Source organism: Stenotrophomonas sp. NPDC077461, assembly GCF_049545475.1.
In the GTDB taxonomy this organism is placed as follows: domain Bacteria; phylum Pseudomonadota; class Gammaproteobacteria; order Xanthomonadales; family Xanthomonadaceae; genus Stenotrophomonas; species Stenotrophomonas nematodicola.
Genome location: NZ_JBMWDO010000009.1, coordinates 1 through 115343 on the forward strand (window position 1 = coordinate 1; position 115343 = coordinate 115343).

A 115343-nucleotide genomic window follows, 5' to 3' on the forward strand; every position below is an offset into this window, starting at 1 on the left:
CAGTCCTCGCTGGAGGCCGGCTACCAGATCGACATCGGCCGCATCGGCGCGATGGCACTGCACCTGCAGCCGGAACTGCAGCTGGTCTACACCGAGGCGTCCACCGACGCGCATCGCGAGACCAACGGCACCGTCGTGCGCAGCCTGGGTGAAGACGGCCTGTCCGGCCGGCTGGGCGTGCGCATCGAAGGCGAGTCCAAGGCCGACCGCGGCGCGGCCGTGCGTCCGTACCTGGCAGTGAACTGGTACCGCGACGGGGCCAGCAACGGCATCGCCTTCGACGATGAAGCGATGCGCGCCAGCACGCCGCGCAACCGCTATGCGCTCAGCGCCGGTGCCAAGGTTGCATTCCGCCCGGGCGTTTCGGCCTGGGGTGGGCTGGGCCTGATGCGTGGCGACAGCGGCTACCGCGAAGCCAGTGCGCAGCTGGGGATGTCCTACGCCTGGTAATCCATCCCACCCGTTGGCCGTACAGACAGGAACGCCGGGCACTGCCCGGCGTTCCTTTATCCTGGTGCGTATGGCTCAACCGAAGTGCTGGTAGCCACCCGCACCTGCATCGTCTCCGTCGCAGGCAACGCCCTGCCCGTCGGTGATGGTGCCGATGCAGGTCAGCCGGAGCTGCAACTGCGCCGCCAGCGCCGCCAGCGCATCGCGCCGCGCAGGAGCCGCGGTGAAGCACAGCTCGTAATCGTCACCGCCGCGCAGCGCGCACTGGCGTGCGTCCGCGTCCGCGAAAAGGCCGCGCAGGGCATCCGACAATGGCAGCGCGGTGGCATCGAGCTGCGCACCAAGACCGCTGCGTGCGCAGATGTGTCCCAGATCGGCGATCAGCCCGTCGGACACGTCCACGGCGGCATGCGCCAGCCCGACCAGCGCACGGCCCAGGGCCACGCGCGGGGTAGGCCGTGCCAGGCGCAGGCGCAGGGCTTCCCACCGGGGATCGGCATGGGGCTGGCGCACGTCGAGCGTGCCGGCCTGCCACGCGCGCAGCGCGCCGGCCGCGTCGCCGGGTGTGCCGCTGACCCAGATGTCGTCGCCCGCCTGCGCCGCATCGCGACGCAGCGCGGTACCGGCCGGCACCTGGCCCATCGCGGTCACCGACAGCGACAGCGGGCCACGGGTGGTGTCGCCTCCGATCAGCACGATGTCGTGTGCGTCGGCCAGCGCGAAGAAGCCTTCGGCAAAGGCGTCGATCCAGTCCGTGGTGGCGTCGGGCAGCGACAGCGCCAACGTGCACCAGGCCGGGCGCGCGCCCATCGACGCCAGGTCGGAGAGGTTCACCGCCAGGGTCTTCCAGCCGATGTCGCCGGCCGGGGTCTCGGCAGGGAAATGCACGCCGCTGTTGAGGGTGTCGGCGGTCACCACGAGCTGCTCGCCAGCGCGCGGCTGCAGCAGCGCGGCATCGTCGCCGATGCCCAGCACCACGTCCGCGCGCTCGCGGGTGCGGACGCGGATGCGGTTGATCAGGGCGAATTCGGCGAGCGACACGGGGTCAACCCCCGTTTTCGACCTTGCGCCATTCAACGGCGGCGCGGTCGAGCACGCCATTGACGTAGGTGTGGCCGTGTTCGGAGCCGAACCGCTTGGCCGATTCGATGGCCTCGTTGATCACCACGCGGTACGGCACATCCAGGCGGTAGCGCATTTCGTAAGCGGCCACGCGCAGCGCGGCGCGTTCGATGGCGTCCACTTCTTCGATGCCGCGATCCAGGTACGGGTCCAGCGCCTCGTCCAGGTCCTTGCGGTGGTCGAGCACGCCGTGGACCAAGGCTTCAAAGTACGCCAGGTCGGCGATCTCGCGGGCCTGTTCGTGGGCGAACTGGGCGATCACCGACTGCGCGTTGCCGCCGGAGATCTGCCAGGCATAGATCGCCTGCAGGGCACGACGGCGCGCGCGCGAACGCAGCACGGGGTCGATGCCATCACGGCGGACGGGCTTTCCGGAGGGCTTGCCCGGGGTCGACTTGTTCACGGCAACTGCTCCAGAAGATTGACCATTTCCAACGCCGTCAGTGCGGCTTCCTCACCTTTGTTGCCGTGGCTGCCGCCCGCGCGGGTATCGGCATCCTCGACACGTTCGACCGCCAGCACGCCATTGAGCACCGGCACGCCGAAATCCAGCTGCACGCGCATCAGGCCTTCGGCACAGCCGTCGGCCACGTGTTCGTAGTGGCGGGTATCGCCACGGATCACGCACCCCAGGGCGATGATGGCGGCATGCTCATGCGCGGCCGCCAGGCGGGCGGCCACCAGCGGCAGCTCCCACGCGCCCGGCACGCGGATCACGTCGATCGCTGCTTCCTCGATGCCGTTGCCAGCCAGGCTCTTGCGTGCACCGGCCACCAGCACATCGGTGATGCGGGCGTTCCAGCGGCTGGCGAGAATGGCGAAACGGGCCTTTTCCGGCGTCCGGAGGTCGCCTTCGTAGTGGCTCATGGTCGGCGTAGGGTCCATTTGATAGATGAATATTCTAACAGGCCCCGTAGAGCCGGGCTCTGCCCGGCTGACGCGGCTGTAGCGCCGGGCTCTGCCCGGCTGACGCGGCTGTAGAGCCGGGCTCTGCCCGGCTGACGCGGCTGTAGCGCCGGGCGCTGCCCGGCTGACGCGGCAGCGAAGCCCGGCGCTACGGGGGCGTCAGGGCGCGACGGTCTCGACGACTTCCAGGCCGTAACCCGCCAGGCCGATCTGGCGGCGCGGGGTGCCCAGCACGCGCAGCTTGCCCAGGCCGAGGTCGGACAGGATCTGCGCGCCGGCACCGTTGCGGCGCCACTGGCTCACATCCTTGTCCTTGCCCGGGGTCAGCGGGGCCGGCTGCTGGCGCAGGCGGGCCAGCAGACCGTTGGTGTCGCGCGGGGCCGACAGCACCACCATCACGCCACGGTCGGCGGCGGCAATGGCGCGCAGGGCGTCGGTGGAGGCCACGCCGAAGTCGTCGCGACGCCAGTGCAGCAGGTCGGCCAGCGGATTCTCCACCTGCACCCGGACCAGGGTCGGTTCGGCATCGACGGGGCCACGGACCAGGGCGAAATGCAGATCGTGGGCGATCCGGTCGCGGTAGGTGACCAGGGTGAACGGGCCGAACTCGGTGTCGATCGGGCGCTCATCAACGCGTTCGACGGTCTTCTCGGTGGCCAGACGGTAGGCGATCAGGTCGGCGATGGAGCCCATCTTCAGGCCGTGTTCGCGGGCGAACACCTCCAGCTCCGGCCGGCGCGCCATGCTCCCGTCCGGGTTGAGGATCTCCACCAGCACGCCGGCCGGTTCCAGCCCGGCCAGCATGGCCAGGTCCACGCCGGCCTCGGTGTGGCCGGCGCGGGTGAGCACGCCGCCCGGCTGGGCGATCAGCGGGAAGATGTGGCCCGGCTGGTGCAGGTCGGCCGGCCTGGCATCGGGCTTCACGGCCGTGCGGATGGTGTGGGCGCGGTCGTAGGCCGAAATACCGGTGGTGACGCCCTCGGCGGCCTCGATGCTCACCGTGAAGTTGGTCTGGAACTGCGCGGTGTTGGCCTGGACCATCGGGGCCAGGCCCAGGTCGGCGGCGCGCTCGCGGGTCAGCGGCAGGCACACCAGGCCGCGGCCGTGGGTCACCATGAAATTGATGTCCGAGGGCTTGACCAGCTCGGCGGCCATGATCAGGTCGCCTTCGTTCTCGCGGTCTTCGTCATCGACGATGACCACCATGCGGCCCAGGCGGATGTCCTCGAGGATTTCGGGGATGGGGGCGAAGTTCATGCGGCCTCTCCCTGTGCCTGCCCACGCTGGGCGGGCACGCTGATCAGCCGCTCCACATAGCGGGCGACCAGATCGATTTCCAGATTGACCGCACTGCCCACACCGGTCGCGGCGAACGCGGTATTGGCAACGGTATGCGGAATCAACGCGACTTCGAAGCCGGCGTCGTCCACGTCGTTGACCGTCAGGCTGACCCCGTCCACGCAGATCGAGCCTTTCCTGGCGATGTAGCGCAGCAGCGCGGCCGGCGCGGCAAAACGCCAGCGCTGGGCGCGGGCATCGTCGTGGATGGACAGGACCTGACCGAGGCCATCGACATGGCCGCTGACCAGATGGCCGCCGAGGCGGTCGGTCGGGCGCATCGCGCGTTCGAGATTGATCACCGCGCCATCGGCGAGCTGGCCGAGCGTGGTCAGGCCCAGTGTTTCGGTGGAGGCGTCGGCCTGGAAGGTGCTCGCGTCGAACGCGATCACGGTCAGGCACACGCCGTTGATGGCGATGCTCTCACCGAGCTGCACGGCGTCGAACGGCAGGCTGCCGACGTGGAAGGTGAAGCGGACGTCGCCGCCGAGGGTCTCGCGTGCGGCCACATGGCCGACGCCTTCGATGATTCCAGTAAACAAGTAACGTTCTCCGCGAAAAGTGAGCGAAAAACGCCGCAAGGCAAACAGGCGGGCGCAGGGCCGGCAAAGGCCCTGTAGCACCGTCTTCTTTCATCCGGACTATACCGTCGGCTCCGGCATCTGACCGGATCTGCTGACCTTCCAGCAGACCTGGAAGCGCTCGCGGGCTCGTGCTTGCGCACCTACCGCCGGTGGGGAATCGCACCCCGCCCTGAAGACGTTTGTGTACCGGCGAACCGGCCCGCGCATTGTACCAGCGAAGCCTGAGTGCTCGCTTTCTGTAAAAAACTTGTTAATATCCGCGCCGCGCGACACGACGTCGCTCCTGCCGCCGCCAAGAAGGTGGCGGCTGAAACGGACATCACCACCCGTGAGGATCTACCCATGCGCAAGACCCTGATTCTGGCCGCCCTGCTGGCTGCCACCCCGATCGCTGCCTCGGCTGCGGACGGCCTGAGCTACACCTACGCCGAAGCTGGCTGGACCCAGATCCAGGTCAACGACGACTACCTCAACGACCCGAAGGTGGACGGCGGCTACATCCGCGGCTCGTTCGCGATCGCCGAGCAGGTGCATGTCTTCGGCGCGTGGTCGACGGTCTCCAAGAAGTACAACTATGCCGATGGCAGCCTGAAGCTGGAACTGAACCAGCCGGAGCTGGGTATCGGTTACCACATGCCGATGAGCGACCGCGTCGACTTCACCGCCGACATCGCCTGGGTGCGCCAGAACGTGGAAGCCAAGTCGACCTACGACGGCTTTGGCACCGTGCGCGAGAAGGACCACACCAACGGCGGCCGCGCCAGCATGGGCGTGCGTGGCAAGCCCTCGCCGCGCACCGAAGCCTGGCTGAAGGCCGGCTACCTGGACGGCAGCGACATGGACGGCACCTGGATCGGCACCCTCGGCGGCCAGGTCAACTTCACCAAGGCCTGGGGCCTGGTCGGTGAAGTGCAGGCTTACGAAGACGTCACCCAGTACTCGGTGGGCGTGCGCGCGAGTTTCTGATCGGGCGGCGGCCTCCGGGTCGCGCCATGATCGAACGGGCCCCGAAAGGGGTCCGTTTTTTTTTGTCTGGCGGGCGCGCCCTCACTGCCGCAGCAGCAGGCGCAGGTCGTTGCCGAGCACGCGCTGGTCGATCACGCGCAGGCGGCGCTGCTGGTCCATCGCGTGAATGCCCAGTCCGGACAGCAGCGGCCGCCCGTGCTCGCCGAGCAGGATCGGCGCCTGGTAGAGCAGCAGTTCGTCGACCAGGCCGGCCTGCACCAGCGCGCCGGACAGGGTGGCGCCGGCTTCGGTATGCACCTCGTTGATCCCACGGTCGGCGAGCAGGGCCAGCACTGCGGCAAGATCGAGGCGACCGTTGTGGCTGGGCACGCTGGCAAACGCCGCATCGGCGGCATCGGGGGGGCTCACGGCTGCGTCGTGCAGGTACAGCGTGGGTGCCCCGCCCTCGCGCACGCGCGCGCACTCCAGCGAGCGCAGGCGCGCATCGAGCACCACGCGCAGCGGCGCGACGACCTCGGTGTCGGCCAGCCGCACGGTGAGCATCGGATCGTCGGCCAGCACCGTGCCGGCGCCGGTCAGAATCGCACCGGCGCGCGCGCGCCAGTGCTGTACGTCCTCGCGCGCGGCTGCACCGGTGATCCATTTGGAACTGCCGTCGGCCATTGCCGTACGGCCGTCCAGGCTGGCCGCCAGCTTGACCCGCAGCCACGGGCGACCGCGTTCGATGCGCGACAGGAAGCCGTGGTTGAGGTCGCGCGCCTGCGCGGCCATCAGCCCTTCGGCGACGTCGATGCCGGCCGCGCGCAGCAGGTCGAACCCACCGCCGTCGACCTTCGGAAACGGATCGCGCATCGCCGCCACCACACGGCCGATACCCGCCTCGATCAGCGCCAGTGCGCACGGCGGCGTGCGCCCGTAGTGGGCACAGGGCTCCAAGGTGACGTACGCGGTGGCCCCACGTGCACGCTCACCCGCCTGGCGCAGCGCGAACACTTCCGCATGCGGGCCGCCGGTGCGCTGATGCCAGCCCTCGCCCACCACGTCGGCACCCTGCGCGATCACGCAGCCCACCATCGGGTTGGGTCGCGTGGTGTACGCGGCGCGCTCGGCCAGGCGCAGGGCATGCGCCATGTGCAGGTGGTCCAGTGCGGAGAAGTCGGTCATGGCAACGGTCATCGGCAGGCAAGCAGCCGCGATGGTAGCCCAGCCGGGCCGGCGGCGAAGCGTAGGGGCTCAGCCCTTCTTCTTCTTGCCCAGTGCGATCACATCCCCGAGCAGTTGCAGCTGCTCGGTGCTGGAGGGCAGCTCGCGTTCGAGCTTCTCGATCTCCTCGCGAAAATCGGCCACGTCCTCGAAACTGCGATACACCGAGGCGAAGCGCACGTAGGCCACGTGGTCGAGCTTGCGCAGTTCGTTCATGACGAACTCGCCGACCTTGATCGACGGGATTTCGCGCTCGCCGCAGGTCCGCGCCTGCTGCATCACCGCGCGTACCGCCAGTTCGATCTTGTCTTCCGGCACCGGGCGCTTCTGCAGCGCGCGGTCGAAGCCGCTGCGCAGCTTGCGGGCGTCGAAGGCCTCGCGGCTGCCATCGCTCTTGATGATCGCCGGCAGCTTCAGTTCGATGGTTTCCAGGGTGCTGAAGCGCTCGTTGCAGGCCTCGCATTCGCGACGACGCCGGATCGTCGCGCCGTCTTCGGAGACGCGCGAATCGATCACACGGGTATCGGCATGCTGGCAGAACGGACAGTACATGGAACGCCTAGCTGGAGAAAAACGTCATGCCACGGTCATGGCAGCGTCGCAACGGTACCTGAGAAGAACCGGGGCGGCAAATACGCGTCTGTGCATCAGCTTGGCCCCTCCGATCGGCGCAACCACACCAGGTGTGCGCTGGGCACCAGCAGCAGCGGGCCAAACACCAGATACCCCAGCACCTGCCAGCGTCCCACGGCCCCGGCGTACAGGAGGACGAGCAGCAGGCCGCCCGCCGCCAGTGCCCCCATCGCCAGACCGGCCCACGGGAGGGTCCCGGCCCGACGCAGCCCGTCGCGGCCGCGCCGGAGATACCGGGCGCTCAGCCACAGCCAGGCCAGCAGGCCGAGCAGGCCGGCGCCGCCCCAGAGCAGCAGCAGACCGCCCTCGTTGCCCGCGAGCAGAAAACCGCGATGTACATCGACATGGCGCAGGCCCTGGACCCCAGCCACGCCGCAGGCCATCACGGTTGGCAGCCCCAGCAGCCCGCACTGGAGCGCGTACAGACGCCGGTGGACGCCATCGCGCATGACCGGCCCACCTCGCGACCTGGCTCTCATGCCTGCGTCTGGCCCGACCAGCGCATCCATGCCAGTTGTGCGCTCGGCACCAGCAACGGCGGACCGGCGGTCAGATAACCGAGCACCTCCCAGCCGCCTTGGGGGAGAAGGCACATGACGACCACCAGCACACTCAGCGCGCCGATGACGCCGCAGGCAATGCCGATCCAGCCCAGCGGGCTGCTGCGGCGCAGGCCCTCGCGGCCGTGCCGCAGGTACACGCCGCTCAGCCACAGCCAGCCCAGCAGACCGAGAATGCCCGACAGGCCCCAGGCCAGCAGCGCCAGGCTTTCGAGGGTGCCCATGTAGCTGTTGCGGGAGAAAAAGACGATGACCGCCAGCACCGACAAGGTGCCGCCGACGGCCAGCGTGGGCAGGCCCAGCAGCAGAGCCACCACCGCATAAGTGCGACGTTGCGCGATGTCATTCATCCGTGGTCAGCGTCCGTGCGGGGGGCGTGTGTTTGGCATCAGGCCGGGCGCGCGCGGCCAGGGCCGCGGCGGGCACCGCCAGCAGCAGGCCGGCCACCACCAGTGCGACGGTCTGCCGCCCGCCGTCCTGCCAGTGCCAGAGCAGCGTGGCCAGAACGAACAGGCCGGTGAGCAGCCCCAGCAGCAGGCCGATCCACGGCAGCACCCCGGCGCGGCGCAGCCCCTCTCGACCACGCCGGAGGTAGGCCACGCTCAGCCACAACCAGCCGGCCGGTGCGGCTGCGCCAGCCAAGCCGAACGCCAGCGTCAGCAGGCGCTCGGAAAGACCCATGTAGTGCGGCCCGAACACTGACAGGACGATACCGAACAGCGCCAGGGCGCCGCCCCCGGCCAGGCCGGGGACGCCGAACGCGAGGGCCAGGATCGCGTAGCGTCGCTGCGCGCGGCCCTCGCCCATCTCACCCGTAGACCGGGTACTTGCGGCACTGCGCGCTGACCGCCTCGCGCACGCGGGCGATCACCGCCTCGTCCGCCGGGGCGTCGAGCACGTCGGCGATCCAGTTGGCCAGGTCCACACAGTCCTGTTCGACATAGCCGCGGGTGGTGACCGCCGGGGTGCCCAGGCGCAGGCCCGAGGTCACGAACGGCGAACGCGGGTCGTTGGGCACGGAGTTCTTGTTGACGGTGATGTGGGCCTTGCCCAGTGCGGCTTCCGCGTCCTTGCCGGAGACGTCCTTGCCGATCATGTCCACCAGCATCAGGTGGTTCCGGGTACCGCCGGAAACGATCTTGTAGCCACGCGCGATCAGCGTGGTGGCCATCGCCTGGGCGTTCTTGACCACCTGCTGCTGGTAGGTCTTGAAGCCCGGTTCCAGCGCTTCCTTGAACGCCACGGCCTTGCCGGCGATGACGTGCATCAGCGGACCGCCCTGGATGCCCGGGAACACGATCGACTGCAGCTTCTTGACCAGGTCCTCGTTTGCCCCCTTGGCGATGATGATGCCGCCGCGCGGGCCGCGCAGGGTCTTGTGGGTGGTCGAGGTGACCACATGCGCGTGCGGCAGCGGGCTCGGGTACACCCCGGCGGCAACCAGGCCGGCGACGTGCGCCATGTCCACGAACAGGTACGCACCGACCTGGTCGGCGATGGCGCGGAAGCGCGCCCAGTCCACCACCTGCGAATAGGCCGAGAAGCCGGCCACGACCATCTTCGGCTTGTGCTCCAGGGCCAGGCGCTCGACTTCGTCGTAGTCGATCAGGCCCTGCTCGTCCACGCCGTACTGCACGGCGTTGAACAGCTTGCCCGAGGCGTTGACCTTGGCGCCGTGGGTCAGGTGGCCGCCGTGGGCCAGCGACATGCCCAGAATGGTGTCGCCCGGCTGCAGCAGCGCGAAGTAGACGGCCTGGTTGGCCTGCGAACCGCTGTGCGGCTGCACGTTGGCGTAGTCGGCATCGAACAGCTGCTTGAGGCGGTCAATGGCCAGCTGCTCGGCGATGTCCACATACTCGCAGCCACCGTAGTAGCGCTTGCCCGGATAGCCTTCGGCGTACTTGTTGGTCAGCTGGCTGCCCTGGGCCTCCATCACGGCCGGGCTGGTGTAGTTCTCGCTGGCGATCAGCTCGACGTGGTCTTCCTGGCGCTGGGTTTCGGCGGCGATGGCCTTGGCCAGTTCGGGATCGTAGGTTTCGATGCGGACGTCACGCGGGAACATCGGTTACTCCAGGCAGGCAGAGGGGGTACAGCGCGAGCTCTGGATTGTAGTCCCCGCGACGCGGGGTGACCAATCGGGTCGACCGCCCCCAGAACGACGGACGGCGCCCGCGAGGGGCGCCGTCCTGGGTGGCGAGGCCGTGGCTGGCCTTACCGGTTGTTGATCACGTAGTCGGCGATGATGCCGGTGGCGATGGCCACCAGCAGCAGATTGCCACGGTCGTCGCGGATCCAGTGGTGGTCGCGGGGCGGACGGCGCACCGAGTAGCGGCTGTAGTCGTTGACCACGTAGACCGGGCCACCGTAGTACTCGCGGTAGCGGTGGCCACGCGCCCAGCCGTAGGAGCCGTAGCCGGGTGCCGGGCGGTAGACCACGCGCGGCGGGGGCGCCGGGCGGTAGTAGCCACGGTTGTCGTAATAGCGACGGTCGTGGCGGGCTTCGCGGCGGTCATCGCGCCACTCACGGCGGTCATGCCGGCGGTCGTGGCGATCATCATGACGGTCGTAACGGTCATGGCGGTCGTGACCACGGCCGCGATGGTCGTTGTCGGCGAAGGCCGGTGCAACCGCGCCCAGGGCCAGCAGCGAGGCCACGGCCCCGACCACAATTCGATTCATGCGCATGACGGGCCTCGCTCGAGTGGATGGATGATTACATCATGCTGACCGGATCTGAACGGTTTCCGGCTGGAAACGGTTTCCATTTCAAGGGCTTTGACGACCCGTTCAGGCGGCGGCAAGCCCCACCCTCCCGGGCCGGCCGGCGGTTGTCACCGCTTCCCGCTATAATCGGGGGTATTCCTTTTACATCTGTTCCTGTTCCCAACGGAACGGGCGCAGGGTTGCGCCTTCGGAGACCACATGTCCTCGCAATACATCTACACCATGAACCGCGTCAGCAAGGTGGTCCCGCCCAAGCGGCAGATCATCAAGGACATCTCGCTGTCGTTCTTCCCGGGTGCCAAGATCGGCCTGCTGGGCCTGAACGGCGCCGGCAAGTCGACGGTGCTGAAGATCATGGCCGGCGTGGATACCGACTTCGAGGGCGAAGCCCGCCCGCAGGCCGGCATCAAGGTCGGCTATCTGGCCCAGGAACCGGAGCTGGACCCCAACAAGACCGTGCGTGAAGCGGTCGAGGAAGGCGTGGGCGAAGTGCTGCAGGCGCAGGCCGCGCTGGACGCGGTCTACCTGGCCTATGCCGAGGAAGGCGCCGATTTCGACAAGCTCGCCAAGGAACAGGAGCGCCTGGAGGCGATCCTCGCCGCCGGCGACGCGCACACCCTGGAAAACCAGCTGGACGTGGCCGCCGACGCACTGCGCCTGCCGCCGTGGGATGCCATCGTGGGCAAGCTGTCCGGCGGTGAAAAGCGCCGCGTGGCACTGTGCCGCCTGCTGCTGCAGAAGCCGGACATGCTGCTGCTCGACGAACCGACCAACCACCTGGACGCCGAGTCCGTGGAATGGCTGGAGCAGTTCCTGGCGCGCTACACCGGCACCGTGGTGGCAGTGACCCATGACCGTTACTTCCTGGACAACGCCGCCGAGTGGATCCTGGAACTGGACCGCGGCCGCGGCATTCCGTGGAAGGGCAACTACACCGACTGGCTGATGCAGAAGGACGAGCGCCTGAAGCAGGAAGACAACCAGGAAAAGGCCCGCCAGAAGGCGATCCAGAAGGAGCTGGAGTGGTCGCGCCAGAACGCCAAGGGTGGCCGCACCAAGGGCAAGGCCCGTCTGGCCCGCCTGGAAGAGCTGCAGTCGGTTGATTACCAGAAGCGCAACGAGACCAACGAAATCTTCATCCCGCCGGGCGAGCGCCTGGGCAACTCGGTGATGGAGTTCAAGAACGTGTCCAAGAAGTTCGGCGACCGTCTGCTGTTCGACGACCTGAACTTCCTGGTCCCGGCCGGCGCGATCGTGGGCATCATCGGCCCCAACGGTGCGGGCAAGTCGACCCTGTTCAAGATGATCACCGGCCAGGAAAAGCCGGACTCCGGCGAAATCGTGGTCGGCCCGACCGTGCAGCTGTCCTACGTGGACCAGAGCCGCGACGCGTTGGAAGGCAACCACAACGTCTTCCAGGAAATCGCCGGCGGTCTGGACATCCTCAACATCAACGGCGTGGAAATCCAGTCGCGCGCGTACATCGGCCGCTTCAACTTCAAGGGCCAGGATCAGCAGAAGCTGGTCGGTTCGCTGTCCGGTGGTGAGCGTGGTCGCCTGCACATGGCCAAGACCCTGCTGCAGGGGGGCAACGTGCTGCTGCTCGACGAACCGTCCAACGATCTGGACATCGAAACGCTGCGTGCGCTGGAAGATGCGCTGCTGGAATTCCCGGGCAATACCTTCGTCATTTCGCATGACCGCTGGTTCCTGGATCGCATCGCGACCCACATCCTGGCGTTCGAAGGCAATTCGCACGTGGAGTTCTTCCAGGGCAACTACCGCGAATACGAAGAAGACAAGCGCCGCCGCATGGGCGACGACGCCGCCCCGAAGCGCCTGCGCTTCAAGGCGCTGAAGTAACAGCAGAAGAAACGGCCGCGCTCGCGCGGCCGTTTTGCATGTGTGGTTTGTTGATTGGAAACAGAAGCAGAAGAAACAGCAGAAGCGCGGCGTCTTTGTTGGGTGCGAGGTGGGGCGGGCGGCGGGTAGCCCGCTCCGGGACACGCCGTGAATCCATCCCTGGAGGCTTGTCAAAAACATCCATGTTTTTGACAGTCCCTACGGGGGCTACCCGCCCCCCGCCCCCACACAGTGTCATGTGCGGTCGGAAGAAGCAGCCACGCAAGGCGTGGCTCTACGCACTGACGATGGCGTTGCCGTTGCCGTTGCCGTTGCCGTTGCCGTTGCCGTTGATCTTCTCTGGTCACCGACCTGTTATCGGAGGGACGGCGGGTGTAGGGGTACGGGGGGCTTTACGAAACATGGATGTTTCGTAAGAGCCTACACGGACGTATTCACGGCGCCCCCCGTACCCCTGCAGCCGCCGGCCCTCAGCGCGCGATGCTGCAGCCCAACGCTGTTGCTGTTGCTGTTCCTTGCAGTGCTTTGCTTAGAAATGGATCCCCAAACCATGAACCTGTCAGAACGCCTGTTCCAGCTCCAGCAGCACGGCACCACCGTGCGCACCGAACTGCTGGCCGGGCTGACCACCTTCCTGACGATGTCCTACATCGTCTTCGTCAACCCCGACATCCTGTCCACCACCGGCATGGATCCGGGCGCGGTATTCGTCGCCACCTGCCTGGCCGCCGCGCTCGGCTCGCTGGTGATGGCGTTCGCCGCCAACTTCCCGGTCGGCATGGCACCGGGCATGGGCCTGAACGCCTTCTTCGCCTTTACCGTGGTCGGTGCGGCCGGGCTGCCGTGGCAGCAGGCACTGGCGGCCGTTTTCATTTCCGGGCTGGTGTTTCTGGTGCTGTCGCTCACCGGCGTGCGCGCCTGGCTGGTGGCGGGCATCCCCGCGTCGCTGCGCGCGGCCATCGTCGCCGGCATTGGTCTGTTCCTGGCGATCATCGCCCTGCAGAAATCCGGCGTGATCATCGCCAACACCGACACCCTCGTCGCGCTCGGGCCCCTCAACACCGCACCGCCCCTGCTCGCGCTGGCCGGCTTCCTGTTGATCGCCATCCTCGAAGCGCGGCGCGTGCGGGGCGCGATCCTGATCGGCATTCTCGCGGTCACCGGCGCGGCCTGGCTGCTGGGTGACGTGCAGTTCCACGGCGTGGTGTCGCTGCCGCCGAGCCTGGCCCCCACCTTCCTGCAGCTGGACCTGCCCGGCCTGCTGCACCACGACGGCGGTGCGCCGATCGCTGTGCTGCTGCAGGTGGTGCTGGTGTTCGTGCTGGTGGAGGTGTTCGATGCCACCGGCACCCTGTACGGCGTGGTGGGACGCGCGGGGCTGCTCAAACTGCCGGGCGCACAGAAGCGCTTCGGCCGCGCCCTGCTCGCCGACAGCACCGCCATTGTTGCCGGCTCGCTGCTGGGCACCAGCAGCACCACCGCCTTCGCTGAAAGCGCCTCCGGCGTGCAGGCGGGCGGGCGCACCGGCCTGACCGCGCTGGTGGTGGCGGCCCTGTTCCTGGCCGCGCTGCTGTTCTCGCCGCTGGCGGCGATGGTGCCCGGCTACGCCACCGCCCCCGCCCTGCTGTTCGTTGCCGGCCTGATGCTGCGCGAACTGGTCGATGTGGAATGGGGTGACCTGACCGAATCGGTTCCGGCGGCCCTGTGCGCGTTGGCGATGCCGTTCACCTACTCCATCGCCAATGGCCTGGCGTTCGGTTTCATCGCCTATGCCGTGCTCAAGGCCGGCACCGGGCGCTGGCGCGACGTGCACCCGGCGGTATGGCTGGTGGCCGGGTTGTTCGTACTGCGCTACGCGCTGGAATAAACGCGGTTCACCCCTCGGCAACGCGGCTCTGGGATGATGCGTGCATGACCGATGTCCGCCAGCCCACCGATCTGTCGTCCCCGCTGCGCCGGCGCCTGCTGCGCGCAGCGCTGCTCGCGCCTGCGGCCGCCGCACTGGCGACCTTGCCCGGGTGTTCGACCCCGCCGCATTTCGACGGCAGCTTCATCCAGCCCTGGCGCAGCCACCTGGTCCTCACCGCACAGGACTGGCAACGGCACATGATGCTGGCCCGGCAGCTTGGCTGCCGCCAGATCGTGGTGCAGTGGGCGGGGCTGTACGGCAGCGGCGGCGACGCCGACTGGGATGTACCCGATCCGGTGATGCAGCTGATCTTTTCCACCGCCGCGGCGGAAGGGTTGCAGGTGCGCGTCGGGCTGCCGTATCACAGCGGCTGGTGGAAGGCGTTGCAGGCAGCAGATCCGGCCGCGCTGGATGCGTTTCTCGCACTCACCCTGGACCACGCCCGCCGCTACCTGCAACGGGCGCCGTGGGCGCGGCAGGCCAATTTTTCCGGCTGGTACCTGCCCTACGAACTGGAACAGTTCCACTGGGCGCAGGACGACCGCCAGCAGCAGCTGTGCACCTGGCTGGCCGCGCTGAGCGCGGCGGCGAAAGCAGGTACGCCGCACGTCACCGCCATTTCCACGTATTTCAGCCGGCTGCCCACCACCGGATCGCTGGCGCAGCTGTGGACCCGCATCCTGGAACAGGCGCCGCTGCGGCCGATGGTGCAGGACGGCGTCGGCGTGGCTGGCCTGGACAACCTGGACGGCGTCGATCCGCTGCTGGCGCTGCTGCGCGCGCGCAACGTCGACTTCGACGTGGTGGTGGAACTGTTCGAGGAACTGGCCAGCTCGCCCGCCGACGGCAGCCATTTCCAGGCACAGACCGCCGACGCCGCCCGCATCGCCAAGCAGCTGGCGTGGGCCGAGCGCAGCGGCGCGGCCGGCGTGTTCGCCTTCGCGCTGGACCCGTGGCTGTCGCAGGACACCCCGCGCGCGCAGGCGTTGCGCCGGCGCTGGCGTACCAGCGCGCCATAGCGCGCGCTAGAGCGCGCGCCCGATGATCTCGCGCAGGATTTCGCTGGTGCCGCCAAAGATGCGCAGCGCGCGCGCGTCGGCCCATGCGCGGCCGATACCGTATTCGCTGCTGTAACCGTAGCCACCGTGCAACTGCAGCAGATCGTCCAGGACCTGCCCCTGCAGTTCGGTGGCATTGAGCTTGGCCATCGCCGCGCGGGTCGCGTCCAGCCGCCCCTCCATCTGCTCGCCCAGACACTGGTCCAGGAACGTGCGCAGCATCGCCAGCCGTGCCGCCGCATCGGCGAGCACGAACCGGGTGTTCTGGTGGTCGATCAGGAACCGGCCGAAGGCCTTGCGCTGGCGCACGTAGGCCACCGTTTCGGCCAGCATGCCCTCGGCCGATGCCGCCGCACGCAGCGCGATCGCCAGGCGTTCGGCCGCCAGCTGTTCGCCGAGATAGTCGAACCCGCGCTGTTCCTCGCCGAGCAGGTGCGATACCGGCACTTCCACGTCCTGGAAGAACAGCTCAGTGGTGTCCTGCGCGTGCTGGCCGATCTTGGCCATCGGCGCGCTGCGGGTGATACCGGGCAGATGCGCGTCCACGCACAGCAGAGTGAGCCCGCGCGCGCCCAGTTCCGGCGCGACCGTCGCCACCACCACCACGACATCGGCATGGGCGCCGTTGGTGATCCAGGTCTTCTGGCCGTTCAGTACGTAGTGGTCGCCACGGCGCTCGGCGCGGGTGCGGATCGCTTTGAGATCGCTGCCGGCGCCGGGCTCGGTCATCGCGATGGCGCCGATCGCCTCGCCACGCGCCATCGCCGGCAACCACGCATCACGCAGCGCATCGCTGCCGTACTGCATCAGATACGGCGCGACCATGTCCGAGTGAATCGAGAAGCCGATACCCAGATAATTGGCGCGCGCCAGCTCCTCGATCACACAGGCGGCGTGCCCGTAATCACCGCCCACCCCATACGGGTCGGGCAATTGGCAGTTGAGCAGTCCGGCCTCGCCCGCCTCGCGCCACAGCGCGCGCGGCGTGATGCCGTCGCGCTCCCATTGCGCGTAGTGCGGCGCGATATGCGCTTCGATGAAGCGCTGCACCTGGTCGCGGAACAGGGTGTGGTCATCGCGGAAAATGGAACGCGCATGCATGGATCAGCGCCCCACCGGATCGGTCCCGCTGAGCTGGCCCTGCAGGACAGGCGCACTGGCGCTGCCGGTCAGGAACAGGCTGTAGTGGTCGCCGGGCTGCAACGAGGGCAGCGCCACCGGCAGGCTGTCCTTGCCGCCGCAGCCGGCGACCAGTCGCGCCTTGACCGGATTGATGGCGCGCGCGCTGCTGGCGCCGGCGGCGACCGCCGGGAACACCACCGCCCCCTTGTCGGCCATCGCCAGCCGCGCCTGCGCGCAGCCCGTGGCCAGGTTGTAGAAGCGGATTTCCGCCTTGAGCGCATCGCTGCTGCCCCCGCCGTCGGCCAGCACGGCCAACGGCCGCGACGGCGTTGCCGGGTCCAGCACCAGCGTGGTGAAGGTACCCGCGGCGACCTGCCCCTGCGTGCGCGGCTTGCCGGCCACACGGACCGGGAACGGTTTGCCGCCTTCGACGATCGCATAGCGCGTGGCGCGCGTGGCCGGGCCGATGCTCTGGTCGGCACCGTTGCCGACAGCAACCTTCAGCGCGGTCGCGCCGGGATTGAGCACGCGCACGAATGCCGAACCGGCGGGCGGTCGCGCCGCATACAACTGCGCAAGGCGGCCTTCCGGCGCGCCCTGCTGCGCGTTCGCGGCCACGGGGGAGCACGCCAGCAGGGCGGCGGCGAGCAGGGTCAGCGGCATCTTCATCGTTTGGGTTCCTGGCTGCGGAGCGTCCGCGCCAATGCGTAGCGCTGCTCCAGTTGTTTGCGATCGACCTTGTTGGTGGCGCCGGTGGGCAACGCGTCCACGGCAATCAGTTCGGAGGGGATCATGTAAGGCGGCATGCGCCGGCCAAGCTGGTCCTTCCAGTCCTGCAGGGCCTCGGGCAAGGGCTGCACCGCGCCTTCGCCCGGCTGGGTGAGCTCGACGAAACCGATCATGCGCACCAGGCTGCCGTCGGGGCGGCGCAGCACCACCGCCGCACCCGCAACAACGCCCTCCAGCGTGGACAGTGCCGCATCCACTTCGGCCAGTTCGATGCGGTAGCCGTTGAGCTTGATCTGGTCGTCCTTGCGGCCGCGGAAGTACACCCGGCCCTGCGCATCGAGATCGCCGAGGTCGCCGCTGCGGTAGGCACGCTTGCCGTTGTGTTCGAACAGCACGCCCTGATCGAGATCGGGTCGGTCGAGATAGCCCCGCATCACGTGGTCGCCGGCCATGCAGATTTCGCCGTCGTCCAGGAAGACTTCGGCATACGGCTTGGCCACGCCGATCGGGAACGGATTGGGGGCGGCGGCGCGCAGCCCGGCATCGATCTCCACCCAGGTGGTGGAACAGGTTGCCTCGGTGGGGCCGTAGGAGTTGATGATGCGCGCCTGCGGGAACCGCGCCCACAGTTCCTCGGCCACGCGCGGGGTCAGCGACTCGGCGCCGAACACGAACACACGCAGCGACGGCAGCTGGGCGGCGGTGAAACGCGGGTTGAGCATCTGCTGGCGAACGAACGACGGTGTGGAGGCCCACACCGCGACATCGGACTGGCGCAGGTGGTCGACAAAGCGTTCGCTGTCGGCGATCACCTCACGCGGACAGAGTACGCAGCAGCCGCCGAGACCCAGCGCGCCGCACAGATCGAACAACGAGAAATCGAAGCTGAAGAGCATCTGGTTGAGGAACGCCGGTGCCTCCCCCAACGCCAGGCAGTCCCGGATCCAGCCGGTGAACAGCGCCACGCTGTCGCGGCCGATCTGCACGCCCTTCGGATCACCGGTGCTGCCGGAGGTGAACATGATGTAGGCCAGCCCCGGCACGGTCAGCGCGCGTGGCGCGGCAGCACCGGGGCCGAACGTATCGGCGGCCGCATCGTAGACCGCAACGGCATGCACCAGCCCGGTGATGCGCTGCAGGCGCGCCGGCGGATTGATGGTGTCCACCGGCACGTAGGTCACGCCCATCTGCAGGCAGCCGAGCATGGCCACAACGAAGGCGGCCTGCTTGTGGCCGGAAATCACCAGGGCATGCCCGGGCAGCACGCCGGCCGCCTGCGCCCGGGTCATCCAGGCCTGGGTGGCCCTCTCCAGCTCCGCCCAGTCCATCACCCCGTCGGCATCGTGCAGGGCCGCCGCGTGCGGGGCGTGCGCGTGATCGACGAAGCGGCCGTGGTCGAAATCGAATCGCATGCGGTCGGCTCCTGCGGAAGGTGGGCGGCTCAGCGCTGGTGCGCGGCCACGTAGTCGGCCAGCACCTGCACCGAATCGACCAGCGCGTCGATCTCATCGACCGGCAGGGTGACACCCAGGCGGTCCTTGACCTCGACCATCAGCTGCACCTTGGACATGGAGTCGAACAGCGACTCCATGTACTCGTCGGGCTGCACGCGGGTGCCGATCACCGACTCGACGATGTCGATCAGCTGGGTCTGGAGGGTCTGGATATCCATGTGGTTCACCTTGTCAGAACTGGAAGTAGAGGAAACGCGATTCTTTGTGCAGGCTCATCAGGCACAACCCGAGCAGAACCAGCATCACCAGCAGCCACCGCAGGGTGGGCTGCCAGCGCATCCACGCACGCGGCGCCGGATTCGGCTTGGCCAGCGAAGGCGAGTACACGCCCATGATCTGGTGTGCGTTGGGGGTGCCCCACACGATTGCCAGCAGCACCACGATATACACGAACTGCAGGTGATGCCCGATCAGCAGGCGCGCACCGTCGGCCAGGCCCAGTCCGGCCGCATGGGAAACGCTCTCGAGCGCTTCCCAGCCCCGCACGCCGGCCATGCCCTGCACCAGCTGCCAGGCATCACCCACGCCGTCGGCGCGGAAGAACGCCTGCGCCACCAGGACCGCGCCGAAGGTCAGCAGCAGGTAGCCCACGTGCTGCAGCCTGCTCACCTTGCGCAGCGCCACCGGCGTGCGCCCGCCGACGAACACGCGCCAGGCGTGGTTGATCGCCAGGTAGCCCGCATGCAGCAGGCCGAAGATCAGGAACTGCAGGCCGGCGCCGTGCCAGATGCCCGCCAGGCCCATTGCCCATACCGTGGGCAGCACGATCATCGACAGGAAGCCACCGGCCGAGGCTACCGCGGTGGGGCCGGTCGGGCGGCCGTGGCGGGTGCGCCAACGGGTCACCGCCATCGCCACCGGGTAGTACAGGTAGGCGGTGATGTAGCGGGTCAGCGTCATGTGCCAGCGCGCCCAGAAGTCGATCACGCTGGTCGCCTTGTACGGCGAATTGAAGTTGAGCGGGAAGCGGATGCCGAACATGCGCGCCAGGCCGAGCGCCATGTCCGAGTAACCGGAGAAGTCGAAATACAGCTGCAGTGCGTAGCTCAGCGCCGTGGCCCACGCGCCCCAGAACTGCACGCTGTCGGTCTCGGCGAATCCGGCGTCGGCATACGGGGCGATGGTGTCCGCCAGCAGCACCTTTTTGGCCAGGCCGATCACAAACAGCATGCCGCCCACCGACAGGTTGTCGGCCTGGAAGCGGTAGGTCTCGCGCTTGCTGAACTGCGGCATCATCTCCTTGTGGTGGAGGATCGGGCCGGCGATCAGATGCGGGAAGAAGGTCACAAACAGCACATAGCTGAGCGGGCTGCGGTCGTTGACCACGCCGGCGCGGCAGTCGAGCAGATAACCGATCTGGGTGAAGGTGAAGAAGGAGATGCCCAGCGGCAGGATCAACGCGTCCATCGGCCCGACGTTGAAGCCCATCTCGCCGACGAAATTCACCATCGCCGCGAAATACTTGTAGTGGAACAGCAGCAACAGGTCGGCCGCCACGCCCAGCGCGGTGACCAGCACCTGCAGGCGCGGGCGCGTGGCCAGTGACAGGATCGCCAGGCTGACCAGATAGTTGAATACGATGGAGCCGGCCAGCAGCACCACGAACTGCGGGTTCCACCAGCCGTAGAACACGATCGAGGCCACGCACAACCACAGCGCGGCCATCCGCGGCTTCCAGGCACCGAGCAGATAGTGGATGCCCAGTGCGATCGGAAGGAACACCAGCAGGAACAGGAAGGAGTTGAAAAGCATCGTCGTTCGGCGCTCAGTCGATCTCGGCCAGCGTCGCCTGCTCACCGTCGGTCAACGGCAAGGACAGGGCCATTTCGGAGTATTCCCAGATCACCAGTTTCAGGCTGGACGGCCATTGCGCCCGCTGCGGCAGCGCGGCCAGCAATGCGCCGGAGAACTGGCCGCCATCCAGGCTCTGGTTCCACACTTCACGCCCCAGCGCGTTGCCGAGGCGTTCGGCGAACAGGCTGCGGCGGCCGTTGGAACTGCCCAGCAGCAGCACCTCCACCGGCGGGGTGTCATCGAGCAGTCCACCGCTGCGCAGCGGTTCGATCACCTGCACAGGCTCGCGGTCCAGTGCCGGCCGCCAGCGTGGCGGCGCATGCTCCAGCCCGGCCAGCACGATGAGGTCGCCCATACGCGGCTGGGCCGGGCCCGGGGCGCCCACCTCGAACGCCTGCTGTCCGCGACCGCCCAGCAACGGCAGGGCGGACGCGGCGACCGCATCGGCGGCGCGCTGCGCGCCGATCCGGTTCATGTGCACGTCGGTGCGGAAGAACACCGGTTCGGATGCGCCCTGCAGCACCGGCAGCAGGTCGGTGGACGGCACGCCGGCGGCGGCGAGCGCCTGCTGCCACTGCCCCAAGCGCGCGCGCATCGGCGCGGAATGGCGCAGGCCGCAGGTGTGGGACGCCTCAATCCGCGATTTGTCCGGCACCACCACCACCAGCAGTTGCACGCCCTGCGCCTTGAGCTGCTGCGACCAGTGCTGCATCAGGCGCGTACGCTGGGCGAAGACGGCATCGCCTGTACCGGCCGGCGGGCGCAGCCCATCGCGGTAGAACAGCCAGTCCGGGCAGCCCATCGCCACCTGCGGACCGGTGTCGCCCAGAAAGCGGTAGCGCACGGCGGCACTGGCCAGATCGGCCTGCGCCTGTATGGGCAGCTTCAGCGCGTCGTTGATCGCGCGTCCGGCTTCGCCATCGGCCCAGCGCGCCGGCGCCAGTGAGGCCGCCGGCAGTCTGGCGTGGGCCAGCATCCAGGCGCCGGACGCCAGGCCGAACACGAGCAGCACGATCACCACCACAGCGGTGGCGATGTGCGCACGGGCCGGCGCGGCCGGTGGCAGGGGCGCGGGTGCGCCGGGGCGGGCACTCATCGGATCACTGTCCCAGGGCTTTGAGCAGGCGCGCCTGCCACTGCTGCGGCGTCATGATCGAGGCGTTGTCCCACTGGCCACGCGCGTCCGGGCCCTGCACGTAGGAGGGCTCGAACATCTGCCATACCAGCACCTGCGGCTTGTGCTGCTTGAACTCGGGCGATTCCAGGTACTCCAGCAGCATCACCCAGTGACCCACGTTGCCGGGCTTCCAGTTCACCGACACCGGCCGGTCGAGCACATTGGACAGCTTCTGCGGGAACCCGAAGTACGGCTGCACCATGCTGTGTCCGGTCACGTGCACGGGCGCGGGCGCGTCATCCAGCAGCGACTGCTGGTCGGACTGGCGTCGCACGGTGAAGGTGTCGCGACCGATGGCCTTGCGCTGTGCGTCGGTGAGGAACAGCTCGGCCAGATCGCCGAAGCGGCGCTCCTTGATCTCGCTGCCCAGCGCCATGCCGGTGCCGGCCTCGCCAGCGAGCGTGGGCACCTGCTGCCGCACCTGGGCAGCCACGGCCACGGCCACCGCATCGGCGGCGGCCTGGGTCCAGTGCTGATCGCTGCGGTAGAACACGTCCTGCCCGCCCTGCTTGGTCTGGCGCAGCACCTGCAGCGCGTCCACCGCCGGCACGCCCGCCTTCTCCAGGCCGTCGTGCACCAGCGCATAGCGTCCCCGCACCGCATCCCCCAGCCGTTTGCCGTCGGGCAGCCTGTCCTCGTAGAACAGCGCCTTGTCCGGCAGCACCAGCACCTCCAGTTTGACGCCGGCGGCGTCCAGGGCGCGCTTGGCATCGGCGATCAGTGCAGTGTTGCGGGCGATGGCCGGCGCATCCACGTCGGTCAGGCTGCCCCAGGCCGGGAACAACCAGCCGTCCTTGCCGATCAGCACGATCGAGGAATCCTGGTTGGCCGCGGCGGGGGCCGGCGCTGCGGCCGGCGCCTGGGCAACTGCCGGGGCCGTTGCCAGCAACGTGGCGCACAAGGCGGCCGGCAGCAGCAGCGCCGAACGGAGCGGCGGCGTGGGGCGATGGGGTCGGGTCATCGTCGATTCCTTTTCGATGGTCAGTAGTAGAGCGTGGCGGTGGCGAACAGGCCCTTGGCCCGCTGGGTGTCGCCGCCGCCAATGGCAAAGCGGTACTGCACGCCCAGATCGAGGTACGAGCGCGCCGCGTTGTAGTGGTCTTCGCGGAACCAGTAGCGCACGCCCACGCCCGGCCCGGCACCCAGCGACCAGCTGCTGGCGGTGTCGGACAGGTCGAAGGACTGCGCGCCGATCAACGGATAGGCGATGCCGCGCACCTTGGAACGCTGATCGATCCAGTCCGCACCGACCACCAGGTAGGGATTGATCACCCAGCGGGTCTGGTCGGCGCCGAAACGGTAGCTGCGTCCGGCACGCAGCTCGGCCGCGCCAAACCACTGCTGGCGGCGCAGGCGGCCGTCGGAGTCGGTCAGGCGCGCCATCGTGTCACCGTTCATGTCGATGCGGTCGACGGTGAAATGCGCACGGTTGTCATCCCAGCTGAAGCCGGCCTGGGCATAGCCGCTGATGGTCCACCACTGATTGACGTCGGTGCGTACGCCGGTGCCGTTGTAGAAGCCGTAGGTCAGGTAGGACATCCAGCCGCCGGCGTTGTCGCTGAGCCGGTAGCGCGCGGCGGTGGTCATCTGCAGCGGCTGGCTGGATTCCAGCTGGATACGGCACTGGATCGCCGCCGAATCCGGGTAGACGCCGCCGTTGCGGGTGGCCGTGCCGATGAACTGGCGGCGCTCGATGCCGGCGCTCAGGCCGGTCTGGCCGAAGGCGTAGCGGACGCCGAACGAGGCGATGGTGGACGGCCAGCCGGCAATGGAGCGCGACCGGCTGAGGCGTTCGGCACGCGCGCGTGCGTCTTCGGTCGCCACGCCCGTGCAGGGGTCCACGGCCAGGATCGACTCGTAGGTCCCGCCTTCGTCGTACAGCGTGTTGGCGATGCGCGCATACGCCTCCAGCGTCCCGTGGCGGGTGTTCAACGCCGGCGGACGCCAGAACGCTTCCAGCGTACCGAACACCGAATCGCCGGGCGTGCTGATGGCCGCGCCGCCCAGATTGGTGGCGGCCTGGCGCGCACCGCGGTAGCCGGCCGAGGCGGTGATGCCCCATTCGCGCGAGAGATTGGCGATCGAGCTGCGGGTGTTGTAGCGCTGGCTTTTGTCCAGCTTCAGCGTCCCCGCGTCGGCGCTGTCGATGGCGCCGCGCAGCAGGCTCACGGCCTGGCGGTTGTCGCCACTGGCGGCACTGGCGTAGGCCTGGTCCAGCACCACGGTCGGCGGTGCCTTGCCGGTGGCCTGGGCCGCGCGGAAATCGGCCAGCGCCTGGTCGGGCTGGCCGACGCGCTGGTTGAGGTAGCCGCGCTGCATCAGCAGACCGGCATCGGCGGGCCTGGCTGCCAACGCCGTATCCAGCCGCTCACGGGCCTGTGCCGCCTGGGCGCGATCACCGGCCGACAGCGTGGTGGTCAGCAGCGACTGCAGTGTCGGGTTCTGCGGATCCTCCTCCACTGCGCGCTGCGCCTGGCGGATCGCTTCCTGGTAGTCCTGCCGGCCGAACGCCGCGTAGGCACGCTGCGCGGGGCCGCCTTCGCCCTGCAGGTCGGCCGGCATCAGTTCGCACTGCGTGCCGTAGGGCGTGTCGCGGCACTGCTGGAACGGTGCAGGGTAATCGGCCAGGGTGAGTTCCTTGCCGCTTCCGGCATGGCGCAGCGTCTTGGCACGCTGCGCCACGGCAGCCTCGAGGACCTGGCGCGCATCGCCATCCAGGTCGGCATAGGTGTCCTGCTGCAGCGGCTGCAGCAGCGCCGCCGCGCGCGCGCGGTCACCGGCCGCGATGGCGGCATCGGTGGCGAGCAGTCGCACATTGCGCCGCTGCTGGTCGTCCAGCCAGTCCTGCTGCAAGGCCGCATCGAAGTCGGCATTGGCCGCCTCGGTCTTGCCCTGGCGCTGGCGCAGGTATGCGCGCATGACCAGTGCCACGGTATCTTCGCTGTCGTTTTCCAGCGCCTGGTCGGCGGTGCGCTCGGCCGCAGGCAACTGCTCGTCGAGCAGTTGCGCGGTCATCAGCAGCAGCCGGTGGGATGCCACGTCCGGCGCACGCGCAACGGCCTCCCGGGCATAGCCGGTGGCCGCGTTGAAATCCTGCGCGATCAGCGCCTGGTAGCCTTCCTGCGCCGGCTTGACCGCGCGCTGGCGCCCCAGCGCGACACGCTTGGCCTGCAGGTCGCCGACATTGGGCGCGCCCAACTGGATGGCCATCGCCGCCGCCGCATCGGCCTGTTCCAACTGCTGCTGCGCTTCCAGCGACGCCACCCACAGGGTCGCCCAGGCGCCCTGCTGCGGCTGCTGGCGGAAGGCCTGCTCGGCCTTGCTGGCCGCTTCATCCATGCGGTCGTTGTTGTAGGCCTCGTACGCCTGCGTGGCCAGCGCGAAGGCACGCTGGTACGCCTGTTCGGACGCGCTTGGCCGGGCGGCCGCGGACGGGCGGCCGCCGCTGGTGGAGGCACCGCGCGCTGGCGCCGCAGTGGCCAGACCGGGCAGCGCCGGGTCGCGCAGGCCATCGGCGATGGCCCGCTGGGCCAGGCGGCGTGCCTCGTCGGGGCGGCCGAGTTTCTGCGCGGCGTAGATCTGCAGCAGGCGCAGGCGGACCACGTCGGGGCGCAGGCGCGCCGCCTCGGTGGCCGTGCGGTAGGCCTGCGGATAGTCACCGCGCTCGTAGGCACCGAACGCCTGCTCGGCAATGCGGTAGGCGTTGCCGGACAGCGGCAGCGGTTCCTGCGCCTGCGCGCTGGCGCAACCCAGCCCGAGCAGGCTCAGCGCGATCATGCTCGAAAGCAGCGTGGTTCTCATGCCTTCAGCTCTCCGCTGGCACTGTACTGGGGAAGGCCCGAGCGGCGGTGCTGCTCGCGCACGGCGGTGGCGATGGCCGCTTCGGTGGCCACGCCATGTTTGACCAGATAGTCGCCGATGCGGCCGTCGCGCTGCGGCTTGTACTCGTCCAGCACGCGCTCGAACTGGTCGCGCGGGATCAGGCGCATTTCCACCAGCAGGTCGCCGAGCAGCGGCACCGCGTCGATGCGGTAGGTCTCGCCACTGATCAGGCGCAGGCCGGCATTGATCTCGCTTTCGCGGGCGATCGACTGCACCACCGAGGTGGCCGGCAGCCCCTTCAGCAGTTGCGCCTGTTCGGCCTCGGACAACGGGTTGGCGACCGCCACCGACAGTTCGTCGGGCGTGTCCGAGGGCAGCGGCAGCAGCCGCCACTGCACGCATGCGTCCACCGGCAGCGGGAACTGCCCGCTCTGCAGGTACGCCACGTCGATCACCGCCCGCGGCAGGTCACCCTGGAAGGCGATGGCTTCGGCCAGCGTTTCATCATCCAACCACCCCTGCGAGACCAGAATGCGGCCGAGCGGCTGCTGACGCCCGCCCTCCTGCTGCTGCAACGCTTCTTCCAGCCGTTCCGGCTCGACCGCCTGCCAGGTGGTGAGCAGCTCGCCCAGGCGTTTGCGGGTCTGCACAAGCTGCGAGGCGCTGGGGAAATCGTGCATGGTCTTGTCCCATACCATGCGCTTGCCGAACAGCAGGTACAGCAGGAACATCCGCCACGCGCGGGCGGTGGCCATGAAGTTGATCATGTTGCCGACCACCATGCGCGGGATCGACATCAGCGCATGTTCCCAGCCGTACAGCTTGTTGACGAAATAGAAGCGCTGCACCACGCGCGTGGCCAGTGCGGCGGTGGTCAGCAGCGCCACGTTCATCTGCCAGGTGCCGGCCTGGAAGATGGTGGGGAACTGGGTGTTCCACAGGCCGCTGACCTTGAGCACCCAGAACAGCAGCAACTGCAGGAAGATCACGTAGGCAATGATGCTGACGAAGGACGTGACAATGCCCTTGCGATCGCGCGCGAGCAGGTATTTGGTCGCCAGCGAGCCGCGCCAGCCCAGCGTTTCCCAGCTCTGCAGGCCGATGCCCAGCACCCAGCGCGCCTTCTGCCGGTAGGACGCGCGGAAGTTGTCGGGGAAGTACTCACGCACGCACAGCGCCATGCCCTGGGTGCGCTCGCGCACCGGACCCCAGCCAAACCACGACGGACGGCGCACGCGGAACTGCACCGGGAAGCGCGCGAAGATGGAATGCATGCCCATCGCCGCCAGTCGCGCGCCGACGTCGTAATCCTCGGTCAGGCTGTCAGTGTTGAACGGCTGGTTGTTGGTGGCCTCGCTCAGTGCCAGCAGTGCCTTGCGCGAGAAACACGTGCCGACGCCGGCCGAGGGCACCATGCCGGAAACGCTCTCGCGCACCACCAGGTCCTTGGCGTGCCATTCGGCGAACTCGTCCATGTACACGCCGGCGATCAGCTCGTACCACTCGCGGTCCAGCGAGGTCACCGGCAACTGGATCATGTCCTTGCGCGGCAGCAGGTAGTTGAAGAAGCGCAGCTCCATCGGGTGCAGCACGTCCTCGCTGTCGTGCAGGATCACTCCGGCAAACTCGATGCCGTGGCGCTTCTCGTAGTCGAAGATCGACAGGATCAGCCAGTTCAGGCAGTCGGCCTTGCTGGTCGGCCCCGGATGCGGCACTTCGACGCGACGCAGCCGCTTGTAGCGGCGGCGCATGCGCTCCACTTCGGCGATGGTTTCGGCATCGTTGGGATAGGTGCCCACGAAGACGATGTACTCGCGGTAGTCGAGCACGTCGATCATGTTCTCGACCATCTGCGCGATCACGTCGTACTCGGCCCAGGCCGGCACCATGATCGCCAGCGGCTGTTCCGGCCGCTGCAGCAGGTCCTGCTGGGTCAGCGGCCGGTATTCGCGGCGCTTCTTCACTGTCAGGGTGCGCCAGGTTTCGCGCACCCAATACCAGACATCGATGAACAGGTCGTCCAGGCTGGAAATCAGGATCAACACGGCCACCGCCGCCGCGACCGTTTCCAGTCCGGCGTAGTAGTTGGCCAGGTAGATATCCCAGTGCAGGCCGTCCACGGCGAATCAGTGACCGGTCGAGGCGGACTTGCGGCGACGACGGACCTGCGCAACGCGCGCGGCCAGCAGCATGAACACCACCACGCCCACCAGCACCAGCAGCCACACCATGTGCTGCTGCCAGACCGGTTCGGGATTGCCCTGCTTGGCGACGTTGGCACCGGTCGGGTCCTGGCCATCGAAGTCCTGGACCACGCCACGCCCGTCCAGCAGCGCGATGTTGCCGCGGATCAGCCGGAACGGTTCGCCGATCTGCGGCGCATGCGCGCCGAGCTCGCGGTAGATCACCCCGGTCCTGTCGCCGCTGCCGACGACTTCCACCAGCGCCGACTGGTCCAGCCCGGCCACATCCAGCAGCACCTGCTTGCCGGTGCCGGCGATCACCAGGTGGCCATCGCGCACCGCGCCGCTGGACGCCACGTCCTGCGGGGCCAGCGCAAAGCTCAGGTAGGCACCGGTCGGCGCGATGGACGCCTTGGCGTCACTGACCTTGAGCACCGCGTGGGTCGGCGAGGCGCCGGCGGCGCTGGCGATGTGGATCACCTTGGCCAGCGAGGCCGGCGCATCCTGCAGCCAGGTCGCCGGTACGAACACGTCGTGCTTGCCGGCGAGCTGCGCGGCGGCGCCGACGAAGTCCGGCGCCATGCTGCGGTCGGCCAGGCGCAGGTGGCTGCTGGGCAGCACCGACACCGGATAGCCGGTGGCCGGGTCATGGCAGTACGGCCGCGCCGGTTGGCGCAGGAAGCTGATTTTTACCTGATTGCGGGCGGCCAGCGCGTAGCTGGGCACGGTGGCGACCAGGCGTTGCGGCTTGCCGTCGTTGGCCAGCACCTTGGCGCCGAGCAGGTAGTCGTTGAAGAAGATGGACGCTACCGCGCCCTGCCCGGCCGGGTTCGGCGCGGCAGACACGTCGAGCACCACTTCGCTGGGCAGACGGCCTTCGCTGGACAGTGCGCCCAGATCGAACGTGGCAATGCGGTCACCGCGCGTGACGATGTCCTGGGTGCCGGCCATCGCTCCGAGGCGGCTGAGCAGCACCACGTCCTTGTCGGCCTGCGGCAGCAGCGCCTGCTCCACCTGCAGCGAACGGCCCAGCGCATAGGCGCGCCACTGTTCGGTCAGCAGGCCGGCCACCTTGGCGCCGGCCCCCACCGCGACCAGCAGGGTCGGACGCCCGCCGACCATCGCCACCTGCACCGACGCGGTCCCCGGGGCGGTTTCCAGGCCGGCCATGTCGGCGCGGCGCCACTGGGTGAATGCCGCTGCCGCATCGGGCGACGCCGCAGCGACCTCGGTCGCCAGCGCATCCAGCGCGGCGCGCACGGCGGCACGCAGCGGGTCGCTGGTCACCGCCACGTCCGGCGCGAGCGGACCGTCGGCCAGCGACAGCAGCGCGCCGACTTCGGCCAGACTGCCGATCCGGTGGGTGGCGCTGCCATCGGCAAGGGCGGCATACGCGGGAATGCCGGCCAGGCTGGCCGGGATCACCAGCCCGCGCAGGTCCACCGTGCCGCCCACGGCCGGCAGGCCCACCACGTCCACGCGCTTGCCGCCATTTTCCAGTGCAGTGCCCACGCGCCAGGCCGCGTCGTAGCTTTCCACGCCGAGCGCGCGGCCATCGACCAGCAGGCGGACCCGGGCCGGCAACGCGCCCCATGCCTTGGCCACGGTGTCGATCTGGCGGCCATCGAAGCGATAGCTGAAGCGCGTGTCCGGCGACAGCCGCAACACGTTGGCCGGCGCGCTCTGGTCGGCGCACTGGTAGTCGGACACCACGGACCACCAGCCCACGCCGAAGCGGACGAAGCCGCTGGGACGGGCGAAGCCGTCGATGCCGATCAACTGGCTGGCGTCGCCCTGCGCGTCGGTGATCGAGCGCGCCGAGACCGGGTCGCCATCAACCGACAGCAGACTGGAGGTACGCCCGGTATGGCCGCGCACGTAGCGGGCATCGAGCTGCAGCTGCGCCTCGCGGGTCTCCACCCCGGCGGGCACCGGCAGGTAGATCTCGCGCTGGCTCTCCTGCCCGCTCAGCACCACCGGCTGGGTGAAGCCCAGGTCGCGGAGGGTCATGCTGCGGCTGACCGTGCTGTCGCCGGCCCACTCGGTGAACTGGCCGGCCACACTGTCGGCAGCCAGCGCCGTCGGCAGGGGACAGATCAGGACCAGGGCCAGCGGCAATACCTTGGAGAAGCGTGCGGTACTACGGTTGGTCTTGGTCATGAGGTGGCTTCAGTCAGGAAGGGAGTGGACAGAGCGTCGACCGCACGGCCGGGCACGAACTCGTCAAAGGGCACGCCGCGCAGCGCGGCGACGATGCGCGCGGATGCACGGCCGTCGCCGTAAGGGCTGGCATCGGGGCGGAACCGGGCAGGGGTCGGTGCGGCATCGCAGGCGGCGCCAACCTCGGCAACGATGCGCGCCGCGTCGGTGCCGACCAGCTTGACCACCCCGGCCTGCACGGCTTCAGGGCGTTCGGTGACATCGCGCATCACCAGCACCGGACGGCCGAGCGCCGGCGCTTCTTCCTGCACACCGCCCGAGTCGGTGAGCACCACATGCGCGCGCTGCATCAGGCGGACGAAGTGCAGGTAATCCTGCGGCGGGATCAGGTGCACATTGTCCAGGCCGCCGAGGTGCTGGTGCACCGGGCCCTGCACGTTCGGATTGAGGTGGACCGGATAAACGATTTCCAGATCCGGGCGACGGGCCAGCTCGGCCAGCGCGCGGCAGATGTTGGCAAAGCCGTCGCCGAAGCTTTCGCGGCGGTGCCCGGTGACCAGCAGCAGCTTGCGACCCGGGGTGAGGAACGGGAACGCGGCATCCAGACCCGCGCGCAGCGGCGCGTCGCGATCGATGCGGTCCACGGTCTGTTCCAGCGCATCGATCACGGTGTTGCCGGTGATGGTGATGCGGCCCCCGAGATTCTCCTGCTCCAGGTTGTAGCGGGAGCTGGCAGTAGGGGCGAACAGATGATCGGCGACCACGTCGATGACGCGGCGGTTCATTTCCTCGGGCCAGGGCTGATCGAGGTTGCCGGTGCGCAGCCCGGCTTCGACATGCCCGACCGGGATGCGCCGATGGAAGGCGGCCAGCGCAGCGGTCATTGCGGTGCTGGTGTCGCCATGCACCAGAACGCGGTCGGGCTGCACCTGCTCGTAGAGCGCATCGAGCTTGGCGAACAACCGGCCGCACAAGCCGTTGAGCGTCTGGTTGGCGACCATGACGTCGAGGTCGTGATCGGGTTGGATGTCGAACAGCGACATCACCTGATCAAGCATCGCCCGGTGCTGTCCGGTGATGCAGACCACGGAGTGGATTCCCGGCGCTGCTTCCAGCGCGCGGACCAGGGGGCCCATCTTGATGGCTTCAGGGCGAGTACCAAAGACAGAGAGAACCTTCACCTGACCGCTCCATGTGCTGACTAACGATGTGTGACGTCCATCACGCAAATCGTAGGCCAAGTGGGGCTTCCTAGCCAGCTCAACGTGATGCGTATCACATTTCGACATCCAATGTGACGCTGTACGTCACTTTGTGTCGCCACCCGAATGTGATTGTCTCTCTGTGGGCGCGTTACTCAGGTGAAAGTTCGAACACCTGGCGCAGATAGGCCAGGTAGCCGGGGTCGTCGCACATGCTCTTGCCGGGCGAGTCGCTGAGTTTTGCCACCGGCTGGCCGTTGCAGCGGACCATCTTGATGACGATGTTGAGGGGCGTCGGACCGAGGTCGTTGGTGAGGTGCGTGCCCACGCCGAACGCCACCTGGCAGCGCCCGCGGAAATAGTCGAACAGCTGCATCACCTTTTCGATGTTGAGCCCGTCGCTGAACACCAGCACTTTGCTGCGCGGGTCGACACGACGTGCGTTGAAGTGCGCGAGCATGCGGTCGCCCCAGGTGAACGGATCGCCCGAATCGTGGCGCACGCCATCGAACAGCTTGCAGAAGTACATGTCGAAATCGCGCAGGAAGGCCTCCAGTCCGACCACGTCCGACAGGGCGATGCCGAGGTCGCCACGGTACTCGCGTGCCCACGATTCCAGCGCCGCCACCTGCGAATCGCGCAGGCGCGGCCCCAATGCCTGGAACGCCTGCAGGTACTCGTGCGCCATCGTGCCGTGCGGCGTCATGCCGTACAGGCGGGCGAAATGCACGTTGCTGGTGCCCACGAACTGCGCGCCCAACGCATCACGCATCATCGGCAGCATGCGCGCGTGCCACGCGCGCGAGTAGCGGCGGCGGCTGCCGTAGTCGGCAATGCGGCACAGCTCGAAGCCGGGCGTATCGCGCAGCAGTGCGGTCTTGGCCTGCAGCCGCCGCTCGCCTTCGGCGAAGTCGGGCGTGCTGGTATTGCGGAACCAGACCTCGTTGATGATCGCCAGCAGCGGTACTTCAAACAGGATGGTGTGCAGCCACGGGCCGGTGATGTCCAGCTCGATCTCGCCGGGAACGGTGTCCGATGCGCGCAGGCCGATGTACTTGCGGTCCAGGTGGAACAACCCGAGAAAGTCGGCGAAGTCCGGCTTGACGAAGCGCAGGCCGCGTACGTAGTCCAGCTCTTCGGCGGTGAAACGCAGGCGGCACAGGTGGTCGATCTCGTCGTTGATCTGATCGATGTACTGCGCCAGGTCGATACCCGGCGTGCGGCATTTGAACCGGTACTGCACCTGGGCGCCGGGATGCTGGTGCAGCACCGCCTGCATCATGGTGAATTTGTACAGGTCGGTGTCGAGCAGGGACTGGATGATCATGCGGAATCCACGCGCGTTCGGAAGGTGCGCCGGTAAAGTATGCGCCGGGCGTGGCGTTCACCGGCGCCCGGGCGCGGCCGTGCTTGACCACGCGTTCATCTCGGTGCGGCCTCAGGCCGGGCGTCGTGCCCGCAGCAGGCGCGGCACCTGCGCCGCCGCGTGGGCCCAGATCGCTGTCCATACCGCGCCCTGCACCAGCAGGTTGCGGCGCGGCGCCTCGAACTTGCGGAAGTAACGCCACAGTCCGCGGTGCTTGTGCCATTCGACGAAGAACGGCCGCGAGCGGCTGGAGACGCCACGGACGTGGGTGACCTGCAGATCGTTGGCAATGGCCACCACCGCCCCGGCATCGCGGGCGCGGCGGCACAGGTCCAGGTCTTCGGCATGCAGGCGGTAACCGGCATCCCACCCGCCAAGGCGGTCGAACAGACTCCGTGGCATCAGCAGCAGCGCACCGGACAGCGCCGGCACGACCTGCAGGGTCTGCGCCGGATCGGCCGGAATCGCCAGGCGCGCGCCACGGCCGGGATTGCGCAGCATCGCGGCGAAATCCGGATCGCGGCGGCGTACCGCGTCGTCGCGGCGACCGTCCTCGTCCACCTGTTCCACCCCGAGCAGACAGTCGCCCAGTTCGGCGGCGCGGGCGCACAGCCGCGACAGTGTGTCCGGCACGACCAGCAGGTCCGGGTTGATGAAGGCCAACCACGGCGCCTGGCAGTCGGCCACGCCCTGGTTGTTGGCGGCCGCAAACCCGGGGTTGTCCGGATTGGCGATGAAGCGTACCCGCGCATCGGCCGTGGCGTGGCGCTGCACGATGTCCAGGGTCGCGTCGGTCGAGCCGTTGTCGACCACGCGGATCTCGGCGACATCGTGGGCGGCGCGCAGCCGGGTCAGGCAGGCATCGAGGGTGCTGCCGCTCTGGTAGCTGACAATGATGGCGGCGATGGCGTGGCTCAAGCGGGAAACTCCGGTGCGGCGGGCGGCGCGAACAGGTCACCCTGTGCACGTGGCATTATCGCCTGCTGGTAGCTCTGCTGCAGCGCCTGGCGTGCCTGGCGCAGCGGATCGCCCATCAGAAAGGCGGCAAGCCGTGGCCGCCAGCCAGGCCAGCGCGTGCCCAGCGCGTCCATGTCCCCGTCGTGCGCACGGCCCTCGTCTGCCCGCGCGACGAACGCGGTTTCGCACAGCGCATTGCGCCAGCCCAGCCCGGCCATGCGCAGGCTCAGGTCGATCAGCGCCGCATTCCAGGAGCCGTAGCTGTGCGCGTCCAGGCCCCCCGCCCTGCGCCGCGCGTTGCCGCGCAGCAGCACCGCGTGGGTCACCGCCGAGGGCAGTTCGGGGTGCACTGGCGGCAATGCCGCGCAGGCATGGGCCACGGCATCGAGCGCCTCCGGGACCGGATTGATTTCACCCAGCCGTGGCCAGGCGGCGGTTTCACCGGCATTGCACCACGGCGTGGCCGAGCCGATCGACGGATCGTGCGCGAAACAGGCCTCCAGCTGCTGCAACCAGCCCGGCGCGGGGATCGCATCGGGCGCCAGCACCACCACATCGGCACCGGCACAGGCCTGCAGCATCTCATCCAGGTGCGCCACCTCGCCGATGCTGCGCGCGCGCCGGGTGTATTCGGCACGCAGCCGGGTCTGCGCCAGCCAGTGCTCGATCACCGCCTGCGCCCGGGGCCCGGCCTGCCCGTCGTCGGCCAGCCACACCGCCGTACCGGCAGCGGTGCCGGTCTCCAGGGCGCCCAGGCACTGGTCCAGGGCGGTGTCGTCGACGCCGATCGGCAGCAACACGATCGTCCCCATCGCTTCCCCCTGTCTGTGGTGGGTGCCGGATGCGCGCAGCGTAACAGGCAGCGCGGGGGGCGCGTCAGTTCTTCTTCGGGTGGTTCGGGAACGGCTCCATCGCACGGAAGCGGCTGCTGTATTCGTCGGTCAGGTTGCGCGACTCCTGCGCGTTGCGCACGATCGTCGGGGTGAGCAGTACGATCACTTCCGAGCGACCGCTGTTCTGGGTCTTCCTGCCGAACAGCGCACCCAGCACCGGGATCTTGCTCAGCCCCGGCACGCCGTTGCTGCCATCCTCGTCGGAGTTGGTGATCAGTCCGGCCAGCATGATGGTATCGCCGCTCTGCACGGCCGCCTCGGTGGAGATCTTGCGGGTATTGATCGGCGGGTTGCAGGTGGTCTTGGTCGGATCGCAGCCGGCGGGAATCGCGCCGGCCGAGCTGACCTCCTGCACGATGTCCAGGAACACCACGCCATCGCGGGTGATGCGCGGGCGCACCTTGAGGATCACGCCCGTGTCCAGGTACTGCACCTGGCTGTAAGTGTTGTCGCCGCCCACGCCGGTGTTGACCGAGACCGAGTTGATCGGGATCTGGGTGCCGACGTTGAGCGTCGCCTCGGCATTGTTGCGGACGAAGATGGAGGGGGTCTGCAGAAGGCGCAGGTTGCTGACCTTGTCCAGCGCGGTGACCACGGCGGCCGCGTTCTTGCCAAGGAAGGTCCAGCCCACGCCTCCATCGCCGACGACCCCGGAAATGCTGCCCCAGATCGAGCGGCCCAGGGCGCTGGGCAGGTCGACGCCGCTTTCGGTCTTGCCGGTGGCCACGGCCTGCTCGAAGAACCAGTTGACGCCGTAGCTGAGGTCGCCGGTGAGCGACACTTCGGCCACCTGCGCCTCGATGTGCACCTGCATCGGCATCACGTCGAGCTTTTCGATCACCTCGCGGATGGAGCGCCAGGCCTGCGGCGTGGACCGCACCAGCAGGGTGTTGGTTTCCTCCACCGCCGACACGCCGACGCTGTCGCCCTGCACTTCCAGGTTGAAGCTGGCGTTGCCTGCCTGCCGCTGCGGCAGGCTCATGCTGCCCTCGCCCAACCCGCCACGGCTGTTGCCGTTGCCGCTGCCGGTGGTACTGATGTTGTTGGTGTTGCCGCCCAGGTCGCGGCTGCCGACCTCCATCTGCGAGCCCCCCGGCGCCAGCGAGGCGCTGCTGCTGCCACGGCCGCGGCCGTTCTCGCTGGCGAACGCCTCGGCCAGGCGCTCGGCCAGGTCCTTGGCTTTGACGTAGCGCAGCTCGTAGGAGAACAGGCGGGCGCTGCCGCCGGCGGTGTCGATGCGGTCCAGCCACTGCTGGATCTGGTCCAGGTAACGTGCCTGTGGGGTGATCACCAGCACCGCGTTGGCATTTTCCAGCGGCAGGAAGCGGAACATGCCCGCGCTGGGGGTTTTGCTCTCTTCGCCGAACACCTTTTCCAGATCCGCAGCGACCTGCTCGGCCTTGCCCGACTGGATCGGGAACACGCCCACCGACATGCCCGACAACCAGTCGACGTCGAAGATCTCCACCGTGCGCAGGTAGTTTTCCAGTTCGTTGCGGGTACCGCCGAGGGTGATCACGTTGCGCCCGCTGTCGACGTTGACGATCGCGTTGGGCCGCGCATACGGCTCCAGGACCTTCTTCATCTCCGTGGCGGAAATGAACTGCAGCGGCACCACGCGCACCTCGAAGCCACGCGCGCTGGCGGCCGGGGCGGTGCTCGGCGCGACCGTGCCGGCGAGCGCCTGGTCGGCGGGCACGATGTTGTACCGGCCGCCGCTGTAGACCATGCGCGCGTTGTTCCAGCCCAGCACCATTTCCAGCAGGTTCAGCGCCTGCGCCGACGACACCGGCTTGGGCGTGGCCAGCGTCACGGTGCCCTGCACGCCCGGCGCGATCACGTAGTTCTGCCCGAGCATGTCGCCCAGGATGGCCTTGACCACGGCATGCACCGATTCGCCTTCAAAGTTGAAGGTCGCCTGCCCGCTGCCGGCCTGCGAGAGCGCCGGCTGCGGCGCCGCAGCGGCGCTGCGGTTGATCATGGTGCCGGTGCCGCGGCGGATCACCGCCTGCGGTGCGCCGGCCTCCAGGCCTTCGGTGGCCACGCCCTCGCGCGAGCCGTCGCCGGCCACCACCTGGTGCGGCCCGTCCAGCACGGCGTCGCGACGCACCTCGGGAGCAGGCACGGTGGCGCAGCCCACCAGCAGGGCCACGGCAAAGGAAATCGGGAAAAGACGCAGTGTCATGCTTTCACTCTAAGGGTTTTGGCCGGAGCCGCCCGCGGGCGGTCGCTGCGACGACTGTTGTTGTTGCTGCTGTTGCTGCAGTTGCTGGCGGCGCGCCTGGATGCGCTCGCGGATCGCACTCATCTGTTCTTCGCTGGGGCCTTCGTTCTGCGCCGGTGCCGGCGCGGGTGCCGGTGCGACCGGCCGCGCCATCGCGGCGGGCGACGGGCCATTGGTCGGCCGGGCCTGGGCCGCCGCCGACGCCGGTGGTGGAAGCGCGGGCATCGGCTGACCAGCTGGCGGCACGCCTCCACCGGGCGTGGGGTTGCCGAGCACGGTGGGCGGCTCGCCGCCCTGCCCGTTGAACACCGGCAGCTCCAGTACCTGGGTGCCGCCGGGGCCGGCGACAGTGGCACGACGCGGCTCCAGCGCCAGCAGCTGCCAGCCGTTGACAGCATCGCCATTGAGGCGCAGGCGCAACGACTGGTGCTGGTCGGTGGTAAGAATGGCCATCGCGAAACTGTCGGTGAGCAGCACGCCGGTCAGACTGACCGTGCTGGCCGCACCCGGTTCGCTGCCGCCCAGCAGGTAGGGCCGGGGGGTACGGTCTTCGGCAAACAACGGGCGCGTGCCGATGTCGGCGTAGCTCGCGGCCGTGGCCATGCGCTCGGGGGCCGCAGGCGGCAGGACCGGCAGCGCGGCGGCGCCGCGTCCGGGCGGCGGCGCCGGACCCAGGCGACCGCCCAGCCCGAACAGGGTCGCCAGCCAGATCGCCGCGGCCCAGGCCAGTACCGCAGCCAACCACCAGGTGCGCAGGGGCGCCACGTCAATTTTCATGCGCGCCCTCCTCATCCGGCACCGCGTCGCCACCGTCCGCGTCCATCGGTGCGGCGGGCATGGCCATCGCATCCCCCATCGACGGCGCGGCGACCGCTGCGGCGGATGCCGCGGCACCGGCGGCGTCGGCCGCAACGGGCGCCTGCGCGATGCCATCGGTCGCGGTGTCGTCCAGATACCCCACCAGCTCGAACGACACGTCCAGCCCCGTCCCGGTTTCGCTGGGCGACTGCTGGAAGCGCTGCGCGAGCAGGTTGAGATTGTCGATGAACAGACGCGGCGTGCCGGTTTCCAGGGTGTGCAGCACCGCCGCCATTTCCGGTATGCCGCAGCGCAGCCGCACCTGCAGCGCCACCCGTGCAAAGCGCGCATCCGGCGTGGTATCAGGCAGGGGCGAGCGGTTGCTGATCGTGCAGCTGCGATTGCCCGGGCTGGCCGAAGCAACCGCATCCTGCAGGCGGGTGGAGAGCGCGGCGGCGGCGGATTCGGCGGTGGCCTCGCGCAGGAAACCGGGGCGTCCCTGCAGCGCCGCGCGTGCCTGCGCCAGGCCCTGCGCCACCTGTGTGCGCTGCTGCAGCTGGGCCTGCACGCGTTGCTGGCGCTCCTGCAGCCCGGCAATGTCGGCATCGATGGCGCGCAGCGGCTGGGTAAACCACGGGTGCACCAGCAGCAGGTAGGCCACGCCGATCACCGCGATCAGCAGTGCCAGCGCCAGCCAGCGGTCACGGCGTGTCGTTGGTTGCGCCATCGGCACCCTCCGACGTTGACGGGATGGAGGCGGTGCCCTGGCCGGGCAGTGGCTGCAGCTCGGCGGTCAACGTGAAGCGGTCGCGGCCGGCGGCGCCACCGTCGGCCTGCAGCACACCGGTCAGGTTGACCTTGCGCCACAACGGCGACACCTGCAGCAGCGGCACCAGCTGCGAGGCTTCACGGCTGAGCCCGATCAACTGCAGCGTGTTGCCTTCGATGGACAGCTTCTCCAGATAGGTTCCGTCGGGCAGCAGCCGGGTCAGCTCGTTCCAGATTTCCACGCTGCTGGCATGGCGCCCGCGCTGTTGTTCCAGGAACGCCGCACCGTCCACCAGCGACTGCAGCTGCTGGCGTTCGGCCGCCACCTGGCGGGCGTCGCGCGCCGCTGCATCGACCTGCGCCCGCAGGCGCTCGGCCGCCGCCTGGCGGTTGTCCAGCAGCTGCAGGCCAGCAAGTACCAGCAGCAGCACGCTGGCCGCGCCCAGCAGCAGGTTCCAGCGCCGCATCGGATCGCGCGTGGCCTGGCGCTGTGCCGGCGGCAGCAGGTTCACGCCGAGCGGCACGCCGGCTGCATCGACCGCATCCAGTCCGGCCAGCCCCTGCGACCACGCGCCGTACTGCTGCGCCCACTGCGCCAGCGCCTGCAGCGGCACCACCACCAGTTCGACCTGGAGCTGGCCGTCGTCGAGCACGCCGAGCTCGCGTACGTCGAAGGCGACCTGGCTTGCATCGAACGGCGTCTGCCGGTCGATCTCGAAACGCACCACGTCGTGCAGCCGCTCGGCCGCGGCCGCCGGCAGCCGCAGTGGCCGCCGCAGCACCGCCGAGGCCGGCAGCAGCCAATGCCGCGGCAGGGTACGCAGGCGTGCGTCGAGGAGACTGTCCAGCGCAGTGGGCGACGTCGAGAGCGGCACGTCCACGACCGGGCCGATCATCGCGCCGGTTTCCTGCATCAGGCGCACCTGCCCCGCCTGCACGGACAGCAGCAGGCGCGAGCGCGACCAGCCCAGCGCCCACTGCCAGCGCGCCGGCAACCACGCCAGCAGCGAACGCCGCCACCAGCGCAGGCCACGGCCCACACCCGGCGCCATCTGCCCCTGCGCCCGCACCAGACTGTCACGCCATGCCGTCATCGTGCTGCCATTCCCTGTTCCCAGCGAAACACTGTGTAGACCCTTCCCGGCGTACCCGCCGACCCCATCCGCACGACGGCGCGCAACACCGAAACACGGCCCCGCGCGTCCGTGGCGCGGCTCTCGATACTATAGGTGCCGCCGCCGCTGGCAAGCGGTGCGACAGGAACACCGGCTTCGACCGCCGCCTGCGCACGCTCGCGTTCGGCCAGCAGCCGCTCGGCATCCAGCCCCAGCGCGCTCAATACCGGACCGGCGGCGAAGCGAGGGTCCGGCCGCGACTGGCGGCTGTACAGCGTCAGCATCGGCTCCATGCGCGCATACAGCGCCGCATCCATGCCGAGCACCCGCTGCAGTTCGCCCAGGCTGTCAAAGCGCGCATTGCGCGCGCCATACGGCAGCCCGGCTGCCCGGTAGTCCGCCGTTTCGGCGCCGCCGCCGGGTTGCTTGAGGTTGTCGGCGTCGCGCCAGTCCAGGATCGCCCCGGCCAACTGCTGGGCACGTGGCGGCGGTTCACCCAGCGCGCGCAGGAAGCCGGACAACAACGCCGCATCGGCAAGGTTGAGATTGATCTTGCCGTTCTCATCGACGATACGCAGGTCGATACGGCGTTCGTCGAACTGCCACCGGTAGCGCCGGCCATCGGGTACCCACGCCGGCTGCGTGGCGGTGGGCTGCAGGCGGTGCAGCGCGTATTCCAGGCCCGCCCGCGCATGCTCCTGGCCGATTGCGTCATCGCCGACCACGCGTTGCTGAAGATGCTCCACCCGGGCGGTGAGCGCGTACGCGCCCACCACGGCCGTCAGCAGCGCGATCAGCCACAGCACCAGTACCAGCGCGGCCCCCCGCATGCGCCGCGTCATGGGCGCGCGGCCTGCTGCTGCGACAACGCCACCACCAGCGTGGGCCAGGCCGGCCCCTGTGCCGGCTGCACATCGATGGACACCAGCAGCGGCAGGCGCCGGGTATCGTCCCACCGGTCCTGCCAGGCGCCGACGTCGCCGGTGCGCGGGTCGATGCCGCGATAGCGGAAGTGCACGCCGCGCAGGCCATCGACGAGCAGTTCGGGGGCGCGCGGCGGGGTTTCCTCGATGCGCTCGCCGTTCTGCACCAGGGTGAGCGTCAGGTCCAGCCGCTGAGTGCGGCCATCGGGGCGCAGCGCGAGTTCGTGCACATACGGCCCGCCGCGGCCGAGATAGCCCGGCAGTTCGGACACGAACAGCATGTGCTGCGCGTCACCGGCGAAGTAGACCGGCTCGCGGGTCGGGTCCGGCGGCGTGGTGGCGGTGCGCGTGGCCATTGCCAGGCGGCGCCGCAGGAACCCTTCGACCGCCCGCATGCGCTCGTTGTGCGCGGCCACCGCTTCGCCCCGTTGGCTGATCGCCATCGCCGAGCGGATCGTAGCGAACGCCAGGGCCAGCCCGCCCACCAGCAGTGCGGTGGCCAGCAGCACTTCGATCAGGGTGAACCCTGCGCGGGTGTGAACCGCCAGCGGCCTCATCGGGGTGCCCCCGGCACTGCGGCCGTTGCCGGCGGCAGCAGGCGCAGACTGCGCCACTGCAGCGTCTCGCCGCCACCGTCGCCCCAGCGCACCTGCAGGGTGATCCGGGCCAGGCGCGGCGCAGCGGGGTCGATGACCGACGGCGCGGTATCGCCACGCGCGTCCACGAACGGCTCCACCTGCAGTTGCCAGCGGTAGCGGCCGTCCTCCCACTCACCGCGGGTCTGCCCCGGTTGCAGCGGCGCGTCGATGCCGGTGGCCTCGAGCAGCGACTGCGCATGCAGTACCGCGCGGGTCCGCAGATCGGACTGGCCGACCTGTCGCGACGCGCCGGACAGGCTGCCCAGCAGCAGGGTCAACGCCAGCGCCAGCAGCGCGAACGCGACGATCACTTCCAGCAGCGAATAGCCGCGCTGGCGCTTCATGGACGGTCCCGCCGCATGCCCGAGCGCACCTCGCCGGTGATCCAGCCCACCTGGATGTCCCACACCGCATCGCGCGCGCTCAATGCGATCCGTCCCCCGCTGGCGCCGCCATCGGGATAGAACGCGATGGCGGCCTGGCCGGGCCCGGGGGCGACTTCGCGCGCCGCACTGACCTGGACCTCCAGCGTCGCCGGCAGGGTGCCGTGGCGGCCATTGGCGGCGGTCCAGGTACGCGCCTTCGGGTCCACCACGAAGCGCTGCTGCTCACCGGTGGCGATCGCCTGGGTCCGGGTGTAGCGCAGCTGGTTGGCCATTTCCTTGCCGGCGTTGCGCAGCCGCATGCCGTCGATGCCCCCCCGCATGCCACTGGCGGTGATCAGCCCGACCACCGCGATCAGGGCCACCACCAGCAGCATTTCCAGCAGCGACAGGCCACGCGCGCCCGTCCGCGGGGCAGCGCGGTGGTGGCGCGGCGGGTGCGGGGCGGCCGCCTCGATCACTCGTAACGGATGTCCGCGTCGTAGCTGCTGCCGCCGACCTTGCCGTCCTTGCCGAGGCTGATCAGCTCGAACGGCTGGCCTTCGCCGGGCACGCGGTACTCCAGCGCGTGGCCCCACGGATCGTTGAGATCGGCCGGCTTGGCGTACGGGCCGAGCCAGCCGCTGCTGCCGCCGGGCTGGGTGACCAGGTCGTCGAGCTTGGCCGGCAGCTTGCCGGTGTCCAGCTGGTAGTTCTCGATCTTGCCGGCCACGGTCTGCACCTGGGCCTTGGCGATGTTGGCCTTGCCGCGGTCGGCGCCGCCGAGAACGCGACTGCCGACCAGGGTAAGCACCGCGCCGATCAGCACGATGACGATGATGATTTCCAGCAGGCTCATGCCCGACTGGTTGCGCGGCGAGGAGAAGCGGATCAGGCGGCGTTGCATGCAGTGGGCTCCTTGGATCGGGTCGGTCGGGGATGGGCCGGCGGCGCTCAGCCGATGGCGTTGGTGAGGTCGTACAGCGGCACCAGCACGGCCACGATCACCAGCCCGACCACCGAGGCCAGCACCAGGGTGATCACCGGTACCAGCGCCGACAGCAGGCGGTCGATCGCGCGTGCGCTTTCCTGTTCGAACGTGTCGGCGGTCTTGAGCAGCATGGTATCCAGCGCGCCGGATTCCTCGCCGACCTGGATCATCTGCAGGGCCAGACGTGGGAAGCGCTTGCCGCGCGCCAGCGAGGCGGACAGGCCGTTGCCGTTCTTGACCTCGTCGCTGGCCGCATCCACGTCGGCCGCCAGCGCGCGGTTGCCCAGCACGTTGCGGGCGATGCCCAGGCCGGACAGCAGCGGCACACCATTGCGCAGCAGCGTGCCGAGGGTGCGTGCCAGCCGCGCGGTTTCCAGCTTGGCCACCAGCGCGCCGATGCCGCGGCGCTGCAGCAGCCAGCCATCCAGCGCCAGGCGGAACGCCGGCTGGCGCAGTTTGCGCTCGATCACCAGCGCCACCAGCGCCGGGACCACGATCACTGCGATCCAGCCTTCACGCACCACCGTGCCGGCCGCCAGCACCCACTGGGTAAACCAGGGCAAGGCCACGTCCAGGCTTTCGTACATGGTGGCAAACTGCGGCACCACATAACCGAGCAGGAACAGCAGCGCGCCGCCGACCACGGCCAGCAGGATCGCCGGATAGATCAGCGCGTTGATCACCCGGCCTTTCAGCTCGGCGCTGCGTTCGAGGTAGTCCGACAGGCGCTGCAGGGTGTCGTGCAGGCTGCCGCCGGCCTCACCGGCGCGCACCATGTTGATGTACAGCCGCGAGAACAGGCCGTGCTGGCGTTCCAGTGCGGTGGACAGCGCGGCGCCCCCACGCACGATGTCGCGGATCTCGGTGATCACCCGGCGGCTGCGCTCGTCCTCGGGCAGCTCCAACAGGATGGTCAGCGCGCGATCCAGCGGCTGGCCCGCGCCGAGCAGCGTGGCCAGCTGCTGGGTGAACTGCACCAGCGCGGCGCCGTCGAACGGTTTGCGCCGCAGCAGCGTGGCCCACGACGATGCGCTGGCCACGCCGTCGCTGGCCAGCCGCGCTTCCATCGGCACGTGGCCCTGGTCCTGCAGCCGCGCGGCGACCTCGGCTTGGCTGGCGGCCTCCATCTGCCCGTCGAACAGCTCACCGTGGGCGTTGAGCGCCTTGTAGCGGTACTGGGGCATGCTCAGCCGCCGCTCCGCTGCCGGCACGCGCGGCGCATCAGGATTCCTCCGTCACGCGCAGCACTTCCTCAAGGGTGGTGTGGCCCTGCAGCGCCTTGGACAGGCCATCTTCATACATGGTGCGCATGCCGGCGGCGCGTGCGATCTGCTCGATCTCGCCCATGCCGGCACGCCGCATCACCGCACGCCGCAGTTCGTCGTTCATCACCAGGAACTCCATGATCGTGGTGCGCCCCAGGTAACCGGTGGGCGCTGCCGCCGACGGCTGCGCGCGGTACAGGAAGATCTCGCCCTGCGGCTGCAGGCGGCGCAGGCCGAACTTCTCGATCTCCTCCGGCGAGGCCGGATAGCGCAGCGCATGCGACGGCTCCAGGCGGCGCACCAGGCGCTGGGCGAGGATGCCGTTGATGGTGGACGTCAGCAGATAATCCTCCACGCCCATGTCGAGCAGGCGGGTGATGCCACCGGCGGCGTTGTTGGTATGCAGCGTGGACAGCACCAGGTGGCCGGTGAGCGCGGACTGGATGGCGATGCGCGCCGTTTCCAGATCGCGCATTTCGCCGATCATGATGATGTCCGGATCCTGGCGCACGATGCTGCGCAGGGCGTTGGCGAAATCCAACCCGATCTGCGGCTTGGCCTGGATCTGGTTGATGCCTTCGATCTGGTATTCCACCGGGTCTTCGACGGTGATGATCTTGACGTCGGCGGTGTTCAGCTGGCTCAGCGCGGTGTACAGCGTGGTGGTCTTGCCCGATCCGGTCGGGCCGGTAACCAGCAGGATGCCATGCGGCTGTTCCAGCACCCGGCGGAACTGCGGCAGGAAGGCGTCGGTGAAGCCGAGGCGCTGGAAGTCGAACACCACCGTGTCCCGGTCGAGCAGGCGCATCACCACGCTCTCGCCGTGCGCGGTGGGGACCGTGCTCACGCGCAGGTCCAGCTCTTTGCCCTGCACGCGCAGCATGATGCGGCCGTCCTGCGGCAGGCGGCGTTCGGCAATGTTCAACCGGGCCATGATTTTGACGCGGCTGATCACCGCCGCGGTCAGATTGGCCGGCGGACTTTCGCCGTCGATCAGCACACCGTCGACGCGATAGCGCACCTTCAGGCGGTTCTCGAACGGTTCGATGTGGATGTCCGAAGCGCGCAGTTCCACCGCGCGTTGGATCACCAGGTTCACCAGGCGGATCACCGGCGCTTCGGAGGCCAGGTCGCGAAGATGTTCGATGTCGTCCACCGCAGCGCCTTCGCCGTCAGCGGTCTCGATGATCGCGCCCATCGCGCTGCGGCCCTGGCCGAACCAGCGTTCGATCAGATCGTCGATCTCCGAGCGCAGCCCCACGTGCAGGCGCACCGGAACCGAGGTGGCCAGCTGCACCGCCTCGGCGGCGTACGGGTCCTGCGGGTCGGAGACCCACAGGTCGAGCACGCCGTCCTGCAGCGCCAGCGGGCAGACGTGAAACTGTTTGAGAAAACGCAGCGACAGCGGCAGCGTTTCGAGCAGGGCCTCGGGCGGGCTTTCCGGAACCGCCTTGGCATCCAGCAACGGCAGCCCCAGCACCTCGCTGCTGGTCTGGGCATGGTCGCGCTCGGACACCAGGCCCAGCCGCACCAGCAGCTGCAGCAGGCTGCCGCCGGATTCACGGTGCAACGGACGCGCGCGCGCGAGGTCGCCTTCCTTCAGGCGCCCCTTCTGCAGCAATACGTCGACTAGTCGTGTTTCCGCTGCGGATTCGGCAGTGGGATCGTGGGCAACCGCGTTCACGAAGCTCTCCTGGCAACCCCTGCGACTTTAGCAGTTCGTCGCGATCCTACGCGGGATTCCCCGGTGCGGAATGCAAAAGCGGGAGCCCGTCACAAGACGGACTCCCGCAGCAGGGCGATACGCTTACTGGTTGGCGACGATGCTCACGCCGCTGAACGCGGACTCGCCGACCAGCTTGATGTAGTACGTGCCCGCCACCGGCGCGGTGAAGCGCACGGTTTCACTGTTGCCCGGACGGGTCGACTTGGCGTCGTAGGCCGTCGCGGTCGGTTCCTTGCCCTGGCTGACGTACACCGACACGTTGCCGCTGCCACCGTAGGTCAGCAGGCTGAGCACCTTGCCGGCCTGGGCCTCGAAGCTGTAGAGCACTTCGCTGCCACCGGCGCCGCTCAGGCCGCCCACCGCCACCTTGTTGGTCAGCGGCGTCGCGGTCGGGCCGCAGTCCTCGGTGCACGGCTCTTCCAGCGCCTTGTCCAGCGCGGCCTTGGCATCGAGGATGCCGGTGCCGATCGGGGTGGACGCCGGAATGCTGACCGGGAACGGACGGGCCGTCTCCTTGAGCAGGGTCTCCATCGCCGCCGGGGTCAGCGGGTCGCGGTTGTTGGCGATCAAGGCGCTCTGCACCAGCGCGGCCACGGCGGCCACGTGCGGCGAGGACATCGAGGTGCCGCCCTTGCCACCGTAGGTGGAGGTGCCCAGCTCCGGCGAGGTGGTGCTGCTGGACACGGCCTGCCAGACGAAGCCGCCCGGGTTGCCGTCGACGCTGCCGCCGCCACCCGGTGCGGACAGATCCACTGCCGGGCCGTAATTGGAGTAGTAGGTGATGCCACCGGTGATGCGGGTGGCACCGACGGCCACCACGTTGTTGCAGTTGGCCGGACGTGCGTTGGCCACCGGGCCGCCGTCGTTGCCTGCCGCCACGATCACCACCGTGCCGCGCTGCACCGCACCGTTGATCGCGGCCTGGTAGACCGGATCGCACGCGCCACCGCCGCCCAGGCTCATATTGATGATTTCGGCCGGGTTGGGGTTGGCCGGAATGCCGGCCACGGTGCCGCCGGACGCCCAGGTGATCGCATCGGCGATATCCGACAGGCTGCCACCACACTTGCCGAGCACGCGTACCGGCAGCACCTTGGACTTGTACGCGACACCGGCCATGCCGATGCCGTTGTTGGTCGCTTCGGCCACGGTACCGGCCACGTGCGTGCCGTGCCAGGAGCTGTCATCGGCAAGCGAGCCCTGGTAGCACTCGTTGTCGTTTTCCACCCAGTCGCCGTAGTCCAGGGCGCCGGGCACGCGGTCATTGGTGGGGCGACGCGAGCGCGCCGCGTTGCTGATGAAGTCGTAGCCCTCCAGCAGATTGCCGGTGAAGTCCACATGGTTGGGCACGATGCCGGTATCGATCACCGCCACCACCACGCCCTCACCCTGGGACACGTCCCAGGCGGCCGGTGCGTTGATGCCGCCCACGGCGTTGTGGAAATGCCACTGGTACTGCTGGTAGTACTGGTCGTTGGGCACCAGTTGCGGGGTGGCGTCGGCCTTGGCGCGCAGGTCGGCGCGCTGCATCAGCACGTCGGCCACGGCGTACTGCACCGAGGGATCGGCCGACAGTTCGGCCAGCACCTTCTGCAGTTCGGCGCCGCCGAGCCGGCTCTGCAGGCGGATCAGATCGGCACCCACGCCGAGCGTGCGCACCACCTGCGGGCTGAGCGCGTTGGCGCGCACGGTGCCACCGTTGAGGCTCGCCCGCGACAGCGCCGAATGCACCACCTGCAGCTTGGCCGAGCGGTCGGACGCAGCAGCGGTGCCGCTGCGGTACTTGATGATGATGCCGTCGCTGACCTGCTGCGCGACAGTGGCCGCGCGTACCGGCTCTTCGGCGCGAAGGGTGCCGGCAAACGCGGCACCGGTGCCGACCGACATCGACAGCAGCGCGGCTGCCAGTACGTTGATGCGAAGGTTCTGCTTACTGATCACGTTGAAGTCCTCTTCAAGGTCATGGATCAAACGACTGTTCAGGCCAACACTCCATGCGACAACCACTGGCCGGCCCTGGCCAGGGTTCCCGTGACCCGCCCCCTCAGGCCTTGCATTTCCCGGGGCGACACCCTGCCGGTGCCGCCCCGTCCACACGCTTACCAGCCGAAGCCGGCACCCACGCCGACCGAGCTGTCATCGCTGCTGAACGCACCGCCCAGGGTGACCGTGGCGCGCTCGCTGATGGCGCGCTGGTAGCCCAGCGACAGCGCCGATTCGCCGCCCTGGAACCCGATGCCGACACCGACGCGGTTCTGCGTGCGTACGCCGGCGGCACTGGTGGCCATGTTGAGCATCGCCGCGCTCATCGCGCCCTGGCGGTCGATGCGGCGATCCTGGTGACGGAGGCGCTGGTCGATCTCGCCCTTGTAGATGTCAAAGCTGTCGGCCATCGTGGTGAAACGCTGGTCGGTGTAGCTGTTGGCGCTGGCGATGCCACCGTCGAGCTGGCCCTTGTTGACCGCGTCGGTGGCCTGGGTACCGGCCGCGACATGGGTGACCTGGCGTTCGTTGCCGGTGGCACCGACCGAGACCGTGTCGGCGCGGTCGGCGACCGAGCCCTGGCCCAGCGCGACCGAGTTGGCTGCGGTCGCCGACGCCCCCTGACCGATCGCGGTGGACGCGGCCCCGCTGGCAACCGCGCCCTCGCCCATCGCCACCGCGTTCACGGCAGACGAGGCGGCGGCGGACGGTGCCACGTAGGCCTGGCTGCCGCCCACGCTGGCGGCGGTCGGCGTGCCCTGCACGTCGGCCAGCGCCGTATCACTGGACAGCGGTACGGCCGTTTCCACGGTGGCCAGACTGGCGCTGGCCACCGTGGCACCGGCACCGCGTGCCCTTGCCGTGCCGCCACTGCCGGCCATGCGCTGGTCAAGCTCGGTAACCTTGCGGTCGAGCGCACCCAATGCATCGCCGACGTTGGCGTAGCTGGCGCCCTGGATCACGTAGTTGGGCGCCACGAACACGCCCTGCATGCCCACACTGGCACCGCCGCCGAGGAAGCTGGCAGCATCGCTCAACGACTGGAACAGCTGGCCGCCGTTGATCGCCTGGCGGCTGCCGGACGCGATCGAGCCGTTGCCCACGTTCTCCAGCGTGGTGCCCTGCAGACCGGACAGGGTCAACGTGTCGCGGCTGCTGTCGTCATAGGTGAGCGCATTGGCCGCCACGTTCTCCACCGAGCCGATGCGGGTGTCGATATCGCCCACGCGGGTTTCCACCGCGCCCACGCGCTGGTTGGTGGTGTTGAGCTGCCCGCCGGTAACCGCATCGGTGCTGCCCTCGGCGATGCGACCGGCGCCGACGTTGACGATCCGGCGCGTGGCCGGACCATCGGTACCGTTGCCGCCGCCCACCGAGACCACGTTGGCTTCCACCGCGCGCGAACCGGCACCCAGCGCGACCGCGTTGGCGCCGGACACGCCCGCCGCAGAGCCGATGGCGATGCTGTTGGCACCGTTGCTGGCGAAGGCGCCGTTGCCGATGGCCACGCCGTTGGTCGCATTGGTGGAGGCCTGGCGGCCGATCACCGTGCTGTTGGTGCCGCGTGCGGATGCATCGGCGCCGATCGCGGTGGCTCCGGTGGCCGACGCCACCGCAGCGGTACCCAGCGCACTGCTGCGGGTCGCGCTGGCGGTCGCACCGGCACCGGCGGCGAGTGCGTCGGTGCCGCTCGCCGTGGCGACGCCGCTGCCGCTGGCCTGGAAGTGCTTGCCTGCCGCATCGGCAGTGGCGGCCACGCTGTCCAGCTGCGACTTGTTGACCGCATCGGTAGCGTTGACGCCCGCACCCACGTTGGTGATGCGGCGGGTTGCCGGACCGGTGGTGCCGTTGCCGCCGCCGACCGAGACCACGTTGGCCTCGCTGGTTCGTGCACCGGCGCCAAGCGCGACGCTGCCTTCGCCGCTGGCCGAGGCGCTCTTGCCCAGCGCGGTGGCGTTGATGCCGCTGTAGGCATAGCTGTCCTGGCCCAATGCGGTGGAACCGGCCGAGGTCGCCCACGCCAGCTGACCCACCGCCGTGCTCTGCGCGGCAGTGGCCCAGGCGTTGGCGCCGGCGGCCAGGCTGTTGGCGCCGCTGGCCTGCGACGCGTAGCCGATCGCGTTGGCATAGCTGCCCGACGCGGCACTGCCCCAGCCCAGCGCGGCAGCGTAGTCGCCGCTGGCCTCGGCACCGTAACCGAGCGCGGTGGTACGCACGCCGGTGGCGGCACTGAAGGCGCCCACGGCGGTGCTGTAGTCGCTGCCCGCCTCGGCGCTGAAGCCGAACGCGGCCGACTGCAGCCCGGCCGAGGTGGCGGCCGCACCGGTGGCGGTGCTGAACACGCCCTCCGCCTGTGCACCGGCGCCCAGCGCGGTGGCGCCGATACCGCTGGCACTGGTGGCCTGGTCGAGCACCACGTTGCCGTTGGCGTCCTCGTAGTACAGCGCACCACCGATCGCGGTGGCCGAATCGGCCGTGGCCGACGCGTTGAAGCCCGAGGCCGACGCGTTGCGGCCGGACGCCAGCGCGCCGCTGCCGTATGCCGATGCGCCGGTGCCGAAGGCGTTGGCCGCCTCACCTGCCGCCGTGGCGTAGGCACCGTCGACATAGCTGCCGACATCATCGCCGTTGCCGCTGCCCGACGCCTTGAAGTACCGGTTGGTTTCCTCGGCCACATCGGCCACGGCATTCAACTGGTCCAGATTGACCGCGTCGGTGCCTTCGGTACCCGCCGCCACGTTGGTGATCTGACGCTGCGCGGTGGCCGTGCCCACCGAGACGGTATTGTCGCGGTCTGCGGTCGACCCGGCGCCCAGGGCGACGCTGTTGACGCCACTGGCCACTGCGCTTTCACCCAGCGCGGTGGCGCTGGCCGCATCGGCCCATGCATTCCAGCCGATCGCGGTGGCGTAGTCGTCGGTGGCCCATGCGCCGGCACCAAAGGCCGCCGCCCCCGTGCCCGACGCGCGTGCCGGCAGCAGACCGTAGAAGGTCGAGCCGCCGATGGCCACGCTTTCATCGCCGGTAGCCTCGCTGGATTCGCCGAGCGCGACCGCGCTGGCACCGGACGCGGTCGCCGAGGTGCCGACCGCCGTGGCCAGGTTGCTGGAGGCGATGGCGCCGTAGCCCAGTGCCGCCGACAGACGCCCGCTGGCTTCGCTGTAGCTGCCGTAGGCGGTGGCGCCGGCATCGCTGGCGCTGCTGCGGAAGCCGGTGGCGGTGGCCTGCTGGCCGCTGGCGATCGACTCGGCGCCGGTGGCGGTGCTGTAGGCGCCGGAGGCCTGTGCCGCAGTGCCGATCGCACTGGCACCCAGCTCGCTGGCGCTGGCACCGGTACCCACCGCCACGCTGTTTTCGCCGGTGGCCTGGGCATTGCTGCCGATGGCCGAGGCACCTGCGCCGGTCGCCAGAGCATCGACACCGATCGCGGTGGCGTTGTCCGCCAGCGCATTGGCTCCGCTGCCGAGCGCGGTGGTGCCGTCACCGATGGCGTTGGCCGCTTCGCCGGCCGCCAGCGCGTTGTCGCCGTCGACCAGTGCACCGGCATCGCTGTCGTCGCTGCCACTGGCCTGGAAGTACTTGCTGGTGGTTTCGGCCACCGCTGCCACCTCCTTCAGTTGCGCCACGTTGACCGCATCGGTGTCCTGCGTGCCGGCAGCCACGTTGGTGATCTGGCGCTGCGCGTCGGCGCTGCCGACCGACACGGTATCGTCGCGGTCGGCGATGGAGTCGGCGCCGAGGGCAACGCTGTTGGCGCCGCTGGAGGTGGCTGCATTGCCCAGTGCCGTGCTGTTCACACCCGGCGACCACGCCCCACCACCGACGGCAGTGGAATAGTTGCCGGAGGCCTCGGTGGGCAGCAGACCGAACAGGGCGCCACCGACGGCCACGCTGTTGGTGCCGCTGGCCAGGCTGCCCTGGCCGGTGGCGGTGCTGTAGGCGCCGGAGGCTTCGGCATCGCCACCCACGGCCACGCTGTTGGAGCCGGTGGCCTGCGCGAAGCTGCCGAGCGCGGTGGCATTGAAGGCCGAGGCGACGGCATAGCCACCAATCGCGGTGGCGTAGTTGGCGGTGGCTTCGGAGGCGAAGCCGTAGCCGGCTGCGAGCGTACCGCTGACCACGCTCTCCGCACCGACCGCAGTGGCACCCTCGCCACTGGCGGTGCTGAAGTAGCCCAGCGCCACCGATTCTTCACCGGCCGCTTCGGACAGCGCACCGCCGGCGAGACTGCCGGCACCGGAGGCGATGCTGGCCGCACCGGTGGCGGTGCTCTGCTCGCCGGAGGCTTCGCTTTCGGCACCGCTGGCGGTGGCGTACTCGCCGGTGGCCTGCGCGTTGGCACCCACCGCAACCGCGTTGGCCGCACTGGCCAGCGCATTGAAGCCGACCGCGCTGGCATTGTTGGCCAATGCGAACGCACCACTGCCCAGCGCGGAGGCGCCGTCAGCGCCGGCGTAGCTGCTGGAGCCCACGGCCGTGGCGTAGTCGCCATCGGTGGCGGCGTTGGCACCGGCGGCCACGCTCTCTTCACCACCGGCCACCGCCACGCCATCACCGCTGGCCTGGAACTGGTCGGTTGCCGCGTTCAACTGGTCCAGATTGACCGCGTCGGTGCCTTCGGTACCGGCGGCCACCTGGGTGATCTGGCGCTGGCGTGCATCGCTGCCCACCGACACCGTGTACGCACGATCGGCCACCGAGCCGGCACCGAGCGCCACCGCATTGCTGGCACTGGCCGCGCTGCCGGCACCGATGCCGATCGCGCTCTCGCCGCCGGCCACCACGTTGGTGCCGATGGCAATGCTGTTGATGCTGTTGCCCAACGCCTGGAAGCCGACCGCGACGCTGTTGTCGCCATAGCCGAACGCACCACGCCCGAGCGCGGTGGCACTGCTGCCGCGTGCCCAGCTGTTGTAGCCGATGGAGGTGGAACCGGTGCCGCTGGCCCAGGCCGACTGGCCCACGGCCGTGGCATTGGCTTCGGTGGCCCACGCACTCGCACCGAAGGCGGTCGCGCCGTCTGCCGTTGCCCACGCATAGGCGCCGGTCGCGGTGGATTCCTCACCGCTGGCGAAGGCGTTGTCGCCCTGAGCGACGCTGTAGTCGCCGGTCGCGCGGGCTTTGTAGCCGCCAGCCAGGCTGTTGTCGCCCGTGGCCTGCGCGCCGCTGCCGAAGGCATTGCTCAGTGCACCGGTGGCCTGTGCACCGGCTCCCACCGCAACCGCGTCCGCGACGGCCGTGGTGCCGACCAGGACCGCGTTGCCGTCGGCATCGACCAGCGGCTGGTTGTACGCGTCGTACGCCTGCCCGAGCCCACCGATGGCGACGCTGCCGTTGCCGTTGGCGGCCACGTTGCGACCGACGGCCACCGTGTCATCGCCCACCGCGCTGGCGCCGTTGCCCAGCGCAGCGGCACCGGCACCGAGCGCGTTGCTCGCTTCGCCGGCGGCCAGCGCGCCATCGCCGTCGGCGAAGGCACCCACGTCACTGCCGTCGGAGGCGTTGGCCTTGAAGCGGTTGGCGGTGACGTTGGCGACCTGCGCCACGCCATCGAGCTGCGCCTTGTTGACGGCGTCGGTCGCCTCGGTACCGGCGGCCACGTGGGTGATCTGCCGCTCGTTGCCGACATCGCCCACCGAAACGGTGTTGTCGCGGGTGGCGGTGGAGTTTGCCCCCAGCGCCACGCTGTTGGCGCCGCGCGCGGTGCTGTAGAAGCCCACGGCGGTGCTCAGGTCGCCGCTGGCCCAGCTTTCCGCGCCCAGCGCCGAGGCTCCCTCGCCCGGTGCATAGGCAAAGTAGCCGACCGCCGTCGCTTCGGTGCCCGATGCTTCGCTCAGGGTGCCGTTGGCGACCGCGTAATCGCCGCTGGCGATGGCGCCGGCGCCGACGGCCGTGGCGGCTTCGCCGCTGGCCTGGGTCTGCACGAAGAAGCCCAGCCCCGGCAGCAGATCGGCCGGACCGCCGATGGCGGTACTGCTCGCGCCGGTGGCCACGCTCTGCGTGCCGACCGCCGTGGAATAGTCACCGGTCGCATTGGCGACCGCACCGAACGCCGACGATTGCGCACCGCCTGCGTATGCGCCGACACCGTAGGACGAGGCTGCGAACCCGGATGCTTCGGCACTGGCACCAACGGCCGTGCCACCGACGCCGGCGCTGGTGGCGCCGGTATCCACCGGCACGCCCCCATTGGTGATCAGCGGATTGCCGTCGGCGTCCACTGCTGCACCGCCGACGGCCACGCTGCCCGGGCCGTTGGCCTGTGCGTTGTTGCCGAAGGCCGCGCTGTTCTGGCCGCTGGCCACGGCGTTGTAGCCGACCGCCGTGGCGTTCTGCGCCACGGCCGTGGCGCCGCTGCCCAGTGCGGTGGCGCCGTTGCCGAGTGCATTGGATGCTTCGCCGATTGCCGTGGCGTTGTCGCCATCGACATACGCACCGGCATCGCTGTCGGCGCTGCCACTGGCCTGGAAGTACTTGTCGGTGGTGGCGGCCACCGCGCCCACTTCATCCAGCTGGGCCTTGTTCACCGCATCGGTGGCTTCGGTGCCTTCGGCAAGATTGGTGATCTGCCGGCGCAGGCCGTTGTCGGCATTGCCGACCGACACCGTGTCCACGCGGTCGGCGTAGGAGCCGGCACCGAGCGCCACGCTGCCGACCGCAACGGCGGCGGAGTTGGCGCCGAGGGTGGCGCTGAAATCGCCGACGGCCACGCTGAACGCGCCGACCGCCACGGAGGCTTCGCCGCCGCTGCCGGCACCGCGGCCAAGCGAGGTGCTGCCCAGGCCGATGGCGAGCGCGCCACCACCGACAGCGGTCGCGCCATCGGCACTGGCTTCGGCCAGGCCGCCGATGGCGGTCGCCGCGCCGTTTTCGCTGGCCGCGACGGCCGACGCGCCGAGCGCGACGTCGCCGAGGCCGACAGCGACCGCACTCTGCCCCACGGCGGTGCTCGCATCGCCCAAGGCCAGTGCGTTCTGACCGAAGGCGCTGCCACCGAGGCCGGCGGCGATCGCGTCACTGCCCACGGCCGTGGTCGCATTGGCCAGCGCCTGGCTGCCGCGCCCCAACGCGGTTGCTCCGTCGCCTTCTGCAGTGGCACTGGCGCCGGCCGCCAGCGCACCCTCGCCATCGATACGGGCCGCATCGGTGTCGTTGCCGTCACCGTCGGCCTTGAAGTAACGGGTCGCGCCTTCGGCGGCGACCGCGACCTTGTCCAGCTGCGCCTTGTTCACCGCATCGGTGGCGGCGGTGCCGGCCGCGACGTTGGTGACCTGGCGCTCCTTGCCGGCATCACCGACCGACACCGTGTTGGCGCGGTTGGCGCGCGAGCCGGCGCCCAGCGCCACGCTGTTGGCCGCCGACGCGGTGCTGCTGCTGCCGATGGCCACCGCATTGGTGCCGGTGGCGCTGGCGCTGCCGTCGACCACGCAGCTGTCGAGGATCTTGCTGTTGAGCACCACGCAGTTCGCGTTGCCCCCCACTTCAACCGACTGCGCACGGGCGGTTGGCGTGACAACAGCCGCGCCGAGGCCAAGCGTCAAGGCGATGGCGGCCGACAGCAACGTGGCGTTGCGGCCGCCAGTGGATCGGCGCTGATCGATGACTCCCCCCGGGGACTGGCTGCTGGCCAATTCCGAGGCGACGACCATCTGCCCCAGTGCTTTGTTCCAGACCTTGCGATAAATCCGATTCATCGATACGGCTCCTGATTAGGCTGGTTTTAGGCAAAGCGACGCCAACGCCGGGCCGCGTGGCCCAACGTCCCCTGGGGGCGTTTTCGCTTGATTTACTGCGTTATGCCGAACGGCAGGCAGAGACGTACAGCGTTGCTCGCTTTCCGTGCGGTTACTGCTGACTGAACGCTGTCGAAATGAGAATGCAGTGTTAACTTACCGTGCCGAATCCGTCAAGACATTGACGTGGAAAAACATATGACCGTGTGTTTCGTCACATTTTCGACGCGATACTCGGTTATTTCGTTATAACAGTGTGAAACCACGTGAAAACGGATTTCGGCCATGTAACGCGCTGTAACTCATTGCCAGCGATGAAAATCGCGGCGCAAAAAAAAGTCGCCGGTGATACCGGCGACTTTCTTCATGCGACTTTCACAGTGCAACCATTCGCAACAGTAGGGTTGATCATCCGCACCATACGCGTGCGTTGCGGAACATCCGCAGCCACGGCGAGTCGCCGGTCCACTCGGCCGGATGCCAGCTCAGATTCACCGCGCGCGGCGTGCGCTCGGGGTGCGGCATCATGATGGTGACGCGGCCGTCGGTGGTGGTCAGGCCGGTGATGCCGTCCGGCGACCCGTTCGGGTTGAGCGGGTACTGGCTGGCCACATTGCCATCGCCGTCCACGTAACGCAGCGCGACGCGGGCGGCCGCCTGGTCCACGGCGGAGGCGAACACCGCCTGGCCTTCGCCATGCGCCACGGCCACCGGCAGGCGCGAGCCGGCCATGCCACGCAGCAGGATCGAGGGCGATTCCACCACTTCCAGCAGGGCGGTGCGCGCTTCGAACTGCTCACTGCGGTTGCGGCGGAACTGCGGCCAATGCTCGGCACCCGGGATGATGTCCTTGAGCTGGCTCATCATCTGGCAACCGTTGCACACACCCAGCGCGAAGCTGTCCTGACGCGCGAAGAACGCCGCGAACGCATCACGAAGCGCCGTGCGCTCCAGCACCGAGGTGGCCCAGCCGCGGCCCGCACCGAGCACGTCGCCGTAGCTGAAGCCACCACAGGCAACCAGCCCGGTGAAGTCCGACAGCGCGACGCGGCCTTCGATCAGGTCGCTCATGTGTACGTCGAAGGTGCGGAAACCGGCACGTTCGAAGACGTTGGCCATTTCAATCTGGCCATTGACGCCCTGCTCGCGCAGCACCGCCACGCGCGGGCGCGCGCCGATGTTGATGCGCCGCTCCTGCCCCTCCTGCGCCCGCGACACGGGTGCATCCCGGTACGGCGACGCCACATCCTCGTTGAGGTCGAAGGTCAGCTTCGGCTTCAGGCCCGGCGCGGTGAAGCTGCGCGCGACCGCACGCTCCTGGTCGGCGTTGTCCGGGTTGTCGCGCAGCTTCTGCATGGCGTGGGTCACCGACCACCAGGCATCGAACAGTGCTTCCCAGCGCCACTCGACCAGGCTTTCGCCCTGCAGCGACACCCGCACCACCGGCGCGGTGGTCGGCCGTGCGATGCGCTGCGCGCATTCGGTCAGCGCATGGCGCTCGACCAGATCGGCGAACGCGGCGCGGTCTTCCTTGGCGATCTGCACCACCGCACCGAGTTCTTCGTTGAACAGGCTGCGGAACGGATCATCGCCCCAGGCATCCAGGGTGATGTCCATGCCCAGACGCGAAGCAAAGGCCATTTCGCACAGCGCGGCGAATGCGCCGCCATCGCTGCGGTCGTGGTAGGCCAGCAGCAGGCCGGCCTGGCGCGCGTCACGGATCAGCTCGAAGAACGCACGCAGGCGCTGCGGATCGTCCAGGTCCGGTACGGCACCGGCGAACGCGGGCAGCGCGCTGTGGTCGGCATGCACCTGGGCCAGGATCGACCCGCCCAGACGCTGTTTGCCGGCGCCCAGGCCGATCAGCCACAGCTCGCTGTCGGCATCGCGGTCCAGCAGCGGGGTCAGCTGGGTGGTGGCGTCGGCCACCGGCGCGAACGCGGAGATCACCAGCGAAACCGGCGAGACCGACTTGTGCGCGGTACCGGCGTCGTGCCACTGCGCCTGCATGGACAGCGAGTCCTTGCCGACCGGAATGCTCAGGTCCAACTGCGGGCACAGCTCCATGCCCACCGCACGCACGGCGTCGTACAGCAGCGCGTCTTCGCCGTTGTGGCCGGCCGCAGCCATCCAGTTGGCCGACAGCTTCACCGTCTCCAGCGCGTCCACCGGAGCGGCGCACAGGTTGGTGATGGCTTCGCCCACCGCCATGCGTGCCGACGCGGCCGCGTCCAGCAGCGCCAGCGGGGTGCGCTCACCGATCGCCATCGCTTCGCCGGCCACGGTGTCGAACCCGGCCAGGGTGATGGCGACGTTGGCCAGCGGCAGCTGCCACGGACCGATCATCTGCTCGCGCGCGGTCAGGCCGCCAACGCTGCGGTCGCCGATGGTGACCAGGAAGTTCTTGGACGCCACCGACGGATGCGCGAGTACGCGCAGGCCGGCGTCATGCAGGTCCAGCCCGGCGGTCTTCAGCGCCGGCCAGCGCGGCGGCGCCGGGTGAACGGTATCGCGGTGCATCTTCGGCGCCTTGCCGAACAGCACGTCCATCGGCAGGTCGATCGGCGCGTCGGCCGGGATGTTGTCCACGGTCGCGCCGTAGGCCACCACCAGGCGTTCTTCGGCGGTCGCCACGCCAACGGCGGCGAACGGGCAGCGCTCACGCGCGCACAGCGCGGCGAACTCGGCCAGGCGCGCCTGCGGCACGCCAAGCACGTAGCGCTCCTGCGATTCGTTGCACCACAGCTGCATCGGCGACAGCGACGGGTCGTCGGTGGGCACCTTGCCCAGGTCGATCACGCCGCCCACGCCCGAGTCGTGCAGCAGTTCGGGAATCGCGTTGGAGAGACCACCGGCGCCGACGTCATGGAACCAGCGGATCGGATTGTCCAGGCCCAGCGCGACGCAGCGGTCGATCACTTCCTGGCAGCGGCGTTCCATTTCCGGGTTGTCGCGCTGCACGCTGGCGAAGTCGAGGTCTTCGGCACTTTCGCCCGAGGCCACCGAACTGGCGGCACCACCGCCCAGGCCGATCAGCATCGCCGGACCGCCGAGCACGATCACCGCGTCGCCCGGCTGCAGCCTGAGCTTTTCGACCTGGACCTGGTCGATGGCACCGAGGCCACCGGCCAGCATGATCGGCTTGTCGTAGGCGCGGGTCAGGCCCTCGCCTTCGGGCAGCTCGAAGCTGCGGAAGTAGCCAAGCAGGTTGGGACGGCCGAACTCGTTGTTGAACGCGGCGCCGCCGAGCGGGCCGTCCAGCATGATGTCCAGCGCCGGGGCCATGCGCGGGTTCAGCGCGCGCGGCGCTTCCCACGGTTGCGGCAGGGTCGGGATGCGCAGGTGCGAGACCGAGAAGCCGGTCAGGCCGGCCTTGGGCTTGCCGCCGCGGCCGGTGGCGCCCTCGTCGCGGATTTCGCCGCCGGCGCCGGTGGACGCGCCCGGGAAGGGCGCGATCGCGGTCGGGTGGTTGTGCGTTTCCACCTTGATGCAGAACGCCGAATCGACCACCGCTTCGCTGCGGTACTCGCCCGTGGCCGGGTCCGGACGGTAGCGCGCGGCGGGGAAGCCGGCGACCACCGCGGCGTTGTCGCTGTACGCGCTCAACGTGTGCTGCGGGGTCTGCTGGTGGGTGTTCTTGATCATGCGGAACAGCGAGTGGGGCTGGTCGGCACCGTCGATGGTCCAGCTGGCATTGAAGATCTTGTGCCGGCAGTGCTCCGAGTTGGCCTGCGCGAACATCATCAGTTCCACGTCCGACGGGCTGCGGCCAAGCGCACCGAAGCGCTCGCGCAGGTAGTCGATCTCGTCCTGGGCCATCGCCAGCCCGAGGCGGCGGTTGGCCGCTTCCAGGTCATCCAGCGCGATGCGCTCCAGCTCACCCCGGGCGGGCGCGGTGAACAGCGCCTGGGCCTGATCGGCGCTGTCCAGCACCGACTGGGTCATCGGGTCGTGCAGCACGCGCGCCACCGCCTCGGCCGTGGCCGCGTCGGCCGGCCAGCCGACCAGATCGATGCGCAGGCCGCGCTCGACGCGGCGGATCGGCTGCCCGGCACCGCGGACCAGCTCGGTGGCCTTGCTCGACCAGGGCGACAACGTCCCCAGGCGTGGCACGACGAAGCGGGTAACGGCCCCCTCTTCCTGCCCGGCCAGCGTCGGCTGGGCTTCCAGGATCCGGCTCAGGATCGCCGGGTCCGGGGCGGCATCGCCCTCGGTCTGGATGAAGTAGACATGCCAGGCACCGGCGATGCGCAGGGAGGCGGTGAGGGACTGCAGGCGGGATTCAAGACGTTCGCGGCGGAACGGCGAAAGGGCGGATGCGCCCTCGAGGACCATCATGTCCGGGGAACCGTGGTTGGAGACGGGGCCCACTATTGTACCCAAGTCCACCGCCGGAACCCGCCCGGCCGGGGGAGCGGCCCCCTGCGTCTTCACGGCTGAACCATGCACTGGTTCACGGATTGTCGGCCGAATGCATGACAACGTTATCACCACCTGGCCGGGCGCCTTCCGGCCGGGGCCCCGTCCGCCCCCACTGCTGTCGCCGGCCTCTCTCACCGGCCCCGGACTGCTGCACGCATGGCGCCAACCCGGCGCCATGCGCCCACCACCTGATCGGAGAATTCCCATGCAGGACCCGATAGTGCGCAGTGCAGTGACATCGATATCTCCCCCGGCCCGACGTGGCCATGCCCGCTGGCTGCTGGTGCTGGCCCTGGCCGCCGCGGCCGGCGCGCCGACCCTGGCCCAGGCCGCCAGCTGTACCGGCGTGCCGGAATGGAACCCGGCCGCCATCTACCTGGCCGGGTCCACCCTGCAGAAGGGCGGCGTGCTGTACCGGGCCAACCAGGACATCTGGAACGCCCCGCCGGATCACCCGGCCGGCGCGCCCTACTACACCAACCTGGGCACCTGCGACGGCAGCGGCGGCAACCAGCCGCCGAGCGTCAGCCTGACCTCGCCGGCCAATGGCGCCAGCTTCAGCGCCGGCAGCAGCATCACCGTCAGCGCCAATGCGAGTGACAGCGACGGCAGCATCAGCAAGGTCGAGTTCTTCCGCGGCGGCACCTCGCTGGGCATCGACACCAGCGCGCCGTACAGCGTGACCTGGACCAATGCAGCGGCCGGCAGCCACACCCTCAAGGCCGTGGCCACCGACAACTCCAATGCGGTCACCTCCTCGACCACGGTCAGCGTGACCGTCACCGCCGCCAGCAACGACACCACCCCGCCCAGCGTGCCCGGCGGCCTGGCATCGCCATCGAAAACGGCCACCACGGTCAACCTGACCTGGAACGCAGCCACCGACAACAGCGGCGGCAGCGGCGTGGCCGGCTACGACGTGTACCGCAACGGCGGTCTGGTGGGTTCGCCCAGCGCCACCCAGTACACCGACGGCGGCCTGACGGCGAGCACGGCCTACACCTACACGGTCCGCGCACGCGACAACGCCGGCAACGCCTCGGCGCAGAGCGCATCGATCAGCGTGACCACGGCGGCCGGCGGCGGTGGCGGCGGCACCAAGCGGGTGATCGGCTACTTCACCCAGTGGGGCATCTACGGGCGCAACTACCGGGTCAGGAACATCGACACCAGCGGTGCGGCGGCCAGGCTGACGCACATCAACTACGCCTTCGGCAACGTGCGCAACAACCGCTGCGAAGTGGGCGTCACCCAGGCCTCCGATCCGAACACCGGCGTGGGGGGCGATGCCTTCGCCGACTACACCAAGGCCTTCGGCGCCGGCGAAAGTGTCAGCGGCAGCGCCGATACGTGGGACCAGCCGCTGCGCGGCAACTGGAACCAGCTCAAGCAGCTCAAGGCCAAGCACCCGAACGTGAAGGTGCTGATCTCGCTCGGTGGCTGGACCTGGTCGCGCGGCTTCTCCAGCGCGGCGCAGCCGGCCAACCGCCAGGCCTTCGTGGCCTCGTGCATCGATGCCTACATCAAGGGCAACCTGCCGGTCACCGACGGTGCCGGTGGGGTGGGCGCGGCCGCCGGTGTGTTCGATGGCATCGACATCGACTGGGAGTACCCGGTGGCCTGCGGGCTGAGCTGCGGCACGCCGGCCGACAACGCCAACTACACGGCACTGCTGGCCGAGTTCCGCCGTCAGCTCGACGCGGTGCGGCCGGGGCTGCTGCTGACCGTAGCGGTGGGCGCGGGTATCGACAAGATCCGGGTGACCGATCCGGCCGCGTTCCACCCGTACCTGGACTTCATCAACGTGATGACCTACGACTTCCACGGCGCATGGGACCCGCAGACCAACCATCACTCGGCGCTGTTCGACTCGCCGGCCGACCCCTCCACGGGCGACCAGAAGTTCTACAACAGCAACGATGCGATGGAGGCCTTCATCAGCCGCGGCGTACCGGCCAGCAAGCTGAACCTGGGCATCGGCTACTACGGGCGCGGCTGGACCGGCGTGGCCAGCGGCAACAACGGCCTGTACCGCAGCGCCAGCGGCGCGGCACCGGGCACGTACGAAGCCGGGATCGAAGACTGGAAGGTGCTCAAGAACCTTGCCTGGCCGGTCTATACCGACACCACGGCCAAGGCCACGTGGATCTCCAACGGCACCACGTTCTGGAGCGTGGACACCCCGGCGATGGTCACCGAGAAGATGGGCTACGTGAAGGCCCAGGGCCTGGGCGGCGCGTTCTTCTGGGAGTTCAGCGGCGATGACGCGCAGGGCACGCTGACCAAGGCGATCAGCGACGGCCTGAACTGACCGGTCGCCGGCCGACCCTCGGCCGGCCCCGCAACGGCAACGCCCCGGTCATGCCGGGGCGTTGTTGTTTCAGCGGCTGCCGCCGGCCGAGATGCGTTCCAGCGCGGCCTTGAGCTGCGCCGGGGGCACATAGCCGCCGAGCTGGGTGCCATCGGCGGCAAAGATCGCCGGGGTGCCATTGACGCCGATCTGCTGGCCGAGCGTGTACTGCATGGCCACCGGGTTGGTGCAGCTCCTGGCCGGCACCGGCTTGCCGGTCTTGGCGGCAGTCAACGCCTGCTTGCGGTCGGCTGCGCACCACACCGAGATCATGTCGGTGTAATCCTGGCTGCCCAGGCCCATGCGCGGGAAGGCGAGGTATTCGACGGTGATGCCGTTGCGGTTGAGCTCGGCGATATCCTGGTGAAGCTTGCGGCAGTACCCGCATTCGATATCGGTGAACACGCTGACGGTGTACTTGGCGTTGGGCGCGGCGAACACGATGCGCTCGCCCTGCGGCACCTTGTCCAGCAGACCACGACGGTACGCCAGCAGGCCGGGGCTGCTGGCCGGCGCCTTGTTCTGGATGTCGTAGGGCTGGGACTGCATGAGGTAGCGACCGTCATCGGAGACGTACAGCACCTGGCCGGCCACCAGCACTTCCCGGAACCCGGCGAACGGTGCAGCGCCGATGAAGTCCGGGGCAAACTTGGGGTCCAGCTGCTGCAGGGCGGTGCGTACGCGCTGCTCGGCGCTGCCGCCGGCCACCGGGGCAGACGCGGCGGGCTTGGCAGCCGGCGCGGAGGGCTGCTGCGCGCAGGCAGTCAGGCTGAGCGCGCCGAACAGGGCGGCAATGGCAACTCGGAGCATGGCGCGATCCGGTAGGAAAGAAGGTCCGGGATTCTCGCATAGCCGGGCCGTCGCCCGGCTGCACGGCAGCGGAACAGTGATGCGTTGCACGCCGGGGGCGGGTCAGCCGCGCGGATGGTGCCGGGCGTGCAGCTTCTGCAGGTGCTCGCGCGCGACGAGGGTGTAGATCTGGGTGGTGGACAGCGAGCTGTGGCCAAGCAGCATCTGCAGCGCGCGCAGATCGGCACCGCGGTTGAGCAGGTGGGTGGCAAAGCTGTGCCGCAGCCCGTGCGGGCTGATCCGGACCGGGTCGATGCCGGCCAGGGCGGCATACTTTTTCACCAGCCCCCAGAACTGCTGGCGACTGAGCGGCTGCAGGGACGGAGCGAGGAACATCGGCACGCTGCCGTCCTGGCCGCCGGGCACGCTGCGCCCACCGGCCAGCCGCGGGCGCGAGTGGGCAAGGTAGCGTTCCAGCCAATGCTGGGATTCCTCGCCCAGTGGCACCAGGCGCTCCTTGCTGCCCTTGCCGGTGACGCGCAGCACGCCCTGGCGCAGGTTGACCGCGTTGGCGGGCAGGTGCACCAGTTCGCTGACGCGCAGGCCGGCGGCATACATGAGTTCGAGCATGGCCCGGTCGCGCAGGCCGATCGGATCGTCGATGTCGGGAGCATCGAGCAGCGCATCGATCTGGCTTTCGGCCAGGGCCTTGGGCAGCAGCCGTGGCAGGCGCGGCGGGTCCAGCAGGGCGGTGGGATCGTCGGCGCGCCGGCCGCGACGCACGGCATCGGCAAAGAACGCGCGCAGGGCCGAGAGCAGACGTGCGTTGCTGCGCGGCGACCATCCATGCTGCGCGCGCCACGCCAGGTAATCGAACAGACCGGCACGGTCGATCGCGGCCAGGCCACCGGCGCGCCCGTCACGCCAGCGCGCGAGCCCTTCCAGATCGCGCCGGTAGCTGTCCAGGGAGGCCCGCGCGAGCCCCTGTTCGGCCCAGATCGTGTCAAGAAAATGCTGAATGACCGCGGCATCGGCATCGCGCAGCGCGGGCAGGTGCTGGACCAGCTGGCGACGTTGCGCCGGGGTGGAGACATCGGACATGCCATCAGCATACGGAGCGCGGCGCGCGCCGGCCATCCACGCCGGGCCGATGCCCGGGTATGCTCGCGGCATGGCCACCACCACCGATGCTCCCGCCGCGACCCGCCCCGCCTCGCTGCTGCTGTGGCGCCTGCTGGCACTGCTGTACGACTTCTTCCCGGCGCTGGCGCTGTGGATGCTGGTGAGCTCGCTGTTCGTGGCCGGCTACACGCTGTCCGGGCACGCGGCGCGCGACAACATCGCGCCGTTCAGTACGCTGCAATGGCTGCTGTGGCTGTGCTGCTGGCTGGTCACCGGCCTGTACGCGACGTGGAGCTGGCGTCGCGGCGGCCAGACGCTGGGCATGCGGCCGTGGCGGCTGCAGGTGGTCAACACCGACGGAACGCCGCCCACCCGCCGCCAGCTCTGGCTGCGCTACAGCGTGGGCACCCTCTCGGTACTGCTCGGGGGGCTGGGCCTGTGGTGTGCCCTGCTCGACCGCCAGCGTCTGACCTGGCACGACCGCGCCAGCGGCACGCGGCTGGTGCGCCTGCTGAAGCGCTGAAGCGCTGAAGCACCGAAGCACCGAAGCGAAGGCAACTGCAGCGTTTCAGGTGTTCCCGCGCTGGGTACCCGTACCCCAGGGCTGCGGGACACGCCTGCCCCGGGACAACCAAAACGCCGCACGCCCTGCTTCTGCTTAACGCCTGACGCCTGACGCCGCTTACCCCGACTTCCGCCGGAACAGCATGCCCGACACCACCAGCATCACGATCGGTGGCAGCGCGTAGGCGATGCGGTAATCGAACTTGAGCGCGCCGGCCATGCGGCCGAAGAACAACTGCAGCAACCAGAAGCCCAGCGCGAACAGGATGCCGAGGAACAGGCGCTTGCCCATGCCGCCGCTGCGCAGCGAGCCGAACGCGAACGGCACGGCCGCCAGGCACAGCGCCAGCACGTTCAGCGGATAGAACCAGCGGCTCCAGTAGATGTCTTCATAATCGCGCGCATCCAGCCCGTTGCGCTTGCGGTACTCGATGCTGTTGCGCAGGTCCATCGCCGTCAGGTTGCGCGGCTTGGCGATGCCCGTGGCCAGCGCCGCCGCATCCAGCCGCGAATCCCACGGCTCCGAGGCCACGGTCTGGCGCGTTGCCGAGCGGTCCCCGAAGGTATCCCGGCGCACCGTTTTCAGCACCCAGCCCTGCGCATCGTGCTCGGCCGTTGCCGCGTGCGTCAGCGAGGCCAGACGCCCATCGTCGCCGATCTTGTACAGGCGCACATCGTGCAGGACCAGGCGCGTCCCGCCCCCTGCCTGCAGCTGCTCATCGCCACTGGTCGCACTCAGGAACGTGTCGCCCTCGCGCGCCCAGACGCCCTGGTAGCGCGCCGCGCTGAGCGTGCTGCCCCAGCGCGCGCTGATCTTGATGTCGTCGGCCTTGCTCTGGCCCCACGGTCCCAGCGTTTCGCCGCTGAACACCATCACCGCCGTCAGCAGCGACAGCGCCACTGCCACCGACACGCTCAGCCGCTTGCGCGACAGACCCAGCGCCCGCAGCGCCGTCAGTTCCGAGGTGGCCGCCAGCTGCCCCAGCCCCATCAGCGCGCCGATCACCGCGGCCGTCGGGAAGAAGGTGTAGGCGCGGCGCGGCACCGTGTACAGCACCCAGGCCGCCGCATGGCCAGCCGTATAGCTGCCCTTGCCCACGTCCTTGAACTCGCCGGAGAACGCCATCACCACGTCCAGCCCGACCAGAACCGCCCAGGTCAGCAGGACCGTGCCGAACACCGCCCTGCCCAGATAGAAATCAAACCGCATGGGACGCAGTTTCATGCGGTCCTCCGGGGACGCGACAGCTTGCCGTCGCGGAAATACATCCAGATGGCCAGCGCCAGCAACGGCAGGCTCAGCCACCACAGGCCCACACTGCCGGGTACCTTGCCATCGGCGATCCAGCGGGTGCCGATGAACATCAGGTTCATGCCCACCATGTAGGCCAGGAACGCCAGCATCATCCGCCCGTAGCGCTGCTGGCGCGGCGAACTGCGTGCCAGCGGCAGCGTCATCAGCGCGAAGGCAAGCGCGATCAGCGGCGGGGCGATGCGCGCGTGCAGCTGCGCGCGGGCCGCCGGCCGGTCATCGCCGAGCAGCTGACCTGTCGTCAACAGCTCCGGATCGTCGTCCTTGCGCGTGTCGGCCCCGTCCGGCAGCGCCACATCGTTGCGCGCGAAGGTCACCAGCCTGTAGTCCAGGCCGCCGTTGACCGGGCCTTCCACCTGGTGGCCATCGTCCAGCTCAAGGTAGCGCTGGCGCTCGCCCTCGAAGAACATCCGGCCACGGTCGGCCGAAACCACCTCGATGCGGTCGCCCTTCTGGCGCTGCATGAACACCTTGCCCAGCTGGGTGCCATCGGGCGACACCGAGGACAGATAGACCACCCCGCCATTGGGCAGCGAGGTGAACTTGCCCGCCTCCAGGCCGGCCATGACGATGCTGCGGTTGGCCTCGTCGATCATTTTCTCGCCGGTGCGGTCGGCCCAGGGGCCCAGCCACAGCGAGCACAGCCCGATCACGGCGATCACCGGCAGCACCAGCATCATCAGCGGGCGCAGCAGGCGCCGGGGCCCGACCCCGATGGCGGTCAGCACCGCCATCTCCGAGTCGCGGTACAGGCGGGCGGTGGCCAGCAGCAGGCCCAGCATCAGCGCCAGTGGCAGGATCAGGGGCATGTACACGATGAACTGCAGGCCCAGCTGCGAGAACAGCAGGCGGGCGGGCAGCCGGCCATCGGCGATGTTGCCGAGGATGTCCACCAGGACACCACCGACACTCACCACCAGCAGCACGATCAGGGTGGCCAGGAAACTCTGGAGGAAATCACGCAGGAGATAGCGATCGAGCTTCGACATGGGGCGGTGGTTTAAACTCTCGGATTCGTTCGCGGCATGGTCCAGTCTACTGGCTGGGCGTAAACAGCTCGCGATTGTACGGATTTGCCAACGGAATCTGATCAATGGCCCTGGAATTCACCCTGAACCGCGCAGCACCGGCCACCGCCGCGTGCGACTGCGTCATCGTCGGCGCCTTTGCCGACCAGTCCCTGAGCCCGGCGGCACAGGCCCTGGATGCTGCCTCCGGTGGCCGTCTGTCGGCGCTGGTCGCCCGCGGCGACGTCGGCGGCAAGACCGGCAACACCACCCTGCTGCACGATCTGCCGGGCGTGACCGCACCGCGCGTGCTGGTCGTCGGCCTGGGCGAAACCGCCAAATTCGGCGTGCCGCAGTACCTCAAGGCGGTCGGTGACGCCAGCCGCGCCCTGAAGAGCGGCGTCAACCACCATGCGCTGTTCACCCTGACCGAACTGCCGGTAAAGGGCCGTGATGCCGCCTGGAACATCCGCCAGGCCATCATCACCGCCGACCACGCCGCGTACCGCTACAGCGCCACGCTGGGCAAGAAGAAGGCCGAAGAACCGGGCCTGACCACCCTGGCCATCGCCGGCGACGACGCCCAGGCGCTGACCCAGGGCCAGGCCATCGCCGCCGGCGTGCAGTACGCCCGCGAGCTGGGCAATCTGCCGCCGAACCTGTGCACCCCGGCCTACCTGGCCGAGTCCTCTGTCGCCTTCGCCCAGGCCCACGCCGGCGCCGATGCGGAGATCCTGGACGAGACCCAGATGGAAGCGCTGGGCATGGGGTCGCTGCTGGCCGTGGCCCGCGGCTCGGCCAACCGCCCGCGCCTGGTCGTGCTGAAGTGGAGCAACGGCGGCGACGCCAAGCCGTACGTGCTGGTCGGCAAAGGCATCACCTTCGACACCGGCGGCGTCAACCTGAAGACCCAGGGCGGCATCGAAGAGATGAAGTACGACATGTGCGGTGGCGCCAACGTCATCGGCACCTTCGTGGCCGCGGTCACCGCCAAGCTGCCGCTGAACCTGGTGGTGGTGGTGCCGGCGGTCGAGAACGCCATCGACGGCAATGCCTACCGCCCGTCCGACGTGATCACCTCGATGTCCGGCAAGACCATCGAAGTGGGCAACACCGACGCCGAGGGCCGCCTGATCCTGTGCGACGCCCTGACCTACGCGCAGCGGTTCGAGCCGGCCGCCCTGGTCGACGTGGCCACCCTGACCGGTGCGTGCATGGTCGCCCTGGGCCACCAGACCGCCGGCCTGATGACCAAGCACGACGACCTGGCCAATGAACTGCTGGCCGCCGGCGAGCACGTGTTCGACCGCGCCTGGCGCCTGCCGCTGTGGGACGAGTACCAGCCGATGCTGGATTCCAGCTTCGCCGACGTCTACAACATCGGCGGCCGCTGGGCCGGGGCGATCACCGCCGGCTGCTTCCTGTCGCGCTTCACCGAAGGCCAGCGCTGGGCCCACCTGGACATCGCCGGCGTGGCCAGTGACGAAGGCAAGCGCGGCATGGCCACCGGCCGTCCGGTTGGCCTGCTGAGCCAGTGGCTGCTGGACCAGGTCGCACGCGCCTGATGCCGTGTCGATCGGGGCGGCCGACCGGCCGCTCCGATCCCGCCCGGCCGGCTGCCGGGCATTCCCCTCCGCTCCAGGCCTGCCCATGTCCCGTGCTGATTTCTACCTGATCGCCAAGCCCCGCTTCCTGACCGAGCCCCTGCGCCTGGTCTGCGAGCTGGCACGCAAGGCCAACGACGCCGGGCTGTTCACCCTGGTGCTGGCGCGCGACCAGGCCCAGGCCGAAGCGCTGGACGAACTGCTGTGGGCGTTCGACGACGATGCCTACATTCCGCACCAGATCGCCGGCGATGACGTCGACGAGGAAGAGGCGCTGGTGCTGATCGCCGCGCCCGGCACCGACGCCCCGGCCCGCCCGCTGGTCATCAATCTGCGCGACGACCCCTACCTGGCCAGCTGCGACCGCGTGCTGGAAGTGGTGCCGGCCGACCCGGAAGCCCGCGAGCCGCTGCGCGAGCGCTGGCGCCAGTACAAGGCGCTGGGCTTTGACCTGAACAAATACGACATGTGACGCCCGGCACCCCGCGCGGGTGCCCGCTGCGTCCGGAGACCCTTGATGCGCCTGCTGATTGCCCTGATCTTTCCCTGGTTGTCGTTCTTCACCATCGGTCGCCCGTTTGCGGGCATCCTCTGCCTGATCCTGCAGATCACCCTGATCGGCTGGCTGCCGGCCGCCATCTGGGCCGCCTACGCGGTCTCGCAGTTCCATACCGACCAGAAGATCCGGCGCGCCCTCGGCCGCTGATTCTCCGGCACCCCCACCTCCCGTCTTCGATCCCGGTTTCCGCATGACCCAACTCGCCTCCAGCTACGACCCCGCCACCTTTGAGACCGACCTGTACGACGGGTGGGAGAAGGCCGGTCATTTCAAGCCGTCCGGCAAGGGCAAGCCGTACACCATCCTGCTGCCGCCGCCGAACGTGACCGGCACGCTGCACATGGGCCATGCCTTCCAGCAGACCCTGATGGATGCGCTGGTGCGCTATCACCGCATGCGCGGCTACGACACCCTCTGGCAGGTGGGGACCGACCACGCCGGCATCGCCACTGAAATGGTGGTGTCGCGCAACCTGGCGCTGGCCGGCAATGGCGAAAGCCGCGATTCGCTGGGCCGTGAGGGCTTCATCGAGAAAGTGTGGGAGTGGAAGGCGCAGTCCGGCGACACCATCGAGCGCCAGATGCGCCGCCTGGGCACCTCCAGCGACTGGTCACGCAGCACCTTCACGATGGACCCGCAGCCGTCCGAGGCGGTGGTCGAGGCGTTCGTGCGCTGGCATGAGCAGGGCCTGATCTACCGTGGCCAGCGCCTGGTCAACTGGGACCCGGTGCTGAAGACCGCCATTTCCGACCTGGAAGTGGAGAGCGTGGAGGAAGACGGCTTCCTGTGGTCGATCAGCTATCCGCTCGCCGATGGCAGCGGCAGCCTGACCGTGGCCACCACGCGCCCGGAAACCATGCTCGGCGACACCGCAGTGATGGTGCACCCCGAGGACGAGCGCTACACGCACCTGATCGGCAAGATGGTCAAGCTGCCGCTGACCGACCGTGAGATCCCGGTGATCGCCGACGATTATGTCGACCGCGAGTTCGGTACCGGCGTGGTCAAGGTCACCCCCGCGCACGATTTCAACGACTACCAGGTCGGCCTGCGCCACAACCTGCCGATGATCAACCTGTTCACCCCGGTGGCGGCGATCAACGACAACGCCCCGGAGAAATACCGCGGGCTGGACCGTTACGAGGCGCGCAAGGTGATCCTGGCCGAGCTGGAAGACCTGGGCATCCTGGTCGAAACCAAGGCGCACAAGCTGCAGGTGCCGCGTGGCGACCGTACCCAGCAGGTCATCGAGCCGTACCTGACCGACCAGTGGTTCGTGAAAATGGACGTGCTGGCCAAGCGCGGCCTGGAGTTGGTGGAGAACGGTTCGATCCAGTTCGTGCCGGCCAACTGGATCAACACCTATCGCCACTGGATGGAGAACATCCAGGACTGGTGCATCAGCCGCCAGCTGTGGTGGGGCCACCGCATTCCGGCGTGGTTCGACGATGCCGGCACCTGCTACGTCGGCCGCGACGAAGCGGACGCCCGCGCGAAGAACAACCTCGGCCCCGACATCGCCCTGCACCAGGACAGCGACGTGCTGGAAACCTGGTTCTCCTCGCAGCTGTGGCCATTCTCGACCCTGGGCTGGCCGAACGCGCAGGCGATGGACGCGCGCGGTTTCGAGCGCTATCTGCCGTCGTCGGTGCTGATCACCGGCTTTGATATCATCTTCTTCTGGGTGGCCCGCATGATCATGGCCACCGACAGCTTCACCGGCAGGATTCCGTTCAAGGACGTGTACATCACCGGCCTGATCCGCGATGCGCAGGGCCAGAAGATGTCCAAGTCCAAGGGCAACGTGCTCGACCCGCTGGACATCATCGACGGCATCTCGATCGAGGACCTGGTCGCCAAGCGCACCACCGGCCTGATGAAGCCCAAGGACGCGCCGAAGATCGAGAAGGCCACGCGCAGGGAGTTCCCGGACGGCATCATTGCCCACGGTGCCGATGCGCTGCGCTTCACCATCGCCGCGCTGGCCACCCACGGCCGTGACATCAAGTTCGACATGAACCGCGCCGAGGGCTACAAGAACTTCTGCAACAAGCTGTGGAACGCCAGCCGCTTCACCCTGATGAACACCGAGGGCAGCTGCTTCACCGGCGCGCCGCAGCCGCGTACCGATGCCGAGCGCTGGATCCTGGCGCGTCTTGCCGCGGTCTCGGCCGAGGCGCAGACGCACTACGCCAACTACCGCTTCGACCTGCTGGCGCAGTGCCTGTACGAGTTCGCCTGGAACGAGTTCTGCGACTGGTTCCTGGAACTGACCAAGCCGGCGCTCAACGGTGCCGACGCCGACGATGCCAACAGCACCCGCCACACCCTGCTCTACGTGCTCGAGGCGCTGCTGCGCCTGCTGCACCCGCTGACCCCGTTCATCACCGAACAGCTGTGGCGCCAGGTCGCCCCGCGTCTGGGCATCACCGAAGACACGGTGTCGCTGCGCCCGTACCCGGTGGCGGACGAATTCGCCGGCGACTACGCCCGTGCCGAAGCCGACGTGGAATGGGTGAAGTCGATGGTCAGCGCCCTGCGCCGCGTGCGCAGCGAGTTGAACGTGCCGCCGTCCAAGCTGGTGCCGCTGCTGCTGCAGCGTGGCAACGACGACGACCGCGCGCGGATCGCCCGTTTCACCTCCGCGCTGTCGTTCCTGCTCAAGCTGGAGCGCATCGCGTGGCTGGCCGATGACGGCGAGATCCCGCCGGCCGCCACGGCGATCGTGGGCGACCTGCTGCTGCTGGTGCCGCTGGAAGGCCTCGTCGATCTCGGGGCCGAACGTGCGCGCCTGGACAAGGAAATCGCCCGGGTCGAGGCGGAAAAGGAAAAAAGCGAGACCAAGCTGTCGAAGTTCACCGACAAGGTCCCGCCGGCCGTGGTCGAGCAGGAGCGCGTGCGCCTGGTCGACTGGACCGCCCAGCTTGCCGGCCTGCGCGGACAACGCGCCAAGCTGTGATGCACTGACCGGGGATGCGTCCACGCATCCCCGGTTGCCGGTCAACCACCGCCGCTGCTGGCATCATGGGTGCCCTGACACGGCGCGCGTACCGACACGATGTCGTTGACCATTTTTCTGGTGGTGGTGTTCGCCGCGGCGTTGCATGCCAGCTGGAATGCCATCGTCAAACGCGGCAGCGACACGCTGCTGACCACGATCCTGGTGACCGGTTCGGCGGCCGTGATCGCCGCCCTCGTCCTGCCCTTCCTGCCGGCGCCGGCACGCGTGAGCTGGCCGTGGCTGGCGGCATCGACCCTGCTGCAGGTGACGTACTACGTGCTGGTGGCCCGCACCTACCGGGTCACGGACATGAGTGCGTCGTATCCGCTGATGCGCGGCTGCGCACCGATCCTGGTGGCGCTGGTCGCCACTGTCGTGGTCGGCGAGCCGCTGCCGCCGCTGGCTTGGGCCGGCATCGCACTGGTCTGCCTGGGCATTCTGACCATGACCCGCGGCCGGTCGCGGCAGCACCTGTGGCTGCCGCTGCTCAATGCCGGTGTCATCGCCACCTATACGCTGGTCGATGCCTGGGGCGCGCGCCAGTCCGGTGCCGCGTTGAGCTACACCCTGTGGCTGTTCCTGCTGTCCGGGCTGCCCCTGCCGGTGTGGGCGCTGTGCACGCGCGCGGCGTCGCTGCGGGCGTACGCACGGCGCAACTGGCGGTATGGCGTGGTCGGCGGTGTCGGCACACTGACGTCGTATGCGCTCGCGCTGTGGGCGATGACCATCGCGCCGGTGGCGATGATCGCGGCGCTGCGCGAAACCTCGATCCTGTTCGGCATCCTGATCTCCGCGTTCGTCCTGCGCGAGCGGGTGGACCGCCAGCGCTGGATCGCCGCGGGAGTGATCGTGCTGGGCGCGGCGGTGCTGCGGATCGCGTGATGCCCGCCTACAGCGGGGGCATCGCCTGGATGTCGTCGTCGACCAGTTCCATCGCCATCACCAGCGCATCCTCGCGCCCATCGCGGGCCGGGTAGTAGCGCGGCCGGCGGCCGATCTCGTTGAATCCTTCGCTGTGGTACAGCGCCACTGCCGGGGTGTTGGACGGACGTACCTCCAGAAACACCCGCTGCGCGCCGTGGTCGCGCGCCAGCTTGACCAGCGCCCGCAGCAGGAAGCGGCCATGCCCGCGCGACTGGCACAGCGGGTCCACGCAGACGTTGAGCACATGTGCCTCGTCGGCAGCGATGCTCAGCACGCCATAGCCCATCAGCAGGCCGTCGTCCTCCAGCGCCAGGGCCGGGTAACCGGCGCGCAGACAGTCCTGGAAAATGCCGCGGGTCCACGGATAGGGGTACCCGCGCACCTCGATCGCCATCACGGCGTTGAGATCGCTCTCGCGCAGCGCGCGCAACGACAGCGGCCGCGGTGAGCTGACCGCGCTCACGACCGGCCCTGCCGGCGCAGGGCGCGCAACTGCGGCCACAGCGCGCGCTTGGCGGCCGGATTGCCGCGCAGTTCGTCCAGCGCCCAACCGGCCATCAGGGCCTGGGTCTCCGGTGCGTTGGGGTTGCAGCCGGAGGCGCGCAGCAGGGCAATCTGCAGGCGGTCGGGCATCTGTACCGCCGGGCGGCGACCGGCGCGCGCACGCGCCGGCGCCGGGGGCGCCTCGGCCGCCAGCGGGGCGGTACGCCGTACCGGTGCGTCGGCCGGCGCGGCGACCGGGGCAATGTCAGGCCGGGTATCCGGTGCGGCCGGTGCGCGCGCCACCACCGGCGCCGCACTCAGGTCGATCTGCGCCGCCGGCGCCACCATCGGCTCGGGCGCGACACTGCCATCCACGAACACGGTGTAGCCCATCGCCTGCAGCCACGACTGCTGCGCCGGGGACCACAGCGGCGGCAGCACCGGCGAACTCACGCGCCCGGCTCGGCCGTCTTGCGGGTGCGCTGCCACAGCCAGTACACCGGGCCGGACAGGGCGTACAGCACGCCCACCGCGAACAGCACGCGCGGCAGGTCGATGACCATGATGGCGATGCCGATCGGCACCAGCGCCAACGCCAGGAACGGCACGCGGTCGGCGCGCGGCCCCTTCTCGCCACTGCCCTTGAAGCTCCAGAAGCGGATCCGGCTGACCATCAGCAGGGCGGCCACCAGGGTCACCCCGAGCGCCACGTAGCGCAGCTGGTTGCCGTCCCAGCCCAGGTTGCCGTCGGCAAAGGCCCAGACGAAGGACATCATCAGCCCGGCCGCGGCCGGGCTGGCCAGGCCGATGAACCAGCGCTTGTCGACCACGGTGACCTGGGTATTGAAACGGGCCAGGCGCAGCGCCGCGCAGGCGGCATATAGGAAGGCGACCGCCCAGCCGACCCGGCCCATCACCGGATCGTCGAACTTCAGCCAGGACAGCGACCAGTGGTACATCACCAGCGCCGGGGCCATGCCGAAGCTGACCAGATCGGCCAGCGAGTCGTATTGCACCCCGAATTCGCTGCTGGTGCCGGTCAGGCGGGCGACCCGACCGTCCAGGCCATCCATGACGGCGGCCACGAACACGGCGATGGCGGCGTTGACGAAATCGCCGTTGGCCGCGGCGATGATCGCGTAGAAGCCGGCGAACAGGCCTGCGGTGGTGAACAGGTTCGGCAGCAGGTAGATGCTGCGGTTGCGCGGCGGGGGTTTCATCTCATCCATGCCGGCCAGTTTAGTGGGTGCGGCGGTCTTTGGGGCAGTGCGGGCGGCCCGGCTTGCCAGCACGCCGGCGGAATGCTGCAATCGCGCACCTGCCCTGATGCCCGGAGTTGCCATGCGTGCCCTGCCCTCTCTGTGCTGCCTGCTGCTGCTCGCCAGCGCCACGGCCAGTGCCGGTACCGTCTACAAGTGGAAGGACGCCAACGGCGTGACCCAGTACTCGGAGAAGCCGCCGGCCGGCAAGACCTTCGAGACGCGCCAGGTGCAGCACCGCGACCCGGCCGGCCCGCGCGCCCCGGCTGCGGCGCCCGCCGCCGAATCGACCGACTGCACCACCGCCCGCAGCAACCTGGCCCTGCTCAACGGCCAGGGCGCGGTGATGCAGGACACCGATGGGGACGGCAAGGCCGAAACCGCCCTGAACGACGAACAGCGTGGCGCGCAGAAGACGCTGGCCGAAGCAGCGATCAAGGCCTACTGCAAACCCGCCGGCTGAGCGGGCCGGGGCCGTCGCCGTCCCGCGCAGACGACCGCCGCCAGGCCCGCCGTCCCGGCAGCCCCGTCCGCCCCGTCCCCGCTGACCGTTGGTCGATCGGGGCCGGGCTGGCAGAATGTAGGCTTTCCGCCGTTCAGCGAAGCCGACGATGCGCCTCTCCCAGTTCCACCTGCACACCACCAAGGAAACACCCAGCGACGCGGAGCTCACCAGCCACCGCCTGATGCTGCGCGCGGGCATGATCCGCAAGCTGGCCTCGGGGCTGTACACCTGGTCGCCGCTGGGCCTGCGCGTGCTGCGCAAGGTCGAACGCATCGTGCGCGAGGAAATGGACCGTGCCGGCGCCGTCGAGTTCCAGATCCCGACCATCCAGCCCAAGGAACTGTGGGAAGCCACCGGCCGGTGGGAAAAGTTCGGCCCGCAGCTGCTCAAGATCAAGGACCGCAAGGAACAGGTGTTCTGCTACAGCCCCACCGCCGAAGAGGCCGCGGCCGATTTCGCCCGCCAGGAGCTGTCCAGCTACAAGCAGCTGCCGGTCAATTTCTACCAGATCCAGACCAAGTTCCGCGATGAGATCCGCCCGCGTTTCGGCGTGATGCGTTCGCGCGAGTTCCTGATGAAGGACGCTTACTCCTTCCACCTGCACGATGAGTGCCTGGTGCGAGAGTACGAAAACATGAAGGCGGCCTACAGCCGCATCTTCACCCGCCTGGGCCTGGATTTCCGCATGGTGCAGGCCGATTCGGGCGCGATCGGCGGCGACGCGTCGCAGGAATTCCACGTCATCGCCGACTCCGGCGAGGATGCGCTGGTGTTCTCCACCGGCTCGGATTACGCGGCCAACATGGAAGCGGCCGTGGCCGCCGCCCCGGGCCCGCGCCCCGCCGCCAGCGAAGCGCTGCGCAAGGTCGATACGCCCACCCAGAAGACCTGCGAGGCTGTCGCCGCGCTGCTCGGCCTGGGCCTGGAGCGCACGGTCAAGTCGATCGCGATCATGAGCGAGGCCGGCTTCGTGCTGGCCCTGGTGCGCGGCGACCACGACGTCAACGAGATCAAGCTGGCCAAGGTGGCCGGCCTGCAGGGCTACCGCATGGCCAGCGAGGCGGAGATCGCCGCGCACCTGGGCAGCGAGCCCGGTTTCCTCGGGCCGCTCGGCCCGGCCCAGCCGGTGCGCATCGTCGCCGACCGCGACGTCGCGGCCCTGGCCGACTTCGTGATCGGCGCCAATGAAACCGGTGCCCATCTCGCCGGCGTCAACTGGGGCCGCGACCTGCCCGAACCGGAAGTGGCCGATATCCGCAACGCGAAGGAAGGCGACCGTGCCGCCGATGGTGGCGAGCTGAAAATCGCCCGCGGCATCGAGGTGGGTCACGTATTCCAGCTTGGCCGCCAGTATGCGCAGGCGCTCAACGCCACCGTGCTGGATGAGAACGGCAAGGCCGCGGTGATGGCGATGGGCTGTTATGGCGTGGGTATCTCGCGCATCGTCGCCGCCGCCATCGAGCAGAACCACGATGACGCCGGCATTATCTGGCCCGACGCGATGGCGCCGTGGCAGGTGGTGGTGTGCGTGATCAACCCCAAGCAGGACGAGACCATCGCCGCCGCTGCTGCCGACCTGCTCGCCGAGCTGCAGGCCGCCGGGCTGGATGCCGCACTGGATGATCGTGGCCTGCGCCCGGGGGCGATGTTCGCCGACATGGAACTGATCGGCGTTCCACACCGCGTGGTGGTCTCCGACCGCGGCCTTGCCGCAGGGACCTACGAATACCGGGCACGCCGCGCCAGCGAAGCGCAGCACCTGGACCGGGCGGCGCTGATGGCGACCTTGACCGCGTGATGACAGAAAGCCGGGACAATATCCCGGCTTTCCTGTTTTACGATGTGATTGATTATTCCCCGGGGTTTGTACCGCGGACTTCCGGGAATGTATGCTGTTGTCGATGCCAAGGACCGGCTCACCCTGTCCTTATATACATTCCGGAGTGGTAAATGAGCATTGACCTGAGCGGCCTGTCCGCCAAAGAGCTGGGCGCACTGATCAAGAATGCGAAGAAGCAGCAGACCATCGTCGCCAAGCGGCCGGCCATCAGCAAGGTGCGCGCGCAGCTGACCAAGCTCGCCAAGGCGCAGGGTTATTCGGTGGAAGAACTGTTCGGTGGCACCGCGCCGGCACGGGGTCGTGCCGCCAAGGCGGCCACGTCACCGGCCAAGAAGGCCGTGCGCAAGCTGGGCAAGGTGGCGCCGAAGTACCGCAACCCGGCCAATCCGAAGGAAACCTGGACCGGCCGTGGCAAGCAGCCGCGCTGGCTGGCCGCGCATACCGCCAAGGGCAAGAAGCCGGAAGATTTCCTGATCAAGAAGTAATCGCGGCCCGTCCGCGAATGAAAACGCCGGCCCTGTGCCGGCGTTTTTGTTTTCCGCTTCGGCAAAGCCCGTTCAGAGATTCTTGCGCGCCGGCACCAGAAGATTGCCGAACAGCAGCCCCGCCACCAGCGCCATCACCACGTTGAGCACGGTCATCAGCACGGTCTGGCCGGCGCTCATGTCCTGCTGCTGCACCAGGGTGAGCACGCCGCGCAGGCTGGTGCTGCCCGGCACCAGCATGATGATGCCGGGCAGCCGGATGATCGCGCCGGGGCGCTGCACCAGCCGGCCGAACAGATTGCCCGCTGCGGTCATCAGCATCGCCGACATGAAAATGCCGGCCGGCAGGCCCCAGGCCTGGCCGGCGAACTTGGAAATGGCGTAGCCGGCCACCGACGCGGCCATTACCCAGGGATAATCGCGGCGGTTGGCCTTGAACAGCATCGCAAAGGCGAACGCGGCCAGCAGCAGCGCGCTCCACTCCACCCAGTCCGCCTGCGGACGCGAAGCGCGCACGTGCGGTTCCAGGCCGATGATGCCCGACAGCGTGACCGCGATCACCGCCCCCACGGTCAATTTCAGGATCGTGGTGATCGCGCCGGCAAAGCGTGCGGTACCCGATACCCAATGCTGGCTGGCCAGTTCGTTGACCGCGTTGGTCAGCGACATGCCGGGCAGCATGACCACCAGCGAGGCGATGATGACGGTATTGAGGTTGAGCGGCCCGATGAACGAGGCCACCAGCGCGGCCACGGTGCCGGCCAGCAGCGCCGCCAGCGCCTCGCTGGCTTCGCGGCTGGCGGGGCGACGATCGGTGTACAGCGTCATCAGGCCGATCAGCAGCCCGATCATGCCGGCGGTGGCGATATCCAGCCACGGCAGTTTCCACAGCCCGGCCACGCCGGCCGCGCCAAGGCTGTAGGACAGGATCATGCGGATCTTGCCGCGCCGGCCGGGGTCCTTGTCGAGCTGGCGCAGAGCGGTATGGCCCTGGGCGATGCTCATCGTGCCGTTGGCGACCGCATCGGTAATCTGGTCGGCGATGCTGAGCTTGTGCAGATCGTTTTCGCCCGGCGCCAGACGGATCACGCGGGTGATGTCCGACGAGCCGATCGCCTTGGTCGGGTCGCTGAAACTCAGGATCAGCCCGGTCGGGTTCGACCACGGTTCACAGTCCAGGTCCAGTCGCTGCGCCAGCGCCACCACCGCCGCTTCCAGCCGCTGCGCGGTGGTGCCATAGCTGTGCAGGCGCCCGGCGATCTCCGAGACGAACGCCACCCGTTGTGCATAGGTGGCTTGGGGGGTGGGAATGGCGGCGGCATCGGCGGACATGCGTCGTAGTATTACCTGAACCTTGCCCGGGCAGAACATCGGGCGTCCCCGCAGCCCCGCACCGCGCATGGACTGCGGCACGTCCACGCACTGCATCACGCGCTCTAGCCTTGCACTCGGACAAGGTATGCTGCGCGCAGGACGACCCCATGACTTCATCCCAAGCCCCCCATCTCGAGCAGGATGCCCAGGACCCCGGCCTGATCCGGTTGTCCGGCCAATGGACGTTGCGCACCGCGCTGGCGGCCGCCGAGGTGCTGCGCGACGCGCCGGAGAAGGTGACCGGCATCGATGCCAGCGGCATCACCCAGCTCGATTCAGCCGGCGTGCTGCAGGTGCTGCGCGTGGCGCACCGTGCCGACCTGGCCGAGGAGGCGCTGGTCTTCCGCGATGAACACCAGGCACTGGTGTGCACCATCGAGGAAGTTGCCGACGACCGCCCGCGCGCCAAGCGTGACTTCGGCGTGCTGGCCGCGCTGGAGCGCCTGGGCGTCAGCGTGCATGGCATGGGCCACAACATCGTGGCGCTGGCCAGCTTCCTCGGCGAGAACCTGGTCAAGGGCGCCCGCCTGCTCAAGGAGCCGCGCCGCTTCCGGCTCACGGCGACGGTGGCGCAGATGGAACAGGTCGGGCTGGACGCGGTGCCGCTGGTGGCGCTGCTGTCCTACCTCGTCGGCGCGGTGATCGCTTTCCTCGGGTCGACGATCCTGCGCGACTTCGGCGCGGAGATCTACGTAGTGGAGCTGGTCAGCATCGCCTTCCTGCGCGAATTTGCGGTCCTGCTCACCGCGATCGTACTGGCCGGCCGCACTGCCAGCGCATTCACCGCCCAGATCGGCGCCATGAAAGCGCGCGAGGAGATCGACGCGATGAAGACGCTCGGCCTGGACCCGATCGACCTGCTGGTGCTGCCGCGCCTGGTGGCGCTGCTGGTCACCCTGCCGCTGCTGACCTTCATCGCGATGGCCGCCGGCCTGGCCGGCGGCATTACCGTGGGCGCGTTCGACCTGGATATTCCGCCGCAGATGTACATCGCACGCATGCACGAGACGATGGAAGTGCGCAACATGCTGGTGGGCCTGTCCAAGGCGCCGGTGTTCGCGCTGGTGATTGGCCTGATCGGCTGCCTGGAAGGCCTGAAAGTGGAAGGCACCGCGCAGTCGGTCGGCGAGCGCACCACCTCCAGCGTGGTGCAGGCCATCTCGCTGGTGATCATCCTCGACGCGTTTGCCGCGTTGTGGTTCATGAAGATGGGCTGGTAAGCCATGCACACCGTCCCTGCCCCCGCCCCGGCCCCCGACGACACCGTCTGCGACGACGCGGGCCTGGCCATCCGCGTGCGCGGGCTCACCAACCGGTTCGGCAGCCAGGTGGTGCACGACGGCCTGGATCTGGACGTGCGCCGCGGCGAGATCCTCGGCGTGGTCGGCGGCTCGGGCACCGGCAAATCGGTGCTGATGCGCAGCATTCTGGGCCTGCGTGCGCCCGACGAAGGCCGTATCGAGGTGCTCGGGGTGGATGCGCGTTCGGGCGATCCGGCCGATCGCCTGCACATCGAACGCAACACCGGCGTGCTGTTCCAGGATGGCGCGCTGTTTTCCTCGCTGACCGTGGGCGAGAACGTGCAGGTGCCGCTGAAGGAACACCATCGCGAACTGCCCGACCGCTGGCACTACGAACTGGCGCTGCTGAAGGTGAAGCTGGCCGGCCTGCCTGCCGATGCGATCAACAAGCTGCCCTCGCAGCTGTCCGGCGGCATGCGCAAACGTGCCGGTCTGGCCCGTGCGCTGGCGCTGGATCCGCCGCTGCTGTTCCTGGACGAGCCCACCGCCGGTCTGGACCCGATCGGCGCGGCCGCCTTCGACCGCCTGATCAAAACACTGCAGGAAGCACTGGGTCTGACCGTGTTCCTGATCACGCACGACCTGGACACGCTGTATGCCATCTGCGACCGGGTGGCGGTGCTGGCCGACCGCAGAGTAGTGGCCAACGCCCCGCTGCACGAGATCGAACAGCTGGACCATCCGTGGATCCAGGAGTACTTCCACGGTCCACGGGCCCGCGCCGCGCGCGCGGCCGTGCCGCCGCCCTCCGACCGCGACGCGACGGCGACCACCTCCTGATGAACCGCATTTTTCCGGGTACCTGACACATGGAAACCAAAGCCAACTACGTACTGATCGGCGCGTTCACCCTGGTGGTGGGACTGGCGCTGCTGGCGTTCGGCCTGTGGGCCGCCAAGTATTCCTCCGACCGCACCTGGACCGAGTACCGTGTGGTGTTCCGTGAGGCCGTGACCGGCCTGTCGGTCGGCAGCCCGGTGCAGTACAACGGCATCGCGGTCGGCTCGATCACCGAACTGAACCTGGTGCCCGACGACCCGCGCCAGGTGGTGGCACGGATCCGGCTCAACTCCAATACGCCGGTCAAGACCGATACCCGCGCCAAGCTGGCGATCACCAGCCTGACCGGGCCGTCGATCATCCAGCTCAGCGGCGGCACGCCCCAGGCGCAGCCGCTCACGGTGGTCAACAAGGACCCGGCACCGATCATTCCGACCACGCCCTCGGCGCTGCAGAACATCACCGACGTGGCCAACCGCATCGTCGAGCGCATGGACCAGGTGCTGAGCGACCGCAACGTGGCCAGCATCAACGCCACGCTGGCCAACCTGGAAACCATCAGCGGCGGCCTGGCCGACCGCGACCAGGGCACGCAGGCGCTGCTGCTCAGCGCGCGCGACGCCGCGCGCAGCCTGGACACCACGCTCAAGACCACCAACGGCACCATCCAGCGCCTGGACACCAATCTGGTGCAGCAGCTGCCGCCGATCCTGGACAAGCTGGAAACCACGCTGACCAAGCTGGATTCGGCCGCCGGCAACGCCGATTCGATCCTCGGCGAGAACCGCGCCGCGATCAACAGCTTCGCCAACGACGGCCTGGCCCAGCTTGGCCCGACCCTGACCGAGCTGCGTGGGCTGATCCGCGACCTGCGCCGGGTCAGCGACCGCCTGGACAACAATCCGGCACGCTATCTGCTGGGCCACGACGCGCCCAAGGAGTTCGAACCCAAATGAGCCGCCCGACCCTGCTCCGCACCCTGTTGCCGATCGCTCTGACGACCCTGCTGGGCGGCTGCTCGCTGCTGGGCAGCAGCGAGCGCAGCGCCGTGACCATCTATTCGCCGGTGGTACGCATCCAGCCCGATCCGGCGTGGCCGCGCGTGGACTGGCAGCTGATCCTGGTCAAGCCCACCGCCGCGCGCGTGGTCGACAGCCCGCGCATCAACGTACGCCCCTCGCCCTCCGAGCTGGAGGTGTACAAGGGCGTGAGCTGGGCGCAGCCGGCCACCGACATGGTCGACGACGCGCTGGTACGCGGCTTCGAGGATTCCGGCCGGATCGGCGGCGTGGCGCGCGCCACCACCGGCATCCGCGCCGACTACAAGCTGGCCCTGGACGTGCGCCGCTTCGAGGCCGACTACCGCGGCCAGGCCACCCCGACCGCGCTGCTGGAGATCAACGCCAAACTGATCCATGTGGTGGACCAGCGGGTGGTGGCCGACCGCACCTTCCGCCAGGAACGTCCGGTTGGCAGCACGGCGGTGGCCGATGTCGCCCAGGCCATCGAGCAGAGCCTGCAGGCGTTCACCACCGAGGTCGTCGGCTGGACGTTGACCACCGGCCAGGCCGATCACCAGAAGTGACATCGGGCGGTGCGTCACTGCATCGCCACACTGCTGTCAGGAAGGCGCGATCCAGCGGAAAGTCAGGTTGATGCGCTCGGCCAGCGGCCGCGCGGTCTTGGGCAGCGCATGCTGGTAATGACGCTGCGTCTGCCCCCCCATCAACAGCAGATCGCCGTGGCCCAGCGTCACCTCGGCCTTGCGGGCGTGGTCGTCGCGACGGCGCAGCAGGAAACGCCGCTCGGCCCCCAGGCTGAGTGAGGCGATCAGCGGGGCCGGACCCAGCTCGGCTTCGTTGTCGCTGTGCCAGCCCATGCCGTCGTCGCCATCGCGGTAGCGGTTGAGCAGCACACTGTTGAACGCGGTCCCGCACAGCGCGGCGAGCCGCTCGCGCAGCGGCAGCAGCGCCGCATGCCAGGGCACCGGCACGAAGTCCGTGCCGGAATAGCGGTAGCGCGCTGCGGGGTCGCCCATCCAGCAGCTCAGCCGCGGCGAATCAACCTGCCGCCCGAACAGGCGGATGCGGTGTACCTCCCACGGCACGTCCTCGCGCAGCTGCCGCTGCAACGCGTCGGCCTCCGGGGCCGCCAGCCAGTGGCGGTGCCAGCGCACCCGGGCATCGGGAAGGTGGAGATCCATGCACTCCTCAGGGCTGCCGCAGCGCCCGCGGACGGGACGCTGCGATGCGCCTCCGGTCCGCTCAGGCCTGGACGAACGCCACGCCGGTTTTTTCCTTCAGTTCGTCCATGCCCACGCCAGGGGCGGCTTCCACCAGCACCAGGCCGCTGTCGGTGACGTCGAACACGGCCAGATCGGTGATGATGCGGTCGACCACGCCCACGCCGGTCAGCGGCAGGGTGCAGTCGGGCAGGATTTTGTGCTCGCCGTTCCTGGCGGTGTGCTCCATCAGCACCACCACGCGCTGCACGCCGGCCACCAGGTCCATCGCACCGCCCATGCCCTTGACCATCTTGCCGGGCACCATCCAGTTGGCCAGATCGCCCTTGTCGGTGACCTGCATCGCGCCGAGGATGGCCAGGTTGATGTGGCCGCCACGGATCATCGCGAAACTGTCGTGGCTGCCGAAGTAGCTGGCGCCGGCACGCGCGGTGACGGTCTGCTTGCCGGCATTGATCAGGTCGGCATCGACCTCGTCTTCGGTCGGGAACGGGCCGATGCCGAGCAGGCCGTTTTCGGACTGCAACCAGACATCCACGCCGTCGGGAATATGGTTGGCCACCAGGGTCGGCAGGCCGATGCCCAGATTCACATAGGCGCCGTCGGTCAGTTCGCGGGCGGCGCGTGCCGCCATTTCATCGCGGGTCCATGCCATGTCAGTTGCCCTCCGCACGGATGGTGCGCTGTTCGATACGCTTCTCGGGATGCGGGTTGTGCACGATGCGGTGCACGTAGATGCCGGGCAGGTGGACCTGGTCCGGATCGATGCTGCCCACCGGCACCACCTCCTCCACCTCGACGATGCACAGCCTGCCGGCCATCGCGCAGGCCGGGTTGAAGTTGCGCGCGGTCTTGCGGAACACCAGGTTGCCGGCTTCGTCGGCCTTCCACGCCTTGACCAGCGCCACGTCGGCGCGCAGCGCGGTTTCCATCACGTAGTGCTTGCCGTCGAACTCGCGGGTTTCCTTGCCCTCGGCCACCACGGTGCCGTAGCCGGTGGCGGTGAAGAACGCGGGAATGCCCGCGCCGCCGGCGCGCAGGCGCTCGGCCAGGGTGCCCTGCGGGTTGAACTCCAGTTCCAGCTCACCGGCCAGGAACTGACGCTCGAATTCCTTGTTCTCACCCACGTAGGACGAGATCATTTTCTGGATCTGGCGCGTTTCCAGCAGCTGGCCCAGGCCGAAGCCATCCACGCCGGCATTGTTGGAGATCACCGTCAGGCCCTTGGCCCCGGTGTCACGCAGCGCTGCGATCAGCGCCTCGGGAATGCCGCACAGGCCGAAACCACCCACCGCCAGGGTCTGGCCATCGGCGATCACGCCCTGCAGTGCCTCGGCGGCGCTGGCGTACTGCTTGCCACGCCGCGTGGCGGTGTCCGGGGACTTGCTCATCTACGCCCTCACCTCGTTGATGTAAGCGCGCATTGTAGCGGCTGGACGCTGTTTTCCCTGCCGCGCTGCAGCGCGTTCAGCGCGCGGGGAACTGCGCCATCACCTGCGCAAGGCCGTCCTGCCAGGTCGGCAGAGCAAGGCCGAAGTCGGCCTGCAGGCGCGTCACATCAAGGTGCGAGCAGGCAGGCCGGAGCGCAGGCGTGGGGTACTCGGCGGTGGTGATCGCCTCCACGCGCGGTGCACGCGACAACACGCCTCGGGCCACCGCCGCCGCGAAGATCGCTTCGGCAAATCCATGCCAGCTGGTGTCGCCCGTGGCCGTCAGGTGCCACGTGCCGGACAGGCCACCGGGATGTCGCAGCGCGTGCGCGGTGACATCGGCGATCAGGGCTGCCGGCGTGGGTGTGCCGATCTGGTCGGCGACCACGCGCAACACATCACGCTCGGCGCCCACCCGCAGCATCGTGCGCAGAAAATTGGTGCCGTGCGGGGCGTATACCCAGGCGGTGCGGAAGATCAGATGGCGGCCGCCGGCGGCACGGATGGCGTCTTCGCCGTCGCGCTTGGTGGTGCCGTATACGTTGAGCGGCGCGGTGGGCGCGTCCTCCCGATACGGCACGCGTGAGCGCCCATCGAAGACGTAGTCGGTCGAGTAGTGCACAAACGGCACGTCGTGCCGTGCGCACCAGCGTGCGATGGCCGCAGGGGCCTCGGTGTTCGCCCGGCGCGCGGCGTCCGGCTCCTGCTCCGCCCGGTCGACAGCCGTGTACGCGGCCGCATTGACCACCACGGAGGGCCGCAGGCGGTCGAGCATCACCGGCAGCGATGCCGGTCGATCCAGATCAGCCACCTCGCACACCGTGCCGTCGGCAAGCCGGCCGCTGCGGGTGGTGGCGGTCAGCGGTCCGGACGGCGCCAGCGCGCGCAGCAGTTCCTGCCCGAGCTGGCCATTGCCGCCCAGCACCAGCGCGGTCATGCCGTGTAGACCGGCAGCCGGTCGGGGTCGATGTCCGCCAGGAACGGGGCCTGCTCATCCTTGGCCGACAGCGACGGGGCGCTGATCGGCCAGTCGACGGCGAGGTCGGCATCATTCCAGCGGATGGCCGCATCGGCCTCTTTGACGTACACGTCGGTGCACAGGTAGTTGAACAGGGCCGTCTCGGACAACACCGCAAAGCCATGCGCGAACCCCGGCGGAATCCACAGCTGGCGGCGGTTCTCGCCGCTGAGAATGAACGCCTCCCAGCGGCCGAACGTGGGCGAGCCGCGGCGGATGTCGACTGCCACGTCATACACCTCGCCCTGCAGCACCGTCACCAGTTTTCCCTGCGGGCGCGGCCACTGGTAATGCAGGCCGCGCAGGACCCCCTTCGACGAGGAGGACACATTGCTCTGGACGAAACCGCCCGGAAGGTCGTGCGCGGCAAAGCGCTCGGCATTCCAGGTCTCGAAGAAGAACCCGCGGTCATCGCCGAACACACTCGGCTCGATTACCTTGCAGCCCGGAAGCAAGGTGTCGATGATTTTCACGGCACCGTTCCTCGCTGCACCAGCTTGTGCAGGTACTGGCCGTAACCGTTCTTGATCAACGGCGCGGCCAGCGCTTCCAGCTGCTCGGCATTGATCCAGCCCTGACCGAACGCGATTTCTTCCGGGCAGCACACCTGCAGGCCCTGTCGGGTCTGGATGGTTTCAATGAAGTTGGACGCCTCCAGCAAGGACTGGTGCGTACCGGTATCCAGCCAGGCATACCCGCGGCCGAGCGCTTCCAGGTGCAACTGGCCTTCGCGCAGGTAGCGCTGGTTGAGATCGGTGATCTCCAGCTCGCCGCGCGGCGACGGCTTGAGGTCGGCGGCATAGTCGCTGGCATTGCCGTCGTAGAAGTACAGGCCGGTGACCGCGTAGTTGGAACGCGGCTGGCTCGGCTTCTCCACCAGATCCACGACCTTGCCGGCGCTGTCGAATTCGGCCACGCCATAGCGCTCCGGGTCATTGACCCAGTAGCCGAACACCGTTGCGCCGTTCTGCCGTTCGTCGGCGTTGCGCAACATCTGCCGCAGGCCGTGACCGTGGAAAATGTTGTCGCCCAGCACCAGGCAGCTCGGCTTGCCGCCGATGAAGTCGCGGCCGATCAGGTACGCCTGCGCCAGCCCGTCCGGGCTCGGCTGCACGGCGTACTCGATGTTCATGCCCCACTGCGAACCATCCCCCAGCAACGCCTGGAACAACGCCTGCTCGTGCGGGGTGTTGATGATCAGCACATCGCGGATGCCCGTCAGCATCAGCACGCTGAGCGGGTAGTAGATCATCGGCTTGTCGTACACCGGGAGCAGCTGCTTGCTGACGCCCTTGGTGATCGGATAAAGGCGGGTGCCTGAGCCACCGGCGAGAATGATGCCCTTGCGTTGCGTCATGCGGTTGTCCTGTGTCTGGTGGTCGCCGCCGGTCAGGCGGCGGTGCCGATGCGCTGCAGGCGGTAGCTGCCGTCGAGCACGCCGTTGACCCATGCCTGGTTGTCCAGATACCAGTCCACGGTCAAGGCGATGCCCTGCTCGAAGGTGTACTTGGGCTCCCAGCCCAACTGATCCTTCAGCTTGGAGGCATCGATCGCATAACGACGGTCATGGCCGGGGCGGTCGGCCACGTAGGTGACCTGGCTGCTGCGCGGCTGGCCGTCCTCGCGCGGACGACGCGCATCGAGCAGCGCGCAGATCGCATGCACCACCTCGATGTTCTCCTTCTCGGAGTTGCCGCCCACGTTGTAGGTCTCCCCGACCTGGCCCTTGGCCAGCACGGTGCGGATCGCTTCGCAGTGGTCGGACACGAACAGCCAGTCGCGCACCTGCCTGCCGTCGCCATACACCGGCAGGGGCTCGCCGGCCAGCGCCTTGGCGATCACCAGCGGGATGAGCTTCTCGGGGAAGTGGTACGGGCCGTAGTTGTTGGAGCAGTTGGTGGTCAGCACCGGCAACCCGTAGGTGTGGTGGAACGCACGCACCAGGTGGTCCGACGCCGCCTTGGACGCCGAGTACGGCGAGTTTGGCGCATACGGGGTGGTTTCGCTGAACTTGCCCGTCTCGCCCAGGGTGCCGTACACCTCATCGGTGGACACGTGCAGGAAACGGAATGCCGCGCCCTGCTCTGGCGGCAGCGCCTTCCAGTAGTCCCGCACCGCTTCCAGCAATCCCAGCGTGCCGACCACGTTGGTCTGGATGAACGCGCCCGGACCATCGATGGACCGGTCCACATGGCTTTCGGCCGCGAAGTTCAGCACCGCGTCGGGCCGATGCTCCGCCAGCAGACGGGTCACCAGCGCCCGGTCACCGATATCGCCCTCGACAAACACGTGGTTGGCATTGCCTTCCAGCGAGGACAGGGTCTTGAGGTTGCCCGCGTAGGTCAGCGCATCGAGATTGATGACGCGCACGCCGTTGGCAACCGCCTCCAGTACAAAGTTACCGCCAATGAAGCCGGCTCCGCCAGTTACAAGCCAAGTGGGCACTACCCGTTCTCCTGTTCGGTTACGTCCCGGGCGGGTAGGTGGGCCGCCCCGGCACAGCGGCACAGCATACATCGCACCCGCCTTCACGACTGCCTGCCGGAGGTGAACGCCCCCGGCGCTGGCGCCCGTTTCTGCTGCATTGCGGCATCACCATACGCATTCGCATGGTGCCGCGCAGGCAGTTAGAATCCAGGTCCCACCCCCGAACCGGTTGCTGTTCCAAGGACCGGACGTTCCCCCGTTATTGAAGGATCCCGCACCAGATGAAAATCCTCGTCGCGTACAAGCGCGTGGTGGACTACAACGTCCGCATTCAGGTCAAGCCGGACGGTTCCGGCGTGGTCACCGACGGCGTCAAGCTGTCGCCCAACCCCTTTGACGAGATCGCCCTGGAAGAAGCGCTGCGCCTGCGCGACAAGGGCATCGCCACCGAGGTGGTGGTCGCCACCATCGCACCGGCCGATGCCCAGGCCCACCTGCGCAACGGTCTGGCGATGGGCGCCAACCGGGCCGTCCACGTGGTCACCGACCAGGCCATCCAGCCGCTGACCGCCGCGCGCACCCTGCTCAAGCTGGTCGAGAAGGAACAGCCGGACCTGGTGATCCTCGGCAAGCAGGCGATCGACGACGATGCCAACCAGACCGGCCAGATGCTGGCCACGCTGTGGGGCCGCCCGCAGGCGACCTTCGCCAGCAAGCTGGACATCGCCGACGGCAAGGCCACGGTCACCCGTGAAGTCGACGCCGGTCTGGAGACGCTGGAAGTGGACCTGCCGGCCGTGGTCACCACCGATCTGCGCCTGAACGAGCCGCGCTTCATCAAGCTGCCCGACATCATGAAGGCCAAGGCCAAGCCGCTGGAAACCCTGCAGCTGGCCGATCTGGGCGTGGACGCCGCCGATACCTTCAACACCACCCACTACGCCGCGCCGGTCAAGCGCAGCAAGGGCGTGATGGTCAAGGACGCGGCCGAACTGGTCGCCGCACTCAAGCAGAAGGGGTTGCTGTAATGACCAAGATCCTCGTTGTTGCCGAACACCATGACGGCAAGCTCAACGCCGCCACCGCCAAGACGGTCAGCGCTGCGGCCGCCATCAGCGGCGCCAGCATCGACGTGGTCGTGCTGGCGGCCGACCCGGCGGCTGTGGCCGCCCAGGCCGCCGAACTGGCCGGTGTGGCCAAGGTACTGACCGTGGCCAACGCCGCCAATGCCCAGGCCCTGGCCCAGGTGCTGGCACCGCAGATCGCACAGCTGGCCACCGGCTACACGCATGTGTTCGGGCCGTCGACCACCTTCGGCAAGGACCTGATGCCCTGCGTGGCCGCCCTGCTCGGGGTCAACCAGGTCTCCGACCTGATGACCGTCGAAGGCAGCCACAGCTTCAAGCGCCCGATCTATGCCGGCAATGCGATCATCACGGTGGACGTGCCGGCCGACCAGATCGTGGTTGCCACCGTGCGCGCCGCGTCCTGGCCGGAAGCGGCCAAGGGCGGCAGCGCCGCCGTTGAAGCGGCCAGCGTGGACGCGGCCCTGCCGACCCACACCCGCTTCATCGGGCTGGCCGCGGGCGCCACCGACCGACCGGACCTGCAGAGCGCCAGGCGCGTGGTCTCCGGCGGCCGCGGCGTCGGTTCGGAAGAGAACTTCAAGGTCATCTTCCAGCTGGCCGACAAGCTCGGCGCCGCCGTCGGCGCATCGCGTGCGGCGGTGGATGCCGGCTATGTCCCCAGCGACCTGCAGGTCGGCCAGACCGGCAAGATCATCTCGCCGGAGCTGTACGTGGCCGTGGGCATCAGCGGCGCCATCCAGCACCTGACCGGCATCAAGGATGCCGGCACTATCGTGGCCATCAACAAGGACCCGGATTCGCCGATCTTCGAGATCGCCGACATCGGTCTGGTCGGGGACCTGTTCACGTTGCTGCCTGAGCTCGAAGCGGCGCTGTAAGCGCTGTGTGACGCCTGGGCCGCGCCACCAGAGGGTGTCGCGGCCCTTTCATTCTCTGGCCCTGGAAGGCCCTCCGCTCGAAAAAGCGACCCGTTCCTCAGAACGCTGTCGCTATAATCGGCGGTCACCCCCGTAAGGACTGCATTGATGACGCTCCCCTGTTTCAAGGCATACGACATCCGCGGCCGCGTTCCGGAAGAACTGGACGTGGCCCTCGCCGAGCGCATTGGCGCCGGCACCGCGTCCCTGCTGGGACCGGGGCCTGTCGTCCTGGGACGCGACATCCGCCTGAGCAGCCCGGAGCTGCAGGCTGCCCTGGAAAAAGGATTCACCGGTGCAGGCCGTGATGTGATCGACATCGGGCTGTGCGGTACCGAGGAGGTCTATTTCCAGACCTTCCACCGCCAGGCCGCCGGCGGCGTGATGGTCACCGCCAGCCACAACCCGATGGGCTACAACGGCATGAAGCTGGTGCGTGAACACGCGCGCCCGATCAGCGGCGACACCGGCCTGTTCGACGTGCGCGACTTTGCCGCCGGTGATGCACCGCTGCCCTCGGGGGAGGGTGTGGTGCGCAGCGATACCGACAAAACCGCCTACATCCAGCACCTGCTGGGCTATGTCGATGTGGCCGCGCTGAAGCCGTTGAAGATCGTGGTCAACGCCGGCAACGGCGGCGCCGGTCTGGTGATCGACGAACTGGCACCGCACCTGCCGTTCGAGTTCATCCGCATCCAGCATGAGCCCGACGGCACGTTCCCCAACGGCATCCCCAACCCGCTGCTGCCGGAAAACCGCGCCGCCACGGCCGATGCGGTGCGCGCCCACGGCGCCGATTTCGGCATTGCCTGGGACGGCGATTTCGACCGTTGCTTCTTCTTCGACAGCACCGGCGCATTCATCGAGGGCTACTACCTGGTCGGCCTGCTGGCCGTGGCACTGCTCAAGCGCCGGCCGGGCGGCAAGATCATCCACGACCCGCGCCTGACCTGGAACACGGTTGAAATGGTCGAACAGGCCGGTGGCGTGCCGATCATGAGCAAAACCGGCCACGCGTTCATCAAGGAGCGCATGCGCGCCGAAGATGCCATCTACGGTGGCGAGATGAGCGCGCACCATTACTTCCGCGACTTCGCCTACTGCGACTCCGGCATGATTCCGTGGCTGCTGATCGCCGAACTGGTCTCGCAGACCGGCACGTCGCTTGGCGACCTGGTCGCCGATCGCATGCAGGCCTTCCCCTGCAGCGGCGAGATCAACTTCCGCGTCGACGACGCCAAGGCCGCGACCGCCCGCGTGCTGGCCCACTATGCGGACCAGGCGCCCGAACTGGATCACACCGATGGGGTCAGCGTCGAATTCGCCACCTGGCGTTTCAACCTGCGCAGCTCCAATACCGAACCGCTTCTGCGGCTGAACGTCGAGACCCGTGGCGATGCCGCGCTGCTGCGCGCCCGGACCGAAGAGCTCACCGCTCTGATCGGCGGACAAGCCCCCCAACACTGATTCAGGACGATCTCCATGTTGCCCATTCTCCCCGTCATCCTTTCCGGTGGCTCCGGTACCCGCCTCTGGCCGCTCTCGCGCGAGGCATACCCGAAACAGTTCCTGCCGCTGGTGGGCGATGTCACGATGCTGCAGGCCACATGGAACCGCGTGGCCGCCATCGCCGGCAGGGCGCCGATCGTGGTGGCCAACCAGGAACACCGTTTCATGGCCGCCGAACAGCTGCGCGAATGCAGCGTGGTGCCGCAGGCGCTGATTCTCGAGCCGATCGGGCGCAACACCGCACCGGCGATCGCCATCGCCGCGCTGCAGGCACTGGCCGGCGGTGAGGACGCGCTGCTGCTGGTGCTGCCGTCCGACCATGTGGTCCGCAACGATGCCGCCTTCCACGCGGCGGTCAAGCAGGCGGCTGTGGCCGCTGATGCCGGCAAGCTGGTCACCTTCGGCATCGTGCCGACGGCCCCGGAAACCGGCTATGGCTACATCAAGGCCCACGCCGGCGAAGGCGTGCGCGGCGTCGACCGCTTCGTCGAGAAGCCGAACCTGGAGACCGCCCAGCAGTACGTCAGCTCCGGCGAGTACTACTGGAACAGCGGCATGTTCCTGTTCAAGGCATCCCGTTACCTGCAGGAACTGGAGGCGCTGCAGCCGGCCATGCTGGCGGCCTGCCGCGCCGCGCTGGACAAGGCCTCGCGTGACAGCGACTTCATCCGCCTGGATGCCGAAGCCTTCGCGGCCAGCCCCAACGATTCGATCGACTATGCGGTGATGGAGAAGACCGCCGATGCCGCCGTGGTTCCGCTGGATGCCGGCTGGAATGACGTGGGCTCCTGGTCGGCGCTGTGGGACGTGTCAGACAAGGACGCCGACGGCAATGCCTGCCACGGCGACGTCATCGCGCTGGACTGCCGCAACAGCTATGCCTACGGCACCCGCCTGATCGCGATGGTCGGGCTGGAAGATGTGGTGGTCGTGGAGACCGACGACGCCGTATTCGTGGGCCACAAGGACCGCGTACAGGACGTCAAGGAAATCGTCGGCCAGATCAAGCGCGACGGCCGCAGCGAAGCCGCTGCGCACCGCAAGGTCTACCGCCCGTGGGGTGCGTACGACTCCATCGACAACGGCGCCCGTTTCCAGGTCAAGCGCATCACGGTCAAGCCCGGTGCCACGCTGAGCCTGCAGATGCACCACCACCGCGCCGAGCACTGGATCGTGGTCAGCGGCACTGCCGAGGTCACCCGCGGCGACGAGGTGATCCTGCTCACCGAGAACCAGAGCACCTACATCCCGCTCGGCGTGACCCATCGCCTCAAGAATCCGGGCAAGCTGCCGCTTGAGCTGATCGAGGTGCAGTCGGGCAGCTATCTCGGCGAGGACGACATCGTGCGGTTCGAAGACCAGTACGGTCGCGCCCAGTAAGGCCATCGCCCGCCCCTTCCCTCTTTTCTTGCAGCCAACATCCATGACCACCCAGATTCCCGTCAACTCCCTGTCACGGCATATCGCCCCCCTGCAGGAGCAGTTGGGCGCCATCGCGGGACAGATCATCGCGAGCGGTTATTACGTGCTCGGCCCGAACGTCAAGGCCTTCGAGCAGGAGTTCGCCGCGTATTGCGGCGCCGCGCACTGCGTCAGCGTGGCCAACGGTACCGATGCGCTGGAACTGTCCCTGCGTGCCCTTGGCGTGACCGAGGGTGACACGGTCGGCGTGGTCGCCAACGCGGCGATGTACGGCACGTCGGCCGTCCTGGCCTGCGGCGCAACGCCGCTGTTCATCGACACCGAGGCAACCACCGGCGTGATGTCGGTGGCGTGCCTGCAGGCAGCGCTGGACGACGGCGCTGCGCCGAAGGCGGTCATCGTCACCCACCTGTACGGTCAGCTGGCCGATATCGAGGCGATCGTGGCACTGTGCCACGCGCGTGGCATCAAGGTAGTGGAAGACTGCGCCCAGGCACATGGCGCCACGCGCAACCAGACGCGCGCCGGCAGCTTCGGCGACATCGCCAGCTTCAGCTTCTACCCGACCAAGAACCTGGGTGCACTGGGCGACGGCGGCGCGATTGTCAGCAATGACGCTGCACTGGCCCAGACTGCCGCACAGCTGCGCCAGTACGGCTGGTCGGCCAAGTACACCAACAGCCTGCGCGGTGGCCGCAACAGCCGACTGGACGAAATCCAGGCGGCGATGCTGCGCGCGATGCTGCCGCACCTGGATGCGTGGAATGCGCGCCGCCGCGACATCGCCAACCGCTATGCCGCCGGCATCCGCAACCCGCGCATCCAGGTGGCAGCGCCGGTGGGCGAGGACAACGTGGCCCACCTGTACGTGGTGCGCACCGATGATCGCGATGCCCTGCGCAGCCACCTGCAGGCGGCCGGCGTGCAGACCGAGATCCACTATCCGCTGTGCGACCACCGCCAGCCGTGCCATGCCGGCGCGTTCGATGCCGTGCGGCTGCCTGCCACCGAAGCCGATGCCGAGCGCGTGCTCACCTTGCCCTGCTTCCCGGAACTGACCGACGAAGAAGCCGACCAGGTCATCGCCGCATGCAACCGGTTCTGAGCCGCGCGGCGCCATCGCTTGGGCTGGTCGTCCCGATCTACCGCAACGAGGGGTCGATCGACGACCTGCTGCAGGCGGTCGATCACATCTCCCGGTCGGTGGACGGCGACTTCGAAGCCATCTTCGTGGTCGACGGCAGTCCGGATCGCAGCCATGCGCTGCTGCGCGAGAAACTGCCGCAGTGCGCGTTCCGCGCCCAGCTGGTCAACCTGACCCGCAACTTCGGCGCGTTCCCGGCCATCCGTACCGGGCTGCAGCAGAGCCGGGCCGACGTGACCGCAGTGATGGCGGCCGATCTGCAGGAGCCGCCGGATCTGGTGATCAACTTCTGGAAGCGCTACGCCGCCGACCACTACGATGTCGCCTTCGGCATCCGCGAGGCACGGCAGGACCCGATGGGCTCCAAGCTGGCGTCCACCGCCTTCTGGGCGCTGTACCGCCGCTTGGTCATCAAGGATATTCCGAAGGGCGGCGTGGACATCTTCGCGGTAAGCGCGGATTTCCGCGAGCGCCTGCTGCTGCTCAACGAATCGCATTCCAGCCTGCTGGCACAGCTGTTCTGGCTCGGGGGCAAGCGCGAGTTCGTCCCGTATCAGCGCCGCGAACGCCAGCACGGCAAGAGCGCGTGGACGCTGAGCAAGAAGCTGCGCTACCTGTCCGACAGCGTATTCGCCTTTACCGATCTGCCGGTGCGGATGCTCACGGCACTGGGCCTGCTGGCGCTGGTGTTCACCGTGCTGCTCGGCGTACTGGTGGTGGCAGCCAAGCTATCCGGCCTGGTCACCGTGCCCGGCTATGCCGGCACCATCCTGACGGTCCTGTTCTTCGGCGCCCTCAATTCTTTGGGCCTCGGCATTGTCGGCACCTACGCCTGGCATGCGTTTGAGAACACCAAGGCGCGTCCCCTGTCGATCACCCAATCGGTCGAGACCTTCGAGAAGGAAGTCACGTGAGTCATTTCGTTCATCCCAACGCCCTGTGCGAGAGCGACCAGATCGGCGACGGCACCCGGATCTGGGCCTTCGCCCATGTACTGCCGGGCGCGCGCCTGGGCAGCGACTGCAACATCTGCGACGGCGTCTTTGTCGAATCGGACGTGGTGGTCGGCGACCGCGTCACCATCAAGTGCGGTGTCCAGCTGTGGAACGGCGTGCGCCTGGGTGACGACGTGTTCGTCGGCCCCAATGCCACCTTCACCAATGACCTGTTCCCGCGCAGCAAGGTCTACCCCGACCAGTTCCTGGGCACCGTGGTGGAAGCCGGCGCGTCGATTGGTGCCAACGCCACGATCCTGGCGGGCACCACCATCGGCAGCGGCGCAATGATCGGTGCCGGGGCGGTGGTGACCCGTTCGGTCCCCCCGAATGCGATCGTGGTCGGCAATCCCGGGCGCATCGTCGGCTACGTCAGCGACAAGGACGGCGCCGCGCACGCGCCGCAGATCAACGCACCGCAGGGCATCGCCGAAACCGCCGTACCGGGCGTCAAGCTGTACACCATGCCGAGCTACGTGGACATCCGCGGCTCGTTGTCGGTCGGTGATTTTGATTCCTTCCTGCCGTTCGCAGCCAAGCGCTACTTCCTGGTGTACGGCGTGCCCACCCAGGAAACCCGCGGCGAGCACGCGCACAAGCGTTGCCACCAGTTCCTGGTCTGCGTGTCGGGGTCGGTGCGTGTGCTGGCCGATGACGGTACCCGCCGCATCGATGTCGAATTGAATTCGCCCAGCCAGGGCATTCACCTGCCGCCGATGATCTGGGGTACCCAGTACAAGTATTCCAAGGATGCCGTACTGCTGGTGTTCGCGTCCGAACCCTACGATTCGGACGAGTACATCCGCGACTACGCCAGCTTCAAGTCGCTGGCACATGCCGCAGGTTGATACCGGCGCTCCCGGCGGTCTGCCGACCGGACCGCAACGCCCGCCGCTGCACGTGCTGGCGCTGCGTTTCCTGGTCGGTGGCGCCCTCAACACGGGCGCCACCCTGGTGCTGTACTGGGTGCTGCTGCGGTTCATGCATTACCAGGCGGCGTACCTGATCAGCTACTGCGCCGGCATCGTACTCAGCTACGCCTTGAACACGCGCTATGTGTTCAAGGCCCGGCACAGCTGGCTGAAGTTCGCGGCGTTCCCGCTGATCTACGCCGTTGTGTATGTGCTGGGTGCGCTCACGCTCAAGGTGACGGTGGGCTACTTCCACGTCCCGGCCGCACTGGGTCCCATCATTTCCATCGTCGTCACGCTTCCTGTTTCCTTCCTGCTGACCCGTGCGCTTCTGCAGCGTCCGGATCGCTAACCGCATCGCAGCGCGGAGTCATCCTCCGTCTGCCCGGCATCGAGTCCGTCCATGAGCCTGAACACCCCGCCTTCCCCATCCACCGCGCTGTTCCGCCGCTGGAGCTTCCTTGTCCTGCCGTGCGCGATCATGGTCGCGCTGCTGTGGTTGCCCTTTGGCTTCAGCATCACCGGCCTTATCGAAGAATGGGACGTGCTTGCGCTGTTCACGCTGCGCGAACCCTTCATCTGGGTGAGCCCCGACGGCCCGCTGGCCCCGCACCGGCTGCGTCCCCTGACCGTGGCTCCGCATGCGATCGGCTACCTGCTCGATCCCAACTCGTTCGCCTATTGGCACGCGCTGTTGATGGGCTCGCTGCTGCTCAAGGGTATCGGCGCCGGCCTGATGGGTTGGTGGCTGACCCATTCGCGTCGCTGGGCGGCGGTGCTCGGGCTGCTGGTGGTGTTCTACCCCGCCGACACGATGCAGCTCTCGTTCCGCTCCTTCCATATCGACTGGTCGATCTCGCTGTCGCTGCTTGCCGTGGCCCTGTGCGCGTTCGGTTACACCCTGCAGAAGCCCTGGCAGCGTGCCATTGCGATGCTGCTGGCGGTTCCCTGCGCCGTCCTCGCCACGTTCGCCTATGAGGCCGCGCTGACCTTCGTCGTCGTTCCGCTGCTGCTGCTGTACGCGCGCTTCGGTGTGCGCGGCGCTCTGGCCAAGGTCAACGGACACCGCATCGTCAGCGCTGCCTGGATCGCCGGCATTCTGGTCAACGTCGCCTACGTGCTGTACGCCAAGGGCAGCGGTGAAACCTACCAGGCCAGCCTGGTGGGAACCGCCATGCAGATCGACGTGGTGGACCGCCTTCAGCGCGTGGTGGGAATCGGCTTCGGTCGCACCCTCGTCGGCGGTTGGCTGGATGCCCTGGCCATCACCTGGTTCGAGTACCGCACCCACCTCTATCTGGCTCTGTGCGCGGTCCTGGTCGGTTACACCGTCTGGCGCAGCAGCCGGGCCCTGCCGGGCGAGAATGCCCTGGCCGACATCGCCACGCCGTCCACCTCGGTGGTACGCCTGGGGATTACCGGTCTGGTGATGATCGGCCTGGGCTACCTGCCCTTCGCCGCGTCCCTGCCGCACCTGGAGATTTCCCAGCGTACCTTCCTGGGGGCAGCACCCGGTGGCGCCCTTCTGTGCGTCGGCGTGCTGATCGCCCTCACCCGCCGCAGCTGGGGGCTGGGTGTGGTCGTGACGGCGGCTGCCCTGGTGGTCGCCTTTGCCGCCCAGATGTTCCAGTTCGACCATTACCGACGCCTGTCGGCCACGCAGCAGACCCTGCTCGGCGACATCGTCGGGAACGTGCCCCCGCCCCGGCTCGACCAGACCCTGGTCATCATCGACAAGCGCGACCAGCTCAACGACGTCTGGATGGTCCGCGAGGGGATGGTGATGGCACTGACCTATCTGTACGACCGCCCGATCGAGCGGCCGATCATCTGCAGCCCGTCTGGCAACGTCTGGCAGTTCCCCAACGTGGAGGGACGGCTGGGTACCTGCGAAGCAACCGAGGACGGCTGGAACCTGACCGAGGCGCCGCTGGTGAGTGCCCCGGGCACCCCGGCAGCGACCCGCCAGATCAAGCGCAGTGCCGCCGTAGTGGTCACCCTGGAGGCGGACGGCACCACCACGTCCAGCGCCTCCCCGGAGGCGCTGGAGAACTACCGGCGCTTGCTCGAAACCGGCCACTCCAGCGTGGCCGAACGCTACCGCAACATCCTGCGCCGTCAGCCCTGGCCGCTGGCCTTCGAGCAGTTCCGTACCGAGCGCGCCAGCGACCGCTTCCGCTGGGACTTCGGTCGGTGGTGGAGCATGGAGCAGCCGACCCGTGGGTCGGGCTGGATCGCCGGCCGCTGGACGATTGCCAACCACACCCTGCCGGTCTGGCGCTCGGCCGCCTGGAAGACCCTCCCGGAAGCGACCCTGCAGTTCGACCTGCTGCCGGACGCCCGCCCGTATACGCTGACGGCCCGTGTCCTGCAGATCGTGCCGCCGACCACGCCGGAGTCGATCAAGCTGCGTGTCAATGACCATCTGATCGCAGTGACGTGGAAGGACGCCAGCACGCTGAGCGCCGAGGTTCCAGCCGACGCGCTGAAGATCGGCACCAATGTGATCGCCTTCGACAGCCCGGTGACCCGCGACCCCACCCCCCTGAGTTTCCTCATCGACTGGGTGTCTCTGGACCCCGTACCCCCCTCTCCCGCGAACTGATCCGGCGCTGTATCATTCGCCCGGTTGCATGTCCACCATTCCACGCCCTGGAAGGATTGCCGTCGATGGATCCGACCACTTCAATCCAACAGCTCATCGAGCATTTCATGAATACACAGTACCGCAGGTTTGCATTCCCCCTGATTCTTGCCTCCACCTTCGCACTGGCGGCCTGTTCCTCCAACGAAAGCGAAGCGCCGGCGGCGGCTGAACAGGCTGCTGCTCCGGCAGAAGCGCCGGCGGCGGCGGCCAGCCAGAACAAGCCGCTGACCCAGGAAGAAGTCTCGATCGCCATCGAACAGGTGGGTCAGGCCACCTACAACGCGGCTGACGACACCCTGACCGTGGCCTTCAAGGTCACCAACAACGGCAAGGTCGCGCTGCCGGCCAACGGCGGCCAGAATGTGTCCGCCGGCGTGCTGCAGCTGGTGCCGGACCCGGCCAACCCGGAAGGCAAGCGTGGCCAGGACATCGGTCGCGCCGTGCTGAATGGCGATCTGCAGGTCGGCCAGTCGCAGGAACTGAAGGCCTCCGTGCCGGCAGCCCTGCTGGTCGGCAACAAGCTGCAGGTTGAACTGCTGCAGGAAGCCGTTGCATGGTTCGGCTTCAACTTCCAGCAGCCGGTGCTGGTGCTGGGCCCGTTCGCGCGCTGCGCCGACGGCAAGGGCCTGTGCGACGACAAGGGTGCGCCGATCACGGCAGCTACCCCGTAATTTTGCGGTAAACGCTTGAAAAAACGCCCCGGCAGCGCGCTGCGCTCCGGGGCGTTTTCATGTCAGGACCGCGCCATCGGCACCGTCCGGGAGGCCGCCAGGATCAGGCGTCGAGCATCCACTGCAGGGTTTCCCGCAGCGGCCGGAAGGTGATGCCGCCGGTCAGCGCCATGAAGCGCGCATTGGAGCCGGCAAGCCGGTCCACGTCATGGCTGCGGATCAGGCCCGAATCGCTTTCAATGGCGAAATCCAGGCCGGACAGCTCGCTGACGATATCGATGACCGTGCGCAGCGAGGTGGATACGCCGCTGCAGATGTTGACGACATCGCCGCGGCAGCGCTGCTCGATCAGCATGCCGTAGCAACGGACCAGATCGCGGACATCGGTGAAATCCCGCTCCACGTCCAGGTTGCCAAGCCGCAGGTCGGTACTGCCGCGCCGGGCGTGGTCGATCACCTTGGCCACAAAGAACGAGGGCGACTGGCCGACCCCGGTGTAATTGAACGGACGCGTCACCATGATCGGCAATCGGTCCATATACAGGCGCGCCACATGTTCGCTGGCGACCTTGCTGATGGCGTAATCGTTGAAGGGTGCCATCGGCGACTGCTCGGTGAGCAGTTCGCTGGAGGAGGCACCGTACACGTGCGCGCTGCTGGGCAGCACCACGCTGTGCAGGGGCGTATCCAACTCGACCAGCGCATCGAGCAGATTGCGCGTGCCCATGATGTTGGCCTGGTAGATCGCCGAGACGTCACGGTGCGCGACGTGCGAGACGCCCGCCAGGTGGACGACGACCTGGGGCTGGATGCGGGACAGCGCCGCCGCCAGTGCATCGCGGTCCAGGATGTCGGCGATGACGTGCTCACGCCCTGCGATCGGGCTGCGGCTGATTCCCTGCACCTGGTAACCAAGCCGTTCCAGCTCGGCGGCCATGTAAGGGCCCGTGAATCCCTCGATTCCGGTTATCGCTGCGATGGGCTTCATGGGAGAGTTCCGTTGAGGTTCGACTGCCTAGGTGGAACCGCGGTGGACGGACCGGAGTACCGGCCCGTCCCACGCGATTGGACGATTAAGCAACGACTTCGCCGGTCAGAACGATGCGCCGGCCTCATTGCGGCGCAGGTCGGCAGCCACCATCATCTCGCACAGCTCTTCCAGCGTGGTGGACGGTTCCCAGCCCAGCTCGCGCTTGGCCTTTTCCGGGTTGCCGATCAGCAGGTCCACTTCGGCCGGACGGTGGAACTTCGGGTTGATCTTGACCAGGGTCTTGCCCGAGGCGCTGCAGGTGCCCACTTCGTCCAGGCCGGTGCCATTCCAGGCCAGGTCCACGCCGATGGCCTTGAACGCCATCGTCACGAAGTCGCGCACGGTCTCGGTACGGTTGGTGGCCAGCACGTAGGTGTCCGGCTTGTCGGCCTGCAGCATCCGCCACATGCCTTCCACGTATTCCTTGGCAAAGCCCCAGTCACGCTTGGCGTCCAGGTTGCCCAGCTCCAGCACATCCAGCTTGCCCAGCTTGATCTTGGCGACCGAGTCGGTGATCTTGCGGGTCACGAACTCGCGGCCGCGCAGCGGGGACTCGTGGTTGAACAGGATGCCGCTGGACGCGAACATGTCGTAGGACTCGCGGTAGTTCACCGTCATCCAGTGCGCGTAGAGCTTGGCCACGCCGTACGGGCTGCGCGGGTAGAACTGGGTCTGCTCGGTCTGCGGCACCTGCTGTACCAGGCCGAACATCTCCGAGGTCGACGCCTGGTAGAAGCGGATCTTCGGGTTGACCGCACGGATGGCTTCGAGCAGGTTCAGTGCGCCCAGCGCGGTGATCTGCGCGGTCAGCACGGGTTGGTCGAAGGACACGCCCACGAAGCTCTGGGCAGCCAGGTTGTAGACCTCGGTGGCCTCGCTTTCCTGCAGCAGGCGGATCGACGACCCCAGGTCCTGCAGGTCGTGCTCGACCAGGTGCAGATTCGGGTGCTTCTCGATGCCGAGCTCTTCAATACGCCAGAAGTTGACCGAGCTGGTACGGCGGTAGGTGCCGTAGACCTTGTAGCCCTTTTCAAGGAGCAACTGCGCCAGGTAAGCGCCGTCCTGGCCGGAAATACCGGTGATAACTGCAGATTTCATGGTTTTCATTCCTGGGTGATGAGGTGAAGTGAAGGTCGGCGCGACGCTCACAGGGCAAACATGCGGTCCAGCGCGTCAGCGACCCTGCCGGCGGCGGGACTGTTGCCCGGGATGCCCATCCGGCCAAGCTCACGGCCCAGCGCCTTGCTGGTCAGCAGGTACGGCTCGCATGCGATGAACTCGGGGATGAGCTGATCCAGGCCGGTGGCATAGTGTTTGGCGGAGAACTCGCCGTGTGCCCATTCGCGGGCACGTGCGCCCATCTGCCGACCTTCGGTGCGATGGCGGTCGATGTGCTGGAGCTGTGCAAGCAGTTCGTCTTCGCAATCGCCCTGCGGAATCTTGAGCACGTACTCATCGGGCAGATCGGCATAGAAGCCTGCGTTGGAGACAATCACCGGGACGCCGGACTGCATGCCTTCCACCGCCGACGCAGACGCGCCTTCCAGCGCCGGATCGCGCAGGCAGCAGATGGCATCGGCCTCGGCCATGCCTTCGATCAGGCGTTCGTCGCTGACGCGGCCTTCCAGGGTCAGTCCGAGGAAACCGACCTCGGCGCAGATCGCCTCCAGGCGCCGGCGTTCCTGGTCGCCCACACCGCCGAGCACGTGGTACTCGGTGCGTGCCGCCAGTTCGGGGTCGCGCGCCAAGGCGCGCACGACCTTGTCCACGCACTTGTTCGGATTGACCACACCCAGCGTGCACAGGCGCAGGCGCGAGCGGTCCTCCACCGGCGCGCGGCGATCCTGCGGCACGTTCGGCGCGGGGTAGGCAAGCGACAGCTTGTGCACCGGCCCCGGGCAGCGGGCCTGGACCTTGGCGCGGTAGAACTCGGAATGGATGATGCAGCCGAGCAGGTCGGAGACCGCCCACTGCGTCATCGGGAAATGCTCGGCAGCCACGGTCATGATGGTTTCGCTGGTCGCTGCCGCGCACAGTTCACCCGCCTCCTGGCCGTAAAGGCCCTGGATCACGCGCGGGGCATCCTGCGGCCGGCCTTCGGCCTTCAGGCGATCCCAGAACAGGTTCAGCACGAACCAGTCATGCATGACACCGACGAACGGGCGCTTGCGTGCCAGCTCGAAGATGCCGCCGTGGAACCCGTAGTGGTCGCCGATGTTGGCAAATACCAGATCGGCCGTCCGCAGCCACTCCTCTTCCATCGCACTGCCCGGCACGAGTACCACCGGATCGGGCAGCGGGGCATTGAGTGCGGCGTCGCCGGTTTCGGTGCGGTAGATCGCCACATCGTGGCCCAGCGCGCGCAGTTCGGCGACGACATGGCTGCTGAAACGTGCGATTGCCGAAGGACCGCAGTAGGGGCCCGCCCAGATAAGCTTCATCGGGTCAGTTTCTCCACCGTTGTGGCCCAGTTGATGTCCAGGCGGGTCCAGCTTTCGTAGGCGTTCTGCCCACGCTCCAGCGTCACCGCCCGGGTGGCGAAGGCCTGCGTCAGTGCCGCGGCGATCTGCGTGGTGTCGTCGGCGCAGACCCAGCCGTTGTCGCCGTCCTTGATCAGCTCGGTCAGGTCGCCCGAATCGTCCACCGTGATCACCGCCTTGCGGGCTTGGCAGGCTTCCATCGTGACGTACCCGAAGGAGTCCTCGGCCATCGGCAGGTAGGCGCAGGCCAGTGCACCGTTGACGTAGTCGGCGATGGTCTGGCGCGGATGGAAGCCGATATCCAGCTTCACCCGGCCCTGCAGACCGTGCGTCTCGACCAGCGCGCGCAGGCGGTCGGCATCTTCCGGCGTGTCGGCCGGCCCGGCCACGATCAGCTTGACCGGCGCCTTGGTCAGCGCCATCGCCTCGATCAGGCGGTGCTGGCGCTTGCCGGCATTGATGCGGCCACCGGCGAAGATGTAATCGCCGTGGGCGCCACCGGTAAACAGCTCGGTATCGTTCAACGGCGCACGCAGCAGCTCGGACGGAATGCCGTTGTAGTGCATCAGGCGATCCTGCACCGTACGGCCGACGGCGTAGACGCCACGGCCCAGGGAGAAGGCATCGTTGTCGGCCTCGGTGATCGCCGAGCGGATCTGCCGGCCCTCCGGGGTGTTGGGAATATTGCTGTGGCCCGAATCCCACATGTCATAGGCCTGGCGATACTGGTGCGCCAGCCAGAACACCTTGTCATCGAAGGGCAGCAGATAGGCCGGGAACTTCATCGCGATCACGCGATCGACGTTGATCAGGCGCATGCTGCGGCACATCAGCATTTCGCCGACGATGCGTTCCGGCGGATGCCAGGTGAACGGAATGCGCAGCAGCTCGGACTGGTGACCGGCCTTGCGCAGGTTCAGCACCAGCTGATCGGCCAGCTCCTCGGCGCCACCGCGCAGCCCGGGCACCATGTTGTTGACGACCAGTACCTTCATGACAGCAACCGCTCCAGCACGTGGTCCCAATTGATCTTCAGTTCCTGCACGCGCGCCTTGGCCGCCTCACCCATGCGACGGGTGTGCTCACGATCGCGCCACAGTGCATCGATCACCTCGGCCAGCGCACGTGGATCCGGCTCGGCGATCATGCCGTTGACGCCATGCTCGACGAACTCGAGCACGCCGCCCGAATCGGTGGTGGTGATGACCGGCTTGGACGATTGTGCCGCCTCCAGCGAGGGATACCCATAGGAATCCTCGTCTTCCGGCAGGTACGCCGCCGCCAGCGCGGTGGACAGCCACTGCGCCTTCTCTTCCTCGGTGATCCAGCGGTCCACGCAGGCCACGCGATCCTGCAGCCCTTCGGCCACGATGAAGGCGCGCAGACCATTGGTGTAGCCCGGCCCGCTGCTGGTGCCGCACAGGCGCAGCTTGACCGGCGTGGTCACGTACTTGAAGGCCTCCAGCAGCAGGTGCTGGCGCTTGTGGTGCTCCATCCGGCAGATGTAGACGATCTCGTCGCCCTGCTGGTCGTTGCGGAAGTGCGACACGTCGAACAGCGGCGGATACAGCACCTCCGCGTTCAGGCCGTTGTAGCGCTTGACCCGGTCGGCGACCACCTGCGAGTTGGTGAACAGACGGTGCGATTCAGCCAGTGCCGTGGTATCGGCCCGCACCAGCGCCCCGCGTAATGCGCGATGACGCGCATCGTCTGGGAAGCCGCGGTAGGAGGTGTCCCACATGTCGTAGTACATGCGGAAATGGTGGATGAACCACGCCACTTTCTTGGGGTGCTGGATCAGATGCGCCGGCGGCCGGGTGGTGATCACCCGGTCCACCGAATCGGACAGATCCATCATCCGGTACGCGGCCATCTGCTGCAGCAGGTCGGTGGGGGTCTCCACCATTGGCAGGTAGATGATCTCGACCTCGTGCCCGTGTTCACGCAGTCGGCTTCCGAGCCAGTCAACGATGAAGCGCGCTCCACCATTGACGAAGGGGACGAACGAGGAGCAGATGGCGATACGCAAGGTCAGCTGCCCACGCGTCGCAGTGCCGACACCAGCGAGGCGACCACGCGCTCGATGTCTTCGGCTTCCAGCTGGGCATGCGTCGGCAGGTTGATGCCACGCGCGGCCTGGTCGTTGGCGACCGGGTAGCGGCTGCCATCCTCCAGGTACGGCGGCAGCACGTGCATCGGATAGAACACCGGGCGGGTTTCGATCCCGTCGGCATCCATCAGGCGCATCACTTCGTCGCGCTGCGCGTCGGTCAGACCGGTCAGCAGCACGGTGTACATCCAGTACACGTGGTGCGCGTAATCGGCCACGACCGGACGCTCGATGATATCGGCATGCGCCGCCAGGGCCTGCTCATACCAGCCAGCCACCTTCTGGCGTGCTGCCAGGGCATCGTCGATACGCTCCATCTGCGCCAGGCCGATGGCGGCGGCGATGTTGGTCATGCGGTAGTTGAAGCCCACCACCGGGAACCAGTAGCGACGCTTCGGGTCCATGCCCTGGCCACGGTACAGGCGCAGGCGCGCGGCCAGTTCGTCGTCATCGGTGGTGACCATGCCGCCTTCACCGGTGGTGACGATCTTGTTGCCGAAGAAGCTGAAGGTCGCGCAGTCGCCGATGCCGCCCACGCGCTTGCCGTTGTACTCGGCACCGTGTGCTTCGGCAGCGTCTTCGATCACCTTGAGGTTGTGCTTGCGCGCCAGTTCCATCACCGGCCCCATGTCGGTCGGGTGACCGTACAGGTGCACCACGATGATGGCCTTGGTGCGCGGGGTGATCCTGGCTTCCAGCTGGGCCGGATCCATGTTCATCGTGCCGGGTTCGGAATCCACCAGTACCGGCTTGGCATTGCAGTACGCCACCGCATTGGCGGTAGCGATGTAGGTCAGGGTCGGGATCAGGACTTCATCGCCTTCGCCGATACCCAGTGCGACCAGTGCCAGATGGATGGCAGTGGTGCCGTTGTTGATGGCTACCGCGTGGCGCACGCCACAGAAGTCGGCGAAGCTCTGCTCGAACTTGCCGATGAACTCACCGGCCGACGAGATCCACGTCGAGTCGAGACACTGTTCCACGTACTTCTTTTCGTTGCCGGTCAGGCTTGGAACAGCAACTGGAATCCGCTTTGACGCCAACATTGATCAGTCCTTGTTTTTAATTTGTCTTGCCGGCACGCCAACCCAGGTTCCGGGCGAGGCAATGTCCCTTACCACGACCGTACCGGCGCCAACGACGGCACCGTCCATGATCTTGACCCCGGGAATCGCACGCGTCCCGGCGCCCATGAATACGGCGGCACCGACCTCGACGCCGCCCGCAAGGGCGCTGCCAGGTGCAACGTGGGAATAAGGCCCGACGACACAGTCATGGTCGATGGAGGCGTTTGTATTGATTATAGCAAACTCACCAATCCGGGCGTCCGCATTCACCACGGCACCCTCCATGATGGCGCAGCCGCGGCCGACCCTGGCACTGGGGGATACGACCGCCGATCGCCCGATTGCGGCGACCATGTGCAACCCGAGCGCGGCGACGGAGGCGGCGACTTTCTGACGCAGGCGATTGTCACCGAGCGCCACGAACGCCGCATCCACGCCCTGCTTCATCAACCGCGGCAGTTCAACACGCTCGTCGCCCAGCACCGGCACGCCATTGACCACCTGCCCCACCCGCCCCGCGTCCAGGCATGCCACCACCTCGTGCCCTCCGCAGCGCAGCAGGTCGATGATCACCTTGGCATGGCCGCCGGCACCGATCACGGCGACCCGGCTCATGCGGCGGCTCCCGTATTCATCGTGGACGCAAGCGTGCTGCCCGGGCGGCACAGCAGGATGTTGGAGCTGACTTCGTCGCGCAGCGCGGCGAACGCCTCCACCGGCAGACAGGCCCCGGTGAGATCGTCGATGCGGTACAGGTCGAAGCCGTGCCGCACCCGGAATGCCTCCCAGTCGGCCTCGCTGGTCCCGGCCCGGCCGAGGTGCGACACCGCATACTCTGCCACCACGCCAATCTCGGGATTGGCCGCCAGCAGTCCTTCCATACCGGCCAGGACGTCCAGTTCAGCGCCTTCGACGTCGATCTTGACCAGATCGATCCGCCGTTCGCCCAGCAGGCCATCCAGGGTTCGCACGTCCACCCGAACGGTCTCGACCTCTTCATCCAGCGGGTACAGCGAGCTGTGGCCGGCAACAGCGCCGACGTGGAAGGCACGGCCATCCTCGTCCTGGGCGCCCAGCGCCACCGGCAGGACCTTGACCTGCGGCTCAACGCCGCTCAGCCGCAACGATGCCCGCAGGTGTTCAAGGGTGCGCGGCATGGCCTCGATGGCAATCACCTTGCCGCCGGGGCCAACGGCGTGCGCCGCCGCCACGGTGTGCAGGCCGATGTTCGCACCGGCGTCAACGAACACGTCACCGGCCTTCAGCGCATGCTCGATGAACAGGCGCAGACCGCGCTCCACATCGCCGCTGTCGAGCAGGCACATGGCCAGCAGATCGTCGCTTTCGCTACAGGAGAAGGAACCGAACTCGGTGGCGATGATCCAGCCGTCATGGCGGCGCAGGACGCGGCGCGGAGAGGCGGATGCCCCTTGTACCGCCAGGCTGTCCAGCTGCGCCTGCTGCGCGTCCACGCGCTGCTTGATGCTCAGCAGCAGCTCCAGCATCTGACCGACTTCGATCTCGCCGTTGTCCAGCTTCTGGTGCACCAGCCCGACCAGGTGCAACGCCTGGATGGCTGCGCTCTCGTTGGTCTGCGGTGCGCCACGGGCGACCACGCCCAGGCCATCCACGCGTTCACGCAGCGCGATCAGGTGCTCGTGGATCGCGTCCACGTCCACTTCCGGGCGCGCATCCATCGCCTGGACGCCTTCTTCCAGGGTCTCCTGCAACAGCGTGCGCAGGCGCTCGCGTTCGGCCTCATGCCGCTCCTCCATCTGCTGGAGGGTGGTATGCAGGTGCCGGCGCAGCTCATCACCGTCGGCCCATTGGCGTTCGATCACGCTCTGCAGGCTCGACTCGATGCTGCTCTGGGACTGGGTCGCGCGCTCGTGCTGCTGCTGCAGTGACAGGTGCAGCTGCTCGCGGAGTTCACGGATGCCGGTGATCGCATGGCGCGCGTGTTCCTCGCCCTGCTGCTGCACGCGTCGCAAGGCCTGGTCCATGCCGGCCAGCTTGGTATCCACGCTTTCGAACTCACGCAGCATCCGGACCGACTCGCTCAGGGTCTTGTTCAAGGTATCCAGCACGACCGCCACGTCCCGGCCCAGGCCGTCGGTGGTGGCCACGATGGTCTCCAGATTGTCGGCATGCTCGGTGCGGCTGGCTTCCTGCAGCCGCTCGACCTGCTGCGCCGATTCCTCGATGGCCAGCAGGCGCGCGTGGTTCAGTTCAAGGCGATGGATGATGGCATCCACGTCGGAGCCGGCCTTCTGCCGTTCGCGCTCCTGGACCCGTGCATCGATCTCGATATTGTCCACCCGCTCGGCAAGCTCGCGGGTCTGGCGCGCCGAATCGATGCGGATCTGGTCCAGCTGGTAGCGCATCTCGGACAGGTTGCGGCTGACCCGCCGCATCCAGCGCACCACGCGCACGACCGGATTCTTGTCGAGCAGCACCATGCGCCAGATCGGGCCGCGCTTGGCCAGTTCGCGGATGGTTTCGGTTGGACTCTGCGTCAAACGTTCCATTGTCGAACTCCCGTCATGCGCCGGCGCGGTCGCGTCGGCTGGTTCGTCCAGGGGTATCGTCTGGGCAACGGCGGCCGGAGCGACCACGGCGGCGGGACCGATGTCCATGAACTGCAGCGACCGGACCTTGAAGCCCAACAACCGGTTGTCGTCACCCAGGCTCAACGCAGTGGGCGACATCGGGTTGGCGACCTGGAATTCGATCCGGATCATCGGCACCTTGCCGACCATCCGCACGTCGCAGTCGGCGCTGATGCTCGACCAGCCCGACCCGTTGGCCAGGACCTGGTGCGCAGGTCCGCCATTGATCCCGATCGATACCAGCGCACGGTGGCCGGCCGCTTCGAACGCCAGCGCCCCCATGACCACCCGATAACGCCGATCGGCGCTGACGTCGCGCAGGCGGACATCGATCGAGCTGATCGCCCCGCTGGACCAGATGCCGTCGGTCTCCGGCAGCGCGAAGCCGCGCATGGTCACCGCATCCATGCTGGAGTACGGCGAGCTGCTCAGGACAACTTCTTCGCCTGGCGCCAGGTAGCCATCGCTGGCCCGGGACTGCGCCGCCATGTCGGCGGCGTTGCGGACCGCATTACCCAGCGTGAGATTCAATGCCATATCCTTCTGACTTGAGTTGTGAGACCGAAATTTCCCGCAGCGTGCCGTGATTCAGCACGAACACCCGGTTGCAGTACTCGGCGATCGTCTCCGGCGAGTGCGAGGCCAGACAGAAGATCTGCGAGGACTTGATGAACTCGCGCATGCGCTTGGCCGCGCGTTCCTTGAAGGCTTCGTCGCCGACGTCGAACACCTCGTCGACCAGCAGGATGTCGGGCGTGGTGCAGGTGGCCACAGCGAACATCAGGCGCATCGCCATGCCCGCCGAGTAGGTCCGCACCGCCAGCTGCAGGAAGTCGCCAAGATCGGTGAATTCCTCGATCTCGGGGATGCGTGCGTTGATCTCCTTCAGCGGCAGGCCAAGCATCATGCCCATGCGGCGGATGTTCTCGTAGCCGGACAGTTCGGGATCCATCCCGGCACCGACCTCGAACATGGTGGCGACGCGGCCGACCCGCTCGATGCGGCCTTCCAGCGGCGTGTAGATGCCCGCCATCGTGCGCAGCATGGTGCTCTTGCCGGCGCCGTTGTGACCAACGATGCCAACCGCATCGCCGCTGCGCAGGCTGAAGGAGACGTTCTCCAGCGCGGTGACCTGGGTCACCTGGCCGCTGCCGGCCATCAACCGGCCACCGGTTGCGATGCCGACCAGGTTGCGGCGCAGCGACAGGCTGTGCGAGTTGTAGATCGGGTAACGCAGGGTGACGTTTTCGAAGGTGAGCTTGGCGGTCATGTCAGATCCAGAAAGGCAGGCGCAGCTTGGCTTTGTGCAGGAACCAGAAGGCCAGCAACCAGCCCAGCACCGCCATCGCCACCAGCACCAGGTAGGTATGCAGGCTCGGCACGTGGCCCAGCATCGGCGCGCGCAGCACCTCGATCAGATAGGTGAAGGGGTTGTATTCGAGGATGGCCGAGGAGAAGGGCAGGAATTCCAGGCGGTACATGACCGGGCTGATCAGGAACAGCATCGGCATCACCGAGGCCACACCGTACTCCAGGTCGCGATACCGGGCGCCCATCACGCCGAACACGAACGACAGCCAGAGCAGGTTGGCCACGACCAGCAGCATCCCGGGAATGAACAGCAGCGTATTGAGGTTCACGTCGATGCGCATCACCACCGCGACGATCACGAACACCAGCAGGCTGTGCACGAAGTTGACCAGGTAGCGGGTCACCACGCTCATCGGGTGCACCGACAACGGCATCACCACGTTGCGGATGATCGAGGCCTGGCGCACGAACAGGCCGCAGCTCTCGATCAGTACGCCGGACAGCATCTGCCAGATGATCAGGCCGGCGGTCAGCGTGGGGATGAACTTCTCACGCTCGATGTTGAGCAGCTGGCTCCAGAGCAGGCCCAGACCGACCACACCGATCGCGGTGGCCAGGGATTGCCAGAAGGGCCCCAGGATGCTGCGACGGTAGCGCGCACGGATGTCGCCCATCGCGATGTAGAAGGAGACCTTGGCACCCTTGATGCCCTCCTGCAGGTCTTTGAAGGTGGTGGAATAGCTGTGCATCAGTGCGGACTTCCCTGAGGTGGCGTCATTGTCGCCGTGGCATTGCGTGACATCTGGGGGGTGCCGTTGATCGCACTCAAGCGTGCGATGAGTGCGGCGGCGGCGCGTTCGGGGGACAGCGTCTGGAGAACCGAGGCGCGCGCACGCGCACCGATCGCATCGGCCAGCCCGGGCTCGTCGGCCAGCCGGCGCATCCAGTCGGCCGCCTGACCCTCGTCGGCGGCGGCCCAGCGCTGGCCCTCGTGGTGGGCATACTCGCCCTCCTCGACCGGCACCAGCGTGTAGCCGACCAGGGCGCTGTTGTCGGCATCCATGAACTCCATGTTGCCCGACCAGGCCGTGCCGATCACCGGCTTGCCCTGGGCCATGCACTCGGCCAGGCCGAGACCGAAGCCCTCGGCATGGTGCAGCGACACGTACACATCCGCGCAGCGCTGCAGCGCCTGCACGTCGGCCCGGTCCAGCACATGGTCGCGCACGACGATGCGGGCATCCTCGCCGATGCTGTCCAGCAGCAGCTTGAGGCGCTCGGGATTGCGGTGTCCGTTGCTGGTCTTGATCAGCAGCTGCACGTTGCGGTCGCGATCGGGGAACGCGCGCTGGAAGGCACGGATCACCGCGAATGGATTCTTGCGGTGCACGAAGGAGTTGAAGTCGAACGACGTCATGAACACGAACGCACGCGCGTCGATGCCGAAATCGGCCCGCTGCAACCCGCTGTCGCCGACGTCGCTCAACGGCAGCGGCACGCACAGGATCGGCTTGTCGGTCACCCTGGCGAACGCATCGCCAACGTACTGCGACGCCACCAGAATCTCGTCCACCAGTTCAAGTGCCGGCAACCAGGAGGTCGGAATGTTCTCCAGCTCCCAGAACCAGCACGCGATGATGTACTTGCCGGCCAGGCGTGCCTCGCCGATCTGGTCCAGCGATGCCTGCAGGTAGTCCGGATTGATGAAGACCAGGTGCACGCCGTGCGGTGCGTCCTCGCGGATATACGCGTCCAGGCTGCGGTCGTTCCAGTCGTGGGGCAGCTTGATGTCCACGTCGATCAGCGCGGTGGGGTAGCCGGCACCCAGCAGGGCGCGCGCGTACATGCGCGCGCACTCGGCCAGGCCGAACTGCCCGCGCAGGTAGGCAAAGACGTTCACCCCCTGCTCCGGCCCGAAGACCGTGGTCTGGTCGAACAGCCGGACCGGCGCGTCGGTGACGGGCTGCTTCTTGGCGGCCCAGCGCTCGCTGTTGGCGAAGCGGACACCGACCAGTTCCACCGGCGCGTTCAGGCGCGAGGTGACCCGGTCGCGCAGCGACGCCGGGACATGCTGGTACACCGCTTTCAGCCACGGTTGGCGGATCACCCACTGGACCAGGCGGCGGCGGAAGGGGACCTGGAGGGTCGTGTTATGCAACCTGCTTTACCTCGATGAAAAAACGAAGGAACAACCGGCGGATCGGCGGCGTCAGCCCGCCAGCGCCCGCTCCAGATCCACCTGCAGATCCCCCAGGTCTTCCACGCCCACGCTCAGGCGCACCAGCGCATCGCTGATGCCGAGCTGTTCGCGGCGTTCGACCGGGATCGAGGCATGGGTCATCACCGCCGGATGGTTGACCAGGCTCTCCACCCCGCCCAGCGATTCGGCCAGGGTGAACAGCGTGGTGCGCTCGCAGAAGCGCTTGGCCGCCTCGTATCCGCCCTTGAGCACGATCGACACAATGCCGCCGTAGCCGTTCATCTGGCGCGTGGCCAATTCGTGCTGCGGGTGCGAGGTCAGGCCCGGGTAGATGACCTTCTCCACCGCCGGGTGCTTCTCCAGCCACTGGGCCAGGGCCAGCGCATTGGCGCAGTGCGCCTTCATGCGCAGCGGCAGGGTCTTCAGCCCACGCAGGGCCAGGAAGCTGTCGAACGGGCCCTGCACGCCCCCGATGGAGTTCTGCAGGAAGGCCATCTGTTCGGCCAGCTCGGGGTTGTCGCCGACCACCACCATGCCACCGACCATGTCCGAGTGGCCGTTGAGGTACTTGGTGGCCGAGTGCAGCACCAGGTCCGCGCCCAGCTCCAGCGGACGCTGCAGCATCGGCGAGGCGAAGGTGTTGTCCACCACCACGATCAGGCCGTGGCGCCTGGCGATGGCGGCTACCGCGGCGATGTCCACGATCTTCAGCATCGGGTTGGTCGGGGTCTCGATCCAGACCATCTTCGTCTGCGCGGTGATCGCCGCCTCGAAGGCGGCCAGGTCGGTCAAGTCGACGAAGCTGAATTCCAGCCCGGCGGTGCGGCGGCGCACGCGCTCGAACAGGCGGAAGGTGCCGCCGTAGATGTCATCCATCGCCACCACGTGGCTGCCGGCATCGAGCAGTTCCATCACCGTGGCGCTGGCCGCCATGCCCGAGGCGAAGGCGTAGCCGCGGGTGCCGCCTTCCAGCGAGGCCACGCAGCGCTCATAGGCGAAGCGGGTGGGATTGTGCGTGCGCGAGTACTCGAACCCCTGGTGCTCACCCGGGCTGGACTGTGCATAGGTGGAGGTCGCGTAGATCGGCGGCATCACCGCACCGGTGCTCGGGTCCGGCGACTGGCCGCCGTGGATGGCCAGGGTGGCCAGGGCGAGCGCGCGGGCGTCGTGCGCGGAGGAGGCGTGATCGGACATGTTGTTTCCCAGCCAGAGGGGCCCCGGAGGGCCCCCGCAAAAGGAGCGGAAGTCTATCAGCGGCGGCTTAATCAGCCGTTGACGCGGATAAACGGGAGTTCAGAGCAGCGCGCGCGGCCTGCCGCGGTTACTGGACCCGCCGGCGCAGGTAGTTCAGCAGGTCGATGCGGGTGATCAGGCCCAGGAAGCTGGCACCGTCCATCACAATGGCCACCTGGCCGCGGTCGAACACCGGCAGCAGCGCCTCGATCGGGGACTTCACGTCCAGCCGGTCCAGTTTGCTGACCATCGCGGTGGAGACCGGGTCGCGGAAGCGCGCTTCATCGCCGTACACATGCAGCAGCACGTCGCTTTCGTCGACGATGCCGACCAGCTGGTCGCCATCCATCACCGGGAGCTGGGACACGTCATACAGCTTCATGCGCTGGTAGGCGGTGGTGAGCAGGTCGTTGGGACCGATCACCACAGTGTCGCGCTGGCCGTACGGGCGCAGGATCAGGTCGCGGAGGTCGCCGTGCTGCGGGCGCTCCAGGAAGCCGTTGTCCAGCATCCAGTAGTCGTTGTACATCTTGGACAAGTACTTGTTGCCGGTGTCGCAGACCAGGACCAGCACCTTCTTCGGGGTGGTCTGGGCCTTGCAGTACTTGAGTGCGGCGGCCAGCAGGGTACCGGTGGAGGAGCCACCGAGGATGCCTTCCTTGCCCAGCAGCTCGCGCGCGGTGTGGAAGCTCTCGGCGTCGCTGATCGCATAGGCCGTGGTGACGCGGCTGAAATCGGCGATGGAGGGCAGGAAATCTTCGCCGATGCCTTCCACCAGCCAACTGCCCGACTTGTCGTTGAGCACGCCATCATTGATGTACTCGGCCAGGATCGAGCCGACCGGATCGGCCAGCACCAGTTCGGTCTTCGGCGACAGCGTGGCGAAGGCGCGCGACAGACCGGTCATGGTGCCCGAGCTGCCGCAGCCGAACACGATCGCGTCCAGGTCCCCGCCCATCTGCTCAAGAATCTCCGGACCGGTGCCGAACTCATGCGCCGCCGGGTTGTCCGGATTGCCGAACTGGTTGATGAAGTAGGCGCCCGGGGTTTCCTCGGCCACGCGCTTGGCCATGTCCTGGTAGTACTCGGGGTGGCCCTTGGCCACGTCCGAACGGGTCAGGCGCACTTCGGCGCCCATCGCTTTCAGGTTGAAGATCTTCTCGCGGGACATCTTGTCCGGCACGACCAGGATCAGCTTGTAGCCCTTCTGCTGCGCCACCAGCGCCAGGCCCAGGCCGGTATTGCCGGCAGTGCCTTCCACCAGCGTCGCGCCGGGCTTGAGGTCCCCGCGCTGCTCGGCCGCCTCGATCATCGACAGGCCGATGCGGTCCTTGATCGACCCTCCGGGATTGGCGCTTTCGAGCTTCAGGAACAGCTCGCAGACGCCGGTATCCAGGCGCTGGGCCTTGACGATCGGGGTCTGGCCAATGAGGTCGAGTACGGAGGAGTGGATTGCCATCGGGTCACATCGATTCGCGCCGCAGAGCGGCCGGACCGGTGATTATCCGACGGTTGACGACGAATGTCAGGTTGGCGGGCACGATAGGCGTCGAACCGCCAGATTCATCGGGGCCGGCCGGCCGAGCGCATCGGCAGCGGCAGGAGCGACGCGGACGGCACCCGTCGACGAGGTGACAGGTACCGCCCGCGGCGGTGGGGTGCCGGGTGCCGACCGCCTTGGGCCGGCACCCGAATAGCGTCAATGCGTGGGGGAGTCGTACATCCGTTCCAGCTTCTGCTTGGTCAGCAGCTTCTCACGCTTCATCTGGCCCAGGGTGAGATGGTCTATCGGAAGCACGCCCAGCTCGGCATCCATGCACTTCTTGTTCAACTTCTGGTGCCGTTCGTAAAGCGCCTTGAATTCCGGATCACGCTTGCGACGTGCATCGATCTCGCTCTGGGGCTGACCTTCAAACATGATGAACCTCCTATCGCTTCTTGCTGAAACAAGAACGCCCCGGCCTTGCGGCACGGGGCGTTGCTTTGGGGGCGGAGCACGCGGCGCGGCGGGCGTCCTCGACACAGCCTGCGTCCAACCCATGCGGGGCGACAAACGGCTGTGATTCGCGACGCTGACGCATTACCGGCCCTCCAATCGTCCGGGCCGCGGAGGCGTCCCGGACAATTGACCCTACGCTTGCTTGGGAGGCGGTTCAAGCGTTTCAGAAGATATTTTCGACCCCACCAAGGTGGGGTTCAGCCTGAACGCGCAGGACAACGAAAATTCAACAAAAACAGCAACCTGCCGATACCCGGCCGGCATCAGGGCGCGATGATCACCTCGGCCGACCGGGCCTTGGTGGCCGGCGCCTTCTTGCCAGTGGCCTGCAACCGGCTGGCGCTGACGCCGGCGGCCACCAGGGCATCGCGCAGGGCGTCGGCGCGCTGCTGGCCGACCCCGGCCGCGGCATCGTAGGCCTCGATCCGCACCCGCCCCTTC

At 68.2% G+C, this 115343-nt stretch carries 98 protein-coding genes, 1 pseudogene and 1 riboswitch (1 of these 100 running past the window's edge); of the genes and pseudogenes, 29 read left to right on the forward strand and 70 right to left on the reverse strand.

The window, feature by feature from the left end:
* Nucleotides 1–450: autotransporter outer membrane beta-barrel domain-containing protein (locus ACPEH8_RS14980; RefSeq protein WP_423667302.1), on the forward strand; the 450-nt coding region annotated here is incomplete at its 5' end.
* Between the two features lie 75 nt (nt 451–525).
* Here the strand turns inward: ACPEH8_RS14980 and thiL are convergent.
* The 5 genes from thiL to ACPEH8_RS15005 form a co-directional block, all read right to left on the reverse strand.
* Nucleotides 526–1491: a thiamine-phosphate kinase gene (gene thiL / locus ACPEH8_RS14985; RefSeq protein WP_229296511.1), complete on the reverse strand. Its 966-nt coding sequence runs from the start codon at nt 1489–1491 to the stop codon at nt 526–528.
* 4 nt (nt 1492–1495) lie between these two features.
* Nucleotides 1496–1975 carry a transcription antitermination factor NusB gene (nusB, locus tag ACPEH8_RS14990; protein WP_017356154.1) on the reverse strand — a complete coding sequence of 160 codons (480 nt, stop codon included), beginning with the start codon at nt 1973–1975 and terminating at the stop codon, nt 1496–1498.
* Nucleotides 1972–2439, reverse strand: a complete 468-nt coding sequence (gene ribH, locus ACPEH8_RS14995; protein WP_017356153.1) for a 6,7-dimethyl-8-ribityllumazine synthase — start codon at nt 2437–2439, stop codon at nt 1972–1974. Before ribH ends, nusB begins: the two co-directional genes overlap by 4 nt.
* Nucleotides 2440–2637: 198 nt before the next feature.
* Nucleotides 2638–3735, reverse strand: a complete 1098-nt coding sequence (gene ribB, locus ACPEH8_RS15000) for a 3,4-dihydroxy-2-butanone-4-phosphate synthase (protein ID WP_017356152.1) — start codon at nt 3733–3735, stop codon at nt 2638–2640.
* Complete coding sequence (locus ACPEH8_RS15005) at nt 3732–4358, reverse strand: riboflavin synthase (RefSeq protein WP_017356151.1); 627 nt, start codon at nt 4356–4358, stop codon at nt 3732–3734. The genes ribB and ACPEH8_RS15005 overlap by 4 nt, the downstream gene beginning before the upstream one ends.
* A gap of 78 nt (nt 4359–4436) precedes the next feature.
* Nucleotides 4437–4581, reverse strand: a riboswitch (FMN riboswitch).
* A 161-nt stretch (nt 4582–4742) separates the two neighbouring features.
* Here ACPEH8_RS15005 and ACPEH8_RS15010 point away from each other — a divergent pair.
* Complete coding sequence (locus ACPEH8_RS15010; RefSeq protein ID WP_017356150.1) at nt 4743–5366, forward strand: autotransporter outer membrane beta-barrel domain-containing protein; 624 nt, start codon at nt 4743–4745, stop codon at nt 5364–5366.
* 81 nt (nt 5367–5447) lie between these two features.
* Here ACPEH8_RS15010 and ribD read toward each other — a convergent pair whose 3' ends face one another.
* The 7 genes from ribD to ACPEH8_RS15045 all read right to left on the reverse strand — a co-directional run bounded on the left by ribD (nt 5448) and on the right by ACPEH8_RS15045 (nt 10447).
* Nucleotides 5448–6530 carry a bifunctional diaminohydroxyphosphoribosylaminopyrimidine deaminase/5-amino-6-(5-phosphoribosylamino)uracil reductase RibD gene (gene ribD / locus ACPEH8_RS15015; protein ID WP_051008603.1) on the reverse strand — a complete coding sequence of 361 codons (1083 nt, stop codon included), beginning with the start codon at nt 6528–6530 and terminating at the stop codon, nt 5448–5450.
* Between the two features lie 69 nt (nt 6531–6599).
* Nucleotides 6600–7121, reverse strand: coding sequence for a transcriptional regulator NrdR (gene nrdR, locus ACPEH8_RS15020; protein ID WP_017356148.1), 522 nt, complete (start codon nt 7119–7121; stop codon nt 6600–6602).
* Nucleotides 7122–7216: 95 nt separating this feature from the next.
* The gene (locus ACPEH8_RS15025; RefSeq protein ID WP_423667305.1) at nt 7217–7651 is read right to left on the reverse strand and encodes a hypothetical protein; all 435 of its coding nucleotides are present in this window, start codon (nt 7649–7651) and stop codon (nt 7217–7219) included.
* 26 nt (nt 7652–7677) lie between these two features.
* Entirely contained in the window at nt 7678–8112 is a 435-nt protein-coding gene (locus tag ACPEH8_RS15030) for a hypothetical protein (protein ID WP_423667308.1), read from the reverse strand.
* Complete coding sequence (locus ACPEH8_RS15035) at nt 8105–8569, reverse strand: hypothetical protein (protein WP_262071559.1); 465 nt, start codon at nt 8567–8569, stop codon at nt 8105–8107. The genes ACPEH8_RS15030 and ACPEH8_RS15035 overlap by 8 nt, the downstream gene beginning before the upstream one ends.
* Before the next feature lies 1 nt (nt 8570).
* On the reverse strand, nt 8571–9824 hold the full coding sequence (gene glyA, locus ACPEH8_RS15040; protein ID WP_017356144.1) for a serine hydroxymethyltransferase: 1254 nt from the start codon (nt 9822–9824) through the stop codon (nt 8571–8573).
* 149 nt (nt 9825–9973) lie between these two features.
* Complete coding sequence (locus ACPEH8_RS15045) at nt 9974–10447, reverse strand: RcnB family protein (protein ID WP_136003653.1); 474 nt, start codon at nt 10445–10447, stop codon at nt 9974–9976.
* Between the two features lie 237 nt (nt 10448–10684).
* Here ACPEH8_RS15045 and ettA point away from each other — a divergent pair, with 237 nt between their 5' ends.
* From ettA to ACPEH8_RS15060, 3 genes are all read left to right on the forward strand, one after another.
* On the forward strand, nt 10685–12349 hold the full coding sequence (gene ettA, locus ACPEH8_RS15050; RefSeq protein ID WP_017356142.1) for an energy-dependent translational throttle protein EttA: 1665 nt from the start codon (nt 10685–10687) through the stop codon (nt 12347–12349).
* 550 nt (nt 12350–12899) lie between these two features.
* Complete coding sequence (locus ACPEH8_RS15055; protein ID WP_136003652.1) at nt 12900–14216, forward strand: NCS2 family permease; 1317 nt, start codon at nt 12900–12902, stop codon at nt 14214–14216.
* Between the two features lie 44 nt (nt 14217–14260).
* A complete protein-coding gene (locus tag ACPEH8_RS15060) occupies nt 14261–15277 on the forward strand; it encodes a DUF4434 domain-containing protein (RefSeq protein WP_166472606.1) in 1017 nt (338 codons plus the stop codon).
* Nucleotides 15278–15283: 6 nt separating this feature from the next.
* Here the strand turns inward: ACPEH8_RS15060 and ACPEH8_RS15065 are convergent, their stop codons facing one another.
* The 28 genes from ACPEH8_RS15065 to purL form a co-directional block, all read right to left on the reverse strand.
* Nucleotides 15284–16417 carry an acyl-CoA dehydrogenase family protein gene (locus tag ACPEH8_RS15065; protein ID WP_136003648.1) on the reverse strand — a complete coding sequence of 378 codons (1134 nt, stop codon included), beginning with the start codon at nt 16415–16417 and terminating at the stop codon, nt 15284–15286.
* 3 nt (nt 16418–16420) lie between these two features.
* Entirely contained in the window at nt 16421–17107 is a 687-nt protein-coding gene (locus tag ACPEH8_RS15070; protein WP_136003646.1) for an alginate O-acetyltransferase AlgF, read from the reverse strand.
* Nucleotides 17104–18579, reverse strand: a complete 1476-nt coding sequence (locus ACPEH8_RS15075; RefSeq protein ID WP_136003644.1) for an AMP-binding protein — start codon at nt 18577–18579, stop codon at nt 17104–17106. Before ACPEH8_RS15075 ends, ACPEH8_RS15070 begins: the two co-directional genes overlap by 4 nt.
* Nucleotides 18580–18608: 29 nt before the next feature.
* Nucleotides 18609–18839, reverse strand: a complete 231-nt coding sequence (locus ACPEH8_RS15080; protein ID WP_017357450.1) for an acyl carrier protein — start codon at nt 18837–18839, stop codon at nt 18609–18611.
* A 13-nt stretch (nt 18840–18852) separates the two neighbouring features.
* Nucleotides 18853–20433 (reverse strand): MBOAT family O-acyltransferase, encoded by a 1581-nt coding sequence (locus ACPEH8_RS15085; protein WP_423667311.1) that lies wholly within the window; start codon nt 20431–20433, stop codon nt 18853–18855.
* A gap of 13 nt (nt 20434–20446) precedes the next feature.
* Complete coding sequence (locus ACPEH8_RS15090; RefSeq protein WP_168355608.1) at nt 20447–21571, reverse strand: alginate O-acetyltransferase AlgX-related protein; 1125 nt, start codon at nt 21569–21571, stop codon at nt 20447–20449.
* 4 nt (nt 21572–21575) lie between these two features.
* A complete protein-coding gene (locus ACPEH8_RS15095; RefSeq protein WP_136003642.1) occupies nt 21576–22613 on the reverse strand; it encodes an alginate O-acetyltransferase AlgX-related protein in 1038 nt (345 codons plus the stop codon).
* Between the two features lie 20 nt (nt 22614–22633).
* Nucleotides 22634–25453 carry an NfrA family protein gene (locus ACPEH8_RS15100; RefSeq protein ID WP_423667314.1) on the reverse strand — a complete coding sequence of 940 codons (2820 nt, stop codon included), beginning with the start codon at nt 25451–25453 and terminating at the stop codon, nt 22634–22636.
* The gene (locus ACPEH8_RS15105; protein ID WP_136003638.1) at nt 25450–27594 is read right to left on the reverse strand and encodes a glycosyl transferase family protein; all 2145 of its coding nucleotides are present in this window, start codon (nt 27592–27594) and stop codon (nt 25450–25452) included. Before ACPEH8_RS15105 ends, ACPEH8_RS15100 begins: the two co-directional genes overlap by 4 nt.
* Nucleotides 27595–27600: 6 nt before the next feature.
* The gene (locus tag ACPEH8_RS15110) at nt 27601–29817 is read right to left on the reverse strand and encodes a hypothetical protein (RefSeq protein WP_423667317.1); all 2217 of its coding nucleotides are present in this window, start codon (nt 29815–29817) and stop codon (nt 27601–27603) included.
* Nucleotides 29814–30998 carry a non-hydrolyzing UDP-N-acetylglucosamine 2-epimerase gene (wecB, locus tag ACPEH8_RS15115; protein WP_017356675.1) on the reverse strand — a complete coding sequence of 395 codons (1185 nt, stop codon included), beginning with the start codon at nt 30996–30998 and terminating at the stop codon, nt 29814–29816. Before wecB ends, ACPEH8_RS15110 begins: the two co-directional genes overlap by 4 nt.
* A gap of 172 nt (nt 30999–31170) precedes the next feature.
* A complete protein-coding gene (gene pncB, locus ACPEH8_RS15120) occupies nt 31171–32346 on the reverse strand; it encodes a nicotinate phosphoribosyltransferase (protein ID WP_313274885.1) in 1176 nt (391 codons plus the stop codon).
* A 111-nt stretch (nt 32347–32457) separates the two neighbouring features.
* Nucleotides 32458–33303 (reverse strand): glycosyltransferase family 2 protein, encoded by an 846-nt coding sequence (locus tag ACPEH8_RS15125; protein ID WP_017356673.1) that lies wholly within the window; start codon nt 33301–33303, stop codon nt 32458–32460.
* A complete protein-coding gene (locus ACPEH8_RS15130) occupies nt 33300–34154 on the reverse strand; it encodes a glycosyltransferase family 2 protein (protein WP_017356672.1) in 855 nt (284 codons plus the stop codon). Before ACPEH8_RS15130 ends, ACPEH8_RS15125 begins: the two co-directional genes overlap by 4 nt.
* 64 nt (nt 34155–34218) lie before the next feature.
* The gene (gene gspD, locus ACPEH8_RS15135) at nt 34219–36420 is read right to left on the reverse strand and encodes a type II secretion system secretin GspD (protein ID WP_136003631.1); all 2202 of its coding nucleotides are present in this window, start codon (nt 36418–36420) and stop codon (nt 34219–34221) included.
* Between the two features lie 9 nt (nt 36421–36429).
* The gene (locus tag ACPEH8_RS15140) at nt 36430–37236 is read right to left on the reverse strand and encodes a general secretion pathway protein GspN (RefSeq protein ID WP_166472601.1); all 807 of its coding nucleotides are present in this window, start codon (nt 37234–37236) and stop codon (nt 36430–36432) included.
* Nucleotides 37226–37984 carry a type II secretion system protein GspM gene (gene gspM / locus ACPEH8_RS15145; RefSeq protein WP_136003626.1) on the reverse strand — a complete coding sequence of 253 codons (759 nt, stop codon included), beginning with the start codon at nt 37982–37984 and terminating at the stop codon, nt 37226–37228. Before gspM ends, ACPEH8_RS15140 begins: the two co-directional genes overlap by 11 nt.
* A complete protein-coding gene (locus tag ACPEH8_RS15150) occupies nt 37959–39119 on the reverse strand; it encodes a PilN domain-containing protein (RefSeq protein ID WP_312707733.1) in 1161 nt (386 codons plus the stop codon). Before ACPEH8_RS15150 ends, gspM begins: the two co-directional genes overlap by 26 nt.
* Nucleotides 39116–39982 (reverse strand): general secretion pathway protein GspK, encoded by an 867-nt coding sequence (locus ACPEH8_RS15155; protein WP_017357531.1) that lies wholly within the window; start codon nt 39980–39982, stop codon nt 39116–39118. Before ACPEH8_RS15155 ends, ACPEH8_RS15150 begins: the two co-directional genes overlap by 4 nt.
* Nucleotides 39979–40620, reverse strand: a complete 642-nt coding sequence (locus ACPEH8_RS15160) for a prepilin-type N-terminal cleavage/methylation domain-containing protein (RefSeq protein WP_423667320.1) — start codon at nt 40618–40620, stop codon at nt 39979–39981. The genes ACPEH8_RS15155 and ACPEH8_RS15160 overlap by 4 nt, the downstream gene beginning before the upstream one ends.
* Nucleotides 40617–41045 carry a type II secretion system protein XpsI gene (xpsI, locus tag ACPEH8_RS15165; protein WP_017357533.1) on the reverse strand — a complete coding sequence of 143 codons (429 nt, stop codon included), beginning with the start codon at nt 41043–41045 and terminating at the stop codon, nt 40617–40619. The genes ACPEH8_RS15160 and xpsI overlap by 4 nt, the downstream gene beginning before the upstream one ends.
* Nucleotides 41042–41542 carry a type II secretion system protein XpsH gene (xpsH, locus tag ACPEH8_RS15170; RefSeq protein WP_166473631.1) on the reverse strand — a complete coding sequence of 167 codons (501 nt, stop codon included), beginning with the start codon at nt 41540–41542 and terminating at the stop codon, nt 41042–41044. The genes xpsI and xpsH overlap by 4 nt, the downstream gene beginning before the upstream one ends.
* Nucleotides 41542–41970, reverse strand: coding sequence for a type II secretion system major pseudopilin GspG (gene gspG / locus ACPEH8_RS15175; RefSeq protein ID WP_017357535.1), 429 nt, complete (start codon nt 41968–41970; stop codon nt 41542–41544). The genes xpsH and gspG overlap by 1 nt, the downstream gene beginning before the upstream one ends.
* Before the next feature lie 47 nt (nt 41971–42017).
* Nucleotides 42018–43238, reverse strand: coding sequence for a type II secretion system protein XpsF (xpsF, locus tag ACPEH8_RS15180; RefSeq protein ID WP_262071570.1), 1221 nt, complete (start codon nt 43236–43238; stop codon nt 42018–42020).
* 37 nt (nt 43239–43275) lie between these two features.
* On the reverse strand, nt 43276–45003 hold the full coding sequence (gene gspE, locus ACPEH8_RS15185) for a type II secretion system ATPase GspE (protein ID WP_136003618.1): 1728 nt from the start codon (nt 45001–45003) through the stop codon (nt 43276–43278).
* Between the two features lie 123 nt (nt 45004–45126).
* Complete coding sequence (locus ACPEH8_RS15190; protein WP_423667323.1) at nt 45127–46986, reverse strand: S8 family peptidase; 1860 nt, start codon at nt 46984–46986, stop codon at nt 45127–45129.
* A 158-nt stretch (nt 46987–47144) separates the two neighbouring features.
* Nucleotides 47145–54722 carry an ESPR-type extended signal peptide-containing protein gene (locus ACPEH8_RS15195; RefSeq protein WP_423667326.1) on the reverse strand — a complete coding sequence of 2526 codons (7578 nt, stop codon included), beginning with the start codon at nt 54720–54722 and terminating at the stop codon, nt 47145–47147.
* Between the two features lie 447 nt (nt 54723–55169).
* Complete coding sequence (gene purL, locus ACPEH8_RS15200; RefSeq protein ID WP_287248306.1) at nt 55170–59099, reverse strand: phosphoribosylformylglycinamidine synthase; 3930 nt, start codon at nt 59097–59099, stop codon at nt 55170–55172.
* Nucleotides 59100–59388: 289 nt separating this feature from the next.
* Between purL and ACPEH8_RS15205 the strand changes: the two genes are divergently transcribed.
* Nucleotides 59389–61494, forward strand: coding sequence for a glycosyl hydrolase family 18 protein (locus ACPEH8_RS15205; RefSeq protein ID WP_153164923.1), 2106 nt, complete (start codon nt 59389–59391; stop codon nt 61492–61494).
* A gap of 69 nt (nt 61495–61563) precedes the next feature.
* On the opposite strand, the gene ACPEH8_RS15210 is transcribed toward ACPEH8_RS15205, so the two are convergent.
* Both ACPEH8_RS15210 and xerD read right to left on the reverse strand, forming a co-directional pair.
* Complete coding sequence (locus ACPEH8_RS15210; RefSeq protein WP_017356283.1) at nt 61564–62343, reverse strand: thioredoxin fold domain-containing protein; 780 nt, start codon at nt 62341–62343, stop codon at nt 61564–61566.
* A 102-nt stretch (nt 62344–62445) separates the two neighbouring features.
* Nucleotides 62446–63423, reverse strand: coding sequence for a site-specific tyrosine recombinase XerD (gene xerD, locus ACPEH8_RS15215; RefSeq protein ID WP_166473630.1), 978 nt, complete (start codon nt 63421–63423; stop codon nt 62446–62448).
* Between the two features lie 70 nt (nt 63424–63493).
* Here xerD and ACPEH8_RS15220 point away from each other — a divergent pair, with 70 nt between their 5' ends.
* The gene (locus ACPEH8_RS15220; protein WP_423667329.1) at nt 63494–63967 is read left to right on the forward strand and encodes an RDD family protein; all 474 of its coding nucleotides are present in this window, start codon (nt 63494–63496) and stop codon (nt 63965–63967) included.
* A gap of 159 nt (nt 63968–64126) precedes the next feature.
* Here the strand turns inward: ACPEH8_RS15220 and lptG are convergent, their stop codons facing one another.
* Together lptG and lptF are read right to left on the reverse strand one after the other, a co-directional pair.
* Nucleotides 64127–65233 carry an LPS export ABC transporter permease LptG gene (gene lptG, locus ACPEH8_RS15225; protein WP_017356286.1) on the reverse strand — a complete coding sequence of 369 codons (1107 nt, stop codon included), beginning with the start codon at nt 65231–65233 and terminating at the stop codon, nt 64127–64129.
* Nucleotides 65230–66309 (reverse strand): LPS export ABC transporter permease LptF, encoded by a 1080-nt coding sequence (gene lptF / locus ACPEH8_RS15230; protein WP_017356287.1) that lies wholly within the window; start codon nt 66307–66309, stop codon nt 65230–65232. Before lptF ends, lptG begins: the two co-directional genes overlap by 4 nt.
* A gap of 104 nt (nt 66310–66413) precedes the next feature.
* Between lptF and ACPEH8_RS15235 the strand changes: the two genes are divergently transcribed.
* From ACPEH8_RS15235 to ACPEH8_RS15255, 5 genes are all read left to right on the forward strand, one after another.
* On the forward strand, nt 66414–67892 hold the full coding sequence (locus ACPEH8_RS15235; protein ID WP_136003611.1) for a leucyl aminopeptidase: 1479 nt from the start codon (nt 66414–66416) through the stop codon (nt 67890–67892).
* Between the two features lie 85 nt (nt 67893–67977).
* A complete protein-coding gene (locus tag ACPEH8_RS15240; protein WP_017356289.1) occupies nt 67978–68403 on the forward strand; it encodes a DNA polymerase III subunit chi in 426 nt (141 codons plus the stop codon).
* 45 nt (nt 68404–68448) lie between these two features.
* A complete protein-coding gene (locus ACPEH8_RS15245) occupies nt 68449–68637 on the forward strand; it encodes a YqaE/Pmp3 family membrane protein (protein WP_017356290.1) in 189 nt (62 codons plus the stop codon).
* Nucleotides 68638–68680: 43 nt separating this feature from the next.
* Complete coding sequence (locus ACPEH8_RS15250) at nt 68681–71449, forward strand: valine--tRNA ligase (protein WP_313159977.1); 2769 nt, start codon at nt 68681–68683, stop codon at nt 71447–71449.
* A 99-nt stretch (nt 71450–71548) separates the two neighbouring features.
* A complete protein-coding gene (locus tag ACPEH8_RS15255) occupies nt 71549–72373 on the forward strand; it encodes a DMT family transporter (protein ID WP_136003607.1) in 825 nt (274 codons plus the stop codon).
* Between the two features lie 7 nt (nt 72374–72380).
* Here the strand turns inward: ACPEH8_RS15255 and rimI are convergent, their stop codons facing one another.
* Genes rimI through pssA form a run of 3 tightly spaced genes read right to left on the reverse strand, consistent with a single transcriptional unit; the run spans nt 72381 to nt 74127 of the window.
* Nucleotides 72381–72878: a ribosomal protein S18-alanine N-acetyltransferase gene (rimI, locus tag ACPEH8_RS15260; RefSeq protein WP_017356293.1), complete on the reverse strand. Its 498-nt coding sequence runs from the start codon at nt 72876–72878 to the stop codon at nt 72381–72383.
* A complete protein-coding gene (locus ACPEH8_RS15265) occupies nt 72875–73339 on the reverse strand; it encodes a hypothetical protein (protein WP_168355612.1) in 465 nt (154 codons plus the stop codon). The genes rimI and ACPEH8_RS15265 overlap by 4 nt, the downstream gene beginning before the upstream one ends.
* Nucleotides 73340–73347: 8 nt before the next feature.
* Complete coding sequence (gene pssA, locus ACPEH8_RS15270) at nt 73348–74127, reverse strand: CDP-diacylglycerol--serine O-phosphatidyltransferase (RefSeq protein ID WP_136003604.1); 780 nt, start codon at nt 74125–74127, stop codon at nt 73348–73350.
* A gap of 112 nt (nt 74128–74239) precedes the next feature.
* Here pssA and ACPEH8_RS15275 point away from each other — a divergent pair, with 112 nt between their 5' ends.
* From ACPEH8_RS15275 to ACPEH8_RS15285, 3 genes and pseudogenes are all read left to right on the forward strand, one after another.
* Nucleotides 74240–74620 carry a DUF4124 domain-containing protein gene (locus ACPEH8_RS15275; RefSeq protein ID WP_423667331.1) on the forward strand — a complete coding sequence of 127 codons (381 nt, stop codon included), beginning with the start codon at nt 74240–74242 and terminating at the stop codon, nt 74618–74620.
* A gap of 148 nt (nt 74621–74768) precedes the next feature.
* A complete protein-coding gene (locus tag ACPEH8_RS15280; RefSeq protein WP_313275308.1) occupies nt 74769–76460 on the forward strand; it encodes a proline--tRNA ligase in 1692 nt (563 codons plus the stop codon).
* Nucleotides 76461–76612: 152 nt separating this feature from the next.
* Nucleotides 76613–76984 (forward strand): annotated as a pseudogene (locus ACPEH8_RS15285) (H-NS family nucleoid-associated regulatory protein); the annotation flags it as partial.
* A gap of 75 nt (nt 76985–77059) precedes the next feature.
* Here ACPEH8_RS15285 and ACPEH8_RS15290 read toward each other — a convergent pair.
* Complete coding sequence (locus tag ACPEH8_RS15290) at nt 77060–78319, reverse strand: threonine/serine ThrE exporter family protein (RefSeq protein WP_017354685.1); 1260 nt, start codon at nt 78317–78319, stop codon at nt 77060–77062.
* Between the two features lie 149 nt (nt 78320–78468).
* Here ACPEH8_RS15290 and ACPEH8_RS15295 point away from each other — a divergent pair, with 149 nt between their 5' ends.
* From ACPEH8_RS15295 to ACPEH8_RS15310, 4 genes are read left to right on the forward strand one after another with little or no spacing between them, the layout of a single operon-like run.
* Nucleotides 78469–79581, forward strand: a complete 1113-nt coding sequence (locus ACPEH8_RS15295; protein WP_017354686.1) for an ABC transporter permease — start codon at nt 78469–78471, stop codon at nt 79579–79581.
* Nucleotides 79582–79584: 3 nt separating this feature from the next.
* Nucleotides 79585–80442: an ABC transporter ATP-binding protein gene (locus ACPEH8_RS15300; protein ID WP_017354687.1), complete on the forward strand. Its 858-nt coding sequence runs from the start codon at nt 79585–79587 to the stop codon at nt 80440–80442.
* Nucleotides 80443–80471: 29 nt separating this feature from the next.
* A complete protein-coding gene (locus tag ACPEH8_RS15305) occupies nt 80472–81398 on the forward strand; it encodes an MlaD family protein (RefSeq protein ID WP_017354688.1) in 927 nt (308 codons plus the stop codon).
* The gene (locus tag ACPEH8_RS15310) at nt 81395–82027 is read left to right on the forward strand and encodes an ABC-type transport auxiliary lipoprotein family protein (protein ID WP_017354689.1); all 633 of its coding nucleotides are present in this window, start codon (nt 81395–81397) and stop codon (nt 82025–82027) included. The genes ACPEH8_RS15305 and ACPEH8_RS15310 overlap by 4 nt, the downstream gene beginning before the upstream one ends.
* Nucleotides 82028–82063: 36 nt before the next feature.
* Here the strand turns inward: ACPEH8_RS15310 and ACPEH8_RS15315 are convergent, their stop codons facing one another.
* The 7 genes from ACPEH8_RS15315 to rfbB all read right to left on the reverse strand — a co-directional run bounded on the left by ACPEH8_RS15315 (nt 82064) and on the right by rfbB (nt 87577).
* Entirely contained in the window at nt 82064–82645 is a 582-nt protein-coding gene (locus ACPEH8_RS15315; RefSeq protein ID WP_423667334.1) for an alpha-ketoglutarate-dependent dioxygenase AlkB family protein, read from the reverse strand.
* Nucleotides 82646–82706: 61 nt separating this feature from the next.
* Nucleotides 82707–83339, reverse strand: a complete 633-nt coding sequence (locus ACPEH8_RS15320) for a CoA transferase subunit B (RefSeq protein WP_136003595.1) — start codon at nt 83337–83339, stop codon at nt 82707–82709.
* 1 nt (nt 83340) lies between these two features.
* The gene (locus ACPEH8_RS15325) at nt 83341–84075 is read right to left on the reverse strand and encodes a CoA transferase subunit A (protein ID WP_017354692.1); all 735 of its coding nucleotides are present in this window, start codon (nt 84073–84075) and stop codon (nt 83341–83343) included.
* 76 nt (nt 84076–84151) lie between these two features.
* Complete coding sequence (gene rfbD, locus ACPEH8_RS15330) at nt 84152–85051, reverse strand: dTDP-4-dehydrorhamnose reductase (RefSeq protein WP_017354693.1); 900 nt, start codon at nt 85049–85051, stop codon at nt 84152–84154.
* Nucleotides 85048–85605 (reverse strand): dTDP-4-dehydrorhamnose 3,5-epimerase, encoded by a 558-nt coding sequence (gene rfbC / locus ACPEH8_RS15335; RefSeq protein WP_153164926.1) that lies wholly within the window; start codon nt 85603–85605, stop codon nt 85048–85050. Before rfbC ends, rfbD begins: the two co-directional genes overlap by 4 nt.
* On the reverse strand, nt 85602–86489 hold the full coding sequence (rfbA, locus tag ACPEH8_RS15340) for a glucose-1-phosphate thymidylyltransferase RfbA (protein ID WP_017354695.1): 888 nt from the start codon (nt 86487–86489) through the stop codon (nt 85602–85604). Before rfbA ends, rfbC begins: the two co-directional genes overlap by 4 nt.
* 32 nt (nt 86490–86521) lie before the next feature.
* Entirely contained in the window at nt 86522–87577 is a 1056-nt protein-coding gene (rfbB, locus tag ACPEH8_RS15345; RefSeq protein ID WP_166472594.1) for a dTDP-glucose 4,6-dehydratase, read from the reverse strand.
* A 263-nt stretch (nt 87578–87840) separates the two neighbouring features.
* On the opposite strand from rfbB, the gene ACPEH8_RS15350 reads away from it, so the two are divergent.
* From ACPEH8_RS15350 to ACPEH8_RS15395, 10 genes are all read left to right on the forward strand, one after another.
* The gene (locus ACPEH8_RS15350) at nt 87841–88587 is read left to right on the forward strand and encodes an electron transfer flavoprotein subunit beta/FixA family protein (RefSeq protein ID WP_017354697.1); all 747 of its coding nucleotides are present in this window, start codon (nt 87841–87843) and stop codon (nt 88585–88587) included.
* Nucleotides 88587–89525 carry an electron transfer flavoprotein subunit alpha/FixB family protein gene (locus ACPEH8_RS15355; protein ID WP_136003583.1) on the forward strand — a complete coding sequence of 313 codons (939 nt, stop codon included), beginning with the start codon at nt 88587–88589 and terminating at the stop codon, nt 89523–89525. The genes ACPEH8_RS15350 and ACPEH8_RS15355 overlap by 1 nt, the downstream gene beginning before the upstream one ends.
* Before the next feature lie 147 nt (nt 89526–89672).
* Nucleotides 89673–91031 (forward strand): phosphomannomutase/phosphoglucomutase, encoded by a 1359-nt coding sequence (locus ACPEH8_RS15360; protein ID WP_017354699.1) that lies wholly within the window; start codon nt 89673–89675, stop codon nt 91029–91031.
* Between the two features lie 15 nt (nt 91032–91046).
* Entirely contained in the window at nt 91047–92453 is a 1407-nt protein-coding gene (locus ACPEH8_RS15365; RefSeq protein WP_017354700.1) for a mannose-1-phosphate guanylyltransferase/mannose-6-phosphate isomerase, read from the forward strand.
* Nucleotides 92454–92496: 43 nt separating this feature from the next.
* Entirely contained in the window at nt 92497–93600 is a 1104-nt protein-coding gene (locus ACPEH8_RS15370; RefSeq protein ID WP_153164927.1) for a DegT/DnrJ/EryC1/StrS family aminotransferase, read from the forward strand.
* Nucleotides 93585–94553, forward strand: coding sequence for a glycosyltransferase family 2 protein (locus ACPEH8_RS15375; RefSeq protein ID WP_017354702.1), 969 nt, complete (start codon nt 93585–93587; stop codon nt 94551–94553). Before ACPEH8_RS15370 ends, ACPEH8_RS15375 begins: the two co-directional genes overlap by 16 nt.
* Complete coding sequence (locus ACPEH8_RS15380) at nt 94550–95482, forward strand: WxcM-like domain-containing protein (RefSeq protein ID WP_017354703.1); 933 nt, start codon at nt 94550–94552, stop codon at nt 95480–95482. The genes ACPEH8_RS15375 and ACPEH8_RS15380 overlap by 4 nt, the downstream gene beginning before the upstream one ends.
* Complete coding sequence (locus ACPEH8_RS15385; RefSeq protein ID WP_017354704.1) at nt 95469–95897, forward strand: GtrA family protein; 429 nt, start codon at nt 95469–95471, stop codon at nt 95895–95897. Before ACPEH8_RS15380 ends, ACPEH8_RS15385 begins: the two co-directional genes overlap by 14 nt.
* 51 nt (nt 95898–95948) lie before the next feature.
* Complete coding sequence (locus ACPEH8_RS15390) at nt 95949–98150, forward strand: hypothetical protein (RefSeq protein ID WP_165699800.1); 2202 nt, start codon at nt 95949–95951, stop codon at nt 98148–98150.
* Between the two features lie 107 nt (nt 98151–98257).
* Nucleotides 98258–98863, forward strand: coding sequence for a hypothetical protein (locus ACPEH8_RS15395; protein ID WP_153164928.1), 606 nt, complete (start codon nt 98258–98260; stop codon nt 98861–98863).
* Nucleotides 98864–98966: 103 nt separating this feature from the next.
* Here the strand turns inward: ACPEH8_RS15395 and ACPEH8_RS15400 are convergent, their stop codons facing one another.
* The 15 genes from ACPEH8_RS15400 to ACPEH8_RS15470 form a co-directional block, all read right to left on the reverse strand.
* The gene (locus ACPEH8_RS15400; RefSeq protein ID WP_026070554.1) at nt 98967–99851 is read right to left on the reverse strand and encodes an NAD-dependent epimerase/dehydratase family protein; all 885 of its coding nucleotides are present in this window, start codon (nt 99849–99851) and stop codon (nt 98967–98969) included.
* A gap of 105 nt (nt 99852–99956) precedes the next feature.
* Nucleotides 99957–100991 (reverse strand): GDP-mannose 4,6-dehydratase, encoded by a 1035-nt coding sequence (gmd, locus tag ACPEH8_RS15405; protein ID WP_026070555.1) that lies wholly within the window; start codon nt 100989–100991, stop codon nt 99957–99959.
* A gap of 47 nt (nt 100992–101038) precedes the next feature.
* Nucleotides 101039–102334, reverse strand: a complete 1296-nt coding sequence (locus tag ACPEH8_RS15410) for a glycosyltransferase family 4 protein (protein WP_423667338.1) — start codon at nt 102332–102334, stop codon at nt 101039–101041.
* Nucleotides 102331–103368, reverse strand: coding sequence for a glycosyltransferase family 4 protein (locus ACPEH8_RS15415; RefSeq protein ID WP_017354711.1), 1038 nt, complete (start codon nt 103366–103368; stop codon nt 102331–102333). Before ACPEH8_RS15415 ends, ACPEH8_RS15410 begins: the two co-directional genes overlap by 4 nt.
* A complete protein-coding gene (locus ACPEH8_RS15420; protein WP_017354712.1) occupies nt 103365–104402 on the reverse strand; it encodes a glycosyltransferase family 4 protein in 1038 nt (345 codons plus the stop codon). Before ACPEH8_RS15420 ends, ACPEH8_RS15415 begins: the two co-directional genes overlap by 4 nt.
* Before the next feature lie 2 nt (nt 104403–104404).
* Complete coding sequence (locus ACPEH8_RS15425; RefSeq protein ID WP_026070556.1) at nt 104405–105529, reverse strand: DegT/DnrJ/EryC1/StrS family aminotransferase; 1125 nt, start codon at nt 105527–105529, stop codon at nt 104405–104407.
* Between the two features lie 3 nt (nt 105530–105532).
* On the reverse strand, nt 105533–106165 hold the full coding sequence (locus tag ACPEH8_RS15430; RefSeq protein WP_423667341.1) for an acetyltransferase: 633 nt from the start codon (nt 106163–106165) through the stop codon (nt 105533–105535).
* Nucleotides 106162–108690, reverse strand: a complete 2529-nt coding sequence (locus tag ACPEH8_RS15435; protein ID WP_423667344.1) for an FkbM family methyltransferase — start codon at nt 108688–108690, stop codon at nt 106162–106164. Before ACPEH8_RS15435 ends, ACPEH8_RS15430 begins: the two co-directional genes overlap by 4 nt.
* Nucleotides 108671–109429, reverse strand: coding sequence for an ABC transporter ATP-binding protein (locus ACPEH8_RS15440; RefSeq protein WP_017354716.1), 759 nt, complete (start codon nt 109427–109429; stop codon nt 108671–108673). The genes ACPEH8_RS15435 and ACPEH8_RS15440 overlap by 20 nt, the downstream gene beginning before the upstream one ends.
* Nucleotide 109430: 1 nt before the next feature.
* Nucleotides 109431–110219, reverse strand: coding sequence for an ABC transporter permease (locus tag ACPEH8_RS15445; RefSeq protein ID WP_017354717.1), 789 nt, complete (start codon nt 110217–110219; stop codon nt 109431–109433).
* The gene (locus tag ACPEH8_RS15450; protein WP_166472589.1) at nt 110219–111628 is read right to left on the reverse strand and encodes a glycosyltransferase family 4 protein; all 1410 of its coding nucleotides are present in this window, start codon (nt 111626–111628) and stop codon (nt 110219–110221) included. The genes ACPEH8_RS15445 and ACPEH8_RS15450 overlap by 1 nt, the downstream gene beginning before the upstream one ends.
* A 51-nt stretch (nt 111629–111679) precedes the next feature.
* On the reverse strand, nt 111680–112864 hold the full coding sequence (locus ACPEH8_RS15455) for a cystathionine gamma-synthase (RefSeq protein WP_423667347.1): 1185 nt from the start codon (nt 112862–112864) through the stop codon (nt 111680–111682).
* Nucleotides 112865–112991: 127 nt separating this feature from the next.
* A complete protein-coding gene (locus ACPEH8_RS15460) occupies nt 112992–114362 on the reverse strand; it encodes a pyridoxal-phosphate dependent enzyme (protein WP_017354720.1) in 1371 nt (456 codons plus the stop codon).
* A gap of 240 nt (nt 114363–114602) precedes the next feature.
* Nucleotides 114603–114821 carry a YdcH family protein gene (locus ACPEH8_RS15465; protein WP_017354721.1) on the reverse strand — a complete coding sequence of 73 codons (219 nt, stop codon included), beginning with the start codon at nt 114819–114821 and terminating at the stop codon, nt 114603–114605.
* Nucleotides 114822–115165: 344 nt separating this feature from the next.
* A protein-coding gene (locus ACPEH8_RS15470) for an OmpA family protein (protein WP_037590765.1) crosses the window boundary here: on the reverse strand, nt 115166–115343 show its 3' portion. The gene runs 692 nt beyond the window's last position; the window shows 178 of its 870 coding nt (coding positions 693–870); its start codon lies off the right edge, out of view; the stop codon is at nt 115166–115168.

Coding starts and splice junctions, on each gene's coding strand:
- ribH (WP_017356153.1), bottom strand. CDS start 2,439: ATGAGCCACTACGAAGGCGACCTCCGGACGCCGGAAAAGGCCCGTTTC.
- ribB (WP_017356152.1), bottom strand. CDS start 3,735: ATGAACTTCGCCCCCATCCCCGAAATCCTCGAGGACATCCGCCTGGGC.
- ACPEH8_RS15010 (WP_017356150.1), top strand. CDS start 4,743: ATGCGCAAGACCCTGATTCTGGCCGCCCTGCTGGCTGCCACCCCGATC.
- ribD (WP_051008603.1), bottom strand. CDS start 6,530: ATGACCGACTTCTCCGCACTGGACCACCTGCACATGGCGCATGCCCTG.
- nrdR (WP_017356148.1), bottom strand. CDS start 7,121: ATGTACTGTCCGTTCTGCCAGCATGCCGATACCCGTGTGATCGATTCG.
- ACPEH8_RS15025 (WP_423667305.1), bottom strand. CDS start 7,651: ATGCGCGATGGCGTCCACCGGCGTCTGTACGCGCTCCAGTGCGGGCTG.
- ACPEH8_RS15030 (WP_423667308.1), bottom strand. CDS start 8,112: ATGAATGACATCGCGCAACGTCGCACTTATGCGGTGGTGGCTCTGCTG.
- ACPEH8_RS15035 (WP_262071559.1), bottom strand. CDS start 8,569: ATGGGCGAGGGCCGCGCGCAGCGACGCTACGCGATCCTGGCCCTCGCG.
- glyA (WP_017356144.1), bottom strand. CDS start 9,824: ATGTTCCCGCGTGACGTCCGCATCGAAACCTACGATCCCGAACTGGCC.
- ACPEH8_RS15045 (WP_136003653.1), bottom strand. CDS start 10,447: ATGCGCATGAATCGAATTGTGGTCGGGGCCGTGGCCTCGCTGCTGGCC.
- ettA (WP_017356142.1), top strand. CDS start 10,685: ATGTCCTCGCAATACATCTACACCATGAACCGCGTCAGCAAGGTGGTC.
- ACPEH8_RS15055 (WP_136003652.1), top strand. CDS start 12,900: ATGAACCTGTCAGAACGCCTGTTCCAGCTCCAGCAGCACGGCACCACC.
- ACPEH8_RS15060 (WP_166472606.1), top strand. CDS start 14,261: ATGACCGATGTCCGCCAGCCCACCGATCTGTCGTCCCCGCTGCGCCGG.
- ACPEH8_RS15065 (WP_136003648.1), bottom strand. CDS start 16,417: ATGCATGCGCGTTCCATTTTCCGCGATGACCACACCCTGTTCCGCGAC.
- ACPEH8_RS15070 (WP_136003646.1), bottom strand. CDS start 17,107: ATGAAGATGCCGCTGACCCTGCTCGCCGCCGCCCTGCTGGCGTGCTCC.
- ACPEH8_RS15075 (WP_136003644.1), bottom strand. CDS start 18,579: ATGCGATTCGATTTCGACCACGGCCGCTTCGTCGATCACGCGCACGCC.
- ACPEH8_RS15080 (WP_017357450.1), bottom strand. CDS start 18,839: ATGGATATCCAGACCCTCCAGACCCAGCTGATCGACATCGTCGAGTCG.
- ACPEH8_RS15085 (WP_423667311.1), bottom strand. CDS start 20,433: ATGCTTTTCAACTCCTTCCTGTTCCTGCTGGTGTTCCTTCCGATCGCA.
- ACPEH8_RS15090 (WP_168355608.1), bottom strand. CDS start 21,571: ATGAGTGCCCGCCCCGGCGCACCCGCGCCCCTGCCACCGGCCGCGCCG.
- ACPEH8_RS15095 (WP_136003642.1), bottom strand. CDS start 22,613: ATGACCCGACCCCATCGCCCCACGCCGCCGCTCCGTTCGGCGCTGCTG.
- ACPEH8_RS15100 (WP_423667314.1), bottom strand. CDS start 25,453: ATGAGAACCACGCTGCTTTCGAGCATGATCGCGCTGAGCCTGCTCGGG.
- ACPEH8_RS15110 (WP_423667317.1), bottom strand. CDS start 29,817: ATGACCAAGACCAACCGTAGTACCGCACGCTTCTCCAAGGTATTGCCG.
- pncB (WP_313274885.1), bottom strand. CDS start 32,346: ATGATCATCCAGTCCCTGCTCGACACCGACCTGTACAAATTCACCATG.
- ACPEH8_RS15130 (WP_017356672.1), bottom strand. CDS start 34,154: ATGGGGACGATCGTGTTGCTGCCGATCGGCGTCGACGACACCGCCCTG.
- gspD (WP_136003631.1), bottom strand. CDS start 36,420: ATGACACTGCGTCTTTTCCCGATTTCCTTTGCCGTGGCCCTGCTGGTG.
- ACPEH8_RS15140 (WP_166472601.1), bottom strand. CDS start 37,236: ATGAAAATTGACGTGGCGCCCCTGCGCACCTGGTGGTTGGCTGCGGTA.
- gspM (WP_136003626.1), bottom strand. CDS start 37,984: ATGGCGCAACCAACGACACGCCGTGACCGCTGGCTGGCGCTGGCACTG.
- ACPEH8_RS15150 (WP_312707733.1), bottom strand. CDS start 39,119: ATGACGGCATGGCGTGACAGTCTGGTGCGGGCGCAGGGGCAGATGGCG.
- ACPEH8_RS15155 (WP_017357531.1), bottom strand. CDS start 39,982: ATGACGCGGCGCATGCGGGGGGCCGCGCTGGTACTGGTGCTGTGGCTG.
- ACPEH8_RS15160 (WP_423667320.1), bottom strand. CDS start 40,620: ATGAGGCCGCTGGCGGTTCACACCCGCGCAGGGTTCACCCTGATCGAA.
- xpsI (WP_017357533.1), bottom strand. CDS start 41,045: ATGAAGCGCCAGCGCGGCTATTCGCTGCTGGAAGTGATCGTCGCGTTC.
- gspG (WP_017357535.1), bottom strand. CDS start 41,970: ATGCAACGCCGCCTGATCCGCTTCTCCTCGCCGCGCAACCAGTCGGGC.
- xpsF (WP_262071570.1), bottom strand. CDS start 43,238: ATGCCCCAGTACCGCTACAAGGCGCTCAACGCCCACGGTGAGCTGTTC.
- ACPEH8_RS15195 (WP_423667326.1), bottom strand. CDS start 54,722: ATGAATCGGATTTATCGCAAGGTCTGGAACAAAGCACTGGGGCAGATG.
- purL (WP_287248306.1), bottom strand. CDS start 59,099: ATGATGGTCCTCGAGGGCGCATCCGCCCTTTCGCCGTTCCGCCGCGAA.
- ACPEH8_RS15205 (WP_153164923.1), top strand. CDS start 59,389: ATGCAGGACCCGATAGTGCGCAGTGCAGTGACATCGATATCTCCCCCG.
- ACPEH8_RS15210 (WP_017356283.1), bottom strand. CDS start 62,343: ATGCTCCGAGTTGCCATTGCCGCCCTGTTCGGCGCGCTCAGCCTGACT.
- xerD (WP_166473630.1), bottom strand. CDS start 63,423: ATGTCCGATGTCTCCACCCCGGCGCAACGTCGCCAGCTGGTCCAGCAC.
- ACPEH8_RS15220 (WP_423667329.1), top strand. CDS start 63,494: ATGGCCACCACCACCGATGCTCCCGCCGCGACCCGCCCCGCCTCGCTG.
- lptG (WP_017356286.1), bottom strand. CDS start 65,233: ATGAAACTGCGTCCCATGCGGTTTGATTTCTATCTGGGCAGGGCGGTG.
- lptF (WP_017356287.1), bottom strand. CDS start 66,309: ATGTCGAAGCTCGATCGCTATCTCCTGCGTGATTTCCTCCAGAGTTTC.
- ACPEH8_RS15235 (WP_136003611.1), top strand. CDS start 66,414: ATGGCCCTGGAATTCACCCTGAACCGCGCAGCACCGGCCACCGCCGCG.
- ACPEH8_RS15240 (WP_017356289.1), top strand. CDS start 67,978: ATGTCCCGTGCTGATTTCTACCTGATCGCCAAGCCCCGCTTCCTGACC.
- ACPEH8_RS15245 (WP_017356290.1), top strand. CDS start 68,449: ATGCGCCTGCTGATTGCCCTGATCTTTCCCTGGTTGTCGTTCTTCACC.
- ACPEH8_RS15250 (WP_313159977.1), top strand. CDS start 68,681: ATGACCCAACTCGCCTCCAGCTACGACCCCGCCACCTTTGAGACCGAC.
- ACPEH8_RS15255 (WP_136003607.1), top strand. CDS start 71,549: ATGTCGTTGACCATTTTTCTGGTGGTGGTGTTCGCCGCGGCGTTGCAT.
- pssA (WP_136003604.1), bottom strand. CDS start 74,127: ATGGATGAGATGAAACCCCCGCCGCGCAACCGCAGCATCTACCTGCTG.
- ACPEH8_RS15275 (WP_423667331.1), top strand. CDS start 74,240: ATGCGTGCCCTGCCCTCTCTGTGCTGCCTGCTGCTGCTCGCCAGCGCC.
- ACPEH8_RS15280 (WP_313275308.1), top strand. CDS start 74,769: ATGCGCCTCTCCCAGTTCCACCTGCACACCACCAAGGAAACACCCAGC.
- ACPEH8_RS15290 (WP_017354685.1), bottom strand. CDS start 78,319: ATGTCCGCCGATGCCGCCGCCATTCCCACCCCCCAAGCCACCTATGCA.
- ACPEH8_RS15295 (WP_017354686.1), top strand. CDS start 78,469: ATGACTTCATCCCAAGCCCCCCATCTCGAGCAGGATGCCCAGGACCCC.
- ACPEH8_RS15300 (WP_017354687.1), top strand. CDS start 79,585: ATGCACACCGTCCCTGCCCCCGCCCCGGCCCCCGACGACACCGTCTGC.
- ACPEH8_RS15305 (WP_017354688.1), top strand. CDS start 80,472: ATGGAAACCAAAGCCAACTACGTACTGATCGGCGCGTTCACCCTGGTG.
- ACPEH8_RS15310 (WP_017354689.1), top strand. CDS start 81,395: ATGAGCCGCCCGACCCTGCTCCGCACCCTGTTGCCGATCGCTCTGACG.
- ACPEH8_RS15315 (WP_423667334.1), bottom strand. CDS start 82,645: ATGGATCTCCACCTTCCCGATGCCCGGGTGCGCTGGCACCGCCACTGG.
- ACPEH8_RS15320 (WP_136003595.1), bottom strand. CDS start 83,339: ATGGCATGGACCCGCGATGAAATGGCGGCACGCGCCGCCCGCGAACTG.
- ACPEH8_RS15325 (WP_017354692.1), bottom strand. CDS start 84,075: ATGAGCAAGTCCCCGGACACCGCCACGCGGCGTGGCAAGCAGTACGCC.
- rfbD (WP_017354693.1), bottom strand. CDS start 85,051: ATGACCGCGCTGGTGCTGGGCGGCAATGGCCAGCTCGGGCAGGAACTG.
- rfbA (WP_017354695.1), bottom strand. CDS start 86,489: ATGACGCAACGCAAGGGCATCATTCTCGCCGGTGGCTCAGGCACCCGC.
- ACPEH8_RS15350 (WP_017354697.1), top strand. CDS start 87,841: ATGAAAATCCTCGTCGCGTACAAGCGCGTGGTGGACTACAACGTCCGC.
- ACPEH8_RS15355 (WP_136003583.1), top strand. CDS start 88,587: ATGACCAAGATCCTCGTTGTTGCCGAACACCATGACGGCAAGCTCAAC.
- ACPEH8_RS15360 (WP_017354699.1), top strand. CDS start 89,673: ATGACGCTCCCCTGTTTCAAGGCATACGACATCCGCGGCCGCGTTCCG.
- ACPEH8_RS15365 (WP_017354700.1), top strand. CDS start 91,047: ATGTTGCCCATTCTCCCCGTCATCCTTTCCGGTGGCTCCGGTACCCGC.
- ACPEH8_RS15370 (WP_153164927.1), top strand. CDS start 92,497: ATGACCACCCAGATTCCCGTCAACTCCCTGTCACGGCATATCGCCCCC.
- ACPEH8_RS15375 (WP_017354702.1), top strand. CDS start 93,585: ATGCAACCGGTTCTGAGCCGCGCGGCGCCATCGCTTGGGCTGGTCGTC.
- ACPEH8_RS15385 (WP_017354704.1), top strand. CDS start 95,469: ATGCCGCAGGTTGATACCGGCGCTCCCGGCGGTCTGCCGACCGGACCG.
- ACPEH8_RS15390 (WP_165699800.1), top strand. CDS start 95,949: ATGAGCCTGAACACCCCGCCTTCCCCATCCACCGCGCTGTTCCGCCGC.
- ACPEH8_RS15395 (WP_153164928.1), top strand. CDS start 98,258: ATGAATACACAGTACCGCAGGTTTGCATTCCCCCTGATTCTTGCCTCC.
- ACPEH8_RS15400 (WP_026070554.1), bottom strand. CDS start 99,851: ATGAAGCCCATCGCAGCGATAACCGGAATCGAGGGATTCACGGGCCCT.
- gmd (WP_026070555.1), bottom strand. CDS start 100,991: ATGAAATCTGCAGTTATCACCGGTATTTCCGGCCAGGACGGCGCTTAC.
- ACPEH8_RS15410 (WP_423667338.1), bottom strand. CDS start 102,334: ATGAAGCTTATCTGGGCGGGCCCCTACTGCGGTCCTTCGGCAATCGCA.
- ACPEH8_RS15415 (WP_017354711.1), bottom strand. CDS start 103,368: ATGAAGGTACTGGTCGTCAACAACATGGTGCCCGGGCTGCGCGGTGGC.
- ACPEH8_RS15425 (WP_026070556.1), bottom strand. CDS start 105,529: ATGTTGGCGTCAAAGCGGATTCCAGTTGCTGTTCCAAGCCTGACCGGC.
- ACPEH8_RS15430 (WP_423667341.1), bottom strand. CDS start 106,165: ATGAGCCGGGTCGCCGTGATCGGTGCCGGCGGCCATGCCAAGGTGATC.
- ACPEH8_RS15440 (WP_017354716.1), bottom strand. CDS start 109,429: ATGACCGCCAAGCTCACCTTCGAAAACGTCACCCTGCGTTACCCGATC.
- ACPEH8_RS15445 (WP_017354717.1), bottom strand. CDS start 110,219: ATGCACAGCTATTCCACCACCTTCAAAGACCTGCAGGAGGGCATCAAG.
- ACPEH8_RS15455 (WP_423667347.1), bottom strand. CDS start 112,864: ATGTCCGATCACGCCTCCTCCGCGCACGACGCCCGCGCGCTCGCCCTG.
- ACPEH8_RS15460 (WP_017354720.1), bottom strand. CDS start 114,362: ATGGCAATCCACTCCTCCGTACTCGACCTCATTGGCCAGACCCCGATC.
- ACPEH8_RS15465 (WP_017354721.1), bottom strand. CDS start 114,821: ATGTTTGAAGGTCAGCCCCAGAGCGAGATCGATGCACGTCGCAAGCGT.